The organism is Klebsiella sp. 141162, assembly GCF_050600755.1.
Lineage (GTDB): Bacteria > Pseudomonadota > Gammaproteobacteria > Enterobacterales > Enterobacteriaceae > Klebsiella > Klebsiella aerogenes.
This window is the reverse complement of record NZ_JAQIRI010000013.1, coordinates 1-99035: the sequence shown is the minus strand read 5'-3', so window position 1 is coordinate 99035 and position 99035 is coordinate 1. Positions and strand designations below refer to the sequence as shown.

Sequence of the window (99035 nt, the reverse complement as noted above, 5' to 3'; positions counted from 1 at the left end):
AGAGACTTGGTATTCATTTTTCGTCCGAGGACGTTAAGAATCCATGTCACTTTGAGTGCCCACACAGATTGTCTGATAAATTGTTAAAGAGCAGTGCCGCTTCGTTTTTCGCTGCGGCGCGGGGTGTGCATATTACGCTTTCCCGCCTCAGAGTCAAGCATTTATTTTGCTTTTCTCCGCGAGGTTCTCACCGGAACCCCGCTGACCCGGCGGCTTGTTTGCCGTTGTTCCGTGTCAGTGGTGGCGCATTATAGGGAGTTCTGAGACGTTGACAAGCCCTGTTTTCAAAAAACTTTTCAACCGTCTTTTTTTTGCGCAAAACGCCATTAAAGCGGTAGTTTTTCCAGCGTTTCAAAGCCGTAACGCTGTAAAACGGGTAAAAGCTGTTCAGTATCCGGGGTCATCGCCATGCAAAAAGCCTTATTGGCATCATTCGATTTGGCATCCGGCGCTTCATGCTCTAGCAGCCAGGCGGTGCGTCGAGCAATCGCCGCGCCGGAATCGATAAACCGCGTTCCTTCCGGCATAACCTGTTGCAGTTCTTCCGCCAGTAGTGGGAAGTGCGTACAACCTAATACGACCGTATCGGGCGGTTCCTGCATCCGTAGCCACGGGCGCAGAATTCGACGCAGCTCTTCTAACGGTACCGCTTCGCCGTGCAGCTTCGCCTCTGCCAATTCCACCAGCTCAGCGGAACCCAGCATTTCGATGCGGCACTCATTGGCAAAGCGGTCAATGAGTTCACGGGTATAAGGACGCTTGACGGTACCGCGCGTCGCCAGCAGGCCAACAATGCCGTTTGCCGTTAAGCGCGCGGCAGGCTTAATTGCCGGCACCACGCCGACCACCGGGAAAGCGAACTTTTCACGTAGGGCTGGCAGGGAAACGGTACTGGCGGTATTACAGGCGATGACCGCCAGCGCCAGAGGATAGCGTTGCTGAACGGCAGTCACGATCTCAACAACACGCTCAACGATAAACTCTTCGCTCTTCTCGCCATACGGGAAAGCAACGTTATCGAAAGCATAAATGTAATGTAGATCCGGCAGCAGCTGCCGAATCTCGTTATATACCGACAACCCACCGACGCCGGAATCAAACACCAGCACGGTGGGACGTGGATCAGAAGGTGTAGCTGCCAGACAAGGTGTATTCCCGTCCTGCAGTTTGGTAGCCATATACTGTCTCGTAATCTTTATCGAACAGGTTGGCTATTTTACCACGAACTGTGAGATGTGAGGTGACTGGATACGAAACTGCGAGATCCCACAAGCTTACGCCGCCCAACTTAACGCTCTCAGGCGCATAGGTTACCGGGTCGTAAGTGTTGTCATAACGGGTGCCAAGATAGTGATAGGTCACACCCCAGTCGAAATCATAAACCTGCCAGTCCAGCTGGTATTTCACCTGCTGTTTTGCCCGGCGCACCAGCAGCTCGTTGGTTTTCGCATCACGCGCATCGACATAGTCATAGCTGATGCTGTGCGCCAGCGGCCCGGTATCAAACGACGCCGTCGCTTCAATACCTTTAATACGCGCCTTGCCGACGTTGTAATATTTCATCAGCTGCGAGTCGTAGTCGATCAGATTGTCGATGTCGTTACGATATCCGGACAGGCGCCATGTCACCCCAGACGTCAGGCCTTCAAAGGCCCCTTCCCACTGCTTGCTCTCTTCCGGGTCGAGATTCTGATTACCATAGAAGCCGTAAAGCTGGCCGAGATTCGGCGCTTTGTAGGCGGTGCCATAAGAGGCGATAAAGCGGTAGCCGTCGATAAACTCCCACGCGGCGCTGCTCTGCCAGGTACCGTGCTGGCCAAACTGCGAGTTATCATCGCTACGCGCCGCCCCTTCCAGGGTGAAATCGCCCAACTTTTGCAAGCCGGTGATAAACAGGCCGGTATTACGGATTTCATAGCCATCGGTCACATAGTTCGTGCCAGGCTCGGTGGTTTGTTTCTGCCAGTCGATTCCGGCGCCCACGTTGCCGTGGCCAACATCGACCGTGTTCGCCCACTGCACGTTGTACTGTTTCACTTCATCCAGCGTCGCCGAGGTGTCATAGCGCCCCAGTCGCGGATCGTAATTGTAGTCCTTGCTGTGGCTATAGCTGGAAGTCAGCTGCGAGTGGAAGATATCCTGATTAAAACGCAGGCCGGCATCCCAGGTCTGGCTATACAGCTGGCGAGTGTCGACTAATACGCCGCCATAAGGAGAGCCATCATAGGCCGTCCGGTTGTCATAACCATATCCGCGCACAAAGCCGCTCCACTCATTGGAGAAGCTATGCTCCAGCGCCCCGTAGATCGTTTTGCTCATAAAGCCATCGCGATCCGGCTGGCGAACGCCGCCGGTATTGCCTTCCGCGACAACATCAAAGCCTTTGGTATAGGTATAGTCGCCCGCCAGGGTGACGCGGGTATGACCGCCGAAAGTCTGCTGCGTGCTGCCGCCGTAGTTCTGGTAGCCATTTGAACCCACGCCGGCATTGAGCGTGGTGCCGTCCTGGTCGCGAGTGGTAATAATGTTCACCACCCCGCCAATCGCGTCTGAACCGTAGACCGCCGAGCGCGGGCCGCGAACGTACTCAATGCGCTGTACCAGAGCGATAGGGAACTGGCTTAAGTCGGAAGAGCCGCTGACGCCCGCCTGATTCAGACGTACGCCATCCACCAGGATTAAGACATGGCTGGAGTTGGTACCGCGTACGAAGAGAGAGCTCTGCTGCCCCATGCCGCCGTTTTGCGCGATGTCCACGCCCGGCAGGCGGCGCATCACATCGGTGAGAGAGGTTGACTGCCAGCGATCGATATCCTGCCGCGTCACCACGCTCACCGGCGCCAGCACGGTCTCGATAGGTTGCGCCACACGGTTTGCCGTCACCACTAACGTATTTGAATTGCTGTCCTGCGCCCAGCCGGAAAATGCCGTGACGGATAAAGCCGTCATCAGCGAAGCTTTTTTAATCATTGTAAAAGCATCCATAATATAGAGAGGATGCCGCCGGCTCTATCAATAGCTCGCGATGATAGAAACCAAATGCGACGTATCCGGCAGGTCTTCGGGCTTGGAGGCGGTTTCAAGAAATAATGACTTCCCACGGCTAACCGCAGTGTCTGCACCGAGTGCGCTTATTTCTCGCCTTTCCTTACCGCTGCGCGTCAGCTCCAGATTCGCACTGGATTCCCTATTAACTCAGAGGACCGGTTGCAAGATGCTACAATTAGAAACATATAGATGTCCAGACTGCTATAACGATATTTCATCCGCAACCAGGGCTGGACATCCCCAATGCTTTCCCTACAATCCCCGCGTACTTATTTTATTCAGGATGCATCATGACCCCCGAACACCTCCCTACCGAGCAATACGAAGCGCAACTGGCAGAAAAAGTCGTCCGTTTGCAGAAAATGATGGCCCCTTTTGCCGCGCCGGTTCCGGAGGTATTTCGTTCGCCGGTCAGCCACTACCGGATGCGCGCTGAATTTCGCCTGTGGCACGACGGCGACGACCTCTATCACATCATCTTCGATCAGCAGACCAAGTCGCGTATTCGCGTCGATACCTTCCCGGCCGCCAGCGAGCTCATCAACCAGCTGATGCCGGCGATGCTCGACGGCGTGCGCCATAACCCGGTCCTGCGCCATAAGCTTTTCCAGATTGATTATCTGACGACCATGAGCAACCAGGCCATCGTCTCGCTGCTCTATCACAAGAAGCTCGACGACGAATGGCGCCAGCACGCGGAAGCGCTGCGCGATGCCCTGCGCGCGCAAAATCTCAACGTGCAGCTGATTGGCCGCGCCACTAAAACCAAAATCGAGCTCGATAGGGATTATGTCGATGAACGTCTACCGGTTGGCGGGCGCGAAATGATTTATCGTCAGGTAGAAAACAGCTTTACCCAGCCAAACGCGGCGATGAATATTCAGATGCTGGAGTGGGCGCTGGACGTCACCAAAGGCTCCACCGGCGATCTGCTGGAGCTCTACTGCGGCAACGGCAACTTCTCTCTGGCGCTGGCGCGTAACTTCGATCGCGTGCTGGCGACGGAAATCGCTAAACCGTCAGTCGCCTCCGCGCAATACAATATTGCCGCCAACCATATCGATAACGTGCAGATTATCCGCATGGCGGCAGAAGAGTTTACTCAGGCGATGAACGGCGTGCGAGAGTTTAACCGTCTACAGGGTATCGATCTGCAAAGCTATCAGTGCGAAACCATTTTTGTCGATCCGCCGCGCAGCGGGCTGGATAGCGAGACCGAAAAAATGGTTCAGGCCTATCCGCGAATTCTGTATATCTCCTGCAACCCGGAAACACTGTGCCAGAACCTGGAAACCCTCAGCCAGACGCACAATGTCACCCGCCTGGCGCTATTCGATCAGTTCCCGTATACCCACCATATGGAATGCGGCGTGCTGTTAACGAAGAAATAAACGCATAAAAAAACCCGGCGAACGCAACGTTGCCGGGTTATTGCCTGGCGGATTACTCCGCCGCGGTATCTTTGCGGTTGCGCATCTTGTAACCGATCCAGAACACCATCACGACGGACAGTACGGCCGGGAAGAAGTTAGAGCCGATATCCGGATATTCTGCGCGCACCACGGTGCTATACAGCAATACGCCGAGAATAAAACAGGCGGCGGAAAGCCCCGGCAGCCCGACCGGCATACTGCGGTTCTGATAGCGCTGGTGCAGGCAGTACACCGTCAGCAGCAGCGACAGAACCGGGAAGATGGAAAAGGGAACGATTGAGCTGAACAGCGCGGCGAAGGTGCCATTAATGGACAGACCCGCGATCAGCGCCAGCAGTAGCGTACCTTTATCTTGAACTGAGTGTTTCATTGCTCGTCCTTCACGTTATTCGGAATGATGTGACATTTTTTCTTGTTCACGGCGATACCAGTAATACGCGCCTTTTGAAATCATTCTGAGCTGCAGTACCAGCCGCTCTTCCAGCTGTCGGCGCTGTTCCGGACTGACGTCCAGCGCTTCCGCACCGGCGTTGAATACGATGGTGACCATAGCTTCAGCCTGCGCTTCGGTAAAGGCGCGCGGCATATGATTTTCGAGTTCTAAATAGTCGGCAAGTTCCGCGATGAAATGCTGGATCTCGCGCGCTACAGCGGCTCGAAACGCCGCGGATGTGCCAGAACGCTCACGCAACAGCAGGCGAAAGGCGTTCGGGTTGTTACCAATAAACTCCATAAAGGTAGAGACGGAGGTGCGGATCACGCTGCCGCCTTTGGCAATGCGCTGGCGCGCCTGGCGCATCAGCTGGCGCAGCATTAGCCCGCTTTCGTCTACCATCGTCAGGCCTAACTCATCGACATCGCGAAAATGACGATAAAAGGACGTCGGCGCGATCCCTGCTTCCCGCGCAACCTCGCGCAAGCTCAGGCTGGCAAAGCTTCGCTCAGCGCTAAGTTGGCTAAATGCCGCTTCCACCAGCGAGCGGCGGGTTTTTTCTTTTTGTTGTGCTCTTACGCCCATCACGATGTATGAATCCTTCCAATAGCCCTGTCGGCACTATACCAGAGATTAAAACTAATCGGTTTGTACTGGATTGTGAATGATTGTTTATGAGCCGTTTCTGCTTTTATGCCGCAAAAAAGCACAACGATAATTGGGTTAAAGCTCGCCAAATGTTATCATCGTGTTTATTTTGTGTATAAAACAGGTGAGTAATGCCATGTCACACTCTTGGGATTATGATGCAATAGTGATTGGTTCCGGTCCTGGCGGCGAAGGCGCCGCTATGGGACTGGTGAAACAGGGAGCTCGTGTTGCCGTTATCGAGCGCTACCATAACGTCGGCGGTGGTTGTACCCACTGGGGAACCATCCCGTCAAAAGCGCTTCGCCATGCCGTCAGCCGTATTATCGAGTTTAACCAAAACCCCCTCTACAGCGACCATTCCCGTCTTCTCCGTTCTTCCTTCGCCGACATCCTCAACCATGCCGACAGCGTCATTAACCAGCAAACCCATATGCGTCAGGGTTTCTATGAGCGCAACCACTGCGAAATTCTGCAGGGCAACGCCCACTTTGTTGATGAGCACACGCTGGCGCTGGAGTGTCACGATGGCACCGTAGAAACGGTCACCGCCGAGAAATTCGTTATCGCCTGCGGCTCGCGCCCGTATCATCCGGCCGACGTCGATTTCCACCACCCGCGCATTTACGACAGCGATTCCATTCTTAGCCTGCACCACGAACCGCGCCACGTGATCATTTACGGCGCCGGGGTGATCGGCTGCGAGTACGCATCGATCTTCCGCGGTATGGAAGTTAAGGTCGATCTGATCAACACCCGCGATCGTCTACTGGCGTTCCTCGATCAGGAGATGTCCGATTCGCTCTCCTATCACTTCTGGAACAGCGGCGTGGTTATCCGCCACAACGAAGAGTACGAGAAAATCGAAGGCGTCGATGATGGCGTGATCATGCATCTGAAATCCGGTAAGAAGCTGAAAGCTGACTGCCTGCTGTACGCCAACGGCCGTACCGGTAACACCGACACCCTGGCGCTGGAAAATATCGGTCTGCAAACCGACAGCCGCGGCCAGCTGAAAGTGAACAGCATGTATCAGACTGCTCTGCCGCACATCTATGCCGTCGGCGACGTTATCGGTTATCCGAGCCTGGCATCAGCGGCTTACGATCAGGGGCGCATCGCCGCGCAGGCGCTGATCAAAGGCGAAGCCTCCGCGCATCTGATTGAAGATATCCCGACCGGGATCTACACCATTCCGGAAATCAGCTCAGTGGGTAAAACCGAGCAGCAGCTAACCGCCATGAAGGTGCCTTATGAGGTCGGTCGCGCGCAGTTTAAACATCTGGCGCGGGCGCAAATCGTCGGTATGAGCGTAGGTACGCTGAAGATTCTGTTCCATCGCGAGACGAAAGAGATCCTCGGTATCCACTGTTTTGGCGAGCGCGCGGCCGAAATTATTCATATCGGCCAGGCGATTATGGAGCAGAAAGGTGGCGGTAACACCATTGAGTACTTCGTTAACACCACCTTTAACTACCCGACCATGGCCGAAGCCTATCGGGTAGCGGCGTTAAACGGCTTAAACCGCCTCTTTTAACGCCTTATCGAAGTGGCCATCCATAGTACTACGGATGGCCTCCGCCAGATGCTCATAGCGGCTACGCAGCGGCGAACCAGGACGATAAACCAGCCCGATGGTGCGTCTTGGTTCCGGCTTAATGCACGGAATATAGACCACGCCATCGCGTTTTCTCTCCTGCGGTACCGCCAGCGCCGGCAGCAGCGTAATACCACTTCCGGCGGCAACCATGTTGCGCAGCGTTTCAAGGCTGGTCGCCCGGAAGTGGGTATCTTCATCCGCCCCCGCTTCAAAGCAGAAGCCCATCGCCTGGTCGCGCAGACAGTGTCCGTCTTCCAACATCAGCAGCTTTTCACCGGCTAAATCCGACATCGGCACGCGATCGCGCTCCGCCCACGGATGGTCTTCGTAGATAGCCAGCATCATCGGCTCATCGAACAGCGGCACTTCGATAAAGGCTTCACTCTCTTTGACCAGCGCGAGGATCGCGCAGTCGAGCTTACCGCTATCGAGCTGCGCCAGCAGCTGATGGGTTTGCGCCTCATGCAGATACATTTCCAGCTTCGGGAAAGTCTGATGCAGCATCGGGATTATGTGCGGCAGCAAATATGGCCCCACCGTCGGGATCAGGCCGATATGCAGCGGCCCGGACATGGTTTCCCCTTGCTGGCTTGCCATCTCCTTGAGCACTTTTACTTCGCGTAGCACGGTACGCGCCTGATCCACCAGCAGCAAACCCGCCTGAGTGAACAGAACCTTACGGCTGGTGCGCTCCAGTAACATCACCCCAAGTTCATCTTCCAGCTTGCGAATTTGTCCGCTGAGCGTGGGCTGACTGACGTGGCAGGAATCTGCCGCACGTCGGAAGTGGCGATGTTCAGCCAGCGCTACCAGGTATTCAAGATCGCGAATATTCATTATTCATCCTCCATCGCCACGATAGTCCATGGCGATAGATAGAATAGCAACGAACGATTATCCCTATCAAGTTTTCTGTTCAATAATAACCACAGAAACGAGGAGAACATCTGAAAATCATTGAGTCGCCTCACAGTTTCCCTACCCGAACAACTAAAGCCAACGTGAACTTTTGCGGACCTTGTGTCCGCTTTTTTTTTGCGTAAAAAAGCCCGGGAGTTACCCAGGCTCATTCACTCGCGCGCAATCTCTTACACCAGGCGCTGTCTGGCGTCGGCAATCGCCTGCGCCACCTGCTGCGGCGAAACGCCGCCTTTGGCCGCACGTTTATCAAGGCAGGACTGCAACGACAGGATCGGGTAGACGTCATCGCCGATAACGCTGCTGAACTTTTGCAAGTCGCTTAACGGTAAATCTTCCAGCGCTTTGCCCTGAGCAATCGCTTCAACCACCGCTTCACCGACGATATGGTGTGCTTCGCGGAACGGAACGCCTTTTGCCACCAGGTAATCCGCCAGCTCGGTAGCGTTGGCGTAACCCTGCTGCGCCGCTTCCGCACAGCGCGGACGTTTCACCTGGATACCGTCCAGCACCAGCGCCGCCATGTGCAGGCAGTCGAGCCAGGTGTCCAGCGCATCGAACAGCCCTTCTTTGTCTTCCTGCATATCTTTGTTGTAGGCCAGCGGTAGCCCTTTCAGGGTCATCATCATGCCGGTCAGCGCGCCCTGCACGCGGCCGCATTTACCGCGGATCAGTTCCAGCGCATCCGGGTTTTTCTTCTGCGGCATCAGCGACGAGCCGGAAGTAACGCGATCAGAGAGTTCAACAAAACCCGCTTCGCCGGTATTGAAGAAAATCAGATCTTCGGCAAAACGCGACAGGTGCACCATGCCGATAGAGGCATCGGAAAGCAGTTCCAGCACGTGATCGCGATCGGAGACGCTATCGAGGCTGTTACGGGTCGCCGATGCGAAACCCAACCAACCGGCCAGCTGCTCACGGTCGATTTCATAAGCGGTTCCCGCCAGCGCGCCGCATCCCAGCGGGCTGACATCGAGGCGCTTGAGCGCGTCCTGCAGACGGCTTTCATCACGGGCCAGCATTTCAACGTAGGCCAGACACCAGTGCGCAAAAGTCACCGGCTGGGCGCGCTGCAGATGGGTATAACCCGGCATCACCGCATCCTGATTGTTGCCAGCGGTTTCCACCAGCGCGCTTTGCAGTTGGCGGGTCGCGGACAGCAGCTCGGTGACGGTCTCTTTGCACCACAGCTTGAGATCGGTGGCGACCTGATCATTACGGCTACGTCCGGTATGCAGTTTTTTGCCCAACTGGCCGACTTTATCGATCAGTTTCCCTTCGACCCAGCTATGGATATCTTCGGCATCGCTTTCAAGGATTTGCTGCGGGTTGGCGCGTACCTCTTCCAGCAGAACGTTCAGCGCCTCTTCCAGCTGCAGCTGCTCATCGGCGGTCAGTACGCCTACGGTTACCAGCGCTTTGGACCAGGCGACGGATCCCACGATATCCTGTTCCGCCAGACGATAGTCAAAGCGTAAAGAGTCGTTGAATTGTTTGAACCGCTGGTCTGCTGCCTGTGTAAAACGCCCGCCCCAAAGTGCCATAACATGCTTCCTTTATTCGTGAGTTCTGCCGGGTCGCGCTGCGCTTACCCGGTCTACGGTCTTATCGCCCCGGCAAGCAACGCGCCGCCGGGCATTCAATCTTAAGCCAAAATACGCGTACCGATCGGGGTACCGTTAAATAATGCCGGCAGCTGCTCGGCATGACGCCAGGAGGCGATATCCACCGGGCGACCCAGCTCGCGCGCCGCGTCCAGCGCCGCGTTTACTTTCACAATCATACCGTCGGTAATGATGCCCTGTTCAATCAGTTGCTCGGCCCTGGAGGCGGTCATTTCCGCAATCCGCTGACCTTTGCCGTCGAGAATGCCGCTCACATCGGACAGCAGGATAAGATCCGCGCCCAGCGTCGCCGCCAGCGCCGTCGCCGCCTGATCGGCGTTGACGTTCATCAGCTGTCCTTCGTCGGTGACGCCAATCGAGCTCACCACAGGCAGGTAGCCGCCCGCCAGCAGCGTATTGATAAGCGTCGGCGAGCCTGCCTGCGCTTTACCAACGTGGCCCAGTTCTTCATCCAACTGAGTCACCTTCACGCTATCGCCATCGCCAAGGAACAGCCCTACCGAGGAAAGACCATGCTTTTTCGCCCATGCCAGCAGCGTTTTGTTGGCGGTTCCCGCCAGCGCGCCGGTAATAATGTCAATCTGATCGGCAGGCGTTACGCGCAGGCCATTTTTCTTTTTCACCGGCAGATTAAGCTGTTTCATCAGCTCATCCACCACGCAGCCGCCGCCGTGGACGATAACCAGCGGACGCTGGTGTGTTTCGCGGTAGTGCACCAAGGCGGTAAACAGACGTTCCAGCGCTTCTTCGCTATCCAATAACACGCCGCCAAGTTTGATAATCAATGGATTGTTCATCATCACACCTTAAATTAAAGACTGCGTCTCAGCGAAGCCGAAACGAATGTTAGCGCACTGCACGGCCTGCGCTGCCGCGCCTTTCAGCAGGTTATCTTCTGCGGCCACGACGATAATATGTTCATCCTGGACGGCAAAACCGATATCACAGAATGGCAGCCCAACCACATTTTTCAGCGCCGGTACGCCTTTATCGTATAAACGGACCAACGGCTTATTGGCATAGGCCTGCTGGAAGACCTCAGCAACCTGCTCTTTACCGACGCCCGGCTTCAGACGGCAGGTAATGGTTTCCAGAATACCGCGTTTAAAATTGCCCAAGTGGGGAGTGAAGATCACCTCTGCGCCCAGATGGGTAGAAATTTCCGGATGATGGCGATGATTGAAAACGCCGTACGGCTGCAGGCTGACTTCGCAGAAGCTATTGCTCATCGCCGCCTTACGCCCGGCGCCGCTAACGCCGCTGGTGGCGTTGATCACCGGCCATTGCTTCAGATCCAACAGACCGGCATCGATCAGCGGTTTTAACGCCAGCTGCGCCGCCGTCGGGTAGCAGCCTGGCACCGCGATCAAATTCGCCTCTTTCAATGCTTCGACGTTCCACTCCGCCAGGCCGTATACCGCCTGTTTGAGCAGGTCCGGATGCTGATGAGTGAAACCGTAGTATTTTTCGTAGAACGCCCCATCGTTGACGCGAAACGCGCCGGATAAATCGAACACCACGCAGCCCGCGGCCAAAAACTGCGGCGCCAGATCGTGGCTGACTTCATGCGCGGTGGCGAGGAACACCACATCCGCGCCGGCGCTAAATTCGCTGATATCGGACATTGCCTGCAGCGGCAAATCGACAATGCCTTTCAACTGCGGATGTATATCGGAAATTAACTTTCCAGCATCATTACTTTGCGCGGAGACGGTCAAAGCGGTTATGTTCATATGAGGGTGGCGATTTACATAGGCCACCAGCTCTGCGCCGGCATAGCCGCTAGCTCCCACGATCAGCGTATTTAGCATTGGAAGAGCATCTCCTTACATTCGATGGGTTTTATTGCGCTCAACGATATTGTATTTTTATTCACAAATACTGCATGAATATTGATACTATCATGACCAGAGGTGTGTCAACAATGAAAAACAATTTACCGCCCTTTATCGAGATTTACCGCGCATTGATCGCCACACCCTCCATCAGCGCGACCGAAGAAGCGCTGGATCAAAGCAATGAGTCTTTAATCAATTTACTCGGCGGCTGGTTCCGCGATCTGGGCTTTAACGTCGAGATCCAGCCGGTACCGGAGACGCGTAATAAATTCAATATGTTGGCCAGTACCGGCCACGGCGCTGGCGGCCTGCTGCTCGCCGGGCATACCGATACCGTGCCTTTCGACGATGGTCGCTGGACTCGCGACCCGTTTACGCTTACCGAGCACGACAACAAACTCTACGGCCTCGGCACCGCCGATATGAAAGGCTTCTTCGCGTTTATCCTCGATGCCCTGCGCGACGTTGACGTCAGTAAATTGAAAAAACCGCTGTATATTCTGGCCACCGCTGACGAAGAAACCAGCATGGCGGGCGCGCGCTATTTCGCTGAAACCACACAGCTGCGCCCGGACTGCGCCATCATCGGCGAGCCGACCTCGCTGCAGCCGGTGCGGGCGCATAAAGGCCACATTTCAACAGCGGTACGCGTACTGGGCCAGTCAGGCCACTCCAGCGACCCGGCGCGCGGCGTGAACGCTATCGAACTGATGCACGATGCGATTGGCCGCATCATGCAACTGCGCGATGACTTAAAAGAGCGTTACCACTACGCTGCCTTCACCGTGCCTTATCCGACGCTCAACCTGGGCGCCATTCACGGCGGCGATGCATCCAACCGCATCTGCGCCTGCTGCGAGCTGCACATGGATATTCGTCCATTGCCGGGTATGACGCTTAACGACCTGAACGGTCTGCTGGATGAAGCGCTGGCGCCGGTTAGCGAGCGCTGGCCAGGGCGTCTGACGGTCTCTGAGCTGCATCCGCCGATCCCAGGCTATGAATGCCCGCCGGACCACAAGCTGGTCGAAGTGGTTGAAAAACTGCTCGGCGCGCAGACCGAAGTGGTGAACTACTGCACCGAAGCGCCGTTTATCCAGACGCTGTGTCCTACGCTGGTGTTAGGACCGGGCTCTATCAACCAGGCCCACCAGCCGGATGAATATCTGGAGACGCGGTTTATTAAGCCAACGCGCGAGCTCATCACCCAGGTTGTCCATCACTTCTGCTGGCATTAATTGCCGCCGTTTTCCCGCCTTCACGTCCGGAGGCGGGAGAGTGACGATCGTCACACTTCCATAAGTAATGCTTATCCGCCGACCGCTGAGTTAACTTTCGCAAATTATCGCTATTTATTCGTTTGCTGAAGCGATTTCGCAGCAATTGACGCGGGGGTATTTACGTGGCTTTATAAAAGACGGGTTGCTTATCCACTGCTCAAATCACGGAGCGCCGGATATAACAAAATAAAATGAGATGGGGTGTCTGGGGTAACATGAACGAACAATATTCCGCTTTGCGTAGTAATGTCAGTATGCTCGGTAAGGTGCTGGGCGACACCATCAAGGATGCGTTAGGAGAAAACATTCTTGATCGAGTCGAAACTATCCGTAAGTTGTCCAAATCTTCTCGCGCGGGCAATGAAGCCAATCGCCAGGAGCTGCTCACCACGCTGCAAAACTTGTCCAACGACGAGCTGCTGCCGGTGGCGCGCGCCTTTAGCCAGTTCCTGAATCTGGCCAATACCGCTGAGCAATATCACAGCATTTCGCCCAACGGCGAAGCCGCCAGTAATCCGGAAGTTATTGCGCGTACCCTGAGAAAACTCAAAGACCAACCCAATCTCAACGAAGACACCATTAAAAAAGCGGTGGAATCCCTGTCGCTGGAGCTGGTGTTAACCGCTCACCCGACCGAGATCACCCGCCGGACGCTGATCCACAAAATGGTGGAGGTCAACAACTGCCTTAAGCAGTTGGATAACAAAGATATCGCCGACTATGAGCACAATCAGTTGATGCGCCGCCTGCGCCAACTGATCGCCCAATCCTGGCATACCGATGAAATTCGTAAATACCGCCCTTCTCCGGTCGATGAAGCCAAATGGGGTTTCGCGGTAGTTGAAAACAGCCTGTGGGAAGGCGTGCCGAACTATCTGCGCGAGCTGAACGAACAGCTGGAAGCCAACCTCGGCTACCAGCTACCGGTTGATTTCGTCCCGGTGCGCTTCACCTCCTGGATGGGCGGCGACCGCGACGGCAACCCGAACGTCACCGCCGATATCACCCGCCACGTGCTGTTGCTCAGCCGCTGGAAAGCGACCGATCTGTTCCTGAAAGATATCCAGGTGCTTATCTCCGAGCTGTCGATGGTCGAATGCACCGACGAGCTCCGCGATTTGGCCGGCGCGGAAGGCGCGCAAGAGCCGTATCGTTATCTGATGAAAAAACTGCGTAGCCAACTGATGGAGACCCAGGCCTGGCTGGAAGCGCGTCTGAAAGGGCAAAAACTGCCGAAACCAGCGGGTCTTATCACGCAAAACGAACAGCTGTGGGAACCGCTGTACGCCTGCTATAAATCGCTGCAGGCCTGCGGCATGGGCATCATCGCCAACGGCGAACTGCTCGATACCCTGCGCCGGGTGAAATCTTTCGGCGTACCGCTGGTGCGTATCGATATCCGTCAGGAAAGCACCCGCCACACCGAAGCGCTGGGTGAAATGACCCGCTACCTCGGGATCGGCGATTATGAAAGCTGGTCGGAAGCCGACAAGCAGGCCTTCCTGATCCGTGAACTGAACTCCAAACGCCCGCTGCTGCCACGCCAGTGGGAGCCAAGCGAAGAGACTCGCGAAGTCCTCGACACCTGCAAGGTGATCGCTGAAGCGCCGCGCGGCTCGATCGCCGCCTATGTTATCTCGATGGCCAAAACACCGTCCGACGTGCTGGCGGTTCATCTGCTGCTGAAGGAAGCCGGTATCGGCTTTGCCCTGCCGGTCGCGCCGCTGTTTGAAACGCTCGACGACCTGAACAACGCCAACGACGTCATGACTCAGTTGCTGAATATTGACTGGTATCGCGGCTTTATTCAGGGCAAACAGATGGTCATGATCGGCTACTCCGACTCGGCCAAAGATGCCGGCGTGATGGCCGCCTCCTGGGCTCAGTATCAGGCCCAGGACGCGCTGATCAAAACCTGCGAAAAAGCCGGTATTGAACTGACGCTGTTCCACGGTCGCGGCGGCTCCATCGGTCGCGGCGGCGCTCCGGCCCATGCCGCGCTGCTCTCGCAGCCGCCGGGTAGTCTGAAAGGCGGCCTGCGCGTCACCGAACAGGGCGAGATGATCCGCTTTAAGTACGGCCTGCCGGAAGTGACCATCAGTAGCCTGTCGTTGTACACCAGCGCGATTCTGGAAGCCAACCTGCTGCCGCCGCCGGAACCAAAACCGCAGTGGCGCGAGATCATGGCCGAGCTTTCCAACGTCTCCTGTAAGATGTATCGCGGCTATGTGCGTGAGAACAAAGACTTCGTCCCTTATTTCCGCTCCGCGACCCCGGAACAGGAACTGGGCAAACTGCCGCTTGGCTCGCGCCCGGCAAAACGTCGCCCGACCGGCGGCGTCGAGTCACTGCGCGCTATCCCGTGGATCTTCGCCTGGACCCAGAACCGCCTGATGCTGCCGGCCTGGCTGGGCGCCGGCGCCGCGCTGCAGAAAGTAGTCGAGGGAGGCAAGCAGAGCGAGCTGGAAAGCATGTGCCGCGACTGGCCGTTCTTCTCAACCCGCCTGGGCATGCTGGAGATGGTCTATTCAAAAGCCGACCTGTGGCTGGCGGAGTACTACGATCAGCGGCTGGTGAAACCGGAACTGTGGAAACTCGGCGAAGAGCTGCGTCAGCTGTTAACCGCCGATATCAAAGTGGTGCTGGCCATCGCTAACGACTCCCACCTGATGGCCGACCTGCCGTGGATTGCCGAATCCATCCAGTTGCGTAACATCTATACCGACCCGCTGAACGTCCTGCAGGCCGAACTGCTGCACCGTTCGCGTCAGGCCGAAGAGGCTGGCGAGGAACCGGATGCGCGCGTTGAGCAAGCGCTAATGGTCACCATTGCCGGCGTCGCGGCTGGGATGCGTAATACCGGCTAATCATCGTTTCCCCCGGCCGCCCGGTCGGGGGAATTTCCCATTCATTTTAGTGATGCAACATCTCATCGACGATCTGCTCTTTATGCAGCGCATACGGATAATAGGTCGGCCAGTTATCCATCTCTTTCAGCAAGGCTTCCTGAGATTCATTCCCCATGAAAATATGGAAATGCTGCGATTTGCGCGGGCCAATAATATGGTCGCTGAACTGGACGAATTTCGGCGCTTTGCCGTCAGCCTGCTGGCACTCAAACAGGTAGCGAACGCCCTTCTTGCCGGAGGCATATTGCAGGATTTTGTAGCCTGAGTAGCGGTATTTGCAGCTATTAACGGTCTTGCCGACGTGGAACTCTATCACGTTATCTTCAATGCCAATCTGCTCTACGTCGGTGGCATAGCCCTTCTTATAATAGGCGCGATACTCTTCCACGCTCTTGCCGCCGGGCTTTTTCGCTTTTTGCTCCAGAACCGGGTCAAGGTCGCCATTCAGCAGGTACGGATTGACTGACTGCCAGACGCCATCCCAATCGCTCAACGCGCGATCCTTCACATCTTTATCGGCAAAAATGCCTTCGCTGGCCCGGCGTTCCGTTTCAGTTAACGCCGGGCCATGATGATGGCTACCGTGGGCGAATGCCTGAACGCTGGCAAGCGCCATGCCGAAGCCAAACGCGAGCATGGGGATCTTTCGGGTCATTACTCTCTCCTGAGTTGAATATTGATTGCGACAAAATGTTACGATATAACATTTCACAACCGAGAAGCAATAACGACGAGTTCGCGCTTTTACCGCTGGAAAAATGTCCGGTATGATGAACCGCGTGACGTATTTGACGGGGCAATGATGGACAATAGCATCAATCAACTCATTGATTCATTGATAAAAAAAACGAATAACATTGCGGATGTGCATTTTGCCGGCGCAATGCGACCGCCTGCTGAAGCCGTGATACAGCTCGATTTCCCCCGTCTGAATATCGTCATTGAGGGGCAGTTGCGCGATCTCGCCTTAGGCGAAAACGCCGCGCCGCTGCAGGCGCGTGATGTACTGTATATTGCCGGCGATGGCTGGAACTGGCCGCATTGGCAGACGCCCTGTCTGCTCTTAAGCATCCTGTTTGGCAAACAGCAGTTGGAATTTACGCTGCAGCGCTGGAACGGAGAAGCGCTAACTCTTGTCCAGAAGATCCAGGTACCACGCCGCGGGCCGCGCGTGGGTTCATTCCTGCTACAGGCGCTAAATGAGATACACATGCAACCGCAGGAGCAGCAAACCGCCCGCTGCATCGTGATTAGTCTGCTCAGCCACTGTACCGATCTGCTGGGTAGCCAGGCGCAAACCTCATCGCGCAGCCAGGCGCTGTTCGAAGCGATCCGCCAGTATATCGATGTCCATTTCGCTGAGCCGCTGAGCCGGGAATCCGTAGCCCAGGAGTTTTATCTCTCTCCCAACTATCTCTCACATCTGTTTCAGAAGTGCGGACCCATGGGCTTTAACGAATACCTCAATCATATCCGCCTCGAACAGGCGCGCATGCTGCTGAAGGGTCATGATATGAAAGTAAAAGATATCGCCCACGCCTGCGGCTTCGCCGACAGCAATTACTTCTGCCGCCTGTTCCGCAAGAATACTGAACGTTCTCCTTCCGAGTATCGCCGCCAGTACCATAGCCAACTGACGGAAAACCCCTCTGCGCCGTAAAACTAGATTTTTGTAAGTTACTGATTTCCACCTGCAGGCTATTTCAGCCTGGATGCACTATTGCGTGGACAAATGTGATCTAAATCACTCTTAATCGTAATGCGTACATTTATCCAGTTTTTGGCAAAATTGTCATCTGGCGGGCAGGCAAACGGAAGCCGTATCCTTACCTCAACATCATTGAATTACACATCGAGGAATGGTTATGGAACTCTATCTGGACACCGCGAACGTCGCTGAAGTTGAACGTCTGGCCCGCATTTATCCGCTGGCTGGCGTCACCACCAACCCGAGCATCATCGCCGCCGGCAAAACCCCGGTCTGGGATGTGCTGCCTCGCCTGCAAAAAGCCGTCGGCCCGGAAGGTATTCTGTTCGCGCAGACCATGAGTCGCGATGCGCAAGGTATGGTGGCAGAAGCCAAACGCCTGAGTAACGCCGTACCAGGAATCGTGGTTAAGATCCCGGTTACCGCCGAAGGCCTTGCCGCCATCAAACTGCTGAAAAAAGAAGGCATCCCGACACTTGGCACCGCCGTCTATAGCGCTTCCCAGGGGCTGCTCGCGGCGCTGGCCGGCGCGAAATACGTCGCGCCGTACGTCAACCGCGTCGACGCCCAGGGCGGTGACGGCATTCGCATGGTGCAAGAACTGCAATCCCTGCTGGAAATGCACGCCCCGGAAAGCAAAGTCCTGGCCGCGAGCTTCAAAACCCCGCGCCAGGCGCTGGATTGCCTGTTAGCCGGCTGCGAAGCTATCACCCTCCCCTTAGACGTAGCGCAACAAATGCTCGGCACCCCTGCGGTAGAGTCAGCCATAGAGAAGTTTGAGCAGGACTGGAATAACGCATTTGGCACGTTGAACCTGTAATCCGATCGCCGGCCGCCAACAGGCGGCTTGCACGGTCATCGCGGAGGAATCGAAATGGATCGCATTATTCAATCACCCGGTAAATACATCCAGGGCGCTGGCGCCATCAAGCGCCTCGGCGAATATCTCAAACCGCTGGCTGAACGCTGGCTAATCATCGGCGACAAGTTCGTTCTCGGCTTTGCCGAAGAGCAGCTGCGTACCAGCCTGAGCGGCGCTGGTCTGGTGGCCGAAATCGCCCCGTTCGGCGGTGAATGTTCGCAAAATGAAATCAACCGCCTGCGCGATATCGCCAGCAGCGCCCAATGCCATGCAGTGCTCGGCATCGGCGGCGGCAAGACGCTGGATACCGCGAAAGCGCTGGCTCACTATATGCACCTGCCGGTGGTCGTGGCACCGACCATCGCCTCCACCGATGCGCCGTGCAGCGCGTTGTCTGTTATCTATACCGACGATGGCGAATTCGAAAGCTATCTGATGCTGCCGCACAACCCGAACATGGTGGTTGTCGATACGCAGATCGTCGCAGGCGCGCCAGCTCGCCTGCTGGCCGCCGGGATTGGCGATGCGCTGGCGACCTGGTTTGAAGCCCGCGCCTGCTCGCGCAGCGGTGCGACTACAATGGCGGGTGGTAAATGCACCCAGGCGGCGCTGGCGCTGGCGGAGCTATGCTACAACACGCTGGTTGAAGAAGGTGAAAAGGCGATGCTTGCCGCCGAGCAGCATGTGGTTACCCCAGCGCTCGAGCGGGTGATCGAAGCCAACACCTACCTGAGCGGCGTCGGCTTTGAGAGCGGCGGGCTGGCGGCGGCGCACGCGATTCACAATGGCCTGACCGCCATCCCGGACGCCCATCACTTCTACCATGGAGAAAAGGTCGCATTTGGTACCCTGACGCAGCTGGTGCTGGAAAACGCGCCGGTGGAAGAAATTGAGACCGCTGCGGCGCTTTGTCACAGCGTCGGTCTGCCCATCACGCTGGCGCAGCTCGATATTAAAGGCGATATCCCGGCCAAAATGCGTACAGTCGCGGAAGCCGCCTGCGCCGAAGGCGAAACTATCCACAATATGCCGGGCGGCGCCAGCGCCGACCAGGTCTACGCCGCGCTGTTGGTGGCCGACCAATATGGACAGCGTTTCCTGCAAGAGTGGGAATAACCTTTCCCGTTACGCCCGGCGTCAGCCGGGCGTGTTCTTTTATGTTCCTTTGATCGTCGATTGCCAGCACACGGGATGTGTTTTATAGTGCGTTTTTCCTTTGGGCAAATCGTTGTTATGCAATCATCAGACAGAAGAATGAGCATTTACGCCATTCTGCAACAGGACAAAAAAGTCGTTGTAAACGAACTGGCCGAGAAGTTCGGCGTCACCAAAATGACTATCCGCCGGGATCTGTCATTCTTCGAAAAACAGGGAATCGTCAAAACGACCTATGGCGGCGCCTACCTGACCAGCGGCGCCAGCGTCGAGCCAAGTTTTCAGCTTAAATCCGTGCAGATGGTTGACGATAAACACCTGATTGGCCGTAAAGCGGCAGAGCTGGTTGAGGACGGCGACACTATCATCATTGACTGCGGGACCACGCTGCTGGCGCTAGCGCAATCAATTTTCGATAAAAAAATCATGGTGATCACTAACTCAGTACCGGTAGTGAACCTGCTAAAAGGAAGAAAAAACATCAAGTTAATCGTCGCTCCGGGAGAATATGAAGATGATACCCAGGGGATGATCTCTTTCAGTACCGCAGAGTTTTTTAGCACCATTCATGCCGATAAGGTCTTTATCAGCACCCAGGGTATTAACCACCACGGCGAGCTAACGGTCCCTAAAATGACCGATGCCCACGTCAAGCGAGCGCTGCTGCGCGCCGGACGGCAAAAAATCCTCCTCGCCGATAAAAGTAAATTCGAGCAAACTTTCCTTGCCGGCCATGCCCGACTGGACGATTTTGACATCGTTATCAGTCAGGATGGCCTCCCAGCCGATATCCTCTCCCTGCTTACTGCGCAAAAAACCGAACTGTTGCTGGCCGACAGCGCAGCATAACTTCACGCCCGGCAACGGGCGTCTGTGCTTTTCCGTTTTTTCTAAATGTTCTTTTTAGATTTATTAATGATAAATAGAACACAAAAGATCATAAATAAATTGACAAAAGAACACCTCAAGCGTGGAATAGGGATACCCCCTCCAGAATTGAGGTCTTTATGAACGGATTACTGAGCTTCAAACCTACCAACGACGATTGCGACTTCGCGCGTATCGCTAAAAAACAGGATCAGATGTTCCATCGCGTGGCGACGCTATGCCCGGAACGAGCAGAGATCATCACCGAGTCGTTTAAACGCTCCGAAGGCCAGTCCATTGTGATTCGCCGGGCTTTGGCGTTAGCCGATATTCTGGAGAAAATGACCATCTATATCGAACCGGATATGCTGATTGTCGGCAACCAGGCGAGCGCCAATTTTGCCGCGCCGGTGTTCCCGGAATACTCCTTTAACTGGGTTATCGATGAACTGGACGAATTTGATAAGCGTTCCGGTGATAGCTTCCGCGTGTCCGAATCCACCAAAGCCCGCTTGCGTACCCTGCAGGATTACTGGCAAGGAAAAACCCATCAGGATGAAGTGCTTGCCAACCTACCGCAAATTAACCGTCTGGCGGAAAAACAGGGCGTGCTGCACCGCGGCGGCATCAGCATGTCCGGCGACGGCCATATCATTCCGAACCATGATTTCGTACTGGAAGTTGGCTATGGCGGTATGCGCGATATCGCCAAACAGCACCTGGAAAATGACGACAACCTGACCGACGAGCAAAAAGATTTCTATCAGGCGGTCATTATTACCATGGAGGCCGCGCTTAAATACTGCAAACGCTTCTCCGCGCTTGCTAAAACCGAAGCGGCAAGAGTGTCCGATGCTAAACGCCGCGACGAACTGCTGGCCATGAGCGACATGTTCGCCCATCTGATGGAAGGCAAAGCCCGTAGCTTCTATGAAGCCGTGGAAACCGTCTACCTTACCCATTTGCTGATGATGATTGAAAGCAACGGCCACTCTTTCTCCTTCGGCCGCTTCGACCAGTACGTCTGGCCGTATTACGAAGCCGATATCAAAGCCGGGAAAATCAGCAAAGAAAAGGCGCTGGAGATCCTGACCCACTTCTTCATCATGACCAACAGCCTGAACAAAGTACGCCCGTGGGGCCATACTCAGTACAGCGGGGGCTATCCGCTCTATTCCAACCTGATGGTTGGCGGCATGAAGCCTGACGGCAGCGACGGTACCAACGATCTTTCCTATCTGTCGCTGGAAGCCATGGCGCTAACCGGCCTGCCGGAACCAAACCTCAGCGTTCGTTTCTCAAAAGATACCCCGCATTCGCTGATGCAGGATGCCGCAAAGCTCATTCGTAAAGGCTTCGGTATGCCGTCGATCTTCTGCGACGAAGTGGTTATCCCTGCCATGATGACGCTGGGCCTGACGGAAGAAGTCGCCCGCGAATATGCTTCAATGGGTTGCGTAGAAACCGCGATCCCAGGCCGCTGGGGGCACCGCGCCACCGGCATGACCTATGTGAATTTCGGCAAGATCCTTGAGCTGGTGATGAACAACGGCTGCGATCCGGCGACCGGCGTGCAGTTAGTGAAAATCAACGGTAAAGAAGGCCGCGAAATAAACTACCAGTCTTACGATGAAGTATGGGCGGCGTGGAACCAGCTGCTGGAGTTCTACTCCGATCTGGCGGTAGATTGCGATCTGGTCTGCGACCGGGCGCTGAAATACCACGATGCCGATGCCTTTGCCTCCGCCACGATTAACTGCTCACTGGAACGCGGTAAAACGTTGAAAAACGGCGGCGCGGAATATGACTTCGTGAGTTCCTCCAACATTGGCCCTTCCGTGGTCGGCGATAGCCTGGCGGCAGTGAAAAAACTGGTCTTCGACGATAAAGTCCTGACGCTTCAACAGCTACGTGACGCCATGGATAGCAACTTTGAAGGTCTGGAAGGCGCGCGCGTACGCAAACTGTGCCGCAATGCGCCGAAGTTTGGTAACGATATCGACTATGTCGACCATATCGTCGCCGATGTCTTCGAGTCCTATCTCAAACTGCTGCCGAAATACAAAACCGATCGCTATGGTAAGGGGCCAAAAGGCTGCGGTTATACCATGTCGACCTCTAATATTACTTCATACGTGCCGAATGGTTTTGACGTCGGCGCCACGCCGGATGGTCGCCTGGCGACGCTGCCGCTGAACGAAGGCGCCTCTCCGTGCCTCGGCGCGGATAAAGAAGGCCCGACGGCGGTCATTAACTCGGTTGCGAAACTGCCGAACCAGAAAATCGCCGGCGGCCAGCTGCTGAATATGAAGTTCACGCCAAGCGCGCTTGAAGGCGACGACAATCTGGAGAAATTTACCGCCTTTATGGAAGCCAGCCGTGAGAAAAACATCTTCCATAATCAGTTCAACATCATTGATTCCAATATTCTGCGCGCCGCGAAGGCCAATCCGCAGGATTACCCGAATCTGATGGTGCGCGTTGCCGGGTACTGCGCGCTGTTCTCAACGCTGATGCCGGAAGCGCAGGATGCGATTATCGCGCGCACCGAACTGAGCTGGTAAGAGAGAAACGCGATGAGAACTGGCCTGATATCCCGAATTCAACGTTATTCCACCAAAGATGGTCCAGGAATACGCAGCACCGTCTTTATGCAGCAGTGCAACCTGCGCTGCCAGTGGTGCGCGAATCCGGAAACCATCGGGCCAGGCCATAACGTTTTCTGGTTTAAAGAACGCTGCCGCCAGTGCGGTACCTGCGTACAGGCGGCGAACAACCACGCCATTACCCTTGCTGAACCTGGCAATGGCGTCAATATAGACCGTAGAAATTGCAGCAATCTCCTGGATATGGTCGATCTCTGCCCCTACGACGGTTATGAAAAAGTCGCTAAAGAGATGACCTCGCACCAGTTGGCGGAATTACTACTGCGCGACAAGACATTTTACGACTCAAGCACTGGCGGCGTGACCTTTTCCGGCGGCGAGCCGGCGCTGCAGGCGGAGTTCGTCAAAGAAACAGCGCAAATATTGAAAGCGCAGGGCGTACACGTATGTCTCGATACTGCAGGCAATATCCGCTGGGAAAAGCTGCGCCCGCTGATTGAAACGGTCGATCTGGTCTCTTACGACTTTAAAGCTTTCAACCCCGAGACTCATCTTGCCTGTACCGGCGTAGACAATCGGCGGATCCTCGATAATGCCAAAGCGATCGCCGCTATGGGCAAGCCGATCCTCGCGCGAATGGTGATCGTGCCGACGCGTAACGACGATCCGGAGGATATTCGCCAGCGTCTCGACTTTATTCGTAAACTCGGTCCGGCGGTTTTACAGGTTGATATTCTCGAATACCATATTTATGGCATCGGGAAATATCAAAAGCTTGGTATGCCCTATTTTCTACACAACATTCCAACATGCCAACGCGAAGTAACAGAACAAATTAAACAATACGCTGAAGATATTGGATTAAAAGCCACCATTGGCGGTTAAGGATTAACATGTTGAACTTTATTATTACCGACACCTACGAAAAAATGAGCGCCCTGGCAGCACAACATATTGCCCAGGAGCTGAATAAAAAACCGGATTTAGTAATGGCCTTACCGACTGGCGGAACCCCCGTCGGCCTCCTGGCCGAAATGAGCCGAATGGCGAAAGATGGCGAAGCCGATTTCTCCTGCGCCCTCTCGTTTAATATCGACGAATATATCCCGCTGGTCAAAAACGATCCGCAAAGTTATTATTACTTCCTGCAACAGCACTTTTATCAGCATGCCAACATGGCTGAAGAAAATACCTTCGTACCGGATATTCTGGCGCCCGACCTGCAGGCCGAATGTGCTCGCTACGAACGCCTGATTCAAAGCCATGGCGATTTCGATATTACCGTTCTCGGCATTGGTCACGATGGTCATATTGGTTTCAATGAACCCCATGCTACCCATAGCCCGGTATGCCATATCATCGACCTTAACGAAGAGACCATTGCGGCGAACGCCCGCTTCTTCGCCAGCCAGGACGAAGTCCCCCGGCAGGCTATCACTTTGGGCATGGGCACCATCTTGCGCAGCAAAAAGATCGTGCTGATTGCCAACGGTAAATCAAAAGCGGAAATTATCAAGCAGTTGCACCAATGCACACGCATCGATCCGCAATTCCCCGCCTCCTTCTTACTGATGCATGCGGACGTCACCATCATATGCGACCGTGACGCGGCATCGCTTATCAGCGCTTAAAGGTGAGCATATGATAATCCAGAGCGAACGAGTGTGGCTTGCCGGGGGTTTTTACCCGGCGCAAATAACCATTGAAAATGGGCTTATCGGCGCGATCACGCCCGGTCTTAGCTCCCGCGTGGATAAGGATTTCGGGGCGCGGCGCATTATACCAGGCCTTATCGATAGTCATGCGCACGGCGCCTGGGATTACGATACCAACGAAAACGACCCACAGGGGCTACGCCGCTGGGCCTCCCGCCTACCAGAAGAAGGCGTCACCGCCTTTTGCCCGACTACCGTTACCGATGAAAACGCGACGCTACTGGCGGCGCTGGACAATATTTCCCACGTCATGGACGAAGGATATAGCGGCGCGGAAATTCTGGGCATCCATCTCGAAGGCCCGTTCCTGAGCCAACTTTACCGCGGCGCGCAGCCGGAAAAACAGATTCGCCCTGCCGACGTCACCCAGTTTCAGGCTTTCGAAAAGGCGGCGCGCGACCACATTATCGCCATTACCCTTGCCCCGGAAGAAGACCATCAATTTGCGCTGACCCGCTACTGCGCGCAGAAAGGGATTGTGGTCAATATGGGCCATTCGGATGCTTCTTTCGAGCAGGCGCTGGCGGCGGTCGCCAACGGCGCTAAAAATGTCACCCATGTCTATAACGGCATGGCGAAATACGTCAATCGCGAGCCCGGCCTGCTTGGCGCCGCCCTGAATCTTGATGGCCTGTACGGCGAGGTGATTGCCGACGGTATCTTTGTCAGCCTGGTTTCCGCCGCCCACCTTTATCGCAGCAAAAATGATAATGACATCATCATGATAAGCGACTCGATGAAGGCGAAAGGTTGTCCTCCGGGGCGCTATATGTTCGGCGGAGAGCCAATGGTACTTGGCGATGATGGCGCAACCAGACGGGATAACGGCGTCCTGGTCGGCAGCACGCTACAGCTCAATCGCGGCTTATATAATATGGTCGAAAGAGCAATGGTGCCGTTTAGCGCGGCATTAAAATCCTGCACCATTAATCCGGCACGGTTATTAGGTTTTGATAGTCGAAAAGGGAAATTACAGCGCGGATACGATGCCGATATTGTTGTCCTTGAAGATAATTATCAGGTGAATACAACCTATTGTCGCGGTACGGTAGCCTGGTCAATAAGTTAATTAATTCACCTCCGTATCATTTAACAATGGTGGTTATTGAAAAATAACCGCTGCTTTGTTATTCATTCTATTTATTAATAACCCAAGTCCTTTTTAATATTTATTAAAATGCGACCTGGCTAACATTAAACACCTCCTGAAATCCCTTAAAAATAACCCACAATAAAAATAAGACTGCTTAATTTTAACTGCCCATCGTTATACAGGTCAGTCGCTTTATTACATGCGGCTTCAGGATTTATTATTTTAAGGGAATTCATATGAATATTTTGGGTTATCTACAAAAAGTCGGCCGGGCATTGATGGTGCCCGTCGCTACTTTACCTGCCGCCGCCATTTTAATGGGCATCGGTTACTGGATCGATCCCAACGGCTGGGGTAGTTCTAACGCGCTGGCCGCACTATGTATTCAGTCCGGTGCGGCCATTATCGATAATATGGGCGTCCTGTTTGCCGTCGGGGTAGCTTACGGCATGTCGAAAGATAAAGATGGCGCCGCCGCGCTGGCCGGGTTTGTCGGCTTTCTGGTATTAACCACGCTCTGTTCGCCGGCAGCTGTCGCCATGATCCAGCAGATCCCAATCGAGCAGGTGCCTGCGGCCTTTGCGAAGATTAAAAATCAGTTTATCGGCATCATGGTCGGTATTATTTCAGCGGAACTCTATAACCGCTTTAGCAGCACGGAGTTACCGAAAGCGCTCTCGTTCTTCAGCGGACGCCGACTGGTGCCGATCCTCACTTCATTCACTATGATTGTGGTGGCGTTTGTCCTGATGTTCATCTGGCCGGTGGTCTTTAGCGGGCTGGTCAGCTTCGGTGAACATATCCAAAAACTGGGCTCACTGGGTGCGGGTATCTATGCTTTTTTCAACCGTATGCTCATTCCGGTCGGCCTGCATCACGCCCTGAACTCGGTATTCTGGTTCGACGTCGCCGGGATTAACGACATCCCGAATTTCCTTGGCGGCGCGCAGTCCATCGCCTCCGGTAAAGCGGTGGTTGGCATCACCGGTCGTTACCAGGCGGGCTTTTTCCCGGTCATGATGTTCGGCTTGCCGGGCGCGGCATTAGCCATGTACCAATGCGCCCGTGCGGAAAATAAAGCGAAGGTGATGGGTATTATGATGGCTGGCGCGTTCGCGGCCTTTTTTACTGGTATCACCGAACCGCTGGAGTTTTCCTTCATGTTCGTCGCGCCGGCGCTATACGTCATCCACGCCTTTTTAACCGGCGTGTCCGTCTTCATCGCCGCCAGCATGCACTGGATCGCCGGATTCGGCTTCAGCGCCGGTCTGGTCGATATGGTACTGGCATCGCGCAACCCGCTGGCCACCCACTGGTATCTGCTCATTCCCATGGGGCTGGTGTACTTCGCGATTTATTATCTGGTCTTCCGCTTCACCATCACCCGCTTCAACCTGCTGACGCCGGGCCGCGAGCTGTCCGTTGCCGGCAGCGCCGCCGATGGCGAAGATGTGAACCTGAGCGCCGCGAAACAGCAGGATATCAGCGCGCTGGCGCGCCAGTACATTGCCGCTATCGGTGGTTCCGATAATCTCACCAATATCGACGCCTGCATCACCCGCCTGCGCCTTGGCGTTAAGGATGCAACGCTGGTCGATGAAGCGCTGGCCCGCCGCCTGGGAGCCAGCGGGGTCATTCGCCTCAACGCCAGCAACGTGCAGATAATCGTTGGCTTCGTGGCGGAAAAAATCGCCACCGCCATGAAAACCGCGGGTCACGTCGATGCCGCGCAGACGCTCCCCAGCGTCACCGCGCAGGCCCACAATAATCCACGCAAGGCAGCGAATGCATTGCGGATTATCGAGCTCGTCGCCCCGGTGAGCGGCGAGCTGGTCGCGCTGGAGCAAGTCCCTGACGAAGCTTTCGCCAGCGGCGCCGTTGGCGGTGGTGTCGCCATCCTGCCGGCCAGCAACATTGTGGTTTCACCCGCGGCGGGTACTCTCATCAAGATTTTCAACACCGATCATGCCTTCTGTCTTGAGACCGAAGACGGCGCTGAGATCGTGGTGCATATGGGGATTGATACCGTTGCGCTGGCGGGCCAGGGCTTTACCCGTCTGGCGGAAGAAGGCGCTACCGTTGTCGCAGGTCAGCCGATTCTCGAAATGGATCTCGTGTACCTCGAAGCTAACGTGCGTTCGATGGTTAGCCCGGTGCTCTGTAGCAATATAGAGGAGTTCGCGCAGCTGGAAATCAAAGCGCACGGTCAGGTGAAAGCGGGTGAACCGCTGTACCACATTAAGGGATAAGATTGATAAACGGTGTGGCCGCGCCATGCGGCCACATGTGACGATTATTTTGCCGCCGTCGCCGGCCGATCAACGTGTTGCCCATGAGCGTGGCGCTTTTTAAGGCTGATAATCGCCAGCGCCGCGACAATCAGCACAATGCCGCCGCCTTCCACCAGCCCCGGATTTTCACCCAGCAGCCACCAGGAAAACAGCACGCCGCAGACCGGCACCGCCAGCGTACTCAGGCCGGCGACGCTGGCAGGCAGATTACGCAGGACATACAGCCACAGACTCCAGGCCACCGCCGTGGCCAGAATCGCGCTATAGCCCAATGCCCAGAAAACCCCAGGCTGCCAGTCAATACTGCGCTGCGGCACCAGCCACGCCACCACGCTCATCACCAGCGCGGCATACAGCATCTGCCAGGCGGTTAACGACAGTAAATCGAGGCGCGGATAGCGGCGATACATGCGTTTGGCGACAATCGCGCTCGCCCCCCAACTGATGCCGGAGAGGATCGCCAGCAGCGCGCTTTTCATCGAGGAGAAATCCAACTGCCACGGCTGCAGCACCAGCAGTAGACCACACGCCGCCAGGACGATAGCGGCATACTGCAGCCGCCGCATGCGCTCGCCTAAAAACAGCGCCGCCATGATCACTACCCAGAACGGCATGGTGTAGCTGAGAATAGCGACTTTACCGGCGCCGCCGCTCATCAGCGCCCACTGCGCCAGGCCGACCATGCCGCAGGTTTGCAGCAGCGCAATCGCCAGGGTATAGCCAAACGGCGTCGGCCGCATGCCGCGCCCGCGCAGCGCCAGCACCGCCATCAGTACAATCGCGCCGAAGATACAGCGCAGCGCGGTAAAATCGAAGGCGCCGATATAGAGCGTTACCTGTTTCATCGCAATCCAGCTGTAGCTCCAGATAAGCGTCAGCAGGACGAGGCCGCAACCGGCCAGGAGATTGCTGTTCCTTGCAACCGTCATAACTTCTCCACCGTCATGATTTTTGCGGGCACTATACTCGCTTTGGCGGAAGGTTGCTTAAAGGCAGAGCGCACTTTTCGTGCTAAAAAAGGGGGCGGTGAATTGCAGTTCACCGCCCCGATAAGGATGAAACAAGAGGTAAAACAGGTGATTACGCCGGGCGCACGCCCAGGGTATGGCAGATGGCGTAGCTCATTTCGGCGCGATTCAGGGTATAGAAGTGGAAATCTTTTACCCCTTCCCGGCTTAAAATTTTCACCATGTCCATGGCGATATTCGCCCCTACTAGCTGGCGCGTTTCGGCATCGTTATCCAGCCCTTCGAACATTTTCGACATCCAGGTTGGGATACGCACGTTCGTCATATCGGCAAATTTCTTCGCCTGTTTAAAGTTGGAGACCGGCAGAATGCCCGGAATAATTTCCACGTCGATACCGGCGGAGACGCAGCGGTCGCGAAAACGCAGGTAGCTTTCGACATCAAAAAAGAACTGAGTGATCGCGCGATTAGCGCCCGCTTCTACTTTACGTTTCAGGTTCAATAAGTCGGCCTGCGCGCTTTTGGCTTCCGGATGCACTTCCGGATAGGCAGCGACGGAGATGTCAAAATCACCGACGTCTTTTAGCAGCGTCACCAGGTCGGCGGCGTACATCTCCGGCTTGCCGCTACCCGGCGGCAGGTCACCGCGCAGCGCGACGATATGGCGGATACCGTTGTTCCAGTAATCCTGGGCAATCGCGCGCAGTTCATCGCGGCTGGCGTCGATACAGGTCAGGTGCGGCGCCGCTTCCAGACCGGTGCGGTCTTTAATGCCCTTGATAATGCTATGAGTGCGGTCGCGCTCGCCGGAGTTCGCCCCGTAGGTGACGGAAACAAACTTCGGCTTCAGGCTGCTTAAGCGATCGATGGATTTCCACAGGGTTTGCTCCATTTCACTGGTACGCGGCGGAAAGAATTCAAAGGACACATTAATCTGGCCCTGGACTTCCGCCAGGCTCTGATTCAGGGCTTCCCGCTGATTGGCGTGAAAAAAGCTCATACCTTACCTCATCAATCGCATTATATTTATCAGTCGTGTTGCGAACTTCTATACGTTTAGACGTCCAGATGTAAAAATGACGGAAAAGCGTGCGGGCGTCAATAGAAAAATCTGCGTAAACAGTGAGGAATTTTCAGTCAAAGTGAAAAAAGTTCATCTCGCGTCAGGCCAGGCGCGCCTTGGCGTTATTTTCAGATTTTGTCCGCAGCGTAATTTGAAGTAGTTCAAAAAATCGCACATCTCCCCCCCTGGCATAACGATTACTATTGCAGCAACGTCAACCTTGATCCACATTGAGTAGAACGTTCTAGTAGAACGTTCTACTCAACATATCATCGCCAATAATATCTATTCGGGGTAATCAGCATGAGTCTGTGGTCAGGGTTCATAAAATCATTATCAAAACTGTCGATGATCGGCCGCGCCTTGATGCTGCCGATTTCGCTCCTCCCGGCCGCCGGCCTGTTATTGGCCTTCGGGGATAAATTCCATTTACCGCTGATGATGAATGCCGGCGGTATTATTTTCGATAACCTGCCGATGCTCTTCGCTATCGGCTCCGCGGTCGGCCTCGCGTCGGAATCCGGCATCGCCGCGCTATCGGCAGCGGTCTCGGTCTTCGTCACCAACATTACCATCGGTACCGTACTCGGCATTACGCCGGAAATGGCCGCTCAGGGCGGCAAATACGCGATGGTGGTCGGCATCCCGACGTTGCAGATGGGGGTTTTCGGCGGGCTTATCTGCGGGATACTCGCCGCCTGGTGCTACAACCGCTTTCACACGCTGCAATTGCCGGAATTCCTCGGTTTCTTTTCCGGTAAGCGTTTTGTGGCGATCGCCACCGCCTTCCTGTCGTTTATCCTCGGCCTGTTGCTACCTTACATCTGGCAGCATATCCAGGCCGGTATTGATTCCTTGTCGATGGTGATTAACGGCGATAACCAGGCCGCCTCCACCTTCATTTTCGGCCTCGTTGAACGCGCGCTAATCCCGCTTGGCCTGCACCACATCTGGTACCCTTCCTTCTGGTACTCCTTCGGCGATTACACCACTCAGGCGGGCCAGATGATCCACGGCGACCAGACCATCTGGTTTAAAATGCTGGAAGAAGGGGTGAAATCTTTTAGCACCGATAGCTATCAAAACGCGGGCAAATTTATGCAGGGTGAATTCCCGCTGATGTTGTTCGCTCTGCCGGCCGCCTGTCTGGCGATGTATCACGAAGCGCACACTAAAAATAAAAAAATCGCGGCCGGTATTCTGTTCTCCGCCGCGCTGACCTGCTTCCTGACCGGCATCACCGAACCCGTCGAATTCACCTTTATCTTCGTGGCGCCGATTCTGTACGTCTTTAACGCCATTATGGCGGGGCTCTCGTACATGACCATGTACCTGCTGCACGCGCATATTGCCAAGTCGTTCTCCGCCGGACTTATCGACTATATCTCCTTCGGTATTCTGCCTTCCATGAACGGCTATCAGACAAACTTCCTCAGCGCGGTGATTGTTGGCGTGCCGATGGCGCTGATTTATTATTTCACCTTCCGTTTCGTGATCCGCCGCTTCGATGTGAAAACGCCGGGACGTACCGATATCACCGTAACGGCCAATGATAAAACCGACGCCGAACTGGCAACTGAAATTGTCAGCTTACTCGGCGGTTCACAGAATATTGACTCGGTGGGCGCCTGCATCACCCGTCTGCGTCTGGAGGTTGCCGAACGCGAGGCGGTAGATAAAGACGGCCTCAACAGTATCGGCGCGCGCGGCGTAGTCTTCGTCGGTGATAACGGTATCCAGATAATTTTTGGCGCCAGGGCGCAATTTATCGCTCAAACCATGTCGGGGATGATTGGCAAATAACCAGAAGATGTTATGGTGTGGAAGATCGCTTGTCTCAGAGAAGCGATCTTCTGCTATCTGACTGTCATACAACAGTTTTCATGGAGCGATTTTGAAGAAAGTCAGCATTATAGATGTGGCGAAACTGGCCGGCGTTTCCGTTTCTACGGTCTCGCTGGTATTACGTCAGAAGGGAAAAATTTCCGACGCCACCATCGAAAAAGTCAATGCTGCCATCCAGGAGCTCGGCTATGTGCATAACGTCGCCGCCGCCAACCTTCGCGCCAACACCACCAATCTAATCGGCCTGATTCTTCGCGACTTCAACGACAGTTTTTCCATCAAAGTGATGGCCAACATCGTGCAGGAACTGGAGAAACAGGGCTATATGGTATTTCTCGGCCAGCCGCTTAACGATAGCGACTATCTGGATCGCTGCCTGCTGTCGTTTAAACAACAGGGCGTCGCCGGCGTGATTTATCTTGATGCCGATACCACCCGCGATACGCTGCCTGCAGCGCTGCTGCAATGTCCCCTGCCTCTGGTGACGGTCTCGCAAACGCCGTTAACCGGCAACCGCGATCAGGTGGTCCGCGATAATCGTCAGGCCGCCAGCATCGCCGCGCGTTATCTGATAGAGCGTGGTCATCGCTATATTGCCTACATCGGCGGTCAGGAAGACGATCTTATTCGTCAGCAGCGGTTGCTCGGCTTTTACAGCACGCTGGAGAAAAACGGCATGACGGTACGCGAAGAGTTTGCGCCCGCCTGTCACGACAATACCCAGGCCGCCAGTATCGCCACCCGTCAGCTACTGGAACAGAACAACGCGATTACCGCGCTGCTTTGCCATTCGCCGGACGCGATGATTGGCTGTCTCAACGGCATTCATCAGGTGGGACGGACGGTGGGCAAAGATGTCTTTCTTACCCAACAAGTGGCGCTGGTGGGCTTCGAAGATATGATGCATGTGAATTTGACTTCGCCATCTTTTACCTATGTCTCTTCCGCCAGCGAAGAGACCGGCCGTCAGGCCGCCGCGTTAATTATCCGCAAGATCAAAGAACCGGCTCTCCCTACCCAGCGTATTACCCTTTCCGGACAACTGGTGACGCGGGAGTCAGCATAATGAAGGCCGGCCCAGCGGGCCGGCCTGACAGATTACAGCAGCTGCGCCAGACGATTGATATCTGACTGAATGGCCCCGGCGGTAACATCGCGGCCTGCGCCTGGCCCACGAATCACCATTGGGTTATCGCGGTACCAGCGACTCTCGATGGCAAAGACGTTATCGCACGGCAAAAGCGCCGCCAGCGGATGTTCCTGACGCACTGCTTCTACTCCGACGCGCGCTTTACCGTTGGCATCAAAACGCGCCACGTAACGCAACACCAGCCCCATTTCACGGGCGGCTTCAAGGCGCTGCAGCATCTGTTCATTCAGCTCTTCGCCGTTCTCAAAGAAGTGGTCGACCGAGCCCTCTTCGCAATGCGCCGGAACCAGCGATTCCACGCGCACCTGATCCGGCTCGATATTGTAACCAGCTTCGCGCGCCAGGATCACCAGCTTGCGCATCACGTCTTTACCCGACAGGTCAACGCGCGGGTCCGGTTCGGTCAGCCCTTGCTGCCAGGCCTGATCCACCAGTTCGGTAAATGGCACCGTGCCGTCAAACTGCAAGAACAGCCAGGAGAGCGTACCAGAGAAGATACCGCTCAGCCCCAGGATGGTATCGCCGCTGTCGATCAGATCGCGCACCGTATGGTTAACCGGCAAGCCTGCGCCGACGGTGGCGTTATACAGCCAGTGACGGCCGGTCTTTTCGAAGGCGTCGTGGATCTGGCGATATTTATCGCTGCTGCTGGCGCCCGCCAACTTATTGGCGCTGATCACATGGAAACCGTGGCTGGCGAAATCCAGATACTGATCGGCCAGCTGTTCGCTGGCGGTCACGTCCAGCACCACTAAATCATCATAAGGGTGCGCGCGCATCCACAGGAATAGCGACTCTTCATCCTGCTCGACCGCTTCATCTTCAAAGAATGCCAATGCGCGGCTGGCATCCAGACCTTCGTAATTCAGCAGGCTACGGCGGCTATCCACCACCCCGGCCAGCAGGAACTCAAAGCCGGTGCGGGCGGAAAGCGTGCTCTGCTCGCGCGCGAACAACTCCAGCCAGCGGGAGCCGATATTGCCTTTGCCGAACAGCACCAGGCCGATGCGTTTTTCAGCGCGGAACACGGAGTGATGTAGTCCCTGAATCAGGCTCTCGGTTGGGCCGGCGCGCAGCACCGCCACCAGGCTGATGCCCTCTTCCGATTGCCAGGTAAACTCTACCGGCTGCCCTTTCAACTGCTGCCAGAAACGGTGGCAATGCAGTGGATTGCGGGTCACGCCCGCGCCGACCATCGCCACCAGCGCCAGCTTCTGACGCAGACGCAGCTCGCCAGGCAGGCCCGCTTCATCCAGCAGTTTCAGCGCGCTGTCGGCCACTTCAGAGGTGTAGCAGAACTGCAGCAGCTTACGGTCGGCATGCACGCCCACCGCCAGCGGGCGCAGCTGCGCGCGTTTGAAAATCTGATCCAGCTCTTTATGCGCCAGCTTGAAATCCTGCCCGGCCGGCACCTGGAATTCAATCAGGCAGACGTCGTCGTGACTGGTGACGATACGCGCGCCGGTGCCGGATGCCAGCACGCGCTCAATGCGCGTCGAACCCTGGTCCGGGGTGTAGCTACAGCGCAGCTGTAAATCGATATCGCTGCCGGAAACCGGCTGTAGCGTACGCGCGTGCAGCACCGGCGCCGCCAGGCGAGCCAGCTCGCTGGCTTCATCAAGACGCAGCAGCGGCAGCAGGCACGCATCTTTCACTTTACGCGGGTCGGCGCTATAAACCCCGGCCACGTCGCTCCAGATGGTGACGCGGGAAACACCGGCCAACGCGCCGATTTGGGTGGCGGAGTAGTCGGAACCGTTACGGCCCAGCAGTACGGTTTCCCCGGCATTGTTACGGGCGATAAAGCCGGTCACCACCAGCCGTTTGTTGGGGTGCTGCGCCATCAACTGTTGTAACAGCGGGTAGGATAAGCCTTCATCAACCTGCGGCTGCGCGGCGCGTTCCGCGCGCAGGAAAGCGCGCGCGTCCAGCCAGGCGGCTTCAACGCCAAGGTGGTTTAGTACCGCCGCCATCAGGCGCGCGGACCACACTTCGCCGTGGCCGACGACTTCGGCATATACCGCATCGGTGACGCCGCTATCCAGCAGGCCCGCCAGACGCTCAAGATCGTGAATAAACGTCGCGATCAGCGCGTCGGCGGAATCCGCCGGCAGCAGGCCGGCGATCAGGTCCATTTGATAGCGACGCAGCGCTTGTTGCACCTGATGCGCAGAAAGACGATCGGTCTGGCTTAGCTGCAGCCAGCTAATCAGCTGGTTGGTGGTGCTACCGGCGGCAGAGACGACCATCATATCGCCTGCCTGCGCATAGTCGGTCATGATCCCGGCGACGCGCAGGTAACATTTCGCATCCGCTAAACTACTCCCACCAAATTTGTGCAGCTGACGACCCTTCGCCCCTGCCTGCGCAATCACACTCATCTTTATTCCTCGTTTGCTGCCCGGAAGCCATTTTCCAGGTCGGCAATTAAATCTTCACCATCTTCAATACCGGTCGAAATACGCAGGAGCGTTTCCGAGATCCCTGCCGCCGCACGCGCTTCCGGCGCCATGCCCGCATGCGTCATCGTCGCCGCATGGGAAATCAGGCTCTCAACGCCCCCCAACGATTCCGCCAGCGTAAATAGCGATAAACCGCTCAAGAAGCGACGCAGCGTCTGCTCATCGCCATCGAGCTCGAAGCTTAGCATCGCCCCAAAACCTTTTTGCTGACGCGCCGCAATCTCATGCCCCTGGTTTTCCGGCAGGGACGGATGATACAGCTTTTTCACCAGCGGCTGGGTTTTCAGATAGTCGACTATCGCCTGCGCGTTGCGCTGCGCCACTTCCATTCGTGGAGAAAGGGTACGCAAACCACGCAATAACAGATAGCTATCAAACGCCCCGCCGGTGACGCCGATATTATTCGCCCACCATGCCAGTTCGGTGACAGTCTCAGGATCTTTGGCAATCACCACCCCGGCGACCACGTCAGAGTGGCCGTTGAGATATTTGGTGCACGAATGCAACACCAGATCGGCGCCCAGCGCCAGCGGATTTTGCAACGCCGGGCTGAGGAAGGTGTTATCCACCACGCTCACCGCGCCGGCTTCACGCGCCAGCCCGCAGATTTTCGCAATATCGACCACCCGCAGCAATGGGTTGCTCGGGCTTTCGACCAGCACCAGCTTCGGTTGTTCCGCTAACGCTTCGCGTAATGCCTGTTCATCGCTTTGATCGACAAAGCGCACGCGATAGCAGCCGCGTTTCGCCAGGCTGTCAAACAGACGATAGCTGCCGCCATAACAGTCGTGCGGCGCCACCAGCAGATCGCCCGGCTTCAGGAACACCGTGGTCACCAGCAGAATAGCCGACATTCCGGTATTGGTCAGTACCGCGCCGGCGCCGCCTTCCAGTTCCGCCAGCGCGCGCTGTACGACATCGCGAGTCGGGTTGCCGCGTCGGGAATAATCGTGGGCGCGCGGTTCATTGAAACCGGTGAAATTATAGGTGCTGGAGAGGTGGATCGGCGGGACAACGCAACCGTACTGTTCGTCGTCATTTAAACCGCTACGCACTGCAATGGTGGCCTGTTTACGCGTCATGTTGGACAGTTCCTGGGCTGTTCGGTGAGAAGTCAGGCCTCAGAGTAATCATTGTCACAATAGACGTCAATACATCTGGACATCTAAACTTCTTTGCGTATAGATTGAGCAAAAGACAAATAGCCGTTAAAATTATATGCATTAGCGCACGTCGGCGGCGGCTTATCTCATGTCAGAAAGCACGCTCATACGGTAAACTACGCGCAATTATGGCCGGGCGTAATGTTCTGGCCCTTAACTAATAAACAGAGGATTAAGGTATCTCATGGCTGAATGGAGCGGCGAATATATCAGCCCATACGCTGAGCACGGTAAGAAGAGTGAGCAAGTAAAAAAAATTACGGTTTCCATTCCTCTGAAGGTGTTAAAGATCCTCACCGATGAACGCACGCGTCGTCAGGTGAACAACCTGCGTCACGCCACGAATAGCGAACTGCTGTGCGAGGCGTTCCTGCATGCCTTTACCGGTCAACCGTTACCTAACGATGAAGACCTGCGTAAAGAGCGCAGCGATGAAATCCCGGAAGCGGCGAAAGAGATTATGCGTGAACTGGGCATCGACCCGGATACGTGGGAATACTAAGACATAAAAAAAGCGGAAGATATCTTCCGCTTTTTTATTCCTCGCGTTGCCAGACGAAGGATACAAAAAAGCCGCCCTGAGGCGGCTCTTTCTGGCAACTTACTTGCTGCCCGGGATGCTGAAGCGCTTGTTGAAGCGGTCAACACGGCCACCGGTAGCAACATCACGCTGTTTGCCGGTGTAGAACGGGTGGCATTTACCGCACACGTCGAGGTTCAGGTCGTGACCAACGGTGGAACGGATTTTCATGACATTACCGCAAGAACAGGTAGCAGTAATTTCGTCGTAATTTGGGTGAATACCTTTTTTCATGGGAGAACCTCAGTTAAGGCCGCGTCGCTCTTCCAGCCCTAACGCCAGACACCACGCGATATTAATAATTTCCCGACGACCTTCGCACAGCTGGCGCATACCGGCTTAACGAATTTCCCGGGTTTTGGGAGTTTGATGCGGCATAAAGCGCACCAAAGGCGGCGAATCATACAGAATTTGACCAGCAGATGCAAACTTATCCGCGCCGCCTTCGGTAATGTGTATACTAACCCGCCAGATTTCAAGTCAGGAAGATTCCATGTCCGTCGCTCATGTCGCCCTGCCCGTTCCGCTGCCCCGCACCTTTGACTATTTGTTGCCTGAAGGCATCCCGGTCAAGGCGGGCTGTCGCGTACGCGTGCCGTTCGGCAAACAGGAGCGGATCGGTATCGTGGTGTCGGTCAGCGAGCGTAGCGAACTCCCGCTTGCCGAACTCAAACCGGTCGCCGAAGCGCTGGATAGCGAACCGGTATTCTCCTCTACCGTCTGGCGCATGCTGCTATGGGCCGCGGATTACTATCATCATCCCATCGGCGATGTGCTGTTCCACGCGCTGCCGATTATGCTGCGCCAGGGCAAACCGGCCAGCGCCGCGCCAATGTGGTACTGGTTTGCGACGGAACAGGGACAAGCGCTGGATATCAATAGCCTTAAACGCTCGCCGAAGCAGCAGCAGGCGCTGGCGGCGCTGCGCCAGGGCAAAATCTGGCGCTATCAGGTCGCAGAGCTTGAATTCAATGACGCGGCGCTACAGGCGCTGCGCGGCAAAGGGCTGGCGGAATTGGCCAGCGAATCCCCAGCCATTAGCGATTGGCGGGCCAGCTTCGCGGTGCCCGGCGAACGGCTGCGTCTGAATACCGAGCAGGCGACCGCCGTCGGGGCAATTCATAGCGCCTCGGACCGTTTTTCCGCCTGGCTGCTGGCGGGTATTACCGGCTCAGGGAAAACGGAAGTCTATCTTAGCGTACTGGAGAACGTGCTGGCGCAGGGTCGACAGGCGCTGGTGATGGTACCGGAAATCGGCCTGACGCCGCAGACCATCGCCCGCTTCCGCCAGCGTTTTAACGCCCCGGTGGAGGTGCTGCATTCGGGTCTGAACGACAGCGAGCGCCTCGCATCATGGCTAAAGGCGAAAAATGGCGAAGCGGCGATCGTTATCGGTACCCGCTCGTCGCTGTTTACGCCGTTTAAAGACCTCGGCGTTATTGTCATCGACGAAGAACACGATAGCTCCTATAAACAGCAGGAAGGCTGGCGTTATCACGCTCGCGACCTGGCGGTATGGCGCGCCCACAGCGAACAGATCCCGATTATCCTCGGCTCGGCGACCCCGGCGCTGGAGACGCTCTACAACGTGCGCCAGCGTAAGTACCGTGAGTTAAAGCTGACCAAACGCGCGGGCAACGCCCGCCCGGCGCAGCAGCACGTGCTCGATTTAAAGGGCCAACAGCTACAGGCGGGGCTTTCGCCTGCGCTGATTAATCGCATGCGCCAGCATCTGCAGGCCGACAATCAGGTGATCCTGTTTTTGAACCGCCGCGGTTTCGCCCCGGCGCTGCTGTGCCACGACTGCGGCTGGATAGCGGAGTGCCCGCGCTGCGATAGTTACTACACCCTGCATCAAGCGCAACACCATCTGCGCTGCCACCACTGCGACAGCCAGCGCCCCATTCCGCGCCAATGTCCTTCCTGCGGGTCGACGCACCTGGTGCCAGTTGGTCTGGGGACCGAACAGCTGGAGCAAGCGCTGGCGCCGATGTTTCCTGATGTACCAATCTCACGCATCGACCGCGATACCACCAGCCGTAAAGGGGCGCTGGAGCAATATCTTGCCGACGTCCATCGCGGCGGCGCGCGCATTCTGATTGGTACCCAAATGCTGGCTAAGGGACATCATTTCCCGGACGTCACCCTGGTGTCGCTGCTGGATGTCGATGGCGCGCTGTTTTCCGCCGACTTCCGCTCGGCGGAGCGTTTTGCCCAGCTCTATACCCAGGTCTCCGGCCGCGCCGGACGCGCGGGCAAACAAGGTGAAGTGATCCTGCAAACCCACCATCCGGAACACCCGCTGCTGCAGACCCTGCTCTATAAAGGCTACGATGCGTTTGCCGAGCAGGCGCTGGCGGAGCGGCAAACCATGCAGCTACCGCCGTGGACCAGCCACGTTCTGATCCGCGCCGAAGACCATAATAACCAGCAGGCGCCGCTGTTTTTACAGCAGCTACGTAACCTGCTGCAGGCCAGTCCGCTGGCTGATGATAAACTGTGGGTACTCGGCCCGGTTCCCGCGCTGGCGCCGAAGCGCGGCGGGCGCTGGCGCTGGCAAATTCTACTCCAGCACCCTTCCCGCATACGTCTAAAGCATATCGTCAGCGGTACGCTGGCGTTGATAAACACCCTGCCGGAAGCGCGTAAAGTGAAGTGGGTACTGGATGTCGATCCTATTGAAGGCTAACGCTTCTCTTGCGAGGCGGATCGAAAAATTCAACAACCGTCACGTTTTTCATGAAAATTCTGTAACTCTCAGGCTGTACTATCTGTTAAAAATGTTGCTGATGTCAGCACGCAAGGGATGTGTCTGCGCAGTCAGCGAGGAGAAACCAGGTGAAGCCCAAAAAACAAATGGTTGCCGCCACCATGAAAGACGTCGCCCTGAAGGCAAACGTTTCAACGGCAACCGTATCCCGTGCGCTAATGAATCCCGACAAAGTGTCGCAGGCAACCCGTAGTCGGGTGGAGCAGGCGGCGCAGGAAGTCGGCTATTTACCGCAGTCGCTCGGGCGTAACATGAAACGCAATGAGTCGCGGACGATCCTTGTGATCGTGCCAGATATTTGCGATCCCTTCTTCAGTGAGGTGATTCGCGGTATTGAAGTGACTGCCGCCGACGAAGGCTATCTGGTGCTGATCGGCGATTGCGCCCATCAGAATCAGAAAGAAAAAACCTTTATTGATCTCATTATCACCAAACAAATTGACGGTATGGTGCTGCTGAGCTCGCGCCTGCCGTTCGACGCCAGCGTCGAAGAGCAGCGTAATTTGCCGCCGATGGTCATGTCGAACGAGTTCGCGCCGGAGCTGGAGCTCCCTACCGTGCATATCGATAACCTGACCGCCGCGTTTAATGCCGTCAATTATCTCCACGAACTGGGGCATCAACGTATCGGTTGTATCGCCGGGCCGGAGGATATGCCGCTGTGCCATTACCGGCTGCAGGGATACGTTCAGGCGCTGCGCCGCAGCGGTATCACCGTCGATCCGCACTACATCGCCCGCGGCAACTTTACCTTTGAAGCCGGTGCTAACGCGCTGGAGCAACTGCTGGCGCAGCCGGTGCCGCCGACCGCGGTCTTTTGCCATAGCGACGTCATGGCGCTGGGCGCGTTGTCGCTGGCCAAACGCCGCGGCCTGAGGGTGCCGGAGGATTTATCGATTGTTGGGTTTGATAACATCGCGTTGTCTGAATTTTGCGATCCGCCGTTAACCACCGTTTCACAGCCGCGTTTTGATATCGGCCGTGAAGGAATGCTGCTTTTACTCGAGCAAATGCAGGGCCGTAACGTCAACAGCGGCTCGCGTCTGCTCGATTGCGAACTGATCGTTCGCGGCAGTACGCAAAAAATCAGACGATAACCATCAGGCTTTCGGGCCTGCTCTTCTGGTCAAAGGCCCGCCGCTTAAGTAACATGGCGGGCTGACGAACGAATATAAGACAGCGAAACGATAGTGGCACAACGAGATTATGTACGCCGCAGCCAACCGGCTCCTTCGCGGCGCAAAAAGAGCAGCCCCCGAAGCTCAAGGAACAAGCAAAGTAGCCTTCCGGCGATTTCACCGACTATGGTTGCGATCGCGGCGGCCGTGCTGGTGGCCTTTATCGGTGGTCTGTATTTCATTACCCATCACAAGAAAGAAGAAGCGGAAGCGCTGCAAAACCGCCAGGCGGCAGGCAACGGTCTTCCGCCGAAGCCGGAAGAGCGCTGGCGCTATATTAAAGAGCTGGAAAGCCGCCAGCCGGGCGTTCGCGCGCCTACCGAGCCGACCGCCGGCGGCGAAGTGATGAAACCCGAGCAGCTAACCGACGAGCAGCGCCAACTGTTGGCGCAGATGCAGGCGGATATGCGTCAGCAGCCCACGCAGCTGACCGAAGTGCCGTGGAACGAACAAACGCCGGCGCAGCGTCAGCAGACGCTGCAGCGTCAACGTCTGGCACAACAACAGCAGCAGGCGCAGCAGCAACAGTGGGCGCAGACTCAGCAGCAGACCACGCAGCAACAGCCGCGCGTCCAGCAGCCGAAGCCGGTGCAGCAACAGCAACCGAAGCAAACCGCGTCTAACCAGCAGCCGTATCAGGATCTGCTGCAGACGCCGGCGCGTAACACCACCACGCAGCCGAAAACCCAGGCCGCCGCGCCGGTCGCCCGCGTGGAAGAAGCGCCGAAAGCCGCAGCCGCCGAGAAGAAAGACGATCGCAGCTGGATGGTTCAGTGTGGTTCCTTTAAAGGCGCCGAGCAGGCCGAAACCGTGCGCGCTCAGTTAGCCTTTGAGGGCTTTGCTTCGCACATCACCACCAATAACGGCTGGAATCGGGTGGTGATTGGGCCGCTGAAAGGCAAAGAGAACGCCAACGATATGATCAACCGTCTCAAGATGGCCGGACACGCAAACTGCATCCGTCTCGCCGCCAGGGGTTGAAACCCCAAAAATCCCCCCCATCTATAATTGCATTCTGCCCCGCGTAACGCGCGGGGCCCCTATTCCGCTTTTGCAACCAAGGGGTCTGCTCGTGACAACAATAGTTAGTGTTCGCCGTAACGGCCATGTCGTTATCGCCGGTGATGGCCAGGCCACGCTGGGCAACACCGTGATGAAAGGCAACGTGAAGAAAGTGCGTCGTCTGTACAACGACAAAGTGATCGCTGGTTTCGCTGGCGGCACCGCTGACGCCTTCACCCTGTTCGAACTTTTCGAACGTAAGCTGGAGATGCATCAGGGCCATCTGGTGAAAGCCGCCGTTGAGCTGGCGAAAGACTGGCGTACCGACCGCATGCTGCGCAAGCTGGAAGCGCTGCTCGCCGTCGCTGACGAAAACGCGTCGCTTATCATCACCGGTAACGGTGACGTGGTTCAGCCAGAAAACGATTTGATTGCGATTGGCTCCGGCGGGCCATATGCCCAGGCCGCCGCTCGCGCGCTGCTGGAAAACACCGAAATGGGCGCTCGCGACATCGCCGAGAAAGCGTTGGATATTGCAGGGGATATCTGCATCTATACCAACCACTTCCACACCATCGAAGAATTACCTTCTAAAGCGTAAGGATCTCCCATGTCTGAAATGACCCCACGCGAAATTGTCAGCGAACTGGACAAACATATTATCGGCCAGGACGCAGCCAAGCGTTCTGTTGCTATCGCCCTGCGTAACCGCTGGCGCCGTATGCAGCTTAATGAAGAGCTGCGTCATGAAGTCACACCGAAAAACATTCTGATGATTGGCCCGACCGGCGTCGGTAAAACCGAAATCGCCCGTCGTCTGGCGAAACTGGCCAACGCGCCGTTCATCAAAGTTGAAGCGACCAAGTTCACCGAAGTGGGCTATGTTGGTAAAGAAGTGGACTCTATCATCCGCGATCTGACCGACGCCGCGATCAAAATGGTGCGCATGCAGTCCATCGATAAAAACCGCTATCGCGCCGAAGAAATGGCCGAAGAGCGTATCCTCGACGTGCTGATCCCGCCGGCGAAAAACAACTGGGGCCAGGCTGAACAGCCGCAGGAGCCTTCAGCTGCGCGTCAGGCATTCCGCAAGAAATTGCGCGAAGGCCAGCTTGACGACAAAGAGATCGAAATCGACCTCGCCGCAGCGCCAATGGGCGTTGAAATCATGTCCCCTCCGGGCATGGAAGAGATGACCAGCCAGCTGCAGTCCATGTTCCAGAACCTGGGCGGCCAGAAACAGAAACCGCGTAAGCTGAAAATCAAAGACGCGATGAAGCTGCTTATCGAAGAAGAAGCAGCGAAGCTGGTGAACCCGGAAGAGCTGAAGCAAGAAGCTATCGACGCCGTTGAACAGCACGGTATCGTGTTTATCGACGAAATCGACAAAATCTGTAAGCGCGGCGGCAACTCCTCCGGCCCGGATGTGTCTCGTGAAGGCGTTCAGCGCGACCTGCTGCCGCTGGTGGAAGGCTGCACCGTCTCCACTAAACACGGGATGGTGAAAACCGATCACATTCTGTTTATCGCCTCCGGCGCGTTCCAGGTCGCCAGCCCATCCGATCTGATCCCGGAACTGCAGGGCCGTCTGCCGATCCGCGTTGAGCTGAAAGCGCTGACCACCCATGATTTCGAACGTATTCTGACCGAGCCGAATGCTTCCATCACCGTGCAGTACAAAGCGCTGATGGCCACCGAAGGCGTGAATATCGAATTCACCGAAGATGGTATCAAGCGTATCGCTCAGGCCGCATGGCAGGTTAACGAAACCACCGAAAACATCGGCGCGCGTCGCCTGCACACGGTGCTGGAACGTCTGATCGAAGATATCTCTTATGATGCCAGCGAAATGAACGGCCAGACGGTGACCATCGACGGTGATTATGTCGGTAAACACCTGGATGTTCTGGTGGCAGATGAAGATCTGAGCCGTTTTATCCTATAATCCGGTTCAATGCATTTTCATCACACACGATGGGGCTATGATAGCCCCATTTTTTTGGCTGAAAGAAATGACTGAACAACCGATAACACGCACCAGGGCCTGGCTTGAAAGCCTGCGTCCCAAAACATTACCTCTGGCGTTCGCCGCTATCGTCGTCGGCACCGCGTTGGCGTGGCAGCAAGGCCACTTCGATCCGCTGGTCGCGCTGCTGGCGCTCATCACCGCCGGTTTGCTGCAAATTTTATCTAATCTCGCCAATGATTATGGCGACGCCGTTAAAGGCAGCGATAAACCTGACCGTATTGGGCCGCTGCGCGGAATGCAAAAAGGCGCCATCACCCAAGCGCAGATGAAACGCGCGCTGATCGTAACGGTAGCGCTGATTTGCCTTTCCGGCCTGGCGTTGCTGTTCTCCGCCTGGCAGACAATGGCGGACTTCATCGGCTTTATGGTGCTCGGCGGGTTGTCGATTATTGCGGCTATCACTTATACCGTTGGCACGCGTCCTTACGGCTATATTGGCCTTGGCGATATCTCGGTGCTGGTTTTCTTCGGCTGGCTGAGCGTCGTCGGCAGTTGGTATCTGCAGGCGCACAGCATCGACGCGGTTATTTTCCTGCCCGCTACCGCCTGTGGCCTGCTGGCCGCCGCGGTGCTGAATATCAATAACCTGCGCGATATCGATAGCGACCGTTCGAACGGTAAAAATACGTTGGCGGTCCGTCTGGGGCCAATTAACGCTCGCCGTTATCACAGCCTCCTGCTGTTCGGCGCTCCACTGTGCCTGGCGCTGTTTAACCTGCTGGCGCTGCGCAGCCTGTGGGGCTGGCTGTTTATTCTCGCCATTCCGCTACTGGTGAAACAGGCGCGTTTCGTCATGCGTGAGCGCGAACCGGTGGCGATGCGTCCGATGCTCGAACGCACGGTCAAAGCGGCATTATTAACCAACCTGCTGTTTGTCATCGGGATTATCGGCAGTAAGCTGGCGGCATAACTGACAAATATCAATTAACAATTGATGATTTTGCAAACAATGCAGTTCACGGGATATACTAAAAATTCTCGCAGCAACTGAACGTTAAGCCTATGAAATACGATACTTCCGAGCTTTGCGACATCTACCAGGAAGATGTCAATGTCGTGGAACCGCTGTTTTCCAACTTTGGAGGGCGGTCGTCGTTTGGTGGACAGATCATTACGGTAAAATGTTTCGAGGATAACGGGTTGCTCTACGATCTGCTCGAGCAGAATGGCCGTGGTCATATTCTCCTCATCGACGGCGGCGGTTCCGTGCGACGCGCGTTAATTGACGCAGACCTGGCGCGTCTGGCGGTACAAAACGAATGGGAAGGGCTGGTGGTCTATGGCGCGGTGCGCCAGGTTGACGACCTGGAAGATTTAGATATCGGTATCCAGGCATTAGCCGCCATTCCAGTGGCCGCTGCAGGGGAAGGTATCGGCGAAAGCGACGTGCGCGTCAATTTCGGCGGCGTCACCTTCTTCTCCGGCGATCATCTGTATGCCGACAATACCGGTATCATCCTTTCCGAGGATGCGCTGGATATCGAATAGCACTAGCATTGAAAGGCAGGCGCAGCCTGCCTTTTCTTTATAACCAGGATGGTTAATCGCTCACACAAGTGCAAAGGAGTGCATGACTTGCGTGAAATACTCTATTTCCTCAGCTTTATTTCGATACCATGGCTACTATATCGAGGATTTCGCATCCTGATTTTAGCCCAACCGCCCTATGTCCTTGCTGCGTCATTACGCTTAGGAGCAGCTTTCGTTATATTTATCGGTGCGGTATCTCTTCCACGTAACGCAGCGACCTTTGAAAAGGAATACAAAGAAATCGTTGGCTATCCATCGACCCAAGTAACACTGCAATTTGCAACGCTGGACAACTCGCAAAAACAACAAATTTTGCAAGAAATGGCTGATTACTTTTCTGATACAGAAAAAATGCTGAAAGTGACGCAAAAGAAGGCGACAGGAAAAGGCCCAAATTTATGGTATAGAACTCCCGAGAAAAACTACAGAACCTGGCACGATACGATCCCTACGCGCTACCGCTGGCAAGAAAATCGGCTGGAGATAGCCACCGGCAGACCACTTGAAGATGAAGAAATAGATACTTTAGAAGCGGTGTTAAGATTAACAATCGCGCAAGAAAATCATTCTGTTTTTTCTGAGCTGTTAAGCCAATCGCTAGAAAATTATCATTTGCAACGCAAGGTTCAATTTCGCCCTTGAAATCGAAACCCACGCTTGTCGATAACCAGCATACCGAGCATGGCTCGCTCGGTTTTATACGCTACGAAAAAAAAGGCCTTCTCCGTGAGAAGGCCTTTTTGTTATGCCGAGAAACTTAGTACAGTTTCTTCGCGCAATCCATCCAGTCAGACTTGAACGGACGCTTCATATTTTCGATAGCATCGATGATGTCGTGGTGAACCAGCTTCTCGTTCTGGATACCGACACAGCGGCCGCCAAAGCCCTGCAGCAGCAGTTCAATAGCATATGCGCCCATGCGGGAAGCCAGAATACGGTCGTAAGGAACCGGAGAGCCGCCGCGCTGAATGTGACCCAGCACGGTCGCACGAGTTTCACGGCCCGTTTCTTTCTCAATGAAGCTAGCCAGTTCGTCAACGTCGCACATGTGCTCGGTGATGGCCACGATCGCGTGTTTCTTACCTTTTGCGATGCCGGCTTTGATTTCAGCCACCAGATCGTCGCGGGTATATTCTACTTCCGGCACCATGATGAACTCACAGCCGCCGGCAATCGCCGCCGCCAGCGTCAGATCGCCACAGTAGCGGCCCATCACTTCCACCACAGAGATACGCTGGTGCGAAGAGGAGGTGTCACGCAGGCGGTCAATAGCTTCAACAACGGTGCTCAGCGCGGTAAAGAAACCGATAGTGTAGTCAGTACCTTTGATGTCGTTGTCGATGGTGCCCGGCAGGCCGATGCAAGGGAAACCCATCTCAGTCAGACGCATCGCACCCATATAGGAACCGTCGCCGCCGATAACAACCAGCGCGTCCAGGCCGCGCTTTTTCATATTTTCAATGGCGACTGCGCGAATATGCTCTTCGCGGAATTCCGGGAAGCGAGCGGAGCCGAGGAAGGTACCGCCACGGTTGATCATGTCTGACACGCTGTAACGGTCAAGCTGAACCATACGATCTTCATACAGGCCGAGGTAACCGTCATAGATTCCAAAAACTTCCAGACCTTCCGTTAATGCCGCGCGCACAACGCCGCGAATTGCTGCGTTCATGCCCGGCGCATCACCGCCACTTGTCAACACACCGATTTTCTTAATCATGACTACCTCTGAACTTAGGAAGCAAAAAATAATCCTGTTGCCTGAAGCGCTCCCATACCAGGAGTGCACGACGATAATTGCAATAGTATATCAAACGCTTCTGGCTGAATTGATTCAGGTCAGACCAAATGGCGGTAATTTATACAAAAAATGCCTACCCGCCCCACATTTTTACATCGAGTTTACAGACTATAACCGAAAGCTCAAAAAACGCCCTGCTGCGCCGGCGGCACCACAGAACAGGGATCCTGATGGATAATCACATCCGATCCCGGGAAACGGCGCAAAATAGCCTGCTCCACCTGGTCGGCGATCACGTGCGCCTGCACCAGCGGGAGGTTATCTTCCATTTCCAAATGTATTTGAATAAAGCGAGTCGGCCCTGACTGCCGCGTTCGTAGATCGTGCGCGCCGCTGACGCCGGGCCAGTTGTTCACGATACTGATGATTTCCTGACGTTCCTCATCCGGAAGCGCGCGGTCTAATAACGATTGCACCGCGTCGTAACCCATACGCAGCGCGCTATATAAAATATAGATGCCAATCCCTAATGCAAACAGCGCATCGGCACGGTGCCAGCCGTACCAGGAGAGGCCGAGGGCGATAAGAATAGCGCCGTTCATCATAACATCAGACTGATAATGAAGCATATCCGCGCGCACGGCCTGGCTCTGGGTTTTTCTGACCACCCAGCGCTGAAAGGTCACCAGCATCAGGGTGCTTATCAAGGCGATCAGCGTCACCACCATCCCGACGCCTGCCGCCTGCATCGGTTCAGGGCGAATCAGATGCTGGATCCCGGTCAGGAACAGAAACAATGCCGAACCGGAGATAAACATGCTCTGCGCCAGCGCCGCCAGCGATTCCGCTTTCCCATGGCCAAAAGTATGTTCTTCATCAGCGGGTTGTAGCGAGTAACGCACCACCAGCAGGTTGGTCAGCGAGGCGGCAATATCCACCAGTGAATCCACCAGCGCCGCCAGAATACTCACCGAACCGGTATACCACCACGCAAAAATTTTGATCAAAAGTAACACGGAGGCCATCGCCGTCGCGGCAATAGCCGCGCGACTTACCAGCCGCCCATAAGATTGATTCATAAACGCTCCTTTTCCGGCGATGCGCTTAGTATAACCTGAACTTTTACCCGGAAGATGAACGGGCATGCGGCGGCTGAGGCGAAAAAAAGACAAAAAAAACCCCCACATCATGTGGGGGAAGACAGGGATGGTGTCTATGGCAAGGAAAACAGGGTTTGTTACTTGGGTTGCACGGTACTGCTACTACTGGAAAGCATCATGGCTGAGCCTTTCTGCATCCTTGCAACCTCACGCAACTGATCCATACGCTGCTGGTGCTTAGCATTTAAAACCGCTTGCTGCTCAGGGGTTAGCAGGTGGTACATCTGGTTGCGGACTTTCGCCATTTCTACCTGGCGGGCAACCTGTTCCTGCGCCATCTTTTCTGCCTGAGCGCGCACAGCGCTTTCATCAAATTTATCTGCGGTGACAAGGCTATGCATTGTCTCCAGTTCGCTAACATTAACAGGGAGCCGGTCATGGCGCGCCCGATGCATAAGATCCCGTAACTGCTGTCGTTGCTGTTCGGTTAGACTTATGCCGTCAAACATATGGCTCTGGCCGCTGCGCTGGGCTCCTTCTTCACCGTGGAGCCAGTTAACGCCGGTAACGACTTCAGCGGCTTGGCTAGTAGCACTTAGCGCCAGCGTTGAGGCCATGACGGCAGCGATAACATTGCGCATCACATACTCCCAAAACGTTTGTGTCGCGATTCAACGAGAGACAGTTTACGATTCAGGCTGCAAACATGCGTCAGGGGGTGTAAAACAACGTAAAGTCATGGATTAGCGAGCCTTGATGACGTAATTTCTGCCTCGGAGGTATTTAAACAATGAATAAAATCCTGTTAGTTGATGATGACCGGGAGCTCACCTCCCTGTTAAAAGAGCTGCTCGATATGGAAGGTTTTAATGTGCTCGTTGCCCATGACGGTGAACAGGCGCTGGCGCTTCTTGACGACAGCATTGATCTCCTTTTGCTTGATGTGATGATGCCGAAGAAAAACGGTATCGACACGCTTAAAGAATTACGTCAGACACACCAGACCCCGGTTATCATGCTAACGGCGCGCGGAAGCGAGCTGGATCGCGTTCTCGGCCTCGAACTCGGGGCGGATGACTATTTGCCTAAGCCGTTTAACGATCGCGAGCTGGTGGCGCGTATACGCGCGATTCTGCGTCGTTCTCACTGGAGCGAGCAGCAGCAGACCACCGAATCCGGTTCTCCGACCCTGGAAGTGGATGCGTTAAGCCTCAATCCGGGCCGTCAGGAGGCCAATTTTGATGGGCAAACGCTGGAGCTGACCGGCACCGAGTTCACTCTGCTGTATCTGCTGGCGCAGCATCTTGGTCAGGTGGTGTCACGTGAACACTTAAGCCAGGAAGTGCTGGGCAAGCGGCTGACGCCGTTCGACCGCGCTATCGATATGCATATTTCCAACCTGCGGCGTAAGCTGCCGGAGCGCAAAGACGGCCATCCGTGGTTTAAAACATTGCGCGGACGCGGCTATCTGATGGTTTCTGCTTCATGATTGGAAGTTTAACCGCACGCATCTTCGCCATCTTCTGGCTCACGCTGGCGCTGGTGTTGATGCTGGTACTGATGTTGCCCAAGCTGGACTCGCGCCAGATGACCGAGCTGCTGGAAAGCGAGCAACGTCAGGGCATCATGATTGAGCAACACGTCGAGGCCGAACTGGCGAACGACCCACCTAACGACCTGATGTGGTGGCGACGCCTTTTTCGCGCCATCGATAAGTGGGCGCCGCCGGGGCAGCGGCTGTTGTTGGTCACCAGCGAAGGTCGCGTGATCGGCGCAGAACGCAACGAAATGCAGATCATTCGTAACTTTATCGGCCAGGCCGATAACGCCGATCATCCGCAGAAGAAGCGTTACGGACGCCTGGAGATGGTCGGGCCGTTTTCCGTCAGGGATGGTGAAGATAATTATCAACTTTATCTCATCCGCCCTGCCAGCACTTCACAATCCGACTTCATCAACCTGCTGTTTGACCGTCCGCTATTACTGCTTATCGTGACGATGCTGGTCAGCGCCCCGCTGCTGCTATGGCTGGCGTGGAGCCTGGCGAAACCGGCGCGCAAGCTGAAAAACGCCGCCGATGAAGTGGCCCAGGGTAACCTGCGGCAGCATCCGGAGCTGGAAGCCGGTCCGCAGGAGTTTCTGGCCGCCGGGGCCAGCTTTAACCAGATGGTGACCGCGCTTGAGCGAATGATGACCAGCCAGCAGCGGCTGCTGTCGGATATCTCGCACGAGCTACGCACGCCGTTAACCCGTCTGCAGTTAGGCACCGCGCTGCTGCGCCGCCGCAGCGGTGAAAGCAAAGAGCTGGAGCGGATCGAAACCGAAGCGCATCGGCTGGACAGCATGATCAACGACCTGCTGGTGATGTCGCGTAATCAGGCGAAAAACGCGCTGGTCAGCGAGACGGTGAAAGCGAATCAGCTGTGGGGCGAAGTGCTGGACAACGCGGCATTTGAAGCCGAGCAGATGGGGAAATCCTTTACCGTTGAGTATCCGCCGGGCCCCTGGCCGCTGTACGGTAACCCCAATGCGCTGGAAAGCGCGCTGGAAAATATCGTGCGCAACGCGCTGCGCTACTCGCACACGAAAATTTCGGTCAGCTTCTCGGTGGATAAAGACGGAATCACGGTCAACGTCGATGATGACGGCCCGGGCGTCAGCCCGGAAGATCGCGAACAGATTTTCCGTCCGTTCTATCGTACCGACGAAGCTCGCGATCGCGAGTCCGGCGGCACCGGTCTGGGGCTGGCGATTGTCGAAACGGCGATTCAGCAACATCGCGGCTGGGTTAAAGCCGACGATAGCCCGCTGGGTGGTCTGCGTTTAACAATCTGGCTGCCGCTGTATAAACGCACCTGAGCCTGTCCCGGCTTGCGCTACGCTGAGCCGGGCTACGGGTTGCAACGTTCAATATGGGGGAATTATTTCCCCCATAATCTCCGCGAATTATCCTCGATTTGCCCGCTTAAACGCCGCTTCTGCATCGTTCTGCTCCAGCTTACCGACAGGCCCGCCGCCGATAACAGACGGTGATACTGGTCGTCGTCAAACGGCATATGCCAGGCAATTGCTCCGGCCTCATGTACGCTCACATCGCTTAGTCGCGATACCAGCTCCAGCGGCGCATCGCTGGAGACCTGGCCGCCGGCGATAATGCGGTAGAGCCAGCCAACCTTGCCGCTGTTTTGCATCAGTTGCGCCATGTCGCTAATACCGAAATGGTAATTCAGTTTGAAGCAGGGAGAGCGCGGTTGAGTGACCTGAATCAGCGCCTCGCCCCAACGAAAGATATCGCCGATATAGACGTTTTTTTCCGTTAGCCCTTCGGTAGAAAGGTTTTCGCCGAATGCGGGTGCGCAGAACAGATCGGCCTGCTGCGGGAATTCGCGGATCCAGTCGAGATAATGCTCGCGGGGATAGTGGCACAACGCGCGATCCGGCCCGCCGTGAATTTTCTTTTCCGCCTGCTCGTCCCCTTCCAGTCCGAGCTCGCCGAGCCGCAGCTCGCCATCGACCTGGATTTTGCCAATTGCGCTGGGTCGGCTACCGTCGTAGTCCCTGATTTTGCCGACAAAGACATTCACCGGATAATGCATTGCTGCTCTCCTTGCTACGGATATAAAAAAAGCGAGTCATCAGACTCGCTTCTCTCTTAGCACAATGCAACCTTATTTTTTGGCGGCAAAACGCGCTGCTGCTTCGTCCCAGTTAACCACGTCCCAGAAGGCTTTGATGTAGTCCGGGCGACGGTTCTGGAATTTCAGGTAGTAAGCGTGTTCCCACACATCCAGGCCGATAATCGGGAAACCGGAAGCGCCGGAAATGGCTTCGCCCATCAGCGGGGAGTCCTGGTTAGCGGTAGAAACGACGGCCAGTTTGTCGCCTTTCAGCACCAGCCACGCCCAGCCGGAACCAAAGCGGGTTGCTGCCGCTTTTTCGAATTCAGCTTTGAAATTGTCCACGGAACCGAAATCACGCTCGATAGCGGCTTTCAGGTCGCCCTGCAGGGTGGTGCCGGTTTTCAGGCCTTTCCAGAACAGGCTGTGGTTAGCGTGGCCGCCCGCGTTGTTACGCAGTACGGTTTTTTTGTCAGCCGGCAGTTGATCCAGTTTGGTGATCAGCTCTTCCGCGGACAGGTTAGCGAATTCCGGCAGGCTTTCCAGCGCTGCGTTAGCGTTGTTAACGTAGGTCTGGTGATGCTTAGTATGATGGATCTCCATCGTCTGCTTGTCGAAATGCGGTTCCAGAGCATCGTAAGCGTACGGCAGGGATGGCAGTGTATAACTCATAATCATCTCCATTATTATCGGGCGGCAGAGGGTGTTAACGCCGCGTAAGCAGTCGGTTCATTATAGTTAATTAAATGATATTGAAAATGATTATCAATGCCGTAGTTTTACTAAGGTTATACCCAAAATAGATACACCCCAGTTTGTGAGCCAAAACAACTCATTAAGCCCCTGATTGCCAGAGTTTCGCCTGGCGTGGCAACAGCTCAAAGGCGTAAAAACTGCGCAATTTTTACACTCATCGCATCGGAGAGAGTCTATCCAACCCAAAACAGATGAGGGTAAAGGCAATGAATCATGCGATTACGATGGGAATTTTTTGGCATTTAATCGGCGCCGCCAGCGCCGCCTGTTTTTATGCCCCTTTCAAGAAGGTGAAACACTGGTCGTGGGAAACCATGTGGTCGATCGGCGGGATTGTCTCCTGGCTGATTCTGCCGTGGGCGATAAGCGCCATGCTGCTGCCCGATTTCTGGGCCTACTACCGCTCGTTTAGCGCTTCCACGCTGCTGCCGGTGTTTTTGTTCGGCGCGATGTGGGGCATCGGTAACATCAACTATGGCCTGACCATGCGCTATCTGGGGATGTCGATGGGTATCGGTATCGCTATCGGCATTACGCTTATCGTCGGTACCTTAATGACGCCGATCCTCAACGGCCACTTTGATGTGTTGATTCACACCAAAGGCGGACAAATGACCCTGCTCGGCGTGCTGGTGGCGGTGATTGGCGTGGGTATCGTTACCCGCGCCGGCCAGCTTAAAGAGCGCAAAATGGGCATCAAAGCGGAAGAGTTCAACCTGAAAAAAGGGCTGATGCTGGCGGTAATGTGCGGTATTTTCTCCGCCGGCATGTCATTCGCGATGAATGCCGCTAAACCAATGCATGAAGCCGCCGCGGCGCTGGGCGTCGACCCGCTGTATACCGCGCTGCCAAGCTACGTGGTGATCATGGGCGGCGGCGCGCTGGTCAACCTCGGCTTCTGCTTTATTCGCCTCGCCAAAGTGAAGGATCTGTCGCTAAAAGCCGACTTCTCGCTGGCAAAACCGCTTATCATCAGCAACATTCTGCTTTCCGCATTGGGCGGACTCATGTGGTACCTGCAGTTCTTCTTCTATGCCTGGGGTCACGCCAGTATCCCGGCACAGTATGACTACATGAGCTGGATGCTGCATATGAGCTTCTACGTACTGTGCGGCGGGCTGGTCGGGCTGGTGCTGAAAGAGTGGAACAACGCTGGACGCCGCCCGGTCAGCGTGCTCAGCCTCGGCTGTGTGGTAATCATCATTGCCGCGAATATCGTCGGCCTGGGAATGGCTAACTGATTTCCCCTTCACGCGGCGGCGCGACTGCGCTGCCGCCACTGTCCCGGCGTCATACCGGTTTCCCGGTTAAACACCACCGAAAAGTAGTTACTGTCCTCAAACCCGCACTGCATAGCGATCTCACCAATTAGCCGCTCGGTATGCTGCAGCAAATACTGCGCATGGCAGATCCGCAGCTGGCGCAAATAGTGGGTTATCGTCATCCCCGTTTGCTGGCGAAACTGCTGGCGTAACGCGCGTTCGCTGCAGGCTTCACGCAGACAAAAATGCTCCAGATTAAAGGGGCGATTCAGACTTCCGGCCAGCTCAGTTAGCAGTTTATCGAGCTGAGTTTCGCTTTGCGTCGCCGCCAGATTATCAGTGGCGTAGCGATAGCGCTGGAGCGTTAGCGCCAGTTGGGCAAACAGCAGTTCCGCCATGCTATCCGCCTGCGCATCCTGCCGCGCGCTTTCGTGCTCCAGCTGGTTAATCACCTGCCTGACCTGCGCCATGCCGCTGCTGCCGATCCGCCAGTGCGGCTGCCACGGCGTGCCGAATAATCCCGGAATATGCGCCGCCCAGTCAAAATTGAGCCGCAGCCGATCCGGACAATAAATAATATTCTGCAGCACCAGGTCGTTGACCGACGCATAAGAGTGTTTATCTTCCGCGCGGATATAAAAGAGATCGCCGCGGGTAACCCGCCACGGGCGATCGTTGAGGATATGCAGACCGTTGCCGCGCCACACCAGCACCAGCTCGCAAAATTCATGGGTATGCTCGGCGAAGACGTTTTGCGGGTAGCGGTCAGCCACCGCCACCGCCTGCGTGGGGGAGGCAAAAAACTCATCTTTGCGAAGCACCAGCTGACCTGCCACAACTCTCACTCCCGACGCGGAAACCAACCATTATTCGCATTTTGCTGAGGCAATACGTTGACTCTTCTCGCGTTACTGAAGAATAGCGTCGCGCCCCTGGCGAATATCGCGCGGCGACCAGTCGAATTCACGGCGAAATAGCGTCGAAAAATGGTTACTGTCGCCGAAACCACAGCGATAAGCGATTTCTGTCACGCTATCATCGCTGTGGCGCAGCAGGTGCCGCGCCTTCATCAGGCGCACCCGGTTGAGATAGCGCTGGGGCGTCAGCCCGGTTTGCAGCTTTAACTGACGATGCAGGGTGCGTAAAGAGAGCGAAAACTGCGCCGCCACCTCCTCCCAGCATATCTCTTCGGCAAAATGGTCTTCCAGCCAGGCCATTAGTTGATTCAGCCGCGCCTCGTGGTTGCCGGAGCCTTCCGCCAGGCTGTTGCTGTGCAGCAGCACCAGTAGCTGCATAAAAAGGATCTCACGGCTGGCGATGGTATGCGGCTCGACGCCCGGGCCGACCTTTTCCATCTGACCGACGATTTGCCGCACCTGCTGTAGCACCGTTTGGTTGACCCGCCAGTGTGAAAGATAGTTGCCGTCCTGCTCTTGCGGCAGCAGCTGGTTCACGCCGGTCAGAAAACGAAAAGCATCCGGCGCGCGGTAAAGCACATTGGTCAGACACAGGTTATTGGTGTGTTCGTAAAGATGGCGATCGTGATCGCGAATAAAGCAGACCGAACCGCCGCTGATGGTATAGGGCTGGCCGTTGAAAACGTGGATGCCCGTCCCCTGCTCAACGATAACAATTTCATGAAAATCATGATGATGCTCTGGAAAGGCCGCTTGTGGAAGGCGCGGTTCAATCGCCACCGCCGAGACGCCGGCCTTAAAAAAATCCGTACAGTGCAACACGGTCATAGCAGCCTCCACGAATGAGAAAAATTATCAACCGTCGTCGCAAATAGTAATTAAGGGCTGGCAATCCGGCCTTCAATTTTTGACCGCAAACCGCGTAAAGCCTGCCGTTTTTTCAAGAACCAGCCGGAAATATCCGGAACTGCGGCCAGCATCACACCCCGCCTCACGCCGCCTATAAAACGAAACTGTGACGCTTCTCACGGTCACCTTTGCTTTGTTGCCAGCCACCCGCTTTCGCTGTCAGTAGCGAGAAGGTGACGCAGAGACGCCTTTTTTAGACTGCCTGTAATGATTTTAAGAAGGGTCGTGCCATGAGTATTCGTCATTGTGTCGCCGTTGATTTAGGCGCTTCCAGCGGTCGGGTCATGCTCGCGAATTATGCAACCGCGACGCGATCGCTGACGTTGCGCGAGGTTCATCGTTTCACTAACCGCCTGCAGAAAGTGGATGGCTACGATTGCTGGGATATCGATAGCCTGGAAGCGGAAATCCGCCGCGGGCTGGTGAAGGTGTGCGAACAGGGGATCCTGATCGACAGCATCGGTATCGACACCTGGGGCGTCGATTTCGTCTTGCTGGATAAGCACGGCCAGCGCGTCGGCCTGCCGGTTTCCTATCGCGATAGCCGCACTCACGGCCTGATGGCGCAGGCAATCGAACACCTCGGCCGCGCCAGTATCTATTGCCGCAGCGGCATCCAGTTTCTGCCGTTTAACACCCTTTATCAGCTGCGGGCGCTGGTCAACCAGCAGCCGGCGCTGGCGGAACAGGTCGCCCACGCGCTGCTGATCCCGGACTACTTCAGCTACCGCCTGACCGGCGCAATGAACTGGGAATACACCAACGCCACCACCACGCAACTGGTCAATATTAATAGCGATAGCTGGGATGACGAGCTGCTCCGCTGGAGCGGCGCGAAACCGGACTGGTTCGGTACGCCGACGCATCCGGGCAATGTTATCGGTCACTGGATCTGCCCGCAGGGTAACCGCATCCCGGTCGTTGCCGTCGCCAGCCACGATACGGCCAGCGCCGTCATCGCCTCGCCGCTGGCGGATAAAAATGCCGCCTATCTCTCATCGGGCACCTGGTCGCTGATGGGCTTTGAAAGTAAAACGCCTTACACCAGCCAGCAGGCGCTGAAGGCGAATATCACTAATGAAGGCGGCGCCGAGGGGCGCTATCGGGTGCTGAAAAATATCATGGGCCTGTGGCTGCTGCAGCGGGTACTGCAGGAGCACAACATTAGCGATCTGCAGGCGCTGATTGTCGACACGGAGCAGCTACCGGCCTGTCGTTACCTGATTGATTGCAATAACGATCGCTTTATCAACCCGGCCAATATGAGCGCCGAAATTCAAGCCGCCTGCGCGGAGTCCGCTCTGCCGATCCCGGTCACTCCCGCCGAACTGGCGCGCTGCATTTTCGACAGCCTGGCGCTGCTGTATGCCCGGGTATTGGACGAACTGGCCGCACTCCGCGGCCACCCTTTCAGCCAGCTGCATATCGTCGGCGGCGGCTGCCAGAACGCGCTGCTTAACCAGCTGTGCGCCGATGCCTGCGGCCTGCCGGTGGTGGCGGGCCCCATTGAAGCCTCCACGCTTGGCAATATCGGCATCCAGTTGATGGCGCTGGATGAACTCCAAAACGTCGATGAATTCCGTCAGGTGGTACGCGACAACGCGTCGCTCATCACTTTCGCCCCGCATTCAGATAGCGAAATTGCCCGCTTCGTCGCGCAATTTCAGCCACAACCTACAAAGGAGCTTTGCGCATGACCACTCAACTTGAACAAGCCTGGGAAATTGCTAAGCAGCGCTATGCCGCCGTCGGCGTAGATGCCGAGGAAGCTCTGCGTCAGCTGGACCGCCTGCCGGTATCAATGCACTGCTGGCAGGGCGATGACGTGGCGGGCTTTGAAAACCCGGAAGGCAACTTAACCGGCGGCATTCAGGCCACCGGCAACTATCCCGGCAAAGCGCGCAATGCCCAGGAACTACGCGCCGATCTCGAACAGGCGCTCAGCCTGATACCGGGGCCGAAGCGCCTTAATCTGCACGCGATTTATCTCGAATCCACCACGCCGGTAGCGCGTAATGAAATTAAGCCGGAACACTTTAAGCACTGGGTGGAATGGGCCAAACGCCAGCAGTTGGGGCTCGATTTTAACCCTTCCTGCTTCTCACATCCGCTAAGCGCCGACGGCTTTACGCTGTCGAACGCCAATCCGGAGATTCGTCAGTTCTGGATCGATCACTGCAAAGCCAGCCGCCGCATATCCGCTTATTTCGGCGAGCAGCTTGGGACGCCATCGGTAATGAATATTTGGGTGCCGGACGGCATGAAAGATATTACCGTCGACCGCTTCGCCCCGCGCCAGCGTCTGCTGAACGCGCTGGATGAGGTCATCAGCGAAAAGCTCGATCCGGCGCACCATATCGACGCCGTTGAGAGCAAGCTGTTCGGTATCGGCGCCGAAAGCTATACCGTTGGCTCCAATGAATTCTATATGGGCTACGCCGCCAGCCGTCAAACCGCGCTGTGCCTGGATGCCGGCCACTTCCATCCGACGGAAGTCATCTCCGACAAAATCTCCGCCGCCATGCTCTATATCCCGCGCCTGCTGCTGCACGTCAGCCGCCCGGTACGCTGGGACAGCGATCACGTGGTGCTGCTGGATGACGAAACCCAGGCCATCGCCAGCGAAATTATCCGCCACAACCTGTTCGACCGCGTGCATATCGGCCTCGACTTCTTTGATGCCTCCATCAACCGCATCGCGGCGTGGGTTATCGGCACCCGCAACATGAAAAAAGCCCTGCTGCGCGCGCTGCTGGAGCCGACGGCGCTGCTGCGCCAGCTGGAAAACGACGGCGATTACACCGCCCGCCTGGCGCTGCTCGAAGAGCAGAAATCGCTGCCGTGGCAGGCTATCTGGGAAATGTACTGCCAGCGTCACGATACGCCGGCAGGCAGCCAGTGGCTGGAAAACGTGCGGGCCTATGAAAAAGACGTGCTGAGCCAGCGCGACTAATGCCTGACTTTCCCCGGATTGCGCCGTATGGGGTTTATTCGGGGAGTCACACCTATTACGAATCAACAGGAAAGACAAGACTATGCACAACATCATCAATTCATGGTTCGTTCAGGGCATGATCAAAGCCACCTCCGACGCCTGGCTTAAAGGCTGGGACGAACGTAACGGCGGTAATTTGACGCTGCGCCTGGATGAAGCGGATATCGCGCCCTTCAAAGCCGATTTTCACCCCCAGCCGCGCTATATCGCCTTAAGCCAGCCGATGCCGGAACTGGCTAATCAGCCGTTTATCGTCACCGGTTCCGGTAAATTCTTCCGTAACGTGCAGCTCGATCCCGCCGCCAACCTTGGGGTGGTGAAAGTGGACAACGACGGCGCGGGCTACTTCATTCTGTGGGGGCTGACGGAAGAAGCCGTGCCGACCTCGGAACTGCCGGCGCATTTCCTGTCGCACTGCGAGCGCATCAAAGCCACCGGCGGCAAAGACCGCGTGATCATGCACTGCCATGCCACCAACCTGATCGCCCTGACCTACGTGCTGGAGAACAACAGCGATCTGTTCACCCGCAAGCTATGGGAAGGCAGCACCGAATGCCTGGTGGTGTTCCCGGACGGCGTCGGCATTCTGCCGTGGATGGTGCCGGGCACCGACGAGATTGGCCAGGCGACCGCCGGCGAAATGCAGAAACACTCTCTGGTGCTGTGGCCATTCCACGGCGTCTTCGGCAGCGGCCCGACGCTGGATGAAACTTTCGGCCTGATCGATACCGCCGAAAAATCCGCCGAGGTATTAGTGAAAGTCTATTCGATGGGCGGCATGAAACAGACGATAAGCCGCGAAGAATTGATTGCGTTAGGCCAACGCTTTGGCGTCACGCCGCTGGCCAGCGCGCTGGCGCTCTAAGAAAGCGAGCCGCCTTGTAAGGAGAATCATCATGAGCTTTATGTTGGCACTACCGAAAATCAGCCTGCATGGCGCGGGCGCGATCGGCGATATGGTAAACCTGGTCGCAGACAAGCAGTGGGGAAAAGCGCTGATTGTCACCGATGGTCATCTGGTGGAAATGGGCCTGCTCGATAGCCTGTTTCAGGCGCTGGAAGCGCATCAACTGTCTTATCATCTGTTCGATAAGGTCTTTCCGAACCCAACCGAGGCGCTGGTTCAGCAAGGTATCGCCGCATTCCGTGCGGCGCAATGTGACTATATTATCGCCTTTGGCGGCGGCAGCCCGATCGATACCGCTAAGGCGGTGAAAATCCTCAGCGCTAACCCGGCGCCATCGACGGCCTATTCCGGCGTGGGCAAAGTGAAAAATGCCGGCGTGCCGCTGGTGGCAATTAACACCACCGCCGGAACCGCCGCCGAAATGACCAGCAACGCGGTGATTATCGATAGCGAACGTCAGGTGAAAGAGGTCATCATCGACCCGAACATCATCCCGGATATTGCCGTCGACGACGCTAGCGTCATGCTGGATATTCCGCCGTCGGTTACCGCCGCGACCGGTATGGATGCGTTAACTCATGCTATTGAGGCGTTTGTCTCCGTCGGCGCCCATCCGCTGACCGACGCCAACGCGCTGGAAGCGATTCGCTTAATTCACCAGTGGCTGCCGCTGGCCGTTGATGACGGGCACAATCTGCAGGCACGCGAGCAGATGGCATACGGTCAGTATCTGGCAGGCATGGCGTTCAACAGCGCAGGTCTTGGTCTGGTACACGCGCTGGCGCATCAGCCGGGCGCAACCCACAATTTGCCGCACGGCGTTTGTAATGCCATCCTGCTACCGATTATCGAAAACTTTAACCGCCCGAACGCGGTGGCGCGTTTTGCCCGCATCGCCCAGGCGATGGGCGTCGATACGCGCGGCATGAGCGATGAAACCGCCAGCATGGCGGCGATTAACGCGATTCGCGCGTTGAGCAAACGAGTCGGTATTCCTGAAGGTTTTAGTCAGCTTGGCGTGAGTAAGGCTGATATCGAAGGCTGGCTGGATAAAGCGCTGGCCGACCCCTGCGCGCCCTGTAACCCGCGCAGCGCCAGCCGCGACGAGGTACGCGAGCTGTACCTGGAGGCGTTATGATCCGCAAAGCCTTCATGATGCAGATTAATCCCGACGCCCACGAGGAGTATCAGCGCCGTCATAATCCCATCTGGCCGGAACTGGAAGCGACGCTGAAAGCGCATGGCGCCCACCACTATGCGATCTATCTCGATAAACAGCGCCATCTGCTATTCGCCACGGTGGAAATTGAATCGGAAGCCCGCTGGAATGCGGTGGCGGAAACCGAGGTCTGCCAACGCTGGTGGCGCTATATGCGCGAGGTGATGCCGACGAATCCGGATAACAGCCCGCTAAGCGCTGAACTGAGTGAAGTGTTTTACCTTGCGTAATAAAGAAAACGCCTGAGCAATCAGGCGTTTTTGGTATCAGAGGGATTAGGCATTTTTGCGCACAAAGAAACCGTAGCAGCAGGCCCCCATAAACAGCAGTATCCCGCCGAGAATAAATACGTTGGTAAAGTGCCCGGTAGCATCAAGAATAATGCCGGTGATAATCGGCGCCAGCGCCGCGCCGAGAAAGCCGCCAAAGTTCTGGATAGCACCCAATGAGGCGACCTGTTCTTTCGGCGCCATATCGGTCGCTAACGTCCAGATCACGCCGGAAGGCATTTGTGAACAGAAGTAGCCCAGCGTCAGTAGCGCGATCGCAACGCCGCTATTATCAACAAACGGAATCGGCATCACGAAGCAGGCCGCCAGCGCGGCGCCCGCCACAATCGGCACTTTACGCGCGGTAACAGCATTCATTCCTCTACGCACCAGTCTGTCAGAAAGCATCCCGCCGCACAGCACGCCGATAATACCGGCAAAGAAAGGTATCGAGGCGATAAAACCGGTCTGCTTGAGGCTAAAGCCCAGCGAGGTTTCCAGATATCCCGGCAGCCATGTCAGATAAACCCAAATGGTAAACATGATGCAGAAGTTACCGGCAATCATGAACCAGGTGGTTTTCCGGCGAAACAGTTCTCCCCAGCTGACCTTCGGCTGCTCACCTTCGGGACGTATGACTTTCCCGGTATGTATCAGCATCGCCTCGCGCGCGTCCGGGTCGCGATAAAACTTAAGCCACGCCAGCAACAATGGCAGTCCGAGCAGGCCGACAACCATGAACATGCCGCGCCAGCCGATCCATAACAGCAAAATAGTCAGCACCGGAGGCGCTATCGCATTGGCGATTTGCGAACCGGTATTGATAATTGACGTTGGCAAACCGCGTTCTTTCTCCGCAAACCAGCTCTGGGTGATCTTGATACCGGAAGTGAAGAACGGTGACTCCGCCACGCCCAGCAGCATGCGCAAACCATAGAAGAAGCTATAGGTGTTCACGAAGCCCATTAAGAACGTCACCGCTGACCATAACCCCAGCGCGCCGCTGAACATTTTCTTCGCGCCAAAGCGGTCTACCAGCCAGCCGGCGGGTAAATTCGCTAGCGCATAGGGCCAGAGAAACGCTGACAATAACAGCCCCATTTCAGTACCAGAGAAGCCAAACTCCCTGGCGATGGTGGTGTTCGCAATGCTCAGATTGGCGCGATCGAGGTAATTGACCACCGCGGCCAGTAGCAGGATTAAAATAATACCCCAACGTCGACGCGAGAGTTTCGGCGCCGCAATCGCTTCAGCCGCCGTTTGATTAAGCGAACTCATAAACCCTCCTCCAGCAAGGCGCGATCGATTTTCATCACTGCTTTACGGATATGTTGCCGCTCGCCATCGCGCGGATGGCAGCACGGACGATGGATGTCCTGGGGAAAGAAAATGGCGAACATGCCAGGCTTCAGGGTTATCTGCGTCTCCTCTTCTTCAACCTGCCAGAACAGGATGTCCTGCTGCGGCGTCCGATCCTCGGTAACGCAATGACTGCCGCTTTCAGCGCGGCTGACACCCATCCGCTCCTCGCCGGAAATCAGATACTGAATATCAATGAACTGCTTGTGCGACTCCGGCCGCGCCTGCGCGAAAGGCACGCTCTCCATCTCCTGTAGCAGGCAGAAAAGTTTCCCCGGGATCAGGTCGATTTTCCCCGGCGCGAAGCGCTGGAAATCCTGGCTGGCGATAAACGCCAGCGCCTGGCGGATCGCCGGATGAAACGCGGCATGTTGCGCAGACCACGCCTGCAGACTCGATACGATCATAACGATCCCTCCCTTAGCTGGCGATCCGCTGCTGCCACAGTTCAGTCCCGGCGCGGATCTGGTCGAGGATCACCGTCAGCCCCCAGAATTTGCTCAGCACATCGTCTTTATTAACCCGGCAGGCATCGCTGTCGAAGGTCCCCAGCCGTTGATGGTAAATTTTGGCGTTTTTCGGGTAGCCCAGCGTTTCGGTTACCGCACCCAGCGACAGAAATATCGCCAGTTCATCGGCCAGCGCCCGCTGATTTTTGCCTTCCCGCCACAGCCAGCCGTACAGTTCGGGATGGAAGTTGGTGAACACGCCGCTGAAACCTTCGGCGCCCGCTAGCATCGCCGGCCAGGCGATCGCGGCATTGGCGTTAATGACCTTCAGCGGGGTTCCCTGCGCCAGACGCACGCGGCGCTCAACGGTTGGCAGATCGCAGCTCACATCTTTCAGCACCACAAAACGACCACTGTTGGCGCACCAGGCGAACTCGTCGTCGCTAAGCAGGCGGCGATACGGCGCCGGGCACTCGTACAGCCCCAGCGGCATGGAAGAAGGCAAAGCCGCTAACAGCGATTGCAGGGTAGCGAAAAAGACTTCACTACCCTCATTACGCGGATCGAGATGATTAGTGACCAGCACCAGCGCATCAATGCCGGTCTGCGCCATTGCCAGCAACTCCTCTTTTTGCGCCGCCAGATCATCGCTGATATGGCCCGAGGCAATGACTGGAATGCGTCCCGCCACGCGTTGCACCACGAAACGCGCCAGCTCGACACGCTCCTGTAGGCTGAGATATTGCATTTCGCTGGACTGGCAGACGGCAAAAAGCGCATCCACGCCCTTTGCCAGATACCAATCAATCAGCTTCGCCAGCGCCGGATAATCAATCTGGTCGTCAGCGGTAAAAGGGGTCAGCATGACGGGTACAACACCGTTAATCGTTTTCATCTTATTTTTCCTGGATTAGAGGGTACGGAGTCGGGCACTTGCCTGCGCAAAGTCAGGCATGTTGGAAGCCCCCTCCAGCTCGACGGCCAGAGAGGCGAAAGCAGAGGCCCAGGTCGCGGCCTGAACCAGGGTGTTGCCGGCAGCCAGCGAGGCGGCGAGCGCGCCATTAAACGCATCGCCAGCGCCGGTGGTATCGACGGTGACCGCCGGAAAGGCGCGAATTTGGCTAAACTGGCGATTATCCAGCAGCAGCGCTCCGCGCGACCCCATGGTAATCAGAACTTTCTTTACACCTAATTCAGCGATGCGCAGCGCGGCTTCTTTGGCAGTATCAACATCGTGAATGTCGATACCGGATAATAATGAAGCCTCGGTTTCATTCGGTGTAATCACATCGATATAAGGGATGCTTTTGATTATTTCCGCCGAGTATGGCGCCGGATTGAGAATGACTGTCTTACCGAGTTCCCTGGCGATTTTTATTAGCGAATGGGTGGCGTCAAAATTATTCTCAAGCTGAACAAGTAAAACGTCGGAGGCGGACAACTCTGGAATAATCGCCTCAATCTCATTATGCGTTATTGTAGTATTGGCGCCAGAGTAAATAGCAATCATATTTTCGCCATTTTCCTGCGAAACATAAATAATGGCATTGCCGGTAGGTTCGCTCTCAGATTGATAAAGCGTATAGGAGTGTATTTCTGAACGAGTGAGATGATCGGCCGCCAGGTGGCTAAACTGATCCTTGCCCACCTTAGCGACAAAATGGACCTGCGCGCCGGCTTTACTGGCCGCCGTCGCCTGATTCGCCCCCTTGCCACCGGGCCCAAGGCTGCTGGCGAGCGCCAGTAGCGATTCTCCGCCGCGCGGAAAACGCTCCACTCGGGCCACGATATCCACATTAAATGAGCCGAATACACACACTTTGCCGTTCATCGATTTTCCTTTCTGCTGACCGCTCGCCGTAGGTTTCCGATGGTTAATCGGCTGCAGCAGCACGCCGAAACTATCACCGGTTTCAGAAATAAGTTCAGCCTTTAAATTGTGCCGGGAAATAATCGCTCCGCCATAACAACGTTGCACCAACCCCATTTCTGCAAGAATATTTAAATCACTGCGAATGGTTTCTTTTGAAACACTAAAATAAGCAGCAAAATAATTAACAAAACCACGCTCATGATCGTTTAAATATTTCAGGATATGCTTTCTACGTTCTTCTAAAAACATAATAGGCCCCAATGTCACGAATTAAGTATACGAACCACTTCCGGAAGGAAGAGTGACATCAATCCCATGTTTTCAGGCAAAACGGAAGGAAACAAAAATGGAAAAACAATGAAGAAATTGAGTGAATAAATAATTCACTCAATCATTAATGGGAAATGAAATAATCTTCTGCGCATCAGAATAAAATGCGCAGATTCTGACTAATTTTGCTCTGCCACCAGCAGCGCCTGGGTATCCGGCTCCAGCGCCTGAAAGAGGTGTTCCCGATCGGCCGGGTAGCAGATGTAATCCCCTTCTCCCAGCTCTTCCGGCGCTTCGGTAAGACCAACGCGCGCGCGCCCCTGAGTGATAATAATATGTTCGACCGACCCGGGCGGGTGCGGGTGCGAGATCCGATCGGCGCCGGGCTGCGTCAACAGCAGATAGATGTCGCGACGCGCGCCGGGGGGACAAGCCGCCAGCAAAATGGCCTGATAGTTGGCCTGCTCAGCAACCACTTTGGTTCCTTCGCCGCGGCGAATCACCTGGGTCTGGTTGGCCTGCGGCTCCAGTAAGCGGGCGAAGGGAATGTCCAGCGCCACGCACAGCGCCCACAATGTTTCCAGGCTAGGGTTGCCATTGCCGGATTCCAGCTGTGACAGGGTCGATTTGGCTATCCCGGCGCGGCGCGCCACCTCCGCCAGTGAAAGCCCGGTGCGCGAGCGCTCGCGCGTCAGGCTTTTAGCAATTACGCTGATGGGCTGTGTCATACACCGCTCCTCGTATTTTATATCGAACGAATCGTTCGCCTTGAAAAACCATTCTGTTGCGTTCATTATAATGGAAATTCGTTCGATATGGCTAAAGCGTATGCGTTACAAATTTTCCTGTCTCAGTGGAGACACCATTAAAGCAATCATTCTGGTATGCCTGGCGGTCGGCGTGGTTGGCATGTCTTACGGTTCATTAGCGATGGCTTACGGTTTTCCACTGTGGGTGCCGTTTGTCCTTTCCATTACGGTGCTGGCCGGCGCCTCTGAGTTTATGTTTATCGGTATTGTCGCCAGCGGCGGTAACCCGCTCGCCGCGGCGGCGGCAGGTTTACTGGTGAACGCCCGCCACGTTCCTTTTGGCGTCACCGTGCGCGATCTGGTCGGCGCCCGCGCCGCCAGCCTGCTCGGCTGCCATATTATGAATGATGAGAGCGTGGTGTTCGGCCTGTCGCAGAAAACCCCGGAGCAGCGTAAAGCCGCCTACTGGCTCTGCGGGCTGGGCGTGGCGCTCATCTGGCCGCTCGGTACCCTGCTGGGCGCCGGCGTCGGTAAATTATTACCCGCACCGGAAACCATCGGCCTGGATGCGGTATTCCCGGCTATCCTGCTGGCGCTGGTGGTACCGGCTTTTAAAAAACGTACCACACTGATTCGTGCCTGTAGCGGCGCGGTTATTTCGCTTGCCGCCGTGCCCTTCGCGCCGGTTGGATTACCGGTTCTGCTCTCATTGTTTGGTTTACTGGCGAGGAAAAAATAATGGCTAATATGACGCTGTTTATCGCCGGGATCGCGATTCTGTCGATCGGCACATATCTGATGCGTTTGGGCGGGGCAAAGCTTGGCAGTCGTTTAGCGTTTTCCGAGCGCTCGCAGGCGCTGCTTTCTGATGCCGCGACGGTATTGCTTTTTTCCGTGGCGCTGGCGACCACCTTTTATGAAAGCGAGCATTTTTCCGGCATGGCGCGGGTACTGGGCGTCGGTTTTGCCGTGTTCCTTGCCTGGCGCAAGATGCCGCTTATCGTGGTGATTATCGCCGCGGCGGTGGTGACGGCGCTGCTGCGCCTGGCGGGTATAAACTAAAAAAGCGCCCTGAGGCGCTCTTTCGACGGTAGTGGGTTGCTAGCTTATTTGTTCAGCTCAGCGGTCATATGCACGCGGTTACCGCTAAATGCTTCGGTAATGGTGTAAGAAGATGCGCCAGCAGCCTGCGCCTGAGCGGCGATTTTCGCTTCCGCGGCGTCCATGGTGGAAGCGGTGGCGGTCACAGATTGCGCGGCGAAAGAACCGAAAGAAGCGGCCAGAGCGATAACAGCGACAAAAGTTTTGATGCTTTTCATGATATAAACCCTTTCATTTAGTTGTTTGGATAAGGCGCCGTGCCTTGATGTGATAAATAATAGTCTTCACATCCCGTAACTAAAAGCGGAAGGATTTGCTGTCATCTTTCAAAAAAACTGACCAACAATTAACCTGCAATCAGGCGCTGCGGATGAGTATAAATCGTCGCTCTGCCTGGCCTGCAGAAGCCCACCAGCGTCAGATTACAACGCTCGGCGACTTCAACCGCCAGGGTCGTCGCCGCGGAAACGGCAAACAGAATTTCCACCCCACACATTGCGGCCTTCTGTACCATCTCATAACTGGCGCGGCTGGAGACTAAGGCCGCGCCCTGCTGCCAGCCCTCTCCTTCTTCACTACGGCGCCCCAGCAGTTTATCCAGCGCAACGTGACGGCCTACATCTTCATGCCCGCCCGCCAGTTCGCCATCAGGGCGCACCCACGCGGCGGCGTGCGTACAGCCGGTCAGACGGCCGATAGGCTGAACCTCATTTAACTGTTTGAGCGCGCGATCGAGATGAGAGAGCGCAAAGGTCTGGCTAAAGGGCAGCGGCTCGACGGGCTTACCGATATCATTTAGCTGCTCGACGCCACATACTCCACAGCCGGTACGCCCGGCGAGCGCCCGGCGGCGCTCTTTCAGCCCCATAAACCGGCGGCTGGAGAGTTCGATTTGCACTTCTACCCCGTTACAGGCCTGTACCACGTCCATCCCGTAGATCTCTTGTCGGCTTTGTATAATCCCTTCAGATAGGGAAAAACCGACGGCGAAATGTTCCAGGTCACGTGGCGTCGCCATCATGACAACGTGCGAGATGCCGTTATAGACCAGAGCGACGGGTACCTCTTCAGCTACCTCGTCTGGCTGAGGATGTTGTAAATCCTCGCGTTTCCAGAGGGTAATCCGGCGATAACCCGTGACATCTGTCACATTTTTGATTTGTTCAGGAAGGTTCTTATTCACTTTCATTTAACCGTATTGGAACAGGCATACACACAATGTGGTATTCTGTTTTTATATCCCTCCAGGACCGAGGGAAATTAACTCAATTCTGAACCTTTGCGGCCTTCACCGCAAAGTAAATAACTACATGTGACAATGTCGAAACAAGGAGCGAACCATGCAGGTCAGCAGAAGGCAGTTCTTTAAGATCTGCGCTGGCGGTATGGCAGGCACGACGGCAGCAGCGCTGGGCTTTGCCCCGGCTACTGCGCTCGCGGAAACCCGGCAGTATAAACTGCTGCGTACTCGCGAAACCCGCAACACCTGTACGTACTGTTCCGTTGGCTGCGGGCTATTGATGTATAGCCTCGGCGACGGTGCGAAAAACGCCAAAGCATCCATTTTTCATATCGAAGGCGATCCGGACCATCCGGTAAACCGTGGTGCGCTCTGCCCGAAAGGGGCCGGTCTGGTGGACTTTATCCATTCTGAAAGCCGCCTGAAATTCCCGGAATATCGTGCGCCAGGTTCTGATAAATGGCAACAAATCAGCTGGGACGAAGCGTTCGATCGCATCGCGAAGCTGATGAAAGAAGACCGTGACGCCAACTTTATCGCCCAAAACAGCGCCGGCACCACCGTTAACCGTTGGCTGACCACCGGTATGCTGTGCGCCTCCGCTTCCAGTAACGAAACCGGCTATTTAACACAGAAATTCACCCGCGCCCTCGGGATGCTGGCGGTGGATAACCAGGCGCGTGTCTGACACGGACCAACGGTAGCAAGTCTTGCTCCAACATTTGGTCGCGGTGCGATGACCAACCACTGGGTTGATATTAAAAACGCCAACCTGATCGTGGTGATGGGCGGTAACGCCGCAGAAGCGCATCCGGTGGGGTTCCGCTGGGCGATGGAAGCCAAAATTCATAACGGCGCCAAGCTCATCGTTATCGATCCGCGCTTTACGCGTACGGCGTCGGTGGCTGATTTCTATACCCCGATTCGTTCCGGTACCGACATAACCTTCCTGTCGGGCGTCATCCTGTACCTGCTGAATAACGAAAAATTCAACCGTGAATACACCGAAGCCTATACCAACGCCAGCCTGATCGTGCGTGAGGACTACAGCTTTGATGATGGTCTGTTCAGCGGCTACGATGCGGAAAAACGCCAGTATGACAAAACCAGCTGGAACTACGAGCTGGATGAAAACGGCTTCGCCAAACGCGATACCACGCTACAGCATCCACGCTGCGTCTGGAATCTGCTAAAACAGCACGTTTCCCGCTATACGCCGGATGTGGTTGAAAACATCTGTGGTACGCCGAAGGCCGATTTCCTTAAAGTTTGCGAATATATTGCAGAAACCAGCGCGCACGATAAAACCGCGTCGTTCCTGTATGCCCTCGGCTGGACCCAGCACTCCATCGGCGCGCAGAACATTCGCACCATGGCGATGATCCAGCTGCTGCTTGGCAACATGGGGATGGCAGGCGGCGGCGTCAATGCCCTGCGCGGTCACTCCAACATCCAGGGTCTGACCGACCTCGGCCTGCTCTCAACCAGCCTGCCGGGATACATGTCGCTGCCTAATGAAAAACAGGCAGACCTGCAGACCTACCTGAGCGCCAACACGCCGAAACCGCTGTTGAAAGACCAGGTGAACTACTGGGGCAACTATCCGAAGTTCTTCGTCTCCATGATGAAAGCCTTCTTCGGCGATAAAGCTACGGCCGAGAATAGCTGGGGCTTTGACTGGTTGCCGAAGTGGGATAAGAGCTACGACGTCCTGCAGTATTTCGAGATGATGAATCAGGGCAAAGTGAATGGCTATATTTGCCAGGGCTTTAACCCGGTCGCCTCGTTCCCGAACAAAAACAAGGTAGTGGCTTCCCTGTCGAAGCTGAAGTTCCTTGTAACCATCGACCCGCTCAACACCGAAACGTCCACCTTCTGGCAAAACCACGGTGAGTCCAACGATGTTGACCCGTCGAAAATCCAGACCGAAGTATTCCGTCTGCCGTCCACCTGCTTCGCCGAAGAAAACGGTTCTATCGTGAACTCCGGCCGCTGGCTGCAGTGGCACTGGAAAGGCGCGGACGCCCCGGGGATCGCCGTGACCGATGGCGAAATCCTCGCCGGTATCTTCTCGCGTCTGCGTAAGATGTATGCCGAAGAAGGCGGCCCGACGCCGGAGCCGGTGCTCAACATGACGTGGAACTACTCCACGCCGCACGAGCCGGCATCTGAAGAAGTGGCGATGGAAAGCAACGGTAAAGCGCTGGCGGATATTACCGATCCGGCAACCGGCGCGGTAATCGTTAAGAAAGGGCAGCAGCTGAGCTCCTTCGCACAGCTACGCGATGACGGCACGACTTCCAGCGGCTGCTGGATCTTCGCCGGAAGCTGGACGCCGGAAGGCAACCAGATGGCGCGCCGCGATAACGCCGACCCGTCAGGCCTCGGCAATACGCTGGGCTGGGCCTGGGCATGGCCGCTAAACCGCCGCATTCTGTATAACCGCGCCTCCGCGGATCCGCAGGGTAAACCGTGGGATCCGAAGCGTCAGTTGCTGAAATGGGACGGCGCGAAATGGGGCGGTGTGGATATTCCGGATTACAGCGCCGCCGCCCCTGGTAGCGACGTCGGTCCGTTTATCATGCAGCCTGAAGGGATGGGGCGTCTGTTCGCTATCGATAAGATGGCTGAAGGGCCGTTCCCGGAACACTACGAACCGTTTGAAACGCCGCTGGGGACTAACCCGCTGCATCCAAACGTGGTCTCTAACCCGGCCGCTCGCGTCTTTAAAGGCGATCTCGAGCAGATGGGCAAGGCCGAAAAATTCCCGTACGTCGGCACCACTTACCGCCTGACCGAGCACTTCCACTACTGGACCAAACACGCGCTGCTTAACGCCATCGCGCAGCCGGAACAGTTTGTGGAGATCGGCGAAAAACTGGCGAATAAGCTCGGCATCGGCCACGGCGATACCGTGAAGGTCTCCTCTAACCGCGGCTATATCAAAGCCAAGGCGGTGGTGACCAAGCGTATTCGTACGCTGCAGGTTCACGGTAAAGAGGTGGATACCATCGGTATTCCTATTCACTGGGGCTACGAAGGCGTGGCGAAAAAAGGCTTTATCGCCAATACGCTGACGCCGTTCGTCGGCGACGCCAACACGCAAACGCCGGAGTTTAAGGCCTTCCTCGTGAACGTGGAAAAGGTGTAACGGAGACGACTTATGGCTTATCAATCGCAAGATATTATTCGTCGTTCCGCGACTAACGGTTTCACTCCCGCGCCTCAGGCGCGGGACCACCAGCAGGAAGTGGCGAAGCTTATCGACGTGACCACCTGTATCGGCTGTAAAGCCTGTCAGGTGGCCTGTTCCGAATGGAACGACCTTCGTGACGAAGTGGGTAACAACGTCGGGGTGTATGACAACCCGGCGGACCTGACCGCCAAGTCATGGACGGTCATGCGCTTCTCGGAAGTGGAACAAAACGACAAGCTGGAATGGCTTATTCGTAAAGATGGCTGCATGCACTGCGCTGACCCGGGCTGCCTGAAGGCCTGTCCGTCAGAAGGCGCGATCATTCAGTACGCTAACGGCATCGTCGACTTCCAGTCTGAGCAGTGTATCGGCTGCGGCTACTGCATCGCAGGTTGCCCGTTTGATGTACCGCGTCTGAACCCGGAAGACAACCGCGTCTACAAATGTACGCTGTGCGTAGACCGTGTGACCGTCGGCCAGGAACCGGCCTGCGTGAAAACCTGTCCAACCGGCGCTATCCACTTTGGTTCGAAAGAGGATATGAAAACGCTGGCCGGCGAGCGCGTCGCAGAGCTGAAAACCCGCGGTTACGACAAGGCGGGCCTGTACGATCCGGCTGGCGTCGGCGGCACCCACGTGATGTACGTGCTGCACCATGCCGATAAACCGAATCTGTACCACGGTCTGCCAGAGAATCCGGAAATCAGCCAAACGGTGAAATTCTGGAAAGGTATCTGGAAACCGCTGGCGGCGGTCGGCTTTGCTGCGACCTTCGCAGCCAGCATCTTCCACTACGTCGGCGTCGGTCCAAACCGCGCAGATGAGGAAGAAGACAACCTGCATGAAGAGAAAGACGAGGTGCGCAAATGAGAAAACGTGACACCATCGTGCGCTACACGGCGCCGGAACGCATCAACCACTGGATAACCGCCTTCTGCTTTATTCTGGCGGCGGTAAGCGGGTTAGGCTTTTTCTTCCCGTCGTTTAACTGGCTGATGCATATTCTCGGTACGCCGCAGCTGGCGCGTATTCTCCACCCGTTCGTCGGGGTGGTGATGTTCGCGTCGTTTATCATCATGTTTTTCCGTTACTGGCACCATAACCTAATCAATCGGGATGATATCTTTTGGGCGAAGAATATTCGTAAGATCGTCGTCAACGAGGAGGTAGGCGATACCGGGCGTTATAACTTCGGCCAGAAATGCGTATTCTGGGCGGCAATTATTTTCCTGGTGCTGCTGCTGGTAAGCGGTGTGATCATCTGGCGTCCGTACTTTGCGCCTGCATTCTCAATCCCGGTGATCCGATTCGCGCTGATGCTGCATTCTTTTGCCGCAGTCGCGTTAATTGTGGTTATCATGGTGCATATCTACGCCGCCCTCTGGGTGAAAGGCACCATTACCGCGATGGTGGAAGGCTGGGTTACCAAAACGTGGGCGAAGAAACATCACCCGCGCTGGTACCGTGAAGTCCGCCAGAAACAGGAAAAATAGACTGCATGAGTATTCGCATAATCCCGCAAGACGAGCTGGGTTCGAGCGAGAAACGCACGGCGGAAGCAATTCCGCCGCTACTGTTCCCCAGACTGAAGAATCTGTATAACCGCCGCGCGGAGCGCCTGCGCGAGCTGGCCGCCAATAACCCGCTGGGCGATTACCTGCGCTTTGCCGCGCTGATCGCTCATGCGCAGGAAGTGGTGCTGTACGACCATCCGCTGCAGATGGATCTGACTGTCCGCATTAAAGAGGCCAACGATCAGGGCAAGCCTCCGCTGGATATTCACGTATTGCCGCGTGATAAACACTGGCACAAGCTGCTGCATTCACTGATCGCCGAGCTGAAACCGGAGATGAGCGGCCCGGCGCTGTCGGTTATCGAGAACCTGGAAAAAGCTTCCGGGCCGGAACTGGAAGAGATGGCCAGCGCGCTGTTTGCTTCCGATTTCGCCTCGGTCAGCAGCGACAAAGCGCCGTTTATCTGGGCCGCGCTGTCGCTGTACTGGGCGCAAATGGCCAGCCTGATCCCGGGGAAAGCGCGCGCCGAATACGGCGAGCATCGCCAGTTCTGCCCGGTTTGCGGCTCGATGCCGGTCTCCAGCATCGTGCAAATCGGCACCACTCAGGGGCTGCGCTATCTGCACTGCAACTTGTGTGAAACCGAATGGCATGTGGTGCGCGTAAAATGCAGCAACTGCGAACAGAGCCGCGACCTGCACTACTGGTCGCTGGATAACGAGCAGGCGGCGGTGAAAGCCGAAAGCTGCGGCGACTGCGGGAGCTACCTGAAGATTATGTATCAGGAGAAAGACCCGAAAGTCGAAGCCGTTGCCGACGATTTAGCCTCGCTGGTACTCGATGCTCGCATGGAACAGGAAGGCTTCGCCAGAAGCTCAATTAACCCGTTCATGTTCCCCGGCGAAGGGGAGTAAGTTCTGCGCTCCTGTAACGGGCGACTCAGGTCGCTCGTTATCATTCATACGGCGTGACCACGCCGGAAATGCTCTCCTTATCCCGATCCTGCGTCTCCAGATATTGTTCAACAGAAGAAGCAGATCTTTGCTGAGAAATACGCTTTTGCGAGCCGCTTTCCACAATGCGATCGCGGCTTTATTCGGTATATCTTTTTCGCAAAAACCAGGCTATAACACTGGATATTAATCCAGTAAAAGGGACTTGCCATGACGTTGGAAAAAGGTATTGCTTCGCTGGTTGAGGAGTTTATTGCTGCGGGGCGGCCATCAGCACGAGAACAGAGTATTGATGACCGGAGAAACGGCTATCTCGCCAGCGCCGTTCTCGCAGGGGAAACGGAAACGCGTGTGCAGGTTGAGGACATCACGCTCGATGGCATAACCTTTCGCGTCGTCTCGCCGCCAAAAAGCAACGGCTTGCTACCCACCATGGTGTATTACCACGGCGGCTGTTTTGTGAGCGGCGGCTTTGCCACCCATGACAACCAATTGCGCCAGCTTGCCTGGTTCAGTGGGTGCCGGGTGATCGCCGTGCAGTATCGCCTGGCCCCGGAGTACCCTTTTCCGGCGGCGCACGATGATGCGGAACGAGGCGCCAACATTATCCATCGGTATGCGCGGCGGCTTGGCGTTGACGCCGCGCGCATCACGCTGGCCGGCGACAGCGCCGGCGGCCACCTCGCCCTGGTCACGGCTCTGCGCCTGAAAGCGGCGGGAGCATGGCAACCTGCGCAGCTTATCCTGATTTACCCTATGCTCGACGCTACCGCCAGCATGGCAAGCTACGCCAGCAACGGCGAGGATTACATCATTACCCGGGGTACGCTGCTTAGCGGCTACGAAATGTATTTAGCGGCCACACCCGCTACCCATCCGGAAGCCAGTCCGCTGTGGCGGGAAGATTTTAACGGGCTGCCGCCGGTTCATATCCTGACGGCCGAATTTGACCCTTTGCGCGATGAGGGAGAAGCGCTGTACCGGCGGCTAATAGCACAGGGGGTAGAAAGCACCTGCCAGCGCTATCTGGGCGTCATTCACGGTTTCTTTCAGTTAGGCGGGATAAGCCTCGCGGCAAGGCAGGCGATGCGCGATATCGCCTGGCGTACGCAAACGCCAGGCCAATAATAATGCCGGAGGCGGGTTACTCTTCCTCGTTCCCGCCCTCTTCATAAGAACCAAACGGCTTTGCGGGCAATACGATATAGGTACCCTCAAAAACAGCGCCCAGCTTATCGTTACCGAACAGTTCGACCTGAAGCTGTACGCGAGCCTTGCGCCCTCGCGCCAGGCGATCGAGATCGCCGCTTAGCGAGCCCAAATCGGCCACCGCATTCGGGCGTCCGCTAATAGGCTTGCTGTAACGGATATGCGCATCGGCAAGGATAATCGTGCCGCCAAGGTGCCGCTCGCGCAGCATTAACCAAATAAGCCCCCAGCCGGTTAAGGTGGCGAGCGAAAACAGGCTGCCGGCAAACAACGTATGATGTGGATTCTGATTCCCCGCTTCGGGCATGGTGGTGATAAATTTTTGCCCGGTGTACTGCTGAATGCGCACGCCCATCTTTTCGCTCAGCGGAATGTGCTGATACCAGGCCTGCTGCAGCTGGCCGCACCAGTCACCGCGGTGCAGGATATCATCCAGTGAAGCAATGGGTTTAATCATCAAAAAGTGGCGAATCGGCGTGGTTGTCGGCGTGGTGATTTCTCCCTGGTTCACAAAGCCCAGCTTAGAGAAAAACTCCATCGCGTCTTCACGGGCGCTACAGGTCACCCGCTTCACCCCTTCCTGACGGGCGACTGACTCAAGGGTCATCGCCATAAGGGTGCCTAAACCTTTATCCTGAACGGAAGGATGAACGGCCATAAAACGGATCGAGGCTTCATTCTCCGCATTGATATACAGCCGACCGACGGCAACCAGATTGCCCTCTTCATCGACGACCATCTGGTGATGCGCCATGGCATCCCAGGCGTCGCGTTCCGACCCTTTAGGCTGATGCAGCGGCTTACGCAGCATCTCCCAGCGGAACTGATAATAGCTTTCTAACTCTTCTTCTGTTTGCGGTACACGAAGGTGATACATAGCTGTACTCTCTTTTGTTACCCGCAGCCTGCCCGGAAGCTGACTCATACCTGCAACCAAAAGGTCACGGGACCATCGTTTACCAGCGAGACCTGCATATCCGCAGCGAATCTCCCGGTCTGAGTATTCATCTCTTGCTGACGGCAGCGCTCAACAAAGTATTCATACAGCGCTTCCGCTCTGTCCGGCGCCGCGCCTTTGGAAAAACTCGGGCGCATGCCGCGCTCGGTATCGGCCGCCAGCGTAAATTGCGAAACCACCAGCACGCTGCCGCCCGCCTGCTGGACATTAAGATTCATTTTGCCTTCGGCGTCGCTGAAAATGCGATAGCCGAGCACCCGTTCACACAGACGATTGGCCTTCTGTTCGTCATCGTCTTTCTCGACGCCCAGCAGCACCAGCAATCCCGGACCGATTTCACCCGTCACTTCACCCTCCACGGTAACGCTTGCACGGGATACGCGTTGAATTAATGCAATCATGGTTGTTCTGTTTCTTCTTTTTTGAGTTTGCGGTATTCACCGAGAGTGACAGTTATTTCAGCGCCAAGCAAGACGATACACCAGGTCCAGTAAACCCAGACAAATAAAATGGGCACTACCGCTATCACGCCATAAATCAACTGGTATGACGGAAACATGGTGATATATAGAGCAAAAGCCTTTTTACCGGCTTCAAAAAGCAGTGCCGCCACCAGCGAACCGATTACCGCATCGCGATTGCGCACCTGGGTGGTGGGCACGATGCTATAAAGCATCCAGAACGCCGCCCACGATAAGATTAGCGGGAATATACGTAGTACATCGTCAATGACGCTATTGAGATCGCTGGCCCAGCGTAGTGAGAGAAGATAGGAGCTGATTGCCAGACTGGCGCCGGCCAACAGCGGCCCGAGAGTCAGGATCATCCAGTAGACCGCAAATGAATAGATTTTTGGCCGCGTCCGACTGCTGCGCCAGATGGTGTTCAACGCGCTATCAATCGAGTACATCAGCAGTAATGAGGTGACGATTAACCCGAAGGCGCCGACGGCCGTCATCCTGCTGGAGTTCGCCACAAACTGTTCTATATACCCCTGAATGACATCGCCGGTCGCCGGAATGAAGTTGGCAAAGATAAAATGGCGGATCTGCACGCTGACGTCGGAGAACATCGGGAAGGCGGCAAACAGGGCAAAAACCACGGCGATCAGCGGCACCAGCGCAAGTAAAGACACGTAGGCCAGATTCCCCGCCAACGTCGTCATGTTGTCTTCTTCAATTCGCCGCCACAGCAGCTTAAGCCAGGCCACCAGCGGCCTGGTATGGTATTTGGTTTTTTGATGAACGCTTTTTAGCATAGCTGCTTCGCAAAGTAATTGGGGATGGTCTCCTTACCCGTGACCAGAATACTGGTGATCCCCAACTGATTAGCCCCAGCTATATTATCGGCGTTATCGTCAAAAAAGACCGCTTCTTGCGGCGAAAATCCTTCTTCCTGCAGCACGCTTTGATAGATACGCGTTTCGGGTTTGCGCATCCCCATCTCTTGTGAGAGGTATACATGATCGGCGGCAGCACGCACTTGCGGATATTCACTTGGCCAGAAAGTGGTATGTAATCGGTTAGTGTTCGAGAGCACTACCACGCGATGCCCCTGGTCGCGAAGTTTTTGCATGATGTCGGTAACTTCTGGACGCAAGGCGACAAAAACGGCCTGCCAGCCGTGGGCGAACTGTTCATAGCTCAGCGGCATGTTCATTTCGTGGCACATCGCGGCGGCAAACTCTTCGTCGCTGATCTCCCCGCGTTCATGCTGGTGGAAGGCATCGCCCATGACAAAGTCTTGCTTTAGCGTCGCCAGCGGGATGCGGGTCAAATCGCTCCACGTTCCGAGCACCCGGTTGAAGTCAATGTCGACAATCACATTACCTAAATCAAAGATATAGAGCATTTTTGTCTCCTTCCGCGCCGTTGAAGATTAACTGTAGCGGGAAAGAAGAGGTTTGACTATGAACAAACCGGAAACGACTCAAGACATCTCAGGCGCAAAAACGACCAAAGCCGCATATCTGCGGCTTTGGTGAAATGGCAGACCCCTTAAAATCAGACCAATGCGGTTTCCAACATATTCTTTCTGCGGTTGATGCGTTTAACCAGCATCACCGAAACGAACGCGCCGGCGCAAGCGAAGCAGGCCATGATGCCAAAGACTATCTTGTACCCCACCAGACCCGGATTGAGATCGAGAATGTAGCCGTACAGGCTGTAGCAAAACATCGCCGGTGCATAGCCAATGAAGCTCCCCAGCGCCATCGCCGCGCCCGTCTGGTTTTCAGCGATTTTCGCTTCCCCAATCGGGGCAAAAAACACGGCTCGTTGCGTAAAAACAATTGCGCCGAACCCGAGAGTACACACCATACCCAGATAGACCGGCATACTTTCGTGCGGTAACAGAATTAACGCGACTAAAGCCATCGTACTGATACAGAAGGTATAAAAGAGATATTTACTTGGCGATTTGAGGATCTTATCGGCAATTAAACCGCCAATTGGACCACCGATCATTTTTAAACAGTACTGGTTAATAATGCCGTAGGCGCCAACCAGGGCTACCGGCAGCATGTAGATGTTCTTCAGGAACGGGATAAAGAAGGTGAGTCCACAGTAAACCGCGTAAACAAAGAACACATTGAAGGCAATCAGCCAGATAGTTTTGTCTTTCAGCACCGAAGAGATGCTGGTTTGTTGCTTTGTGGCGCCTTCATCCGCGGCGGGCGTCGGCTCATCCTTCTGCTTAAGCATGAAAAACAGCAAGACGCCTACAACAATGACAATAATGGCATAGAACCAAATCCCGGCTTTAAAACCCAGTAAGCCACTGCCAAACCAGGTGAAAATAGCTAATGCGGAAAATGCGATAACGGTATCGACAATTCCGCGCCCCGTTTCGAAGAAGCCAAATAAACGCCCCTGCTGTTCGCTATTCCCTAACCGACTCACCGATTTTAACAATACCGGCCAGTTCATCATGTCGCAGGTGACGCCAAATAATGCCCAGACAAATAGAATGCCCCAATAGCCAGGCATCGTTGTCAGATAGATACCTAATAATCCCGTCGCTATCAGTGAAAATGACATGGTGTAGCGACGCGGAAGTTTATCAGCAAAGTAAATTGACAAGAAAAAACCGATGGTTGTCACTACTGAGTTTACCGACATGGCATTACCAATCTGACCGTTGGTCAAATGAAAATAATCCTGCATCGGTATATAAAATGCGTCTTTTAATGAAGGCAGTTTATAAATGGTACCACCACAAAGCGTTAACAGGCTAAATATAGCCCATTTCTTTCTTGTGAGCATAAGATCCCCTGATGACTTAACATCATTTTATTTAAGGACATGGAACATTTCGCCATTCTAAAAAATAGCGATCATAAATACCAAATGTAATTAAAAGTTAGCGTGCAAGAACTTTCAGTGCATCATTTTTTATATCGCGTAAAGTGTCCATGACAAAATTTAACTGGGCGATCGCATCCTGTTTTTCTTTATCCAGCCGGGTTTCAAGTTGCGTTGTATCAGGCAGAGGCGTTTCGCTCATTTGTCGCCACGGGATCCACGGGTTATCGCCTTCAGTCGCAAAGCGGAAAGGTGGCGCGTAATAATCAACTTCTTCTTCCAGTCCGTACGCCATCACCTGTGGTTGCTCCTGGCCCAGACAAATTAACTCAGTCAGCAGCGCCTTAAACGGCATATCACCCAGACCTGAGTTACAGGCCCGGTGCCCCAGCCCGCCATTTTCCGCAATAATACAGGCATCTTTAATGTGAACCTGAGTGACATAGGGTGACATCACTGCCAACGCCTCAAGCGGTCGCTCATTAGCATTGATCATATTGGCAAAATCAAACAGCAGCGATAGCGACGGCATCTCGCTTTGTTTAACCAGATTGACCAACTCGGCGCTTTTTAAATCTTCATGTTGTTCAATGGTAAAAGTAAGTCCAGATTGGCTATATGTCTCTTTAATATATTGAATATCAGCCGTAATTCTTGCTAAAACTTCTTGTAAAGGCCCTTCGTAACGAGGATAAAAACGAACGGAGGTTGCCCCGGTCTTTAATGCGATAGCGACGGCTTGATCGATGGTCTCTTTATCGGAGGCGCTGGTTTCTATATGGATATCCAACCGTAACGCTTTTGCCTGCTCGCCAAAAGCGGCCAATTGCATATTATCCATACAGCTAAGAGAGTAACGCTCGCCATCGAGGACATGAATTTTCACACCTTTTAAATGATGGCTATTCGCAATTTTCAGTAAATCAGCCGGTAAAATTCTCTCCAGCCGCATATTCAGGTGATATGCATAAGCATGAAGATAAAGAGGAATATTATCAATGCGAGAAAGGATCTTCTCAGCGTTATCTTTAGTGAGCATAAAATACCTACAAGTTAATAAAGAGATCCACAGCCTCAAATCGCCAATACTCGAGATCTATTTGCACGATATTACCTGCACTATCGGCACGATGTTTTTCTATCAGAATAGCGGGCATACCAGCAGAGCCGCCAATGAATTTACTTACATCGCCGGGCATTCTTACTGGCCTGAAGGCTAATTTTTTAATAACAACATTTTTATGATAATTATTCTCCCAAACGGAAGAAAAAGATTGGTTCTTTAGCCTGGTAATAAACTCCGGCGCAACATTCGGGTTGATAAACGTTTCATGATAAAAAACTTTATGTCCTTCTAATGCCCCCCAGCCGGTTATCAGATATAAATCATGCGCAGGACAGGTGGCCACAAGAGCTTCTGCGACGTCGGGATACTCCGTCGTCCGTACCTTTTCGATAAAACCCCACGACGGTTCTCTGCCCTGTTCAATCGCTGCCCGCTGAAAGCTGGCGGAAAGCTCCGGGCTATAGTTAAAACGCGGCTGGGCGACAAACCAGCCTTTACGGTCTTTACGAAATATTCTTGATTCCGCCTCCAGGCTGAGCAGCGCCTGGCGCAGGGTCATACGCTTGATACCGAGCAACTCGCCCAGCTCGCGCTCGGACGGCAATTTTCCACCCGATACCGTCAGCCCCTGCTTTAACCACAGGTCCAGTTTCTCTTTCGCATTTTCCACAGTGGATGGGTTATTCGTCATTGTTTAATCCATTTGGTTTAAACCAGATAACTCATCTTACTCTTGAGCAAAAAAAGAAAGCAATTGCTGTCGCAAGCTTTAAGAATAATTGTGACCGAGCTCTCTCCCGGAGCGACACTGGCGCCGCCCAGGTGATAAGCATGAGGAACAGGCATAAAAAAACCCCGCCGGAGAGGCGAGGTTTGAAGGGTAGCAAGAAGGGTAATTACTCTTCTTTTGCACCGCGCATAGCGCGTTTACGATCGTTCTCGGTCAGGTGACGTTTACGGATACGGATAGACGTCGGAGTAACTTCTACCAGTTCGTCGTCATCGATGAACTCCAGAGCTTGCTCCAGGGTCATCTTAACCGGCGGAACCAGAACCGTTGCTTCGTCAGTACCGGACGCACGCATGTTAGTCAGTTTCTTACCGGTCAGGCAGTTTACCGTCAGGTCATTAGAACGGCTGTGAATACCGATAATCTGACCTTCGTAAACTTCAGCGCCGTGGCCGAGGAACAGCTTACCGCGATCCTGCAGGCCGAACAGTGCGAACGCAACCGCTTTACCCTGACCGTTAGAGATCAGTACGCCGTTGTTACGCTGGCCCACTTCGCCCGGACGAACGTCGTCGTAGTGGCTGAAGGTGGAGTACAGCAGACCGGTACCGGAAGTCATGGTCATGAACTCTGAACGGAAGCCGATCAGACCACGGCTTGGGATCACGTAGTCGAGACGTACGCGGCCCTTACCGTCTGGATTCATGTTTTTCAGGTCGCCTTTACGCTCACCCAGCGCCTGCATGACAGAACCCTGGTGCTGCTCTTCGACGTCCAGCGTCACATTCTCGAACGGCTCTTGTTTACGGCCATCGATTTCGCGGAAGATAACTTTCGGACGGGAAACCGCCATCTCGAAACCTTCACGACGCATGTTTTCAATCAGAACGGACAGGTGCAGTTCACCACGACCAGAAACGCGGAACGCATCGGCGTCTTCGGTTTCTTCAACGCGCAGCGCAACGTTGTGCACCAGCTCTTTGTTCAGACGGTCCAGGATCTGGCGAGAGGTAACGAACTTACCTTCTTTACCGCAGAACGGAGAGGTGTTGACGTTGAAGAACATAGATACGGTCGGCTCATCAACAGACAGCGCCGGCAGCGCTTCGACGTTCTGCGGGTCGCAGATGGTGTCGGAGATGTTCAGCTCGCCCAGACCGGTGATCGCGATGATGTCGCCGGCTTCGGCTACGTCGCTCTCGATACGCTCGAGACCCAGGTGAGTCAGTACTTTACCAACTTTACCGTTGCGGGTTTTCCCTTCGCTATCGATGATAGTGATCTGCTGGTTCGGCTTCACTTTACCGCGCTTGATGCGACCAATGCCGATTACGCCAACGTAGTTGTTGTAGTCGAGCTGGGAGATTTGCATCTGCAGCGGACCGTCAAGGTCAACGTCCGGCGCCGGTACACGGTCAACAATCGCCTGGTACAGCGGGGTCATGTCGTCAGCCATGTCTTCGTGGTCCAGACCCGCGATACCGTTCAGCGCGGAAGCGTAAACGATCGGGAAGTCCAGCTGTTCGTCGGTCGCGTCGAGGTTAACGAACAGGTCGAATACCTGGTCGACAACCCAATCCGGACGCGCACCCGGACGGTCAACTTTGTTGATGACCACGATCGGCTTCAGACCGTGAGCAAACGCTTTTTTGGTAACAAAGCGCGTCTGCGGCATCGGGCCATCAAAGGCATCAACCACCAGCAGCACAGAGTCAACCATGGACATAACACGCTCAACTTCACCTCCGAAGTCGGCGTGCCCTGGGGTATCAACGATGTTGATACGGTAATCATTCCATTTGATTGCAGTGTTTTTAGCGAGGATGGTAATCCCACGCTCTTTCTCCAAATCGTTGGAGTCCATCACACGTTCTTGTGCTTCAGTACGTGCGTCGAACGTACCGGATTGCTGTAGCAGCTTATCAACCAGGGTAGTTTTACCATGGTCGACGTGCGCGATGATGGCGATATTACGCAGATTTTCGATCACAACTTTGCCTCAGGCATTAGAAATAGCGCGTTATTGTACACGTATTAAGCGAAGGACTGAACAGGATCACAAAGATCCTCCGCAAACAAGTATTGCAGAGTTTGTTTGTGATCGCTTTCACGGAGCGATAAAAGGGCACCGTAATAAAAATTGCACCAAAATGGTGCTCAATGTTCACATCGAGGCACTATTTTGGTGCATTATCTCCATCATGGTGCAGTCCTTTTGCACTATGGTGCGCATGATACAGCGTTTTACCGTACTTTTAAAAGTTGGCACAGATTTCGCTTTATATTTTTTAAGGCAACAACGCCACTTTTAAGTAGTAAGAAGTTCGTTACCACGACGACAATGACCAATCCGGGAGAGTTTAAGTATGTCCGCTGAACACGTTTTGACGATGCTGAACGAGCACGAAGTGAAGTTTGTCGATCTGCGCTTCACCGATACCAAAGGTAAAGAACAGCACGTCACGATTCCTTCCCATCAGGTAAATGCCGAATTCTTTGAAGAAGGCAAAATGTTTGATGGCTCCTCGATTGGCGGTTGGAAAGGTATTAACGAATCCGACATGGTCCTGATGCCGGATGCCACCACGGCGCTGATCGACCCGTTCTACGAAGAACCGACGCTGATCATCCGCTGCGATATCCTGGAACCAGGCACCCTGCAGGGCTACGACCGCGACCCGCGCTCTATCGCCAAGCGCGCTGAAGAATACCTGCGCGCCACCGGCATCGCCGACACCGTTCTGTTCGGGCCGGAACCAGAATTCTTCCTGTTCGACGACATCCGCTTTGGCGCATCCATCTCTGGTTCCCACGTGGCCATTGACGATATCGAAGGCGCATGGAACTCTTCTACCAAATACGAAGGCGGCAACAAAGGCCACCGTCCGGGCGTGAAAGGCGGTTACTTCCCGGTTCCGCCGGTAGACTCCTCTCAGGACATCCGCTCTACCATGTGTATGATCATGGAAGAGATGGGCCTGGTTGTTGAAGCTCACCACCACGAAGTGGCAACTGCAGGTCAGAACGAAATCGCCACCCGCTTCAACACCATGACCAAAAAAGCGGACGAAATTCAGATCTACAAATACGTTGTACACAACGTCGCTCACCGTTTCGGTAAAACCGCGACCTTCATGCCAAAACCAATGTTTGGCGATAACGGTTCCGGTATGCACTGCCACATGTCCCTGTCCAAGAACGGCGTAAACCTGTTCTCCGGCGACAAATACGCGGGCCTGTCTGAGCAAGCGCTGCACTACATCGGCGGTGTTATCAAGCACGCTAAAGCGATCAACGCCCTGGCGAACCCGACCACCAACTCCTACAAGCGTCTGGTCCCGGGTTACGAAGCGCCGGTCATGCTGGCTTACTCCGCCCGTAACCGCTCTGCTTCCATCCGTATTCCAGTGGTCGCCTCTCCGAAAGCGCGTCGTATCGAAGTGCGCTTCCCGGACCCGGCTGCCAACCCGTACCTGTGCTTTGCCGCGCTGCTGATGGCCGGCCTCGACGGTATTAAAAACAAAATCCATCCTGGCGATGCGATGGACAAAAACCTGTACGATCTGCCGCCGGAAGAAGCGAAAGAAATCCCGCAGGTTGCAGGTTCTCTGGAAGAAGCCCTGCAGGCTCTGGATGCAGACCGCGAGTTCCTGACCGCAGGCGGCGTCTTCACTGACGAAGCTATCGATGCTTACATCGCCCTGCGCATTGAAGAAAACGACCGCGTACGTATGACTCCGCACCCGGTTGAGTTCGAACTGTACTACAGCGTCTGATTTTGCTGTAAATCCATGGTGTTCCCGTGTTGTGGCACGGGATACCAGGGATGTTTTGTTGCCGTGGAAACTTTCAGCCCATCCCAGGATGGGCTTTTTTCACCAGCAACACGCTGATCTCTCGCGCTTTTTATTGGTAAAAAGCTATACTGCACTAAAATAGTGCAACCATTTCAGGAGACTGTCAGATGGCAACAGGCACACAGCCCGATGCTGGGCAGATCCTCAACTCGCTGATCCACAGTATCTTATTAGTCGATGACGACCTCGCGGTGCATTATGCCAACCCGGCAGCCCAGCAGTTACTGGCGCAAAGCTCGCGTAAATTATTCGGTACGCCGCTGCCGGAATTGCTGAGCTACTTTTCGTTAAACATTGGCCTGATGCAGGAGAGCCTGCAGGCGGGTCAGGGCTTCACGGATAACGAAGTGACGCTGGTGATTGATGGCCGCTCGCACATTCTCTCCCTCACCGCTCAGCGCCTGCCTGAAGGCTATATCCTGCTTGAGATGTCGCCGATGGATAACCAGCGTCGTTTGAGCCAGGAACAGCTGCAGCATGCTCAGCAGGTGGCTGCGCGCGATTTAGTGCGCGGTCTGGCGCATGAGATTAAAAACCCGCTCGGCGGCCTGCGCGGCGCGGCGCAGCTATTGAGTAAAGCGCTACCGGATCCCGCGCTGATGGAATATACCCAAGTGATTATTGAACAGGCCGACAGGTTACGTAACCTGGTCGATCGCCTGCTGGGGCCGCAGCATCCCGGTATGCACATCACGGAAAGCATTCATAAAGTCGCGGAGCGCGTGGTGGCGCTGGTCTCCATGGAGCTGCCGGATAACGTCAAATTGATCCGCGATTACGACCCGAGCCTGCCTGAGCTGGCCCACGACCCGGAACAAATCGAGCAAGTGCTGCTGAATATCGTGCGCAACGCGCTGCAGGCCCTGGGGCCCGAGGGCGGCGAAATCATCCTGCGCACCCGAACCGCCTTTCAGCTCACGCTCCACGGCGTACGTTACCGTCTGGCGGCGCGTATCGACGTGGAAGATAACGGGCCCGGTATCCCGCCCCATCTGCAGGATACGCTGTTTTACCCCATGGTTAGCGGCCGCGAAGGCGGTACCGGTCTTGGGCTTTCCATCGCCCGCAGTCTTATCGATCAGCACTCCGGCAAAATTGAATTTACCAGTTGGCCAGGCCATACCGAGTTCTCGGTATACCTGCCTATTCGGAAATAGAGGTGTTTATGCAACGAGGGATAGCCTGGGTAGTCGATGACGATAGCTCCATCCGTTGGGTGCTTGAACGCGCACTCACCGGAGCGGGTTTAAGCTGCACCACGTTTGAGAGCGGCAATGAGGTGCTTGATGCCCTCACTACCAAAACGCCGGACGTTTTACTTTCCGACATTCGCATGCCTGGGATGGACGGCCTGGCGCTGTTAAAGCAGATTAAACAACGCCATCCGATGCTTCCGGTCATCATTATGACCGCGCACTCGGATCTCGATGCCGCCGTCAGCGCCTATCAGCAGGGGGCCTTTGATTACCTGCCGAAACCTTTTGATATCGATGAGGCTGTCGCGCTGGTTGACCGTGCGATTAGCCATTATCAGGAGCAGCAGCAGCCGCGTAATACGCCGGTCAGCAGCCCGACGGCCGATATTATTGGCGAAGCGCCGGCGATGCAGGATGTGTTTCGCATCATTGGCCGACTGTCACGCTCCTCAATCAGCGTACTGATCAACGGCGAATCAGGTACCGGTAAAGAGCTGGTCGCCCACGCGCTGCATCGCCACAGTCCACGCGCCAAATCGCCGTTTATCGCCCTTAACATGGCGGCCATTCCGAAAGATTTGATTGAATCGGAGCTGTTCGGTCATGAAAAAGGAGCTTTTACCGGCGCCAATACCGTCCGTCAGGGGCGTTTTGAGCAGGCCGATGGCGGTACGCTGTTCCTTGATGAAATTGGCGATATGCCGCTGGATGTTCAGACGCGACTGCTGCGCGTGCTGGCTGACGGTCAATTTTATCGCGTTGGCGGTTATGCGCCGGTGAAAGTCGATGTGCGGATTATTGCCGCGACCCACCAGAACCTTGAGCTACGCGTGCAGGAAGGAAAATTCCGTGAAGATTTGTTCCATCGCCTGAACGTGATTCGCGTACATTTGCCGCCGCTGCGCGAACGCCGGGAAGATATTCCGCGCCTGGCGCGCCACTTCCTGCAGATTGCCGCCCGCGAACTGGGCGTCGAAGCCAAGCAGCTGCATCCGGAAACGGAAGCGGCGCTGACGCGGTTGGCCTGGCCCGGTAACGTACGACAGCTGGAGAACACCTGTCGCTGGCTAACGGTGATGGCAGCAGGCCAGGAGGTATTGACCCAGGATCTGCCGTCTGAGCTGTTCGAAACGTCGATTCCCGATAGCCCAACGCAGATCCAACCGGATAGCTGGGCGACGCTGCTGGGGCAATGGGCTGACCGTGCCCTGCGTTCCGGTCATCAAAACCTGCTATCAGAAGCGCAGCCGGAGATGGAGCGTGCATTGCTCACCACCGCGCTGCGTCATACGCAAGGGCATAAGCAGGAAGCCGCTCGCCTGCTGGGCTGGGGGCGAAATACGTTAACACGGAAGCTAAAAGAGCTGGGAATGGAATAACACCGGTCTTAGCGGCGAAATGAACGCCCGGTGAGCTGGCTCACCGGGATTCGCTTAAATAACGCGAGAGAACTGCTGCAGGCGCGCTTTCTGCCGCAGATAGGCATCGAAGCACATACAGATGTTACGAATCAACAGACGGCCTTTTGCCGTGACCTGTATTCCTTTTTCATCCACATCCACCAGCCCGTCTTTCGCCAGCGGCGCCAGCAATTTCATATCTTCGGCAAAGTAATCGTTGAAGATAAGATCCCACTGCGTTTCAACCGCCGCGAACTCAAGACGGAAGTTGCAAATCAGGGCCTTAATGACATCCCGGCGGATACAATCATCGCGGGTTAACGCAATACCCCGCCACAGCGCGGTACCGCTTTCATCGACCTGTTGATAATACTGTTTCAGCTCTTTCTGGTTCTGCGCGTAGCAGTCGCCAATCATACTGATCGCCGACACGCCCATTCCGAGCAGATCGGTATCGCCCTGGGTGGTGTATCCCTGGAAGTTGCGGTGCAGCACGCCTTCGCGCTGGGCAATTGCCAGTTCATCGTCCGGCCGGGCAAAGTGGTCCATGCCGATAAACTGATAGCCCGCTTTGGTAAGCGAAGCGATGGTTTCCTGCAGGATATCCAGTTTCTGCTCTGCGCTCGGTAAATCTGCGTCTTTAATTTTGCGCTGCGCAGCGAATAACGTTGGCAGATGCGCGTAGTTAAAGACGCTCAGACGGTCCGGGTTGAGTTCAGCCACTTTCTGCAGCGTGAAGGCAAAGCTTTCCGGCGTTTGCTTCGGCAGACCGTAAATCAAATCGATGTTGGTCGATGTGAAGCCAATCTCACGCGCATGACGCAGCAGCGCAAAGATGAATTCTTCATCTTGTTCACGGTTCACCAGGCGCTGTACTTCTTTATTGAAATCCTGCACCCCCATGCTCAGACGGTTGAACCCTGCGGATCGTAAATGATCCAGTACATCCAGTTCGATTTCACGCGGATCAACCTCAATTGAGATTTCCGCATCGGCGTTGAAGTTAAAGTGGTCGCGCAGCAGATTCATCAAGCGGCTGATTTGCGCTTTGTTGAGATAGGTTGGCGTACCGCCGCCCCAGTGCAGCTGGCTAACCTGACGGCCGGCAAAAAGCGGCGCGCGGTGAATAATTTCCTGCTCAAGGACATCAAGATACTGATCGGCCTTATGCTGCTGACGGGTGACAATCTTATTACAGCCGCAGAAATAGCAGAGCTTATGGCAGAACGGGATATGGACGTACAGCGACAGCGGGCGCTGCGGGTAGCGGGCGACGGCGGCGGCAAAATCAGCAGCGCCGAACGCCGGAGAAAACTCCAGCGCGGTGGGATACGAGGTATATCGCGGCCCGGAATAGTTATATTTCTGGATAAGGGCCAGATCCCAGTCGATTAACTGCTCAGACATGCTCACTCCTTCCGATGATGCCGCCGACGGGTACGCCGTGCCGGCCCAACCGCACCTCGGGTCATGAGCCGGTTGCGCAGCCATTTTTGACGCCGCGACAACCGTCTTAGTTTAACGAATAACCACAGCAGATAACATATAACCAGAAGGGTTATAAGCAGTACCGGGAATCCGATGGGATGCAAACGTTAGTTTCCACCCTTCAGCAGACGCATCATATCTTCCTGACGCTCTTCTTCTTCCTCGTCCTCGTCCTCGTCGTCATCATAGGAGAGGCCAAGCTGCTGCATCAGCGCGTCAATACGATCCAGTTTGGCATCGACCCAGGCCTGCTCTTCAGCATTCAGGGTACCGCCCTCTTCCAGACGTTCCAGCAGCGCGTCCAGGCGCTCATCATTCTCCAGCAAATCCAGCTCAGCCTGCGGTGAAAGCATAGGTTTCTCGCTCTTCGGTTTGTGCTGCTTAACGGCCGGGGTGCTTTCAGTCACGCCCAGCGGGATCGGTTTTTTGCTGCCAATACGTGGGTCCTGCTGCTGGCTGCGACCTTTGCTTGCTGAAGCAGCATCGCCGCCGCTGGCGCGGCTGCCTGCGGCATGGCCGCGGTGTTTTTTCTGACGTTTACGGTCGCGTGCTTCCTGGTTCAACTCTTCACGCGACTTACCACGTGCTTTACCGCGCGATGCGGATGCCGGTTTTTTCATGATGTGTGATCTTCAGACAGTTTTCTTCAGTATAGAATTGAGGCGGAATCTAGCAGAAAGCAAGCAAAGAAAAAAGGCGACAGATTAATCTGTCGCCTTTTTCCGCACTCACAACCCTTAACGGGTTTCCACTTTCCATGTCAGCTATCGACTTACCCTGTCTTTCCCTTAGCTTCCAACGGTCCTTGTTCTATCCCTTTCCCTTTTAAAACGTCTCCAGACGTTTGTCATCCTGACAATCCTGGTCTTCGCCTCCTGGCGCTCCTGACCCCTCGTCCTGAGTCGTAATCCTCTGGCTTCCTCGCCTTTGCCCACTACTTTACCGTTTTGCCGGAAATCGACAACCACCTGTAGGATGAAAAGATAGCTTAAGGATATGGAGTTTCCTGTAACAGCATGATTTAACGGTGATCTATGAATTTGACGTCAGGTTTTTCTCACAAATTTCGTATAGTCCTTATGGGCAATGTCTCACAAAGCGTATGGTTTTTACTTACAGTGACGGCGTGCGGTAAAAACAGCCTTTTTCTGCCTTTCAGGTATAATCCCCGCCATAGCCTGATTTTACGGAGACGACAGTCTTGACCAACTGGAATTATCAACAGACGCATTTCGTTACGAGCGCGCCTGATATCCGCCATCTTCCATCCGATACCGGAATCGAAGTGGCATTCGCTGGCCGCTCAAATGCGGGCAAATCCAGCGCCCTTAATACGCTGACTAACCAGAAAAGCCTGGCGCGTACGTCAAAAACGCCGGGTCGTACCCAGCTTATCAACCTGTTTGAGGTTGCGGAAGGTAAACGCCTGGTCGACTTGCCGGGTTATGGCTACGCGCAGGTGCCGGAAGAGATGAAAATCAAATGGCAGAAAGCGCTGGGTGAGTATCTTGAAAAACGTCTGTGCCTGAAAGGCCTGGTGGTATTGATGGATATTCGTCATCCGCTGAAAGATCTCGATCAGCAGATGATCGAGTGGGCGGTAGAAAGCGATATTCAGGTGCTGGTGCTGCTAACCAAAGCCGATAAGCTCGCCAGCGGCGCGCGTAAAGCGCAGGTCAATATGGTGCGTGAAGCGGTACTGGCCTTCAATGGCGATATCCAGGTTGAACCTTTCTCTTCGCTGAAAAAATCTGGCGTGGATAAGTTGCGTCAGAAGCTGGATAGCTGGTTTAACGAAATCCCGCCGCAAGAAGCCGCCGAAGACGCAGAGTAACCCCCGCTTTTTCCGGATAATGGCGCCCAGCGCCCTATCCGGACGTTCATTTTGCGCTGTTGTCAGCACGTAAAACTTTTCTTTCGCGCAATAAAAAACGCCCCGGTCATAAATGACCGGGGCGGCTAAAATATTCAGCCAAATCCGATTACGTGAAGTAAAAGGTCTGAAAGATAGAACATCTTACCTCTGTACCCTACGCGAATAACTTTACTCTTCTTTCGGTTATGGATAAAGCACTTTTTGTAGTTTTTTTTCACTATTTACATAACAAATTCAAATGACCATCACAAAAATCTATAAGTTATGTTGCTTACTTACAAAAAAGAGCCTTACAGATTGCCCACTTAGTGCGCTTGATCCCAGTTTTCGCCGCTACCGACTTCCACTAATAACGGCACGGCCAGGGTGGTACTGTTTTCCATTAACTCATGCACCTTCTTCGATACGCTGTCCAGATCGTCTTTGTGCACTTCAAACACCAGTTCATCGTGCACCTGCATGATCATCCGCACGCGCGGTTTTTCGCTCAGCAGCCAGTCATCAACGGCAATCATCGCCCGCTTAATAATATCCGCCGCCGTTCCCTGCATCGGAGCGTTGATAGCCGCTCGTTCCGCGCCCGCGCGGCGGGCGCCATTGCTGGATTTGATATCCGGCAGGTACAGACGGCGCCCTTCCAGCGTTTCGACATAGCCCTGCTCTTTCGCCTGCGCGCGGGTACGTTCCATATAGTCCAGTACGCCCGGATAGCGCTCGAAATAGAGGTCCATATACTTCTGCGCTTCTTTACGCGGAATATTCAGCTGACGCGCCAGCCCAAATGCGCTCATGCCGTAAATCAGGCCGAAGTTAATCGCCTTCGCGCTACGGCGCTGTTCATTACTGACGCTTTCCAGCGGTAGGCCAAACACCTCTGCCGCGGTGGCGCGGTGAATATCCTTACCTTCCGCAAAAGCCTTCAGCAGCCCTTCATCGCGCGACAGGTGCGCCATGATGCGCAGCTCAATCTGCGAATAGTCGGCAGACACAATCAGGTAATCCTCAGGCGCAATAAACGCCTGACGAATGCGGCGACCTTCGTCATTACGCACCGGAATGTTCTGCAGGTTAGGATCGGTCGAAGAGAGCCGCCCGGTCGCCGTTACCGCCTGATGATACGAGGTATGAACACGGCCGGTTTTTGGGTTAATCATCAGCGGCAGCTTATCGGTATAAGTCGATTTCAGCTTCGCCAGCCCGCGATACTCGAGGATCACCTTCGGCAGCGGATAATCCAGCGCCAGTTCCTCCAGCACCTCTTCAGAAGTCGACGGCGCGCCGCCTGGCGTTTTCTTCAGCGGCTTGATGCCCTGCTTTTCAAACAGGATGGTTTGTAACTGTTTGGTAGAAGAGAGGTTGAACTCCTCACCGGCAATCTCATGGGCGCGTTGTTCCAGCTCAACCAGACGCTTCGCGATCTCCTGCGAATGCGCATGTAGCACCGCCGGATCGATCTTCACGCCGTTGCGCTCAACCCGCGACAGCACCGGCACCAGCGGCATCTCGATATTTTTAAAGATATTCAGCGGGCCTTCATGCTGCTGCAGCTGCGGCCACATCTTCAGATGCAGTTGCAGCGTCACGTCAGCATCCTCCGCGGCGTAACGACCGGCCTCTTCCAGGGCGATCTGATTGAAGGTAAGCTGATTTTTTCCCTTACCGGCAATCTCTTCAAAGGTGATGGTTTTGTGTTTCAACCAGCGATCGGACAGGCTATCCATATCATGTCGACCCGCGACGCTGTCGAGGGTGTAGGATTCCAGCATGGTGTCGAAGGCAATACCACGCAGTTCAATGTCGTAGTTGGCCAGGATGCCGCGATCGTACTTCAGGTTTTGCCCTACTTTTAGCACCTTGTCATCTTCCAGCAGCGGCTTGAGCAGCTCCAGCACGCGTTCACGTGGGATCTGATCCGGCGCGTCGAGATAATCATGGGCCACCGGCACATAAGCCGCGACGCCAGGCTCAATCGCGAATGACAGACCAACCATATTGGCGGAAATGTTATCGAGGCTATCCGTTTCGGTATCAAAAGCGAATAGCGGCGCTTTCTTCAGTTTGGCAATCCATTCAACCAGCGTCGCTTCATCCAGGATCGTCACATAGTGCTCGGCAGAGAGCGTCGCGGCGACCTCTTCTTCCACAATCACCGCAGCTTCAGCTGGTTTTGCCGCTGGTTTAGCGCCTTTCCCCTGTAGCCATTTGCCGGATTCGACATCGGTGATCCAACGTTTGAATTCATATTGCTTAAACAACGCCAGCAGCTCATCTGCCGCCGGCTGCGCAACTAATAGCTCTTCGCAGCCGAGATCCAGCTCCACATCGGTTTTTATTGTGGCAAGTTGATAAGAGAGGTAGGCCACCTCTTTGTTCTGCTCCAGCTTCGCCGCCATCGTTTTCGCGCCTCGGAAGGTCAGCCCGGCGATTTTTTCTGGTTCCGCATAGAGCGCATCCAGACCGCCCAATCCCTGCAGTAGCGCCTGCGCCGTTTTTTCCCCTACGCCCGGGACGCCAGGTATGTTATCTGAGGAGTCGCCCATCAGCGCCAGGAAATCAATAATCAGTTCCGGCGGTACGCCGTACTTATTCACGACCTCTTCCGGGCCGAGAATAGTGTTGGTCATGGTGTTGATTAAGGTAATGCCCGGCGTCACCAGCTGAGCCATATCTTTATCGCCGGTGCTGATCAGTACCGGACGGCCCACTTTTTCCGCTTCGCGAGCCAGCGTGCCGATAACGTCATCCGCTTCAACGCCAGGCACCGCCATCAGCGGCAGCCCCATCGCCTTCACCATCTTGTGCAGAGGTTCGATCTGCGCGCGTAGATCGTCCGGCATCGGCGGACGATGTGATTTGTAGTGCTCAAACAATTCGTCACGGAAGGTTTTCCCTTTGGCATCAAATACCACGACGGCATGCGTCGGCTGATACTGCAGGATCAGGCTACGCAGCATATTCAGAACGCCGTACATTGCACCGGTAGGCTCCCCTGCGCTATTGGTTAGCGGCGGGAAGGCGTGGTAAGCCCGGTAGAGATAAGAGGAGCCGTCGACGAGGATGAGAGGGTTTTCTGGGATCTGAACCATAATTTCCGTGCCTGTTTATCAGATTATGGGTAAAGGATGCCACAGACGGGCATGAAATCCTGAATTTTTCCCGCATTTAGCCGAAAAGATTCATCGCAGAGGTGAATCGCTGCACAATATTATCTGTGGATAACTTTGTGCATAGTTTTATCGCCTCAGCCAAAAAAGCCTAAACCATGTAACAAAGAATCTTATAAATCATTATATATCAATGCATTAATTATGCACCCAAGGCTATATATGCTTCATGATGACTCAATGTTCCATGTGGATATAAGATTCGCGTTTTTTTCTGTTCTGGTAAGACCCGTTATTTGCCGCGTTTTCTGGTAAAATCAGCCCCTTGCGCGGTTTAAGAACGTTCTTTGCCGGCCTAACTTTCTGAATAAACTAACTATGTCGAGATTTCTCGCTGCGATAACACTCCCGCTGAGTATCGCCCTTACCATCTTAGTCACCATTATCTGTTCCGTGCCGATTATCATCGCCGGGCTGATTAAACTGCTGGTACCTATCCCGGCGGTTTGGCGTTCTATTTCTGTTTTTTGCAATTTCATGATGTATTGCTGGTGCGAAGGACTGGCGCTGCTGCTGCATCTCAACCCATGGTTGAAATGGGATGTTCAGGGGCTGGAAGGGCTGAATAAAAAGAACTGGTATCTGCTTATCAGCAATCATCACAGCTGGGCGGATATCGTGGTACTTTGCGTCCTGTTTCGCAAACATATCCCAATGAATAAGTATTTTCTCAAGCAGCAGTTGGCCTGGGTACCGTTTATCGGCCTGGCCTGCTGGGCGCTTGATATGCCTTTTATGCGCCGTTATTCGCGCGGCTACTTACTGCGCCACCCGGAACGCCGCGGTAAAGACGTCGAAACGACTCGCCGCTCATGTGAAAAATTCCGTTCTCATCCGACTACCATCGTCAATTTCGTCGAAGGCTCAAGGTTTACCGCAGAAAAGAAGCGCGAGACGCGCTCGCCTTACCACAACCTGCTGCCGCCTAAAGCTGCGGGCATAGCGATGGCGTTAAACGTCCTCGGCGCACAGTTCGATAAGCTACTGAACGTTACGCTGTGCTATCCGGACAATAATACCAGGCCGTTTTACGATATGTTAAGCGGCCGCCTGACGCGTATCGTGGTACGTATTAATCTGGTGCCGATTGGCGAGGAATTACACGGTGATTACGTCAATGATAAAAACTTTAAGCGTGGTTTCCAGCGCTGGCTGAATGGGCTTTGGGAAGAAAAAGATCGTCAGCTCACTGACATTATGCAGGGTAACGAAAAGTCGTAACTATTTAGTCGATAAAAAAAGCCGGTCAGTGACCGGCATTTTTTTATTTCTTTTCAACCAGTTGTTTCACAGTATCTGCGTACTGAGAAACAAACGCGTCCATGTTGCTGGTATCCATACCCTGCGGGTTCAGCTGGTATTTACCATTAACAAACATCGCCGGAACGCCCTGCAGCTGTAAATCGGCTGCGGCTTTCTCTTGCTGTGCGACCAGAGACTTCACCACAAAGCTGTTCCATGCCGCGTCGTAATCTTCACCTTTAACGCCCGCATCAACGAAGACTTTACGGATGTCGGCAGTGGACTGAACGGTTTGAGTTTTCTGTACCGCTTCAAACATCGGCGCGGTAATTTTATCTTCAACGCCCAGCGCGATCGCCACAGCCCATGCCTGGGTCAGGTCTTTACCCAACGGGCCCAGGAATTCAACGTGATACTTGGTCATTTTGGTGCCTTCCGGCAGTTTCTGACGTACGTTGTCGGAAACGTGCAGCACTTCTTCAAACTGATAGCAGTGCGGGCAGTAGAATGAGAAGAACTCAAGGACCTGAGGTTCGCCTGCAACCGGCTTATCAAGGGTGGTGTACTGCTTGCCGTCGGTGATCTGGGCAGCGGATGCACTGAAAGCCAGAATCATACCAGCCAGCGCCAGCCAAATTTTTTTCATGATTATTTCTCTCCTGATATATCACATTAATACATTGGCGTTAACTGAAGAGGGGGTTCCTGCAGAACCTTCACCTGCTCAAGAAATGTTGCAGTCTGCCCGCGCCAATAATCTTCCCCGGTTAACCATGGGAAATTTATAGGGAAAGCAGGATCGTCCCAACGCCTGAGCAGCCACGCCAGATAATAAACTAAACGCATGGCGCGTAAAGGTTCGATGAGAGCGATTTCGTCCGTGTTGAAGGGACTGAATTCTTCATAGGCCTCAATGATGGTCTCCAGCTGCATGCGCTGTTCGGCTTTATCGCCATTCAGCAGCATCCAGAGATCCTGTACTGCCGGGCCGGTGCGGGCATCATCTAAATCAACAAACAGCGGCCCATCGCGCCACAGGATATTGCCGGCGTGGCAGTCGCCATGCAGACGAAGCGTATCCGCACGCCCGTGCCACTGCGACCTGACGGCATCGATGAGTTTATCAGCCGCACCCAGGAAATCAGCCTTCAGGCCAGATGGAATAAGCGTGGCCTGTTCAAATACCTGGCGTGGTTCCAACAGATATTCTTGTACGCCAATTTCCGGACGCGCATTAAAACGCTGCTTACGACCGGTCTGGTGCAGGCGGCCAAGATAGCGCCCGACCCATTCTATTTGGTCAAGATTATCTGCTTCGAACTGGCGGCCGCCGAGGCTTGGGAAGACGGCAAAGAAGAATCCCTGATGTTGATGTAGCGTGCTGTCGTTAAACAAGAGCGGCGCGGCAACGGGCACTTCATCCTCTACGAGCTGAAGCGCAAACTGGTGTTCTTCGAGGATCTGTTCTGCAGACCAGCGTTCAGGACGATAGAACTTCACCACGTAGCGGCGGCGATCTTCGTCCTGAAACTGGTAAACACGGTTCTCATAGCTATTAAGCGGAGTCAGACCGGAGTCGACCCGCATTCCCAGATCGAATAATCCATCAATGATGGTATCCGGGTGAAGCGTCTGAAAAGTAAAAGCCTTATCGTGCATCCTGACATCCGATAATCGTACGAATGCTTCAGGATATCATCTCGTAGCCGGTTTCGCGGCAGCACTTACAACCTTTTACTCTTTAATAACACCGCGCGCGCGTAGTAGTGCGGTTTTGAAATCCTCTTCATAATCTTTCTGTATACCCGGGATGACGGCCTCTTTCGATGAATCACGCATCTTCAGGTGATAAATCAGAATATCATCAGAAAGATCGGCCAGTTCACCTTTGTAACCTGCTTCAGCCGCCAGTTTCTGCAAGAATTGCATCAGGTTCAGTTCAGGTTCTTTTTGCCAGGCAGGCTGGAGAAGCTCAATTACTTCATTCAGGCGTTTACATTTCATAGTCATGCTCCTTACTCTTGATAGGGACAAGTTAACAGGGTCAATCCCACAATGAAAGAGGCGATATTAATATGCAAAGCGAGGCAATAACCGGCGTCGTGCTGGCGGGTGGAAGAGCTACGCGCATGGGCGGTGTTGATAAGGGATTGCAGCTGCTGAATGGTCGTCCTCTCTGGCGTCACGTTGCGGATACATTAGAGCCGCAGGTAGCAAGGTTAGTGATTAGCGCTAACCGTCATCTTGAGCGCTGGCATGCCAGCGGATATCCGGTATATCGCGATACGCAGAATGATTACCCAGGTCCACTGGCCGGAATGCTTGCCGTTATGCAGCAGGTAGATAGCCCCTGGTTTGTTTTTTGCCCCTGCGACACGCCGTTCATCCCCTCTTTTCTGGTCGAGCGTTTTGTACAACAGAAAGCCTCGTCACCGGTGGTTTGGGCACACGATGGCGAGCGCGATCATCCCGCCGTTGCATTAGTTCATCGTCAAATCATACCGGAACTGGAGACTTATCTTGCTCATGGAGAACGCCGGGTGATGGTCTTTATGCGCCAGGTGGGTGGGCGCCCGGTGAATTTCAGCGATGTGAAATCAGCATTCATCAATGTGAATACGCTGGATGAGTTGCAGCAAATGCAGGAGCCATCATGATCCCCTTACTGGCGATCGCCGCATGGAGCGGTACCGGGAAAACAACATTATTAAAGCGTCTTATTCCTGAACTCTGCGCCAAAGGGTTGCGGCCGGGGCTGATTAAGCACACTCATCACGATATGGATGTCGATAAGCCGGGCAAGGATAGTTATGAGTTGCGCAAAGCTGGCGCTTCACAAACCATTGTCGCCAGTAAGCAGCGCTGGGCGCTGATGACAGAAACCCCAGATGAGGCTGAATTAGACCTTCAATGGCTGGTAAGCAGAATGGATTCGAGCAAGTTGGATTTCGTTTTGGTGGAGGGCTTTAAGCATGAACCTGTGCCAAAGATCCTTCTTTTCCGACAAAACAGCGGACATCGTGTAGAAGAGTTGGTGATTGATGAACATACGATCGCCGTGGCCAGTGATGTGCCCATCGCGACGTCACTTCCGCTGTTGGATTTAAATAATATCCCACAGATCGCGACGTTTATTGCGAGTTGGTTAGAAAAGCAATCGTAGTTTAGAGATAGGATGTTTTCCCGGAGGCGGTGTAGCCCGGGGAAGGAGCGGTAAGCGCAGCGCCACCGGGGGAGCTATACGCCACACAGCAAAAAACCCCGCACCTTCCGGTACGGGGTTCTTCTTATTTGATGCCTGGCAGTTCCCTACTCTCACATGGGGAGACCCCACACTACCATCGGCGCTACGGCGTTTCACTTCTGAGTTCGGCATGGGGTC

Annotated in this window: 88 protein-coding genes, 1 rRNA gene and 1 riboswitch; of the genes, 46 read left to right on the top strand and 43 right to left on the bottom strand. The window is 55.0% G+C overall.

Going from position 1 to position 99035, the window contains the following annotated elements; all coding sequences use genetic code 11:
• Nucleotides 1-326: 326 nt before the first annotated feature.
• Both murI and btuB read right to left on the bottom strand, forming a co-directional pair.
• Nucleotides 327-1178, bottom strand: a complete 852-nt coding sequence (gene murI / locus PGR23_RS23240) for a glutamate racemase (protein WP_049060453.1) — start codon at nt 1176-1178, stop codon at nt 327-329.
• The gene (gene btuB, locus PGR23_RS23235; RefSeq protein WP_015368904.1) at nt 1123-2970 is read right to left on the bottom strand and encodes a TonB-dependent vitamin B12 receptor BtuB; all 1848 of its coding nucleotides are present in this window, start codon (nt 2968-2970) and stop codon (nt 1123-1125) included. The genes murI and btuB overlap by 56 nt, the downstream gene beginning before the upstream one ends.
• A gap of 65 nt (nt 2971-3035) precedes the next feature.
• Nucleotides 3036-3223: riboswitch (cobalamin riboswitch) on the bottom strand.
• A 115-nt stretch (nt 3224-3338) separates the two neighbouring features.
• Here btuB and trmA point away from each other — a divergent pair.
• Entirely contained in the window at nt 3339-4439 is a 1101-nt protein-coding gene (trmA, locus tag PGR23_RS23230; protein WP_020077583.1) for a tRNA (uridine(54)-C5)-methyltransferase TrmA, read from the top strand.
• Between the two features lie 52 nt (nt 4440-4491).
• On the opposite strand, the gene PGR23_RS23225 is transcribed toward trmA, so the two are convergent.
• Both PGR23_RS23225 and fabR read right to left on the bottom strand, forming a co-directional pair.
• Complete coding sequence (locus PGR23_RS23225) at nt 4492-4851, bottom strand: YijD family membrane protein (RefSeq protein ID WP_045395329.1); 360 nt, start codon at nt 4849-4851, stop codon at nt 4492-4494.
• Between the two features lie 15 nt (nt 4852-4866).
• Nucleotides 4867-5502, bottom strand: a complete 636-nt coding sequence (gene fabR, locus PGR23_RS23220) for an HTH-type transcriptional repressor FabR (protein ID WP_015368907.1) — start codon at nt 5500-5502, stop codon at nt 4867-4869.
• A 196-nt stretch (nt 5503-5698) separates the two neighbouring features.
• Here fabR and sthA point away from each other — a divergent pair, with 196 nt between their 5' ends.
• Complete coding sequence (sthA, locus tag PGR23_RS23215) at nt 5699-7099, top strand: Si-specific NAD(P)(+) transhydrogenase (protein ID WP_015368908.1); 1401 nt, start codon at nt 5699-5701, stop codon at nt 7097-7099.
• On the opposite strand, the gene oxyR is transcribed toward sthA, so the two are convergent.
• From oxyR to argC, 4 genes are all read right to left on the bottom strand, one after another.
• Nucleotides 7082-7999, bottom strand: coding sequence for a DNA-binding transcriptional regulator OxyR (oxyR, locus tag PGR23_RS23210; RefSeq protein ID WP_047047259.1), 918 nt, complete (start codon nt 7997-7999; stop codon nt 7082-7084). The genes sthA and oxyR overlap by 18 nt on opposite strands.
• Before the next feature lie 251 nt (nt 8000-8250).
• A complete protein-coding gene (argH, locus tag PGR23_RS23205) occupies nt 8251-9624 on the bottom strand; it encodes an argininosuccinate lyase (RefSeq protein ID WP_015368911.1) in 1374 nt (457 codons plus the stop codon).
• 101 nt (nt 9625-9725) lie between these two features.
• Entirely contained in the window at nt 9726-10502 is a 777-nt protein-coding gene (argB, locus tag PGR23_RS23200) for an acetylglutamate kinase (protein WP_015368912.1), read from the bottom strand.
• Nucleotides 10503-10511: 9 nt separating this feature from the next.
• Nucleotides 10512-11516: an N-acetyl-gamma-glutamyl-phosphate reductase gene (argC, locus tag PGR23_RS23195; RefSeq protein ID WP_047047255.1), complete on the bottom strand. Its 1005-nt coding sequence runs from the start codon at nt 11514-11516 to the stop codon at nt 10512-10514.
• A 113-nt stretch (nt 11517-11629) separates the two neighbouring features.
• On the opposite strand from argC, the gene argE reads away from it, so the two are divergent.
• Both argE and ppc read left to right on the top strand, forming a co-directional pair.
• Complete coding sequence (gene argE, locus PGR23_RS23190; protein ID WP_015368914.1) at nt 11630-12781, top strand: acetylornithine deacetylase; 1152 nt, start codon at nt 11630-11632, stop codon at nt 12779-12781.
• Between the two features lie 257 nt (nt 12782-13038).
• Complete coding sequence (ppc, locus tag PGR23_RS23185) at nt 13039-15690, top strand: phosphoenolpyruvate carboxylase (RefSeq protein ID WP_396280046.1); 2652 nt, start codon at nt 13039-13041, stop codon at nt 15688-15690.
• 46 nt (nt 15691-15736) lie between these two features.
• On the opposite strand, the gene zinT is transcribed toward ppc, so the two are convergent.
• Nucleotides 15737-16387 (bottom strand): metal-binding protein ZinT, encoded by a 651-nt coding sequence (zinT, locus tag PGR23_RS23180; RefSeq protein ID WP_047078375.1) that lies wholly within the window; start codon nt 16385-16387, stop codon nt 15737-15739.
• A 24-nt stretch (nt 16388-16411) separates the two neighbouring features.
• Between zinT and PGR23_RS23175 the strand changes: the two genes are divergently transcribed.
• From PGR23_RS23175 to nagE, 9 genes are all read left to right on the top strand, one after another.
• The gene (locus tag PGR23_RS23175; RefSeq protein ID WP_396280121.1) at nt 16412-17392 is read left to right on the top strand and encodes a helix-turn-helix transcriptional regulator; all 981 of its coding nucleotides are present in this window, start codon (nt 16412-16414) and stop codon (nt 17390-17392) included.
• 205 nt (nt 17393-17597) lie between these two features.
• Nucleotides 17598-18260: a fructose-6-phosphate aldolase gene (gene fsa, locus PGR23_RS23170; RefSeq protein ID WP_004203684.1), complete on the top strand. Its 663-nt coding sequence runs from the start codon at nt 17598-17600 to the stop codon at nt 18258-18260.
• A gap of 54 nt (nt 18261-18314) precedes the next feature.
• Nucleotides 18315-19418, top strand: coding sequence for a bifunctional L-1,2-propanediol dehydrogenase/glycerol dehydrogenase (gene gldA, locus PGR23_RS23165; protein WP_047047243.1), 1104 nt, complete (start codon nt 18315-18317; stop codon nt 19416-19418).
• A gap of 138 nt (nt 19419-19556) precedes the next feature.
• Nucleotides 19557-20306, top strand: coding sequence for a DeoR/GlpR family DNA-binding transcription regulator (locus PGR23_RS23160; protein ID WP_045395317.1), 750 nt, complete (start codon nt 19557-19559; stop codon nt 20304-20306).
• A gap of 158 nt (nt 20307-20464) precedes the next feature.
• Complete coding sequence (locus tag PGR23_RS23155) at nt 20465-22888, top strand: glycyl radical protein (RefSeq protein WP_047047239.1); 2424 nt, start codon at nt 20465-20467, stop codon at nt 22886-22888.
• A 12-nt stretch (nt 22889-22900) separates the two neighbouring features.
• Nucleotides 22901-23815 carry a glycyl-radical enzyme activating protein gene (locus PGR23_RS23150; protein ID WP_047047236.1) on the top strand — a complete coding sequence of 305 codons (915 nt, stop codon included), beginning with the start codon at nt 22901-22903 and terminating at the stop codon, nt 23813-23815.
• A gap of 8 nt (nt 23816-23823) precedes the next feature.
• The gene (gene nagB / locus PGR23_RS23145; protein ID WP_047066289.1) at nt 23824-24561 is read left to right on the top strand and encodes a glucosamine-6-phosphate deaminase; all 738 of its coding nucleotides are present in this window, start codon (nt 23824-23826) and stop codon (nt 24559-24561) included.
• 10 nt (nt 24562-24571) lie between these two features.
• Entirely contained in the window at nt 24572-25714 is a 1143-nt protein-coding gene (gene nagA, locus PGR23_RS23140; protein ID WP_047078378.1) for an N-acetylglucosamine-6-phosphate deacetylase, read from the top strand.
• A gap of 260 nt (nt 25715-25974) precedes the next feature.
• A complete protein-coding gene (nagE, locus tag PGR23_RS23135) occupies nt 25975-27987 on the top strand; it encodes an N-acetylglucosamine-specific PTS transporter subunit IIBC (RefSeq protein WP_047047228.1) in 2013 nt (670 codons plus the stop codon).
• 44 nt (nt 27988-28031) lie between these two features.
• Here the strand turns inward: nagE and PGR23_RS23130 are convergent, their stop codons facing one another.
• Nucleotides 28032-28958 carry a DMT family transporter gene (locus tag PGR23_RS23130; protein ID WP_047047225.1) on the bottom strand — a complete coding sequence of 309 codons (927 nt, stop codon included), beginning with the start codon at nt 28956-28958 and terminating at the stop codon, nt 28032-28034.
• Nucleotides 28959-29109: 151 nt separating this feature from the next.
• The gene (gene metF / locus PGR23_RS23125) at nt 29110-29997 is read right to left on the bottom strand and encodes a methylenetetrahydrofolate reductase (protein WP_015368922.1); all 888 of its coding nucleotides are present in this window, start codon (nt 29995-29997) and stop codon (nt 29110-29112) included.
• 366 nt (nt 29998-30363) lie between these two features.
• Here metF and PGR23_RS23120 point away from each other — a divergent pair, with 366 nt between their 5' ends.
• Both PGR23_RS23120 and malI read left to right on the top strand, forming a co-directional pair.
• Nucleotides 30364-31863, top strand: coding sequence for a PTS transporter subunit EIIC (locus PGR23_RS23120; RefSeq protein ID WP_315712095.1), 1500 nt, complete (start codon nt 30364-30366; stop codon nt 31861-31863).
• A 91-nt stretch (nt 31864-31954) separates the two neighbouring features.
• Entirely contained in the window at nt 31955-32971 is a 1017-nt protein-coding gene (gene malI / locus PGR23_RS23115; RefSeq protein ID WP_315712093.1) for a Mal regulon transcriptional regulator MalI, read from the top strand.
• A gap of 32 nt (nt 32972-33003) precedes the next feature.
• Here the strand turns inward: malI and PGR23_RS23110 are convergent, their stop codons facing one another.
• Both PGR23_RS23110 and metB read right to left on the bottom strand, forming a co-directional pair.
• Nucleotides 33004-35436, bottom strand: a complete 2433-nt coding sequence (locus PGR23_RS23110; protein ID WP_047078382.1) for a bifunctional aspartate kinase/homoserine dehydrogenase II — start codon at nt 35434-35436, stop codon at nt 33004-33006.
• A 2-nt stretch (nt 35437-35438) separates the two neighbouring features.
• Nucleotides 35439-36599 (bottom strand): cystathionine gamma-synthase, encoded by a 1161-nt coding sequence (metB, locus tag PGR23_RS23105; protein WP_015368924.1) that lies wholly within the window; start codon nt 36597-36599, stop codon nt 35439-35441.
• A 265-nt stretch (nt 36600-36864) separates the two neighbouring features.
• Here metB and metJ point away from each other — a divergent pair, with 265 nt between their 5' ends.
• The gene (gene metJ, locus PGR23_RS23100) at nt 36865-37182 is read left to right on the top strand and encodes a met regulon transcriptional regulator MetJ (protein WP_004107547.1); all 318 of its coding nucleotides are present in this window, start codon (nt 36865-36867) and stop codon (nt 37180-37182) included.
• A gap of 99 nt (nt 37183-37281) precedes the next feature.
• Here the strand turns inward: metJ and rpmE are convergent, their stop codons facing one another.
• Complete coding sequence (rpmE, locus tag PGR23_RS23095; RefSeq protein WP_015368925.1) at nt 37282-37494, bottom strand: 50S ribosomal protein L31; 213 nt, start codon at nt 37492-37494, stop codon at nt 37282-37284.
• 259 nt (nt 37495-37753) lie between these two features.
• Here rpmE and priA point away from each other — a divergent pair, with 259 nt between their 5' ends.
• From priA to PGR23_RS23055, 8 genes are all read left to right on the top strand, one after another.
• Nucleotides 37754-39949, top strand: a complete 2196-nt coding sequence (priA, locus tag PGR23_RS23090) for a primosomal protein N' (RefSeq protein WP_396280047.1) — start codon at nt 37754-37756, stop codon at nt 39947-39949.
• A 149-nt stretch (nt 39950-40098) separates the two neighbouring features.
• Complete coding sequence (gene cytR / locus PGR23_RS23085; protein WP_015368928.1) at nt 40099-41127, top strand: DNA-binding transcriptional regulator CytR; 1029 nt, start codon at nt 40099-40101, stop codon at nt 41125-41127.
• Nucleotides 41128-41220: 93 nt separating this feature from the next.
• A complete protein-coding gene (gene ftsN, locus PGR23_RS23080; protein ID WP_315712087.1) occupies nt 41221-42189 on the top strand; it encodes a cell division protein FtsN in 969 nt (322 codons plus the stop codon).
• Between the two features lie 91 nt (nt 42190-42280).
• The gene (gene hslV, locus PGR23_RS23075) at nt 42281-42811 is read left to right on the top strand and encodes an ATP-dependent protease subunit HslV (RefSeq protein WP_015368930.1); all 531 of its coding nucleotides are present in this window, start codon (nt 42281-42283) and stop codon (nt 42809-42811) included.
• Nucleotides 42812-42820: 9 nt separating this feature from the next.
• Nucleotides 42821-44155 carry an HslU--HslV peptidase ATPase subunit gene (gene hslU / locus PGR23_RS23070; RefSeq protein WP_045395296.1) on the top strand — a complete coding sequence of 445 codons (1335 nt, stop codon included), beginning with the start codon at nt 42821-42823 and terminating at the stop codon, nt 44153-44155.
• 67 nt (nt 44156-44222) lie between these two features.
• Complete coding sequence (gene menA / locus PGR23_RS23065; RefSeq protein WP_396280122.1) at nt 44223-45149, top strand: 1,4-dihydroxy-2-naphthoate polyprenyltransferase; 927 nt, start codon at nt 44223-44225, stop codon at nt 45147-45149.
• Nucleotides 45150-45241: 92 nt separating this feature from the next.
• Nucleotides 45242-45727, top strand: coding sequence for a ribonuclease E activity regulator RraA (rraA, locus tag PGR23_RS23060; RefSeq protein ID WP_015703948.1), 486 nt, complete (start codon nt 45242-45244; stop codon nt 45725-45727).
• 87 nt (nt 45728-45814) lie between these two features.
• Nucleotides 45815-46411, top strand: coding sequence for a hypothetical protein (locus PGR23_RS23055; protein WP_348876280.1), 597 nt, complete (start codon nt 45815-45817; stop codon nt 46409-46411).
• A gap of 115 nt (nt 46412-46526) precedes the next feature.
• Here PGR23_RS23055 and pfkA read toward each other — a convergent pair whose 3' ends face one another.
• The 3 genes from pfkA to cpxP form a co-directional block, all read right to left on the bottom strand.
• Entirely contained in the window at nt 46527-47489 is a 963-nt protein-coding gene (gene pfkA / locus PGR23_RS23050) for a 6-phosphofructokinase (RefSeq protein WP_015368934.1), read from the bottom strand.
• A 203-nt stretch (nt 47490-47692) separates the two neighbouring features.
• On the bottom strand, nt 47693-48589 hold the full coding sequence (gene fieF / locus PGR23_RS23045) for a CDF family cation-efflux transporter FieF (protein WP_396280048.1): 897 nt from the start codon (nt 48587-48589) through the stop codon (nt 47693-47695).
• A gap of 158 nt (nt 48590-48747) precedes the next feature.
• Nucleotides 48748-49251, bottom strand: a complete 504-nt coding sequence (gene cpxP, locus PGR23_RS23040) for a cell-envelope stress modulator CpxP (protein ID WP_396280049.1) — start codon at nt 49249-49251, stop codon at nt 48748-48750.
• Between the two features lie 149 nt (nt 49252-49400).
• Between cpxP and cpxR the strand changes: the two genes are divergently transcribed.
• Nucleotides 49401-50099 carry an envelope stress response regulator transcription factor CpxR gene (gene cpxR / locus PGR23_RS23035; protein WP_015368937.1) on the top strand — a complete coding sequence of 233 codons (699 nt, stop codon included), beginning with the start codon at nt 49401-49403 and terminating at the stop codon, nt 50097-50099.
• Complete coding sequence (cpxA, locus tag PGR23_RS23030; protein ID WP_015368938.1) at nt 50096-51469, top strand: envelope stress sensor histidine kinase CpxA; 1374 nt, start codon at nt 50096-50098, stop codon at nt 51467-51469. Before cpxR ends, cpxA begins: the two co-directional genes overlap by 4 nt.
• A gap of 62 nt (nt 51470-51531) precedes the next feature.
• On the opposite strand, the gene yiiM is transcribed toward cpxA, so the two are convergent.
• Both yiiM and sodA read right to left on the bottom strand, forming a co-directional pair.
• Nucleotides 51532-52206, bottom strand: coding sequence for a 6-hydroxyaminopurine reductase (gene yiiM, locus PGR23_RS23025; RefSeq protein ID WP_396280050.1), 675 nt, complete (start codon nt 52204-52206; stop codon nt 51532-51534).
• Nucleotides 52207-52278: 72 nt separating this feature from the next.
• The gene (gene sodA / locus PGR23_RS23020; protein ID WP_015368940.1) at nt 52279-52899 is read right to left on the bottom strand and encodes a superoxide dismutase [Mn]; all 621 of its coding nucleotides are present in this window, start codon (nt 52897-52899) and stop codon (nt 52279-52281) included.
• 290 nt (nt 52900-53189) lie between these two features.
• Here sodA and rhaT point away from each other — a divergent pair, with 290 nt between their 5' ends.
• Entirely contained in the window at nt 53190-54224 is a 1035-nt protein-coding gene (gene rhaT, locus PGR23_RS23015; protein ID WP_032706783.1) for an L-rhamnose/proton symporter RhaT, read from the top strand.
• Nucleotides 54225-54232: 8 nt separating this feature from the next.
• Here rhaT and rhaR read toward each other — a convergent pair whose 3' ends face one another.
• Together rhaR and rhaS are read right to left on the bottom strand one after the other, a co-directional pair.
• On the bottom strand, nt 54233-55081 hold the full coding sequence (rhaR, locus tag PGR23_RS23010; RefSeq protein WP_049059935.1) for an HTH-type transcriptional activator RhaR: 849 nt from the start codon (nt 55079-55081) through the stop codon (nt 54233-54235).
• Nucleotides 55082-55153: 72 nt separating this feature from the next.
• Nucleotides 55154-55990: an HTH-type transcriptional activator RhaS gene (gene rhaS / locus PGR23_RS23005; protein WP_396280051.1), complete on the bottom strand. Its 837-nt coding sequence runs from the start codon at nt 55988-55990 to the stop codon at nt 55154-55156.
• A gap of 311 nt (nt 55991-56301) precedes the next feature.
• Here rhaS and rhaB point away from each other — a divergent pair, with 311 nt between their 5' ends.
• The 5 genes from rhaB (at nt 56302) to rhaM (ending at nt 61422) form a co-directional block, all read left to right on the top strand.
• The gene (gene rhaB / locus PGR23_RS23000) at nt 56302-57768 is read left to right on the top strand and encodes a rhamnulokinase (protein WP_396280052.1); all 1467 of its coding nucleotides are present in this window, start codon (nt 56302-56304) and stop codon (nt 57766-57768) included.
• Nucleotides 57765-59024, top strand: coding sequence for an L-rhamnose isomerase (gene rhaA, locus PGR23_RS22995; protein ID WP_396280053.1), 1260 nt, complete (start codon nt 57765-57767; stop codon nt 59022-59024). Before rhaB ends, rhaA begins: the two co-directional genes overlap by 4 nt.
• An 82-nt stretch (nt 59025-59106) precedes the next feature.
• On the top strand, nt 59107-59931 hold the full coding sequence (gene rhaD / locus PGR23_RS22990) for a rhamnulose-1-phosphate aldolase (RefSeq protein WP_015368947.1): 825 nt from the start codon (nt 59107-59109) through the stop codon (nt 59929-59931).
• Between the two features lie 31 nt (nt 59932-59962).
• A complete protein-coding gene (fucO, locus tag PGR23_RS22985; protein WP_396280054.1) occupies nt 59963-61111 on the top strand; it encodes a lactaldehyde reductase in 1149 nt (382 codons plus the stop codon).
• Nucleotides 61108-61422, top strand: coding sequence for an L-rhamnose mutarotase (gene rhaM, locus PGR23_RS22980; RefSeq protein WP_396280055.1), 315 nt, complete (start codon nt 61108-61110; stop codon nt 61420-61422). The genes fucO and rhaM overlap by 4 nt, the downstream gene beginning before the upstream one ends.
• 45 nt (nt 61423-61467) lie before the next feature.
• Here rhaM and PGR23_RS22975 read toward each other — a convergent pair whose 3' ends face one another.
• The 5 genes from PGR23_RS22975 to PGR23_RS22955 form a co-directional block, all read right to left on the bottom strand.
• Nucleotides 61468-62739 carry an MFS transporter gene (locus PGR23_RS22975; protein WP_045395280.1) on the bottom strand — a complete coding sequence of 424 codons (1272 nt, stop codon included), beginning with the start codon at nt 62737-62739 and terminating at the stop codon, nt 61468-61470.
• Nucleotides 62736-63227: a YhcH/YjgK/YiaL family protein gene (locus tag PGR23_RS22970; RefSeq protein WP_045395279.1), complete on the bottom strand. Its 492-nt coding sequence runs from the start codon at nt 63225-63227 to the stop codon at nt 62736-62738. Before PGR23_RS22970 ends, PGR23_RS22975 begins: the two co-directional genes overlap by 4 nt.
• A 13-nt stretch (nt 63228-63240) precedes the next feature.
• Complete coding sequence (locus tag PGR23_RS22965) at nt 63241-64164, bottom strand: dihydrodipicolinate synthase family protein (protein WP_045395277.1); 924 nt, start codon at nt 64162-64164, stop codon at nt 63241-63243.
• A gap of 15 nt (nt 64165-64179) precedes the next feature.
• Nucleotides 64180-65391, bottom strand: a complete 1212-nt coding sequence (locus PGR23_RS22960; protein ID WP_032712973.1) for a PfkB family carbohydrate kinase — start codon at nt 65389-65391, stop codon at nt 64180-64182.
• Nucleotides 65392-65591: 200 nt separating this feature from the next.
• Nucleotides 65592-66140, bottom strand: a complete 549-nt coding sequence (locus PGR23_RS22955; RefSeq protein WP_015368954.1) for a helix-turn-helix domain-containing protein — start codon at nt 66138-66140, stop codon at nt 65592-65594.
• 100 nt (nt 66141-66240) lie between these two features.
• Between PGR23_RS22955 and PGR23_RS22950 the strand changes: the two genes are divergently transcribed.
• Both PGR23_RS22950 and PGR23_RS22945 read left to right on the top strand, forming a co-directional pair.
• Nucleotides 66241-66900, top strand: a complete 660-nt coding sequence (locus tag PGR23_RS22950) for an AzlC family ABC transporter permease (protein WP_045395274.1) — start codon at nt 66241-66243, stop codon at nt 66898-66900.
• Nucleotides 66900-67223 (top strand): AzlD domain-containing protein, encoded by a 324-nt coding sequence (locus PGR23_RS22945; protein ID WP_045395272.1) that lies wholly within the window; start codon nt 66900-66902, stop codon nt 67221-67223. The genes PGR23_RS22950 and PGR23_RS22945 overlap by 1 nt, the downstream gene beginning before the upstream one ends.
• Before the next feature lie 44 nt (nt 67224-67267).
• Here the strand turns inward: PGR23_RS22945 and PGR23_RS22940 are convergent, their stop codons facing one another.
• Nucleotides 67268-67480, bottom strand: coding sequence for a YdgH/BhsA/McbA-like domain containing protein (locus PGR23_RS22940; protein ID WP_045395271.1), 213 nt, complete (start codon nt 67478-67480; stop codon nt 67268-67270).
• A 128-nt stretch (nt 67481-67608) separates the two neighbouring features.
• Nucleotides 67609-68445 carry a formate dehydrogenase accessory sulfurtransferase FdhD gene (gene fdhD / locus PGR23_RS22935; protein ID WP_396280056.1) on the bottom strand — a complete coding sequence of 279 codons (837 nt, stop codon included), beginning with the start codon at nt 68443-68445 and terminating at the stop codon, nt 67609-67611.
• 157 nt (nt 68446-68602) lie between these two features.
• Here fdhD and fdnG point away from each other — a divergent pair, with 157 nt between their 5' ends.
• The 5 genes from fdnG to PGR23_RS22910 all read left to right on the top strand — a co-directional run bounded on the left by fdnG (nt 68603) and on the right by PGR23_RS22910 (nt 75293).
• A complete protein-coding gene (fdnG, locus tag PGR23_RS22930; protein WP_113771572.1) occupies nt 68603-71653 on the top strand; it encodes a formate dehydrogenase-N subunit alpha in 3051 nt (1016 codons plus the stop codon).
• A gap of 12 nt (nt 71654-71665) precedes the next feature.
• Nucleotides 71666-72568 (top strand): formate dehydrogenase subunit beta, encoded by a 903-nt coding sequence (gene fdxH / locus PGR23_RS22925; protein ID WP_015368961.1) that lies wholly within the window; start codon nt 71666-71668, stop codon nt 72566-72568.
• The gene (gene fdoI, locus PGR23_RS22920) at nt 72565-73191 is read left to right on the top strand and encodes a formate dehydrogenase cytochrome b556 subunit (protein ID WP_015368962.1); all 627 of its coding nucleotides are present in this window, start codon (nt 72565-72567) and stop codon (nt 73189-73191) included. The genes fdxH and fdoI overlap by 4 nt, the downstream gene beginning before the upstream one ends.
• A 5-nt stretch (nt 73192-73196) precedes the next feature.
• Entirely contained in the window at nt 73197-74126 is a 930-nt protein-coding gene (gene fdhE, locus PGR23_RS22915; RefSeq protein ID WP_396280058.1) for a formate dehydrogenase accessory protein FdhE, read from the top strand.
• A 249-nt stretch (nt 74127-74375) separates the two neighbouring features.
• A complete protein-coding gene (locus PGR23_RS22910) occupies nt 74376-75293 on the top strand; it encodes an alpha/beta hydrolase (protein WP_396280059.1) in 918 nt (305 codons plus the stop codon).
• 16 nt (nt 75294-75309) lie between these two features.
• On the opposite strand, the gene fabY is transcribed toward PGR23_RS22910, so the two are convergent.
• The 8 genes from fabY to typA all read right to left on the bottom strand — a co-directional run bounded on the left by fabY (nt 75310) and on the right by typA (nt 83420).
• Nucleotides 75310-76251 (bottom strand): fatty acid biosynthesis protein FabY, encoded by a 942-nt coding sequence (fabY, locus tag PGR23_RS22905; protein ID WP_015368966.1) that lies wholly within the window; start codon nt 76249-76251, stop codon nt 75310-75312.
• Between the two features lie 44 nt (nt 76252-76295).
• The gene (gene dtd / locus PGR23_RS22900) at nt 76296-76733 is read right to left on the bottom strand and encodes a D-aminoacyl-tRNA deacylase (RefSeq protein WP_015368967.1); all 438 of its coding nucleotides are present in this window, start codon (nt 76731-76733) and stop codon (nt 76296-76298) included.
• Entirely contained in the window at nt 76730-77590 is an 861-nt protein-coding gene (locus PGR23_RS22895; protein WP_015368968.1) for a virulence factor BrkB family protein, read from the bottom strand. Before PGR23_RS22895 ends, dtd begins: the two co-directional genes overlap by 4 nt.
• On the bottom strand, nt 77584-78183 hold the full coding sequence (gene yihX / locus PGR23_RS22890; protein WP_047078390.1) for a glucose-1-phosphatase: 600 nt from the start codon (nt 78181-78183) through the stop codon (nt 77584-77586). Before yihX ends, PGR23_RS22895 begins: the two co-directional genes overlap by 7 nt.
• Before the next feature lie 152 nt (nt 78184-78335).
• Nucleotides 78336-79595 (bottom strand): MFS transporter, encoded by a 1260-nt coding sequence (locus PGR23_RS22885; protein ID WP_047066324.1) that lies wholly within the window; start codon nt 79593-79595, stop codon nt 78336-78338.
• Nucleotides 79596-79692: 97 nt separating this feature from the next.
• Entirely contained in the window at nt 79693-80673 is a 981-nt protein-coding gene (locus tag PGR23_RS22880; protein ID WP_047064456.1) for a sugar phosphate isomerase/epimerase family protein, read from the bottom strand.
• Between the two features lie 7 nt (nt 80674-80680).
• Complete coding sequence (locus PGR23_RS22875) at nt 80681-81391, bottom strand: GntR family transcriptional regulator (protein ID WP_020077565.1); 711 nt, start codon at nt 81389-81391, stop codon at nt 80681-80683.
• 205 nt (nt 81392-81596) lie between these two features.
• A complete protein-coding gene (gene typA, locus PGR23_RS22870; RefSeq protein ID WP_045378776.1) occupies nt 81597-83420 on the bottom strand; it encodes a ribosome-dependent GTPase TypA in 1824 nt (607 codons plus the stop codon).
• Nucleotides 83421-83796: 376 nt separating this feature from the next.
• Between typA and glnA the strand changes: the two genes are divergently transcribed.
• The 3 genes from glnA to glnG all read left to right on the top strand — a co-directional run bounded on the left by glnA (nt 83797) and on the right by glnG (nt 87862).
• Entirely contained in the window at nt 83797-85206 is a 1410-nt protein-coding gene (gene glnA, locus PGR23_RS22865; RefSeq protein WP_015368971.1) for a glutamate--ammonia ligase, read from the top strand.
• Nucleotides 85207-85394: 188 nt separating this feature from the next.
• On the top strand, nt 85395-86444 hold the full coding sequence (glnL, locus tag PGR23_RS22860) for a nitrogen regulation protein NR(II) (RefSeq protein WP_015368972.1): 1050 nt from the start codon (nt 85395-85397) through the stop codon (nt 86442-86444).
• Nucleotides 86445-86452: 8 nt separating this feature from the next.
• Nucleotides 86453-87862: a nitrogen regulation protein NR(I) gene (glnG, locus tag PGR23_RS22855; RefSeq protein WP_015368973.1), complete on the top strand. Its 1410-nt coding sequence runs from the start codon at nt 86453-86455 to the stop codon at nt 87860-87862.
• Between the two features lie 54 nt (nt 87863-87916).
• On the opposite strand, the gene hemN is transcribed toward glnG, so the two are convergent.
• Together hemN and yihI are read right to left on the bottom strand one after the other, a co-directional pair.
• A complete protein-coding gene (hemN, locus tag PGR23_RS22850) occupies nt 87917-89290 on the bottom strand; it encodes an oxygen-independent coproporphyrinogen III oxidase (protein ID WP_221695489.1) in 1374 nt (457 codons plus the stop codon).
• A gap of 188 nt (nt 89291-89478) precedes the next feature.
• Entirely contained in the window at nt 89479-89991 is a 513-nt protein-coding gene (gene yihI / locus PGR23_RS22845) for a Der GTPase-activating protein YihI (RefSeq protein ID WP_396280060.1), read from the bottom strand.
• 581 nt (nt 89992-90572) lie between these two features.
• On the opposite strand from yihI, the gene yihA reads away from it, so the two are divergent.
• Nucleotides 90573-91205, top strand: coding sequence for a ribosome biogenesis GTP-binding protein YihA/YsxC (yihA, locus tag PGR23_RS22840; protein ID WP_045395252.1), 633 nt, complete (start codon nt 90573-90575; stop codon nt 91203-91205).
• Nucleotides 91206-91552: 347 nt separating this feature from the next.
• Here the strand turns inward: yihA and polA are convergent, their stop codons facing one another.
• Complete coding sequence (gene polA / locus PGR23_RS22835) at nt 91553-94333, bottom strand: DNA polymerase I (RefSeq protein ID WP_045395250.1); 2781 nt, start codon at nt 94331-94333, stop codon at nt 91553-91555.
• Between the two features lie 396 nt (nt 94334-94729).
• On the opposite strand from polA, the gene PGR23_RS22830 reads away from it, so the two are divergent.
• The gene (locus PGR23_RS22830; RefSeq protein ID WP_045395247.1) at nt 94730-95632 is read left to right on the top strand and encodes an acyltransferase; all 903 of its coding nucleotides are present in this window, start codon (nt 94730-94732) and stop codon (nt 95630-95632) included.
• A 43-nt stretch (nt 95633-95675) separates the two neighbouring features.
• Here PGR23_RS22830 and dsbA read toward each other — a convergent pair whose 3' ends face one another.
• The 3 genes from dsbA to PGR23_RS22815 form a co-directional block, all read right to left on the bottom strand.
• Complete coding sequence (gene dsbA, locus PGR23_RS22825) at nt 95676-96299, bottom strand: thiol:disulfide interchange protein DsbA (protein ID WP_045395245.1); 624 nt, start codon at nt 96297-96299, stop codon at nt 95676-95678.
• Nucleotides 96300-96325: 26 nt separating this feature from the next.
• Complete coding sequence (locus PGR23_RS22820) at nt 96326-97312, bottom strand: serine/threonine protein kinase (protein ID WP_045395243.1); 987 nt, start codon at nt 97310-97312, stop codon at nt 96326-96328.
• A gap of 75 nt (nt 97313-97387) precedes the next feature.
• On the bottom strand, nt 97388-97657 hold the full coding sequence (locus tag PGR23_RS22815) for a YihD family protein (protein ID WP_015368982.1): 270 nt from the start codon (nt 97655-97657) through the stop codon (nt 97388-97390).
• Between the two features lie 71 nt (nt 97658-97728).
• On the opposite strand from PGR23_RS22815, the gene mobA reads away from it, so the two are divergent.
• On the top strand, nt 97729-98310 hold the full coding sequence (gene mobA, locus PGR23_RS22810) for a molybdenum cofactor guanylyltransferase MobA (RefSeq protein ID WP_063414128.1): 582 nt from the start codon (nt 97729-97731) through the stop codon (nt 98308-98310).
• The gene (gene mobB, locus PGR23_RS22805; protein WP_396280063.1) at nt 98307-98816 is read left to right on the top strand and encodes a molybdopterin-guanine dinucleotide biosynthesis protein MobB; all 510 of its coding nucleotides are present in this window, start codon (nt 98307-98309) and stop codon (nt 98814-98816) included. Before mobA ends, mobB begins: the two co-directional genes overlap by 4 nt.
• Before the next feature lie 133 nt (nt 98817-98949).
• Here the strand turns inward: mobB and rrf are convergent.
• Nucleotides 98950-99035, bottom strand: a 5S ribosomal RNA gene (gene rrf / locus PGR23_RS22800); the annotation flags it as partial.

Excerpts from the sequence above, each read along its gene's own strand:
- murI (WP_049060453.1), bottom strand. The coding sequence starts at position 1,178 with ATGGCTACCAAACTGCAGGACGGGAATACACCTTGTCTGGCAGCTACA.
- btuB (WP_015368904.1), bottom strand. The coding sequence starts at position 2,970 with ATGATTAAAAAAGCTTCGCTGATGACGGCTTTATCCGTCACGGCATTT.
- trmA (WP_020077583.1), top strand. The coding sequence starts at position 3,339 with ATGACCCCCGAACACCTCCCTACCGAGCAATACGAAGCGCAACTGGCA.
- PGR23_RS23225 (WP_045395329.1), bottom strand. The coding sequence starts at position 4,851 with ATGAAACACTCAGTTCAAGATAAAGGTACGCTACTGCTGGCGCTGATC.
- sthA (WP_015368908.1), top strand. The coding sequence starts at position 5,699 with ATGTCACACTCTTGGGATTATGATGCAATAGTGATTGGTTCCGGTCCT.
- oxyR (WP_047047259.1), bottom strand. The coding sequence starts at position 7,999 with ATGAATATTCGCGATCTTGAATACCTGGTAGCGCTGGCTGAACATCGC.
- argH (WP_015368911.1), bottom strand. The coding sequence starts at position 9,624 with ATGGCACTTTGGGGCGGGCGTTTTACACAGGCAGCAGACCAGCGGTTC.
- argB (WP_015368912.1), bottom strand. The coding sequence starts at position 10,502 with ATGAACAATCCATTGATTATCAAACTTGGCGGCGTGTTATTGGATAGC.
- argC (WP_047047255.1), bottom strand. The coding sequence starts at position 11,516 with ATGCTAAATACGCTGATCGTGGGAGCTAGCGGCTATGCCGGCGCAGAG.
- argE (WP_015368914.1), top strand. The coding sequence starts at position 11,630 with ATGAAAAACAATTTACCGCCCTTTATCGAGATTTACCGCGCATTGATC.
- ppc (WP_396280046.1), top strand. The coding sequence starts at position 13,039 with ATGAACGAACAATATTCCGCTTTGCGTAGTAATGTCAGTATGCTCGGT.
- zinT (WP_047078375.1), bottom strand. The coding sequence starts at position 16,387 with ATGACCCGAAAGATCCCCATGCTCGCGTTTGGCTTCGGCATGGCGCTT.
- fsa (WP_004203684.1), top strand. The coding sequence starts at position 17,598 with ATGGAACTCTATCTGGACACCGCGAACGTCGCTGAAGTTGAACGTCTG.
- gldA (WP_047047243.1), top strand. The coding sequence starts at position 18,315 with ATGGATCGCATTATTCAATCACCCGGTAAATACATCCAGGGCGCTGGC.
- PGR23_RS23160 (WP_045395317.1), top strand. The coding sequence starts at position 19,557 with ATGAGCATTTACGCCATTCTGCAACAGGACAAAAAAGTCGTTGTAAAC.
- PGR23_RS23155 (WP_047047239.1), top strand. The coding sequence starts at position 20,465 with ATGAACGGATTACTGAGCTTCAAACCTACCAACGACGATTGCGACTTC.
- PGR23_RS23150 (WP_047047236.1), top strand. The coding sequence starts at position 22,901 with ATGAGAACTGGCCTGATATCCCGAATTCAACGTTATTCCACCAAAGAT.
- nagB (WP_047066289.1), top strand. The coding sequence starts at position 23,824 with ATGTTGAACTTTATTATTACCGACACCTACGAAAAAATGAGCGCCCTG.
- nagA (WP_047078378.1), top strand. The coding sequence starts at position 24,572 with ATGATAATCCAGAGCGAACGAGTGTGGCTTGCCGGGGGTTTTTACCCG.
- nagE (WP_047047228.1), top strand. The coding sequence starts at position 25,975 with ATGAATATTTTGGGTTATCTACAAAAAGTCGGCCGGGCATTGATGGTG.
- PGR23_RS23130 (WP_047047225.1), bottom strand. The coding sequence starts at position 28,958 with ATGACGGTTGCAAGGAACAGCAATCTCCTGGCCGGTTGCGGCCTCGTC.
- metF (WP_015368922.1), bottom strand. The coding sequence starts at position 29,997 with ATGAGCTTTTTTCACGCCAATCAGCGGGAAGCCCTGAATCAGAGCCTG.
- PGR23_RS23120 (WP_315712095.1), top strand. The coding sequence starts at position 30,364 with ATGAGTCTGTGGTCAGGGTTCATAAAATCATTATCAAAACTGTCGATG.
- PGR23_RS23110 (WP_047078382.1), bottom strand. The coding sequence starts at position 35,436 with ATGAGTGTGATTGCGCAGGCAGGGGCGAAGGGTCGTCAGCTGCACAAA.
- metB (WP_015368924.1), bottom strand. The coding sequence starts at position 36,599 with ATGACGCGTAAACAGGCCACCATTGCAGTGCGTAGCGGTTTAAATGAC.
- metJ (WP_004107547.1), top strand. The coding sequence starts at position 36,865 with ATGGCTGAATGGAGCGGCGAATATATCAGCCCATACGCTGAGCACGGT.
- rpmE (WP_015368925.1), bottom strand. The coding sequence starts at position 37,494 with ATGAAAAAAGGTATTCACCCAAATTACGACGAAATTACTGCTACCTGT.
- priA (WP_396280047.1), top strand. The coding sequence starts at position 37,754 with ATGTCCGTCGCTCATGTCGCCCTGCCCGTTCCGCTGCCCCGCACCTTT.
- hslU (WP_045395296.1), top strand. The coding sequence starts at position 42,821 with ATGTCTGAAATGACCCCACGCGAAATTGTCAGCGAACTGGACAAACAT.
- menA (WP_396280122.1), top strand. The coding sequence starts at position 44,223 with ATGACTGAACAACCGATAACACGCACCAGGGCCTGGCTTGAAAGCCTG.
- rraA (WP_015703948.1), top strand. The coding sequence starts at position 45,242 with ATGAAATACGATACTTCCGAGCTTTGCGACATCTACCAGGAAGATGTC.
- pfkA (WP_015368934.1), bottom strand. The coding sequence starts at position 47,489 with ATGATTAAGAAAATCGGTGTGTTGACAAGTGGCGGTGATGCGCCGGGC.
- fieF (WP_396280048.1), bottom strand. The coding sequence starts at position 48,589 with ATGAATCAATCTTATGGGCGGCTGGTAAGTCGCGCGGCTATTGCCGCG.
- cpxP (WP_396280049.1), bottom strand. The coding sequence starts at position 49,251 with ATGCGCAATGTTATCGCTGCCGTCATGGCCTCAACGCTGGCGCTAAGT.
- cpxR (WP_015368937.1), top strand. The coding sequence starts at position 49,401 with ATGAATAAAATCCTGTTAGTTGATGATGACCGGGAGCTCACCTCCCTG.
- cpxA (WP_015368938.1), top strand. The coding sequence starts at position 50,096 with ATGATTGGAAGTTTAACCGCACGCATCTTCGCCATCTTCTGGCTCACG.
- yiiM (WP_396280050.1), bottom strand. The coding sequence starts at position 52,206 with ATGCATTATCCGGTGAATGTCTTTGTCGGCAAAATCAGGGACTACGAC.
- sodA (WP_015368940.1), bottom strand. The coding sequence starts at position 52,899 with ATGAGTTATACACTGCCATCCCTGCCGTACGCTTACGATGCTCTGGAA.
- rhaT (WP_032706783.1), top strand. The coding sequence starts at position 53,190 with ATGAATCATGCGATTACGATGGGAATTTTTTGGCATTTAATCGGCGCC.
- rhaS (WP_396280051.1), bottom strand. The coding sequence starts at position 55,990 with ATGACCGTGTTGCACTGTACGGATTTTTTTAAGGCCGGCGTCTCGGCG.
- rhaB (WP_396280052.1), top strand. The coding sequence starts at position 56,302 with ATGAGTATTCGTCATTGTGTCGCCGTTGATTTAGGCGCTTCCAGCGGT.
- rhaA (WP_396280053.1), top strand. The coding sequence starts at position 57,765 with ATGACCACTCAACTTGAACAAGCCTGGGAAATTGCTAAGCAGCGCTAT.
- rhaD (WP_015368947.1), top strand. The coding sequence starts at position 59,107 with ATGCACAACATCATCAATTCATGGTTCGTTCAGGGCATGATCAAAGCC.
- fucO (WP_396280054.1), top strand. The coding sequence starts at position 59,963 with ATGAGCTTTATGTTGGCACTACCGAAAATCAGCCTGCATGGCGCGGGC.
- rhaM (WP_396280055.1), top strand. The coding sequence starts at position 61,108 with ATGATCCGCAAAGCCTTCATGATGCAGATTAATCCCGACGCCCACGAG.
- PGR23_RS22975 (WP_045395280.1), bottom strand. The coding sequence starts at position 62,739 with ATGAGTTCGCTTAATCAAACGGCGGCTGAAGCGATTGCGGCGCCGAAA.
- PGR23_RS22970 (WP_045395279.1), bottom strand. The coding sequence starts at position 63,227 with ATGATCGTATCGAGTCTGCAGGCGTGGTCTGCGCAACATGCCGCGTTT.
- PGR23_RS22965 (WP_045395277.1), bottom strand. The coding sequence starts at position 64,164 with ATGAAAACGATTAACGGTGTTGTACCCGTCATGCTGACCCCTTTTACC.
- PGR23_RS22960 (WP_032712973.1), bottom strand. The coding sequence starts at position 65,391 with ATGTTTTTAGAAGAACGTAGAAAGCATATCCTGAAATATTTAAACGAT.
- PGR23_RS22955 (WP_015368954.1), bottom strand. The coding sequence starts at position 66,140 with ATGACACAGCCCATCAGCGTAATTGCTAAAAGCCTGACGCGCGAGCGC.
- PGR23_RS22950 (WP_045395274.1), top strand. The coding sequence starts at position 66,241 with ATGCGTTACAAATTTTCCTGTCTCAGTGGAGACACCATTAAAGCAATC.
- PGR23_RS22945 (WP_045395272.1), top strand. The coding sequence starts at position 66,900 with ATGGCTAATATGACGCTGTTTATCGCCGGGATCGCGATTCTGTCGATC.
- PGR23_RS22940 (WP_045395271.1), bottom strand. The coding sequence starts at position 67,480 with ATGAAAAGCATCAAAACTTTTGTCGCTGTTATCGCTCTGGCCGCTTCT.
- fdxH (WP_015368961.1), top strand. The coding sequence starts at position 71,666 with ATGGCTTATCAATCGCAAGATATTATTCGTCGTTCCGCGACTAACGGT.
- fdoI (WP_015368962.1), top strand. The coding sequence starts at position 72,565 with ATGAGAAAACGTGACACCATCGTGCGCTACACGGCGCCGGAACGCATC.
- fdhE (WP_396280058.1), top strand. The coding sequence starts at position 73,197 with ATGAGTATTCGCATAATCCCGCAAGACGAGCTGGGTTCGAGCGAGAAA.
- PGR23_RS22910 (WP_396280059.1), top strand. The coding sequence starts at position 74,376 with ATGACGTTGGAAAAAGGTATTGCTTCGCTGGTTGAGGAGTTTATTGCT.
- fabY (WP_015368966.1), bottom strand. The coding sequence starts at position 76,251 with ATGTATCACCTTCGTGTACCGCAAACAGAAGAAGAGTTAGAAAGCTAT.
- dtd (WP_015368967.1), bottom strand. The coding sequence starts at position 76,733 with ATGATTGCATTAATTCAACGCGTATCCCGTGCAAGCGTTACCGTGGAG.
- PGR23_RS22895 (WP_015368968.1), bottom strand. The coding sequence starts at position 77,590 with ATGCTAAAAAGCGTTCATCAAAAAACCAAATACCATACCAGGCCGCTG.
- yihX (WP_047078390.1), bottom strand. The coding sequence starts at position 78,183 with ATGCTCTATATCTTTGATTTAGGTAATGTGATTGTCGACATTGACTTC.
- PGR23_RS22885 (WP_047066324.1), bottom strand. The coding sequence starts at position 79,595 with ATGCTCACAAGAAAGAAATGGGCTATATTTAGCCTGTTAACGCTTTGT.
- PGR23_RS22880 (WP_047064456.1), bottom strand. The coding sequence starts at position 80,673 with ATGCTCACTAAAGATAACGCTGAGAAGATCCTTTCTCGCATTGATAAT.
- PGR23_RS22875 (WP_020077565.1), bottom strand. The coding sequence starts at position 81,391 with ATGACGAATAACCCATCCACTGTGGAAAATGCGAAAGAGAAACTGGAC.
- glnA (WP_015368971.1), top strand. The coding sequence starts at position 83,797 with ATGTCCGCTGAACACGTTTTGACGATGCTGAACGAGCACGAAGTGAAG.
- glnL (WP_015368972.1), top strand. The coding sequence starts at position 85,395 with ATGGCAACAGGCACACAGCCCGATGCTGGGCAGATCCTCAACTCGCTG.
- glnG (WP_015368973.1), top strand. The coding sequence starts at position 86,453 with ATGCAACGAGGGATAGCCTGGGTAGTCGATGACGATAGCTCCATCCGT.
- hemN (WP_221695489.1), bottom strand. The coding sequence starts at position 89,290 with ATGTCTGAGCAGTTAATCGACTGGGATCTGGCCCTTATCCAGAAATAT.
- yihI (WP_396280060.1), bottom strand. The coding sequence starts at position 89,991 with ATGAAAAAACCGGCATCCGCATCGCGCGGTAAAGCACGTGGTAAGTCG.
- polA (WP_045395250.1), bottom strand. The coding sequence starts at position 94,333 with ATGGTTCAGATCCCAGAAAACCCTCTCATCCTCGTCGACGGCTCCTCT.
- PGR23_RS22830 (WP_045395247.1), top strand. The coding sequence starts at position 94,730 with ATGTCGAGATTTCTCGCTGCGATAACACTCCCGCTGAGTATCGCCCTT.
- dsbA (WP_045395245.1), bottom strand. The coding sequence starts at position 96,299 with ATGAAAAAAATTTGGCTGGCGCTGGCTGGTATGATTCTGGCTTTCAGT.
- PGR23_RS22820 (WP_045395243.1), bottom strand. The coding sequence starts at position 97,312 with ATGCACGATAAGGCTTTTACTTTTCAGACGCTTCACCCGGATACCATC.
- PGR23_RS22815 (WP_015368982.1), bottom strand. The coding sequence starts at position 97,657 with ATGAAATGTAAACGCCTGAATGAAGTAATTGAGCTTCTCCAGCCTGCC.
- mobA (WP_063414128.1), top strand. The coding sequence starts at position 97,729 with ATGCAAAGCGAGGCAATAACCGGCGTCGTGCTGGCGGGTGGAAGAGCT.
- mobB (WP_396280063.1), top strand. The coding sequence starts at position 98,307 with ATGATCCCCTTACTGGCGATCGCCGCATGGAGCGGTACCGGGAAAACA.